Source organism: Alloalcanivorax venustensis (assembly GCF_047495515.1).
Lineage (GTDB): Bacteria > Pseudomonadota > Gammaproteobacteria > Pseudomonadales > Alcanivoracaceae > Alloalcanivorax > Alloalcanivorax venustensis.
The window spans coordinates 1,566,834-1,681,522 of sequence record NZ_CP179934.1; the positions used below are offsets into that span (position 1 = coordinate 1,566,834).

General features: G+C 65.5%; 95 protein-coding genes (1 of these 95 only partly in view). 46 read left to right on the top strand and 49 right to left on the bottom strand.

The features are described 5' to 3' along the window. Positions 1-53: 53 nt before the first annotated feature. Positions 54-371: a DUF962 domain-containing protein gene (locus ACMG4O_RS07510; RefSeq protein ID WP_142948601.1), complete on the top strand. Its 318-nt coding sequence runs from the start codon at positions 54-56 to the stop codon at positions 369-371. Further along, positions 368-793: a group III truncated hemoglobin gene (locus tag ACMG4O_RS07515; RefSeq protein WP_255442397.1), complete on the top strand. Its 426-nt coding sequence runs from the start codon at positions 368-370 to the stop codon at positions 791-793. Before ACMG4O_RS07510 ends, ACMG4O_RS07515 begins: the two co-directional genes overlap by 4 nt. 9 nt (positions 794-802) lie before the next feature. Here the strand turns inward: ACMG4O_RS07515 and ACMG4O_RS07520 are convergent, their stop codons facing one another. Beyond that, on the bottom strand, positions 803-2,005 hold the full coding sequence (locus tag ACMG4O_RS07520; RefSeq protein WP_142948602.1) for a CaiB/BaiF CoA transferase family protein: 1,203 nt from the start codon (positions 2,003-2,005) through the stop codon (positions 803-805). A gap of 132 nt (positions 2,006-2,137) precedes the next feature. Between ACMG4O_RS07520 and trmH the strand changes: the two genes are divergently transcribed. The 3 genes from trmH (at position 2,138) to ACMG4O_RS07535 (ending at position 4,931) form a co-directional block, all read left to right on the top strand. Beyond that, positions 2,138-2,839: a tRNA (guanosine(18)-2'-O)-methyltransferase TrmH gene (gene trmH, locus ACMG4O_RS07525; protein ID WP_142948603.1), complete on the top strand. Its 702-nt coding sequence runs from the start codon at positions 2,138-2,140 to the stop codon at positions 2,837-2,839. Beyond that, positions 2,823-3,494, top strand: a complete 672-nt coding sequence (locus tag ACMG4O_RS07530) for a 50S ribosomal protein L11 methyltransferase (RefSeq protein WP_414434784.1) — start codon at positions 2,823-2,825, stop codon at positions 3,492-3,494. Before trmH ends, ACMG4O_RS07530 begins: the two co-directional genes overlap by 17 nt. 105 nt (positions 3,495-3,599) lie before the next feature. Further along, complete coding sequence (locus ACMG4O_RS07535) at positions 3,600-4,931, top strand: DegQ family serine endoprotease (protein WP_414434859.1); 1,332 nt, start codon at positions 3,600-3,602, stop codon at positions 4,929-4,931. 189 nt (positions 4,932-5,120) lie between these two features. On the opposite strand, the gene ACMG4O_RS07540 is transcribed toward ACMG4O_RS07535, so the two are convergent. Beyond that, on the bottom strand, positions 5,121-6,767 hold the full coding sequence (locus ACMG4O_RS07540; RefSeq protein WP_414434785.1) for a hypothetical protein: 1,647 nt from the start codon (positions 6,765-6,767) through the stop codon (positions 5,121-5,123). Positions 6,768-6,842: 75 nt separating this feature from the next. Then, positions 6,843-8,438, bottom strand: coding sequence for a GMC family oxidoreductase (locus ACMG4O_RS07545; RefSeq protein WP_414434786.1), 1,596 nt, complete (start codon positions 8,436-8,438; stop codon positions 6,843-6,845). Positions 8,439-8,500: 62 nt separating this feature from the next. Between ACMG4O_RS07545 and ACMG4O_RS07550 the strand changes: the two genes are divergently transcribed. Both ACMG4O_RS07550 and ACMG4O_RS07555 read left to right on the top strand, forming a co-directional pair. Continuing rightward, positions 8,501-9,106: a DUF3047 domain-containing protein gene (locus ACMG4O_RS07550; RefSeq protein WP_414434787.1), complete on the top strand. Its 606-nt coding sequence runs from the start codon at positions 8,501-8,503 to the stop codon at positions 9,104-9,106. Between the two features lie 260 nt (positions 9,107-9,366). Further along, complete coding sequence (locus tag ACMG4O_RS07555) at positions 9,367-9,927, top strand: HNH endonuclease (protein WP_194856729.1); 561 nt, start codon at positions 9,367-9,369, stop codon at positions 9,925-9,927. Between the two features lie 219 nt (positions 9,928-10,146). Here ACMG4O_RS07555 and ACMG4O_RS07560 read toward each other — a convergent pair whose 3' ends face one another. Then, complete coding sequence (locus tag ACMG4O_RS07560) at positions 10,147-11,178, bottom strand: DUF3080 family protein (protein WP_414434788.1); 1,032 nt, start codon at positions 11,176-11,178, stop codon at positions 10,147-10,149. Positions 11,179-11,337: 159 nt separating this feature from the next. Here ACMG4O_RS07560 and ACMG4O_RS07565 point away from each other — a divergent pair, with 159 nt between their 5' ends. From ACMG4O_RS07565 to ACMG4O_RS07580, 4 genes are all read left to right on the top strand, one after another. Then, positions 11,338-16,944, top strand: coding sequence for an alpha-2-macroglobulin family protein (locus tag ACMG4O_RS07565; protein WP_414434789.1), 5,607 nt, complete (start codon positions 11,338-11,340; stop codon positions 16,942-16,944). Positions 16,945-17,047: 103 nt separating this feature from the next. Continuing rightward, complete coding sequence (gene pbpC, locus ACMG4O_RS07570; RefSeq protein ID WP_414434860.1) at positions 17,048-19,276, top strand: penicillin-binding protein 1C; 2,229 nt, start codon at positions 17,048-17,050, stop codon at positions 19,274-19,276. 65 nt (positions 19,277-19,341) lie between these two features. Further along, a complete protein-coding gene (locus ACMG4O_RS07575) occupies positions 19,342-19,866 on the top strand; it encodes a lipocalin family protein (protein ID WP_414434790.1) in 525 nt (174 codons plus the stop codon). 87 nt (positions 19,867-19,953) lie between these two features. Next, the gene (locus ACMG4O_RS07580; protein ID WP_414434791.1) at positions 19,954-20,598 is read left to right on the top strand and encodes an SDR family oxidoreductase; all 645 of its coding nucleotides are present in this window, start codon (positions 19,954-19,956) and stop codon (positions 20,596-20,598) included. Positions 20,599-21,111: 513 nt separating this feature from the next. On the opposite strand, the gene ACMG4O_RS07585 is transcribed toward ACMG4O_RS07580, so the two are convergent. Beyond that, positions 21,112-22,728, bottom strand: a complete 1,617-nt coding sequence (locus ACMG4O_RS07585) for a BCCT family transporter (RefSeq protein ID WP_414434792.1) — start codon at positions 22,726-22,728, stop codon at positions 21,112-21,114. 171 nt (positions 22,729-22,899) lie between these two features. On the opposite strand from ACMG4O_RS07585, the gene ACMG4O_RS07590 reads away from it, so the two are divergent. Together ACMG4O_RS07590 and ACMG4O_RS07595 are read left to right on the top strand one after the other, a co-directional pair. Continuing rightward, positions 22,900-24,819 carry an alpha/beta hydrolase family esterase gene (locus tag ACMG4O_RS07590; RefSeq protein WP_370203867.1) on the top strand — a complete coding sequence of 640 codons (1,920 nt, stop codon included), beginning with the start codon at positions 22,900-22,902 and terminating at the stop codon, positions 24,817-24,819. Positions 24,820-24,904: 85 nt separating this feature from the next. After that, complete coding sequence (locus ACMG4O_RS07595) at positions 24,905-25,585, top strand: TetR/AcrR family transcriptional regulator (protein ID WP_370184232.1); 681 nt, start codon at positions 24,905-24,907, stop codon at positions 25,583-25,585. Positions 25,586-25,808: 223 nt separating this feature from the next. On the opposite strand, the gene ACMG4O_RS07600 is transcribed toward ACMG4O_RS07595, so the two are convergent. The 12 genes from ACMG4O_RS07600 to ACMG4O_RS07655 form a co-directional block, all read right to left on the bottom strand. Continuing rightward, on the bottom strand, positions 25,809-27,086 hold the full coding sequence (locus tag ACMG4O_RS07600) for a succinylglutamate desuccinylase/aspartoacylase family protein (RefSeq protein WP_414434793.1): 1,278 nt from the start codon (positions 27,084-27,086) through the stop codon (positions 25,809-25,811). Positions 27,087-27,109: 23 nt separating this feature from the next. Continuing rightward, positions 27,110-29,023, bottom strand: a complete 1,914-nt coding sequence (locus ACMG4O_RS07605) for an ATP-binding cassette domain-containing protein (RefSeq protein WP_414434794.1) — start codon at positions 29,021-29,023, stop codon at positions 27,110-27,112. A 91-nt stretch (positions 29,024-29,114) separates the two neighbouring features. After that, complete coding sequence (mscK, locus tag ACMG4O_RS07610) at positions 29,115-32,510, bottom strand: mechanosensitive channel MscK (protein WP_414434795.1); 3,396 nt, start codon at positions 32,508-32,510, stop codon at positions 29,115-29,117. Positions 32,511-32,584: 74 nt separating this feature from the next. Further along, positions 32,585-33,499: a PA2778 family cysteine peptidase gene (locus ACMG4O_RS07615; RefSeq protein WP_142949526.1), complete on the bottom strand. Its 915-nt coding sequence runs from the start codon at positions 33,497-33,499 to the stop codon at positions 32,585-32,587. After that, on the bottom strand, positions 33,500-33,850 hold the full coding sequence (locus tag ACMG4O_RS07620; protein ID WP_255442578.1) for a PA2779 family protein: 351 nt from the start codon (positions 33,848-33,850) through the stop codon (positions 33,500-33,502). 73 nt (positions 33,851-33,923) lie between these two features. Continuing rightward, positions 33,924-36,125 (bottom strand): selenide, water dikinase SelD, encoded by a 2,202-nt coding sequence (selD, locus tag ACMG4O_RS07625; RefSeq protein ID WP_414434796.1) that lies wholly within the window; start codon positions 36,123-36,125, stop codon positions 33,924-33,926. Positions 36,126-36,167: 42 nt separating this feature from the next. Continuing rightward, a complete protein-coding gene (locus tag ACMG4O_RS07630; protein WP_414434797.1) occupies positions 36,168-37,667 on the bottom strand; it encodes a PhnE/PtxC family ABC transporter permease in 1,500 nt (499 codons plus the stop codon). Beyond that, complete coding sequence (locus ACMG4O_RS07635) at positions 37,664-38,341, bottom strand: ATP-binding cassette domain-containing protein (RefSeq protein WP_370201901.1); 678 nt, start codon at positions 38,339-38,341, stop codon at positions 37,664-37,666. Before ACMG4O_RS07635 ends, ACMG4O_RS07630 begins: the two co-directional genes overlap by 4 nt. A gap of 6 nt (positions 38,342-38,347) precedes the next feature. Further along, positions 38,348-39,217 (bottom strand): putative selenate ABC transporter substrate-binding protein, encoded by an 870-nt coding sequence (locus tag ACMG4O_RS07640; protein WP_414434798.1) that lies wholly within the window; start codon positions 39,215-39,217, stop codon positions 38,348-38,350. Positions 39,218-39,296: 79 nt separating this feature from the next. Beyond that, a complete protein-coding gene (mnmH, locus tag ACMG4O_RS07645) occupies positions 39,297-40,385 on the bottom strand; it encodes a tRNA 2-selenouridine(34) synthase MnmH (RefSeq protein WP_414434799.1) in 1,089 nt (362 codons plus the stop codon). Between the two features lie 53 nt (positions 40,386-40,438). Further along, on the bottom strand, positions 40,439-41,308 hold the full coding sequence (locus tag ACMG4O_RS07650) for a MaoC/PaaZ C-terminal domain-containing protein (protein WP_414434800.1): 870 nt from the start codon (positions 41,306-41,308) through the stop codon (positions 40,439-40,441). A 150-nt stretch (positions 41,309-41,458) separates the two neighbouring features. After that, the gene (locus ACMG4O_RS07655) at positions 41,459-42,049 is read right to left on the bottom strand and encodes a TetR family transcriptional regulator (protein ID WP_255442576.1); all 591 of its coding nucleotides are present in this window, start codon (positions 42,047-42,049) and stop codon (positions 41,459-41,461) included. Positions 42,050-42,292: 243 nt separating this feature from the next. Here ACMG4O_RS07655 and ACMG4O_RS07660 point away from each other — a divergent pair, with 243 nt between their 5' ends. The 3 genes from ACMG4O_RS07660 to ACMG4O_RS07670 all read left to right on the top strand — a co-directional run bounded on the left by ACMG4O_RS07660 (position 42,293) and on the right by ACMG4O_RS07670 (position 45,622). Then, positions 42,293-43,387 (top strand): ferredoxin reductase, encoded by a 1,095-nt coding sequence (locus ACMG4O_RS07660; protein ID WP_142949519.1) that lies wholly within the window; start codon positions 42,293-42,295, stop codon positions 43,385-43,387. A gap of 11 nt (positions 43,388-43,398) precedes the next feature. After that, positions 43,399-44,520: a fatty acid desaturase family protein gene (locus ACMG4O_RS07665; protein WP_414434801.1), complete on the top strand. Its 1,122-nt coding sequence runs from the start codon at positions 43,399-43,401 to the stop codon at positions 44,518-44,520. Between the two features lie 73 nt (positions 44,521-44,593). After that, entirely contained in the window at positions 44,594-45,622 is a 1,029-nt protein-coding gene (locus tag ACMG4O_RS07670; RefSeq protein ID WP_142949517.1) for an AraC family transcriptional regulator, read from the top strand. 374 nt (positions 45,623-45,996) lie between these two features. Here ACMG4O_RS07670 and ACMG4O_RS07675 read toward each other — a convergent pair whose 3' ends face one another. Together ACMG4O_RS07675 and ACMG4O_RS07680 are read right to left on the bottom strand one after the other, a co-directional pair. Beyond that, positions 45,997-46,551, bottom strand: coding sequence for an FxsA family protein (locus ACMG4O_RS07675; protein ID WP_414434802.1), 555 nt, complete (start codon positions 46,549-46,551; stop codon positions 45,997-45,999). Positions 46,552-46,684: 133 nt separating this feature from the next. Next, complete coding sequence (locus ACMG4O_RS07680; RefSeq protein WP_142949515.1) at positions 46,685-48,103, bottom strand: 3-oxoacyl-ACP reductase; 1,419 nt, start codon at positions 48,101-48,103, stop codon at positions 46,685-46,687. A 200-nt stretch (positions 48,104-48,303) separates the two neighbouring features. Between ACMG4O_RS07680 and ACMG4O_RS07685 the strand changes: the two genes are divergently transcribed. Beyond that, positions 48,304-49,590, top strand: a complete 1,287-nt coding sequence (locus ACMG4O_RS07685) for an acetyl-CoA C-acetyltransferase (RefSeq protein WP_142949514.1) — start codon at positions 48,304-48,306, stop codon at positions 49,588-49,590. A gap of 185 nt (positions 49,591-49,775) precedes the next feature. Here the strand turns inward: ACMG4O_RS07685 and ACMG4O_RS07690 are convergent, their stop codons facing one another. Beyond that, positions 49,776-50,636, bottom strand: coding sequence for an acyl-CoA thioesterase (locus ACMG4O_RS07690; RefSeq protein WP_414434803.1), 861 nt, complete (start codon positions 50,634-50,636; stop codon positions 49,776-49,778). A gap of 244 nt (positions 50,637-50,880) precedes the next feature. On the opposite strand from ACMG4O_RS07690, the gene ACMG4O_RS07695 reads away from it, so the two are divergent. The 5 genes from ACMG4O_RS07695 to ACMG4O_RS07715 all read left to right on the top strand — a co-directional run bounded on the left by ACMG4O_RS07695 (position 50,881) and on the right by ACMG4O_RS07715 (position 54,560). Beyond that, complete coding sequence (locus tag ACMG4O_RS07695) at positions 50,881-51,195, top strand: PepSY domain-containing protein (RefSeq protein WP_067606399.1); 315 nt, start codon at positions 50,881-50,883, stop codon at positions 51,193-51,195. Positions 51,196-51,221: 26 nt separating this feature from the next. After that, complete coding sequence (locus tag ACMG4O_RS07700) at positions 51,222-51,506, top strand: PepSY domain-containing protein (protein ID WP_335629857.1); 285 nt, start codon at positions 51,222-51,224, stop codon at positions 51,504-51,506. Next, positions 51,506-52,171: a response regulator transcription factor gene (locus ACMG4O_RS07705; protein WP_414434804.1), complete on the top strand. Its 666-nt coding sequence runs from the start codon at positions 51,506-51,508 to the stop codon at positions 52,169-52,171. Before ACMG4O_RS07700 ends, ACMG4O_RS07705 begins: the two co-directional genes overlap by 1 nt. Beyond that, positions 52,172-53,488 carry a sensor histidine kinase gene (locus ACMG4O_RS07710; protein ID WP_414434805.1) on the top strand — a complete coding sequence of 439 codons (1,317 nt, stop codon included), beginning with the start codon at positions 52,172-52,174 and terminating at the stop codon, positions 53,486-53,488. A 67-nt stretch (positions 53,489-53,555) separates the two neighbouring features. Next, on the top strand, positions 53,556-54,560 hold the full coding sequence (locus ACMG4O_RS07715; RefSeq protein WP_414434806.1) for an alpha/beta fold hydrolase: 1,005 nt from the start codon (positions 53,556-53,558) through the stop codon (positions 54,558-54,560). Between the two features lie 182 nt (positions 54,561-54,742). Here the strand turns inward: ACMG4O_RS07715 and ACMG4O_RS07720 are convergent, their stop codons facing one another. After that, complete coding sequence (locus ACMG4O_RS07720; RefSeq protein ID WP_142949508.1) at positions 54,743-55,351, bottom strand: TetR/AcrR family transcriptional regulator; 609 nt, start codon at positions 55,349-55,351, stop codon at positions 54,743-54,745. A gap of 142 nt (positions 55,352-55,493) precedes the next feature. Between ACMG4O_RS07720 and ACMG4O_RS07725 the strand changes: the two genes are divergently transcribed. Then, a complete protein-coding gene (locus ACMG4O_RS07725) occupies positions 55,494-57,512 on the top strand; it encodes an FAD-dependent oxidoreductase (RefSeq protein WP_414434807.1) in 2,019 nt (672 codons plus the stop codon). A gap of 160 nt (positions 57,513-57,672) precedes the next feature. Here ACMG4O_RS07725 and ACMG4O_RS07730 read toward each other — a convergent pair whose 3' ends face one another. From ACMG4O_RS07730 to ACMG4O_RS07755, 6 genes are all read right to left on the bottom strand, one after another. Further along, positions 57,673-58,875: an acyl-CoA dehydrogenase family protein gene (locus ACMG4O_RS07730; RefSeq protein ID WP_142949506.1), complete on the bottom strand. Its 1,203-nt coding sequence runs from the start codon at positions 58,873-58,875 to the stop codon at positions 57,673-57,675. 31 nt (positions 58,876-58,906) lie between these two features. Next, positions 58,907-60,214: an acyl-CoA dehydrogenase family protein gene (locus tag ACMG4O_RS07735; protein WP_414434808.1), complete on the bottom strand. Its 1,308-nt coding sequence runs from the start codon at positions 60,212-60,214 to the stop codon at positions 58,907-58,909. Positions 60,215-60,406: 192 nt separating this feature from the next. After that, positions 60,407-61,591, bottom strand: coding sequence for an OmpA family protein (locus ACMG4O_RS07740; RefSeq protein WP_414434809.1), 1,185 nt, complete (start codon positions 61,589-61,591; stop codon positions 60,407-60,409). Positions 61,592-61,778: 187 nt separating this feature from the next. Then, positions 61,779-62,546 carry a GGDEF domain-containing protein gene (locus ACMG4O_RS07745; protein ID WP_414434810.1) on the bottom strand — a complete coding sequence of 256 codons (768 nt, stop codon included), beginning with the start codon at positions 62,544-62,546 and terminating at the stop codon, positions 61,779-61,781. A 73-nt stretch (positions 62,547-62,619) separates the two neighbouring features. Further along, positions 62,620-63,150 carry a chalcone isomerase family protein gene (locus ACMG4O_RS07750; protein ID WP_414434811.1) on the bottom strand — a complete coding sequence of 177 codons (531 nt, stop codon included), beginning with the start codon at positions 63,148-63,150 and terminating at the stop codon, positions 62,620-62,622. Further along, positions 63,129-63,692 (bottom strand): nuclear transport factor 2 family protein, encoded by a 564-nt coding sequence (locus tag ACMG4O_RS07755; RefSeq protein WP_414434812.1) that lies wholly within the window; start codon positions 63,690-63,692, stop codon positions 63,129-63,131. Before ACMG4O_RS07755 ends, ACMG4O_RS07750 begins: the two co-directional genes overlap by 22 nt. 83 nt (positions 63,693-63,775) lie before the next feature. On the opposite strand from ACMG4O_RS07755, the gene ACMG4O_RS07760 reads away from it, so the two are divergent. The 4 genes from ACMG4O_RS07760 to ACMG4O_RS07775 are packed head-to-tail and all read left to right on the top strand — an operon-like array spanning position 63,776 to position 67,361. Beyond that, a complete protein-coding gene (locus ACMG4O_RS07760) occupies positions 63,776-64,315 on the top strand; it encodes a DUF2878 domain-containing protein (RefSeq protein WP_194855829.1) in 540 nt (179 codons plus the stop codon). Then, complete coding sequence (locus tag ACMG4O_RS07765) at positions 64,308-65,081, top strand: DUF1295 domain-containing protein (RefSeq protein WP_414434813.1); 774 nt, start codon at positions 64,308-64,310, stop codon at positions 65,079-65,081. The genes ACMG4O_RS07760 and ACMG4O_RS07765 overlap by 8 nt, the downstream gene beginning before the upstream one ends. Further along, on the top strand, positions 65,078-66,091 hold the full coding sequence (locus tag ACMG4O_RS07770) for an SAM-dependent methyltransferase (protein WP_414434814.1): 1,014 nt from the start codon (positions 65,078-65,080) through the stop codon (positions 66,089-66,091). Before ACMG4O_RS07765 ends, ACMG4O_RS07770 begins: the two co-directional genes overlap by 4 nt. A 7-nt stretch (positions 66,092-66,098) precedes the next feature. Then, positions 66,099-67,361, top strand: a complete 1,263-nt coding sequence (locus ACMG4O_RS07775; protein WP_194855832.1) for a sensor histidine kinase — start codon at positions 66,099-66,101, stop codon at positions 67,359-67,361. A gap of 3 nt (positions 67,362-67,364) precedes the next feature. On the opposite strand, the gene ACMG4O_RS07780 is transcribed toward ACMG4O_RS07775, so the two are convergent. The 7 genes from ACMG4O_RS07780 to ACMG4O_RS07810 form a co-directional block, all read right to left on the bottom strand. Further along, a complete protein-coding gene (locus ACMG4O_RS07780) occupies positions 67,365-68,246 on the bottom strand; it encodes a GAF domain-containing protein (RefSeq protein ID WP_185956945.1) in 882 nt (293 codons plus the stop codon). A 79-nt stretch (positions 68,247-68,325) separates the two neighbouring features. Further along, positions 68,326-69,018, bottom strand: coding sequence for a response regulator transcription factor (locus tag ACMG4O_RS07785; RefSeq protein ID WP_142949496.1), 693 nt, complete (start codon positions 69,016-69,018; stop codon positions 68,326-68,328). A gap of 54 nt (positions 69,019-69,072) precedes the next feature. Then, a complete protein-coding gene (locus ACMG4O_RS07790) occupies positions 69,073-70,452 on the bottom strand; it encodes an alanine/glycine:cation symporter family protein (protein WP_370233191.1) in 1,380 nt (459 codons plus the stop codon). A 47-nt stretch (positions 70,453-70,499) separates the two neighbouring features. After that, on the bottom strand, positions 70,500-71,492 hold the full coding sequence (locus ACMG4O_RS07795; RefSeq protein WP_142949494.1) for a GlxA family transcriptional regulator: 993 nt from the start codon (positions 71,490-71,492) through the stop codon (positions 70,500-70,502). A gap of 221 nt (positions 71,493-71,713) precedes the next feature. Then, complete coding sequence (locus ACMG4O_RS07800) at positions 71,714-74,062, bottom strand: fatty acid cis/trans isomerase (protein ID WP_414434815.1); 2,349 nt, start codon at positions 74,060-74,062, stop codon at positions 71,714-71,716. A 43-nt stretch (positions 74,063-74,105) separates the two neighbouring features. After that, complete coding sequence (locus ACMG4O_RS07805) at positions 74,106-74,528, bottom strand: DUF3429 domain-containing protein (protein ID WP_414434816.1); 423 nt, start codon at positions 74,526-74,528, stop codon at positions 74,106-74,108. 128 nt (positions 74,529-74,656) lie between these two features. After that, a complete protein-coding gene (locus ACMG4O_RS07810; protein ID WP_370209841.1) occupies positions 74,657-75,160 on the bottom strand; it encodes a DUF1643 domain-containing protein in 504 nt (167 codons plus the stop codon). A 71-nt stretch (positions 75,161-75,231) separates the two neighbouring features. Between ACMG4O_RS07810 and ACMG4O_RS07815 the strand changes: the two genes are divergently transcribed. Continuing rightward, positions 75,232-75,957: a nitroreductase gene (locus tag ACMG4O_RS07815; RefSeq protein ID WP_142949491.1), complete on the top strand. Its 726-nt coding sequence runs from the start codon at positions 75,232-75,234 to the stop codon at positions 75,955-75,957. 111 nt (positions 75,958-76,068) lie between these two features. Further along, positions 76,069-76,278 carry a dodecin gene (locus ACMG4O_RS07820; RefSeq protein ID WP_067610381.1) on the top strand — a complete coding sequence of 70 codons (210 nt, stop codon included), beginning with the start codon at positions 76,069-76,071 and terminating at the stop codon, positions 76,276-76,278. On the opposite strand, the gene ACMG4O_RS07825 is transcribed toward ACMG4O_RS07820, so the two are convergent. The 4 genes from ACMG4O_RS07825 to ACMG4O_RS07840 form a co-directional block, all read right to left on the bottom strand. Then, positions 76,275-77,915, bottom strand: coding sequence for a DEAD/DEAH box helicase (locus ACMG4O_RS07825; protein WP_414434817.1), 1,641 nt, complete (start codon positions 77,913-77,915; stop codon positions 76,275-76,277). The genes ACMG4O_RS07820 and ACMG4O_RS07825 overlap by 4 nt on opposite strands. Positions 77,916-78,109: 194 nt before the next feature. After that, complete coding sequence (locus tag ACMG4O_RS07830) at positions 78,110-78,913, bottom strand: DUF4198 domain-containing protein (protein WP_414434818.1); 804 nt, start codon at positions 78,911-78,913, stop codon at positions 78,110-78,112. A 38-nt stretch (positions 78,914-78,951) separates the two neighbouring features. After that, on the bottom strand, positions 78,952-79,452 hold the full coding sequence (locus ACMG4O_RS07835; RefSeq protein WP_414434819.1) for a DUF2271 domain-containing protein: 501 nt from the start codon (positions 79,450-79,452) through the stop codon (positions 78,952-78,954). A 12-nt stretch (positions 79,453-79,464) separates the two neighbouring features. After that, on the bottom strand, positions 79,465-80,070 hold the full coding sequence (locus ACMG4O_RS07840; RefSeq protein ID WP_414434820.1) for a PepSY-associated TM helix domain-containing protein: 606 nt from the start codon (positions 80,068-80,070) through the stop codon (positions 79,465-79,467). Positions 80,071-80,195: 125 nt separating this feature from the next. Between ACMG4O_RS07840 and ACMG4O_RS07845 the strand changes: the two genes are divergently transcribed. The 3 genes from ACMG4O_RS07845 to ACMG4O_RS07855 all read left to right on the top strand — a co-directional run bounded on the left by ACMG4O_RS07845 (position 80,196) and on the right by ACMG4O_RS07855 (position 84,339). Further along, entirely contained in the window at positions 80,196-80,945 is a 750-nt protein-coding gene (locus tag ACMG4O_RS07845) for a response regulator transcription factor (RefSeq protein WP_335628781.1), read from the top strand. Continuing rightward, positions 80,942-82,306 carry a histidine kinase sensor domain-containing protein gene (locus ACMG4O_RS07850; protein WP_414434821.1) on the top strand — a complete coding sequence of 455 codons (1,365 nt, stop codon included), beginning with the start codon at positions 80,942-80,944 and terminating at the stop codon, positions 82,304-82,306. Before ACMG4O_RS07845 ends, ACMG4O_RS07850 begins: the two co-directional genes overlap by 4 nt. 83 nt (positions 82,307-82,389) lie before the next feature. Continuing rightward, the gene (locus ACMG4O_RS07855; RefSeq protein WP_414434822.1) at positions 82,390-84,339 is read left to right on the top strand and encodes a ligand-gated channel protein; all 1,950 of its coding nucleotides are present in this window, start codon (positions 82,390-82,392) and stop codon (positions 84,337-84,339) included. Between the two features lie 4 nt (positions 84,340-84,343). Here ACMG4O_RS07855 and ACMG4O_RS07860 read toward each other — a convergent pair whose 3' ends face one another. Together ACMG4O_RS07860 and ACMG4O_RS07865 are read right to left on the bottom strand one after the other, a co-directional pair. Next, on the bottom strand, positions 84,344-86,113 hold the full coding sequence (locus ACMG4O_RS07860) for an alpha/beta fold hydrolase (RefSeq protein ID WP_414434823.1): 1,770 nt from the start codon (positions 86,111-86,113) through the stop codon (positions 84,344-84,346). Between the two features lie 120 nt (positions 86,114-86,233). Then, entirely contained in the window at positions 86,234-86,668 is a 435-nt protein-coding gene (locus ACMG4O_RS07865) for a DUF4168 domain-containing protein (protein ID WP_414434824.1), read from the bottom strand. 248 nt (positions 86,669-86,916) lie between these two features. On the opposite strand from ACMG4O_RS07865, the gene ACMG4O_RS07870 reads away from it, so the two are divergent. Next, positions 86,917-87,627, top strand: coding sequence for a phosphoadenylyl-sulfate reductase (locus ACMG4O_RS07870; RefSeq protein ID WP_142949482.1), 711 nt, complete (start codon positions 86,917-86,919; stop codon positions 87,625-87,627). 91 nt (positions 87,628-87,718) lie between these two features. Here the strand turns inward: ACMG4O_RS07870 and ACMG4O_RS07875 are convergent, their stop codons facing one another. Further along, entirely contained in the window at positions 87,719-88,378 is a 660-nt protein-coding gene (locus tag ACMG4O_RS07875) for a YoaK family protein (RefSeq protein WP_370212200.1), read from the bottom strand. Between the two features lie 128 nt (positions 88,379-88,506). On the opposite strand from ACMG4O_RS07875, the gene ACMG4O_RS07880 reads away from it, so the two are divergent. Further along, complete coding sequence (locus ACMG4O_RS07880; protein WP_194855851.1) at positions 88,507-90,099, top strand: ABC-F family ATPase; 1,593 nt, start codon at positions 88,507-88,509, stop codon at positions 90,097-90,099. Positions 90,100-90,186: 87 nt separating this feature from the next. Further along, positions 90,187-92,349 (top strand): TonB-dependent receptor, encoded by a 2,163-nt coding sequence (locus tag ACMG4O_RS07885; RefSeq protein WP_414434825.1) that lies wholly within the window; start codon positions 90,187-90,189, stop codon positions 92,347-92,349. A 27-nt stretch (positions 92,350-92,376) separates the two neighbouring features. On the opposite strand, the gene ACMG4O_RS07890 is transcribed toward ACMG4O_RS07885, so the two are convergent. The 5 genes from ACMG4O_RS07890 to ACMG4O_RS07910 are packed head-to-tail and all read right to left on the bottom strand — an operon-like array spanning position 92,377 to position 96,473. Further along, on the bottom strand, positions 92,377-93,303 hold the full coding sequence (locus ACMG4O_RS07890; protein ID WP_142949478.1) for a hypothetical protein: 927 nt from the start codon (positions 93,301-93,303) through the stop codon (positions 92,377-92,379). 30 nt (positions 93,304-93,333) lie between these two features. Next, positions 93,334-94,179: a hypothetical protein gene (locus tag ACMG4O_RS07895; protein WP_414434826.1), complete on the bottom strand. Its 846-nt coding sequence runs from the start codon at positions 94,177-94,179 to the stop codon at positions 93,334-93,336. Further along, complete coding sequence (locus ACMG4O_RS07900; protein WP_194855853.1) at positions 94,176-94,622, bottom strand: hypothetical protein; 447 nt, start codon at positions 94,620-94,622, stop codon at positions 94,176-94,178. Before ACMG4O_RS07900 ends, ACMG4O_RS07895 begins: the two co-directional genes overlap by 4 nt. Next, complete coding sequence (locus ACMG4O_RS07905; protein ID WP_370185504.1) at positions 94,619-95,854, bottom strand: hypothetical protein; 1,236 nt, start codon at positions 95,852-95,854, stop codon at positions 94,619-94,621. The genes ACMG4O_RS07900 and ACMG4O_RS07905 overlap by 4 nt, the downstream gene beginning before the upstream one ends. Continuing rightward, positions 95,838-96,473: a penicillin-binding protein activator LpoB gene (locus ACMG4O_RS07910; protein ID WP_335628764.1), complete on the bottom strand. Its 636-nt coding sequence runs from the start codon at positions 96,471-96,473 to the stop codon at positions 95,838-95,840. The genes ACMG4O_RS07905 and ACMG4O_RS07910 overlap by 17 nt, the downstream gene beginning before the upstream one ends. 218 nt (positions 96,474-96,691) lie before the next feature. Between ACMG4O_RS07910 and ACMG4O_RS07915 the strand changes: the two genes are divergently transcribed. The 3 genes from ACMG4O_RS07915 (at position 96,692) to ACMG4O_RS07925 (ending at position 101,485) form a co-directional block, all read left to right on the top strand. Next, positions 96,692-97,960 carry a hypothetical protein gene (locus ACMG4O_RS07915; RefSeq protein ID WP_414434827.1) on the top strand — a complete coding sequence of 423 codons (1,269 nt, stop codon included), beginning with the start codon at positions 96,692-96,694 and terminating at the stop codon, positions 97,958-97,960. Between the two features lie 97 nt (positions 97,961-98,057). Continuing rightward, the gene (locus ACMG4O_RS07920; RefSeq protein WP_414434828.1) at positions 98,058-98,510 is read left to right on the top strand and encodes an SRPBCC family protein; all 453 of its coding nucleotides are present in this window, start codon (positions 98,058-98,060) and stop codon (positions 98,508-98,510) included. A gap of 389 nt (positions 98,511-98,899) precedes the next feature. Further along, a complete protein-coding gene (locus tag ACMG4O_RS07925) occupies positions 98,900-101,485 on the top strand; it encodes a DEAD/DEAH box helicase (protein ID WP_414434829.1) in 2,586 nt (861 codons plus the stop codon). Between the two features lie 96 nt (positions 101,486-101,581). On the opposite strand, the gene ACMG4O_RS07930 is transcribed toward ACMG4O_RS07925, so the two are convergent. Then, positions 101,582-102,409, bottom strand: a complete 828-nt coding sequence (locus tag ACMG4O_RS07930; RefSeq protein WP_414434830.1) for a hypothetical protein — start codon at positions 102,407-102,409, stop codon at positions 101,582-101,584. A gap of 1,137 nt (positions 102,410-103,546) precedes the next feature. On the opposite strand from ACMG4O_RS07930, the gene ACMG4O_RS07935 reads away from it, so the two are divergent. After that, a complete protein-coding gene (locus ACMG4O_RS07935) occupies positions 103,547-104,194 on the top strand; it encodes a hypothetical protein (RefSeq protein ID WP_414434831.1) in 648 nt (215 codons plus the stop codon). Positions 104,195-104,285: 91 nt separating this feature from the next. On the opposite strand, the gene fadA is transcribed toward ACMG4O_RS07935, so the two are convergent. Beyond that, positions 104,286-105,461 carry an acetyl-CoA C-acyltransferase FadA gene (gene fadA / locus ACMG4O_RS07940; RefSeq protein WP_194855863.1) on the bottom strand — a complete coding sequence of 392 codons (1,176 nt, stop codon included), beginning with the start codon at positions 105,459-105,461 and terminating at the stop codon, positions 104,286-104,288. Positions 105,462-105,485: 24 nt separating this feature from the next. Then, positions 105,486-107,636: a fatty acid oxidation complex subunit alpha FadB gene (gene fadB / locus ACMG4O_RS07945; RefSeq protein WP_335628757.1), complete on the bottom strand. Its 2,151-nt coding sequence runs from the start codon at positions 107,634-107,636 to the stop codon at positions 105,486-105,488. A 292-nt stretch (positions 107,637-107,928) separates the two neighbouring features. Between fadB and recJ the strand changes: the two genes are divergently transcribed. From recJ to ACMG4O_RS07980, 7 genes are all read left to right on the top strand, one after another. Next, entirely contained in the window at positions 107,929-109,632 is a 1,704-nt protein-coding gene (gene recJ, locus ACMG4O_RS07950; protein ID WP_414434832.1) for a single-stranded-DNA-specific exonuclease RecJ, read from the top strand. Between the two features lie 126 nt (positions 109,633-109,758). Continuing rightward, positions 109,759-110,043, top strand: coding sequence for a DUF7352 domain-containing protein (locus tag ACMG4O_RS07955; RefSeq protein WP_142949466.1), 285 nt, complete (start codon positions 109,759-109,761; stop codon positions 110,041-110,043). 97 nt (positions 110,044-110,140) lie between these two features. After that, positions 110,141-111,260, top strand: a protein-coding gene (gene prfB, locus ACMG4O_RS07960; RefSeq protein ID WP_142949465.1) for a peptide chain release factor 2 whose coding sequence is annotated in 2 segments (ribosomal slippage) — positions 110,141-110,212 and positions 110,214-111,260 — 1,119 coding nt in all. Because the reading frame shifts where the segments join, the coding sequence is not laid out codon by codon here. A gap of 12 nt (positions 111,261-111,272) precedes the next feature. Then, a complete protein-coding gene (gene lysS, locus ACMG4O_RS07965; RefSeq protein ID WP_370212281.1) occupies positions 111,273-112,766 on the top strand; it encodes a lysine--tRNA ligase in 1,494 nt (497 codons plus the stop codon). A 44-nt stretch (positions 112,767-112,810) separates the two neighbouring features. Then, positions 112,811-113,479, top strand: a complete 669-nt coding sequence (locus tag ACMG4O_RS07970; protein ID WP_142949463.1) for a TetR/AcrR family transcriptional regulator — start codon at positions 112,811-112,813, stop codon at positions 113,477-113,479. After that, a complete protein-coding gene (gene ung, locus ACMG4O_RS07975; RefSeq protein WP_370185532.1) occupies positions 113,472-114,155 on the top strand; it encodes a uracil-DNA glycosylase in 684 nt (227 codons plus the stop codon). Before ACMG4O_RS07970 ends, ung begins: the two co-directional genes overlap by 8 nt. 37 nt (positions 114,156-114,192) lie before the next feature. Next, a protein-coding gene (locus ACMG4O_RS07980; RefSeq protein WP_414434833.1) for an enoyl-CoA hydratase/isomerase family protein crosses the window boundary here: on the top strand, positions 114,193-114,689 show its 5' portion. 610 nt of this gene lie beyond the right edge of the window; the window shows 497 of its 1,107 coding nt (coding positions 1-497); the start codon lies at positions 114,193-114,195; the stop codon falls past the right edge of the window.

Below are 114,689 nucleotides of genomic sequence, written 5' to 3' on the forward strand. Positions count from 1 at the left end.
GCCAGTTGTCGGAACAGCGTATAATAAAGACGTAGCGGCAAGAGGTGAGCACCATGAACGAGATCAAGCAATCCGGATTCGAGAGCTTTCAGGAGTTCTACCCCTACTACCTGCAGGAGCACACCGACCCCACCTGCCGGCGGCTGCACTTCTTCGGCACCCTGGGGCTGTTCGCGGTCCTCGCCGGCGTCATCATCACCGGCAATCCGTGGGGTCTGCTGCTGCTGCCCGTGGTGGGCTACGGCTTCGCCTGGGTGGGCCACTTCTTCTTCGAGCACAACCGCCCGGCCACCTTCAAACACCCCTGGTACAGCCTGGCCGGTGACTTCGTGATGTTTAAGGACATCCTCACCGGGCGTATCCGCTGGTGACCGTGGCGCAGCGGTTCGTCCCCGGTGAAGCGCCGGCCCGGCGCGACGACAAGCCGGACCTGGACAGCCCGGCGCGCATCGAGGAAATGGTGGACGCGTTCTACCAGCGGGTGCTGGACGACCCGCTGCTGGCGCCGGTGTTTCTGGAGGTGGCGCGCATTGACCTCGACCAGCATCTGCCGCTGATCGCCGCCTACTGGAAGAAGATGCTGCTCGGCGACACCGCCTACGACCGGCACATGATCGCCAAGCACCGCGCGGTGCACGACAAGCAGCCGCTCACCGGCGCCCACCACGAGCGCTGGCTGGCCCTGTTCACCGCCAACCTGCAGGAACACTTCAGCGGCCCCAATACCGACCGCGCCCGCCTGCTCGCCGCCCGCGTCATGGACAACCTCTACCGACAGCTCTCCCAGCGATAGCGGGAGAGTTCAGGCGCCGAAAACGCCCTGCGCTTTCAGGCGCTGGAATTCTTCCTCGGACAGACCCAGTTCGCCGCGCGCCACGGATTCAGTGTCGCCGCCGGCGTCGCCGCCGGGCCAGCGGGTGCCGCCGGGGGTGCCGCCCAGGCGCGGCATAATGGCGGGAATTTTCAGCGGCGCGCCGTTGATCTCCACCTGCTGGAACAGGCCGCGCGCCTGGAAGTGCGGGTCCGCCATCATGTCGGCGGCGCTGTAGATCGGGCCGCAGGGCACCCGGTTCGCTTCCAGCTTTGCCAGCACCTCGGGGCTGGGCAGGGTGGCGCACCAGGCTTCTATGGCGCCGTCGATTTCCGCTTCGTTCTCCACCCGCCCGGGGTTCTTCGCCAGCCGCGGGTCCTCGGCCAGGTCCGGGCGCTCGGCGGTGGTCATCAGGCGCTTGAAGATCGAGTCGCCGTTGCCGCCGATGATCACGTATTTGCCGTCGGCGCAGCGGTAGGTGTTGGTGGGCACGATGCCGGTGACGGTGGAGCCGGCGGGTTGGCGTATCTCGCCGGCGCCGTCGAATTCCGGGATCACCGCTTCCAGCAGATTGAACACCGATTCGAACAGTGCCACATCCACCACCTGGCCCTGTTGGCTGCTGTGCCGCTCCAGCAGCGCCAGGGCGATGCCCAGGGCCGCGTGCAGACCGGCCACGGTGTCGCCCAGGGACAGGTTGGGGCGCACCGGGCGCTCGCCGGGGAAGCCGTTCACGTAGCGCAGGCCGCCAATGCCCTCGCACACCGACGCATAGCCCGGTTTGTCCGCGTAGGGGCCGTCCTGGCCGTAGCCGGAAATGCGCGTGTAGATCAGGCCCGGATTACTCTCCTTGAAGCGTTCCGGGCCCAGACCCCAGTTTTCCAGGGTGCCGGGGCGGAAGTTTTCGATCAGCACGTCGCTGTCGTCGATCAGGCGCGCCGCCAGCTCGCGGCCGGCGTCGCTCTTCAGGTCCAGCGTCACCGAGCGCTTGTTGCGGCCCAGGCTGCGCCACCAGAACGAGGTGCCGGTGTCGTCCAGGGTGCGCCAGCCGCGAATCGGGTCGCCGCCGGGCGGCTCCACCTTGATCACCTCGGCGCCGAAATAGGCCAGCAGGGTGCCGGCGAAGGGGCCCGCCAATAATTGCCCCAGTTCCACCACTTTAACGCCGGCCAGCGGCAATGCCCGTTGGTTCATGGACGGTCCTCGTTGCGTGTTTGCTGTCTTTCAAAGGAGGTTAGTGTGCCTCAAGGCCGGCGGCGTTGTCCGCTCGAGGCGCGTGGCGATGCTACAATCGCCGCCGTTGTGCCCGCTACCCATGGAGACCCGATGACCCCGGAACGACACCGGCGCCTGTGCGCCGCCCTGGACCGACGCCAGCCGGACTTGTCCGTGATTCTGGAAGGGGTGCACAAGCCGCACAACATCAACGCCATCGTGCGCACCTGCGACGCGGTGGGCGTGCTCGACGTGCACGCGGTGTTGCCGGAAAACCGCGCCCGCGCCTCGGCCAGCAGCGCCATGGGCTCGCAGCGCTGGGTCTATGTGCATGAGCACGACAGCGGCCCGGACGCGGTGGCCGCCGCCCGGGCCCAGGGGCAGCAGGTGCTGGCGGCGCATTTTTCCGATACCGCGGTGCCGTACCGGGAGGTGGATTTCACCCGCCCCACGGCGGTGCTGTTCGGCACCGAGAAGTTCGGCATCACCGAACGCACCGTGGCCGCCGTGGACCAGCACGTGATCATTCCGATGATGGGCATGGTGTCCTCGTTCAACGTCAGCGTGGCGGCGGCGATCATTCTCTCCGAGGCCTGCGAGCAGCGCCGCGCGGCCGGGCTCTACCAACAGCGGCGGCTCAGCGAGGCCCGTTACCAGCACGCCTTCTTCCGCTGGGCGCACCCGCGCCTGGCGGCCTATTGTGAACGTTACGGCGTGCCGTACCCGGCCCTGGATGACGAAGGCCGCATCGCCGAGCCGCGACGTTTCGACTTTCTACTCAGCGAGGCTGTCCGCCGTGGCGAAGACGCTTGACCCCAAACCGCCCCTCGACCTTCAAGCGCGCCTGAACCGCCTGCTTCCCAACATCCGCCTGCTGGCCACGCCGTTGCCCCTGGTGCCGGAACTGCGGCTGTGGCTGCTCGACGAGCTGGTCGACGAACGGCTTGACCAGGAGGTGGCCAACGCTCTGATGGAGGCGCCGCCATACTGGTCGCTGTGCTGGGCCTCCGGCCAGGTGCTGGCGCGGCATCTGCTGGCGCACCCGGAGTGGGTGCGCGGCAAAACCCTGGTCGATGTGGGGCCGGGCTCCGGGGTGGTGGCCATCGCCGCCGCGCTGGCCGGCGCGCGCCGGGTGATCGCCTGCGACCTGGACCCGGACGCGCTTGCCGCCACCGCCGCCAACGCCGCGCTCAACGGCGTCCGGGTGGCGCTCAGTGACGACCTGGAGGCCTGTCTGTCCGAGGCCGACTGCGTCAGCGCCGCGGACATTCTCTACGACCGGGACAACCTGCCGCTGCTGGAACGCTTCCACCGCAGCGGCCTGCCGATCCTGCTGGCGGACTCGCGGATTCCCGATCTTGATCCGCCGGGGCTGACGTTGCTCGGCACCTGGCAGGCGTCCACCTGGCCGGATCTCGGCGAAGCCGGTGAGTACAACCGGGTGAGAATCTTCGCTTCGGAACCCTGATCCCGGGCACCGGTCGAAACACCCGTTACGTATCGTTCACAGGAGGGTTTGACCTTGCGCACCGTTCTGAAAAGACCTCTCGATCTGATTAGCGCCGTGGTTCTAATGAGTCTGCTGTCGGCGTCCGCCGGCGCCGCGCTGCCCACGCGTATCGCCAGCGGCGAGGAGTTGCCGTCGCTGGCGCCGATGGTGGAAAAGACCGCCCCGGCGGTGGTCAATATCGCTATCGAAACCCGGGTGCGGGCAGCCCAGAACCCGCTGATGCAGGACCCGTTCTTCCGCCGCTTTTTCGACATGCCGGATCAGGCGCCCAGCCGCCGCGCGGTGTCCGCCGGCTCCGGCGTGATCGTCGACGCCGACCAGGGCTATGTGCTCACCAACGCCCATGTGGCGCGCAACGCCGACAACATCGAAGTGACCCTGATCGACGGCCGTGAGCTGTCCGCGGAACTGGTGGGCCTGGATGAGGAAGTGGACCTGGCGGTGCTGAAACTGGAAAGCGCCGAAGACCTGACGCAAATCCGCATCGCCGATTCCGCCGGCCTCAAGGTGGGTGATTTCGTGGTCGCCATCGGCAACCCCTTCGGCCTCGGCCAGACGGTGACCTCCGGCATCGTGTCGGCGCTGGGCCGCACCGGCCTGGGTATCGAGGGCTACGAGAACTTCATTCAGACCGACGCCTCCATTAACCCGGGCAACTCCGGCGGCGCGCTGGTCAATCTCAACGGCGAGCTGGTCGGCATCAACACCGCCATTCTCGCCCCCGCCGGCGGCAATGTGGGCATCGGCTTCGCCATCCCCACCAACATGGCGGTGAACGTAATGGACCAGTTGATCGAGCACGGCGAAGTGCGTCGCGGCGTGCTCGGCGTCACTATCCAGGATCTCACCGAGGAACTGGCCAACGCCTTCAAGGTGGAGCGCCGCAAGGGCGTGGTGATCACCAATGTGCTGCCGGAAAGCGCCGCCGATGAAGCCGGCCTCAAGGCCGGCGACGTGGTGCTGGAAGTGGACGGCCAGCCGGTGGACCGGGTCTCGGACCTGCGCAATAAAGTCGGCTTGTCGCCGGTGGGCGAGAAGATCGAGATGACCATTCAGCGTGACGGTCGCCGCAAGACGGTCACCGCGGAGATCAGCGAATCCGGCCTCGGCGCCGACGCCGGCGACGGCGTCTCGTCGCACCTGCAAGGCGCCAGCCTGCGTGACCTGCGCGAAGGCGAGCTCGACCACGTCCAGCGCGGTGTACTGGTGGAAAACGTGGCGCGCAGTTCCGCCGCCTGGCGCGCCGGTCTGCGACGCGGCGACGTGATCGTCAACGTCAACCGGCAAGACGTGAACAACCTGGAGCAGTTACGCGCCGCCGTCCCCGACAAGGACGCCGCCCTGCTGCTGCGCATCAACCGTGAAGGCGGAGTGTTCTTTGCGGTGGTCCGCTAAGGCTCGTTGAAACGGGCCTTGTGGGAGCGGGCCCAGCCCGCGAAAGGGAGCGAAGCTCCCGGCAAAGGTTGCCCCGCAGGATGCCAGAGACGTCTGAAAGCGGGCACTAACCAGGTCTCTGGGATCCCGCCGGGTGGCTCGCGCCACCCTTTCGCGGGCAGGGCCCGCTCCCACAAAGAGCGGCCGGCGCTAGTTCAGCGGAAAGTCGGTCCAGCCATCCGTCCAGTCGCGGGCGGCGCCGGGCCGAATGGCGCCGATATAGAGCGCGGACTCGTCCCAGAACTCCCCCTGGGGCGGCGCCACGGCGCCGTCCCGCAGGCCCGAGGTGCCGCCGGGGGCGAAGTCCGGGTTCACGGTGCTGCTCACGTCGCGGCTGAACTGAGGGTCCACGCCAAAACGCGCGCCCACGGTGTCGCGGAAGTAGGCGGCCTCATCGAGGCCGCCGTCATCGTCCGCGTCGCCGCTTTCGTCCTCGAAAAAGCGGATGCCGCGCCCGCCGATGTCGTTGATCGCCAGGGCCTCGAACGACAGACGGCCGTTGTCCAGGTTGCCCACCGTCACCGCGTCCTTGATGTCCACCGCTTCCCCGGAAAAGCCGTGCATGAACAGATTGTGGAAGTGCCCGCCGGTGCCTTCGCGCAACGTCATGGCGCGGTGGTGGCGGGTGTGGCTGCGCGGGCTCACCAGGGTGACGTTGTACATCACCGGTTCCGACATCGGCTCGGCGTCGTGCTGATTGCCGTTGTTGTCCGCTTCGAAGGCGTTGTCGCCGCTGTTGGGGTGTTGCTGGGCAATCAGGAACTGGACCCGACCGCGCCAGCCCCAGTCCCAATCCAGGGAATCGTCGCCGGCGCCGGTGATCAGAACATGGCGCAGGTCCGCGGTGCCGCCGAACATCTCCACGCCGTCGTCCAGGGAGCGGTGCACCTGCACGTGGCGGACGATGGTGCCGCTGCCGCAGCCGCCCAGGGTCAGGCCGTTGAGTTCGTTGTTGGCGTAGACCTCGAAGCCGGCGAACTCAATGCGCGCGTACTCAAGAACGCCGCAACTGCCGTCGGCGTCGTCGCCGCCGAACGAGCCACGGGTATCATTGGCCGGCACCCCTTCGATGTGCGCGTCGGCCTGATTCACCGGCGCCGAGCCGAGCAGCACCACGCCGCCCCAGTCGCCGGGGGCGCGGGTGCCTTGCGGCTGGCCGCTGGTGAACACGATCGGCATGTCGGCGTTGCCGGCGGCGTGCAGGCTGGCGTCCCGCGTCACCACCAGGGCCGACCCCGGCCGCCCTTCAATGCGGGTACCCGGCTCGATGGTCAGGCGTGCGCCGTCCTCCACATAGACGATGCCGTCCAGCACCCAGGTGCGGTCGGCGGACCAGCGGTGTTCGCCGGTGAGCGGGCCGGCCACCACCTGGCGGCCGGAGAGCAGGCCGCCGATGGAAGGCTGCAACAGCACCCCGGCGGCGATCACCCCCACCAGCACCAGCGTGCCCAGGCCCAGCCACCATAAGTTCGATGAGCGTTGTGGGGTGGCGTCGTTCCGGGGCGCGGGCCGGGGCGGGGTGGGGGCGGTGTCGCTACTGGCCGTGGCAGGGGCGCTGGTTTTATGCAGCAGGCCGCCCTGTCGGTTGGCGGCTTTCAGCTTGCGGCCCAGTTCGCGGATGCGCGGGTGCTCGCTGGACAGCGCCTTCTCGATCACCTCGGCGCGGTACTGCGAGTCGTTGAGGAGAGTGTTGAAGTGAATAAAGCGCAGCGAGCCGTCGCCGCTTTGATCGTAGTTCTGTTTCAGTTGCCACAGCAGTTCCACGAGCTGTGCCCGTGGTGACGATTCGCCACTCATGATGCCCCCTCCCCGGACGGATTTCCCCATTGCAGGGAACGCAGTCTGGGAGGAGGGCGTTACAGTGCGATGAAATCAGACGCCGAGAATCTTGTCGGCGGCTTTTTCCGCGATCATCACCGTGGGCGCATTGGTGTTGCCGCCGATCAGCGTCGGCATGATCGAGGCGTCCACCACGCGCAGGCCTTCCAGGCCGTGCACTTTCAGGTCCGGGTCCACCACCGCCTGGTCGTCGACGCCCATCTTGCAGGTGCCCACCGGGTGGTAAATGTTGTCGCACTTGCGGCGCAGGAAGGCGCGGATCTGTTCGTCGCTCTGCACGTCGGCGCCGGGGGCCAGTTCCTCGCCACGCCAGGGCGCCAGCGCGTCCTGGGCCATGATCTCGCGCATTGCCTTGACGCCGCGCACCATGCCTTCCATATCGTCCGGGTGCTCCAGGAAGCGCGGGTCGATCAGCGCCGGGCTGCGCGGGTCCGCATCACGCAGACGGATGGTGCCGCGGCTCTTCGGGCGCAGAATGCAGACGTGGCCGGAGTAACCGTGGCCCATGCTGAACATCCAGTTGAGGCCGTGGTTGTCCAGTTTGGCGGCGGTCAGATGCAACTGCAGGTCCGGGCGCTCTTCCTCCGGCCGCGATTTAATGAAGCCGCCGGCCTCCGCCACGTTGGAGGTCAACTGGCCGCTGCGTTTGGTGAAGAAATCCCACACCGCCTTGGCGCCGGTGAACGGCAGCTCCCAGGAGCCCATGGTGAAGGTGTCGCGGCGCCGGTTGCGGTGGATCACCAACACGTCCGGGTGGTCCTGCAGGTTGCCGCCGACGCCGGGCAGCTCGTGCACCGGGTCGATACCGTGGCGTTTCAGTTCCTGCGGATCGCCGACCCCGGACAGCTGCAGCAACTGCGGCGAGTTGATGGCGCCGCCGGACAGGATCACCTCGCCGGCCTCGATGGTGTGCATGCCGCCCTTGTGCTCCACCTCCACACCGGTGGCGCGTTTGCCGTCGAAGCGGACCCGGTGCACCAGGGCCCCGGTCATCACCGTCAGGTTGTCCCGTTCCATGGCCGGGTGCAGATAGCCGCGGGCCACGCCCCAGCGTTCGCCGTCCTTCTGGTTGACCTTGTACATCGACATCCCTTCCTGGGTGTCGTTGTTGAAGTCATCGGTGGCCGGGTGGCCGGCCTGGACCCCGGCGGTCACGAACGCCTCGCTGACCGGGTGGCGGAATTTCAGCTCGGCGATGTTGAGGTTGCCGTTGACCCCGTGGAACGGGCCTTCACCGCCGGGCTCGTAGTTTTCACAACGCTTGAACAGCGGCAGCACGTCCTTGTAGCCCCAGCCGGGGTTGCCGAGCGATTCCCAGTGGTCGTAATCCCAGGGGTGGCCGCGCGTGTAGCACATGGCGTTCACCGCCGAGGAGCCGCCCAGGGTCTTGCCGCGGGGAATATAAATTTCACGGTTATTGAGCGCTTTCTGCGGTACCGTGTAATAGCGCCAGTTGCGGGCGTTGGAGCGCATCAGCCAGATGATCCCGGCGGGGATGCGAATAAACAGGCTGTTGTCCGCGGGGCCCGCTTCCAGCAGACAAACACGGGTGTTGGGGTTCTCGGACAGCCGGTTGGCCAGGACGCAACCGGCGGAGCCGGCGCCCACGATCACATAATCAAACTGCATGCCGCTCGCCTATGTTCAATGCCTATTTCAACCACTATACAGCCTGTAGCGCGCTCCTGTTATTGACCCTGTGTATCCGCGCCACGGCCAATGCGGAGCCGCCGCCGGACTGGCGGCACGTGGCCTTCGAGGGCGAGACCCGCTATCGGCTCACCGATGCCGGTTGCTGGCGGGCCAGGGCGGAAGCCAGCGCCTCGGGTCTGGTGCGCGAACAGGCGGTGAATCTGGCCCGCACGCCCTGGTTGAACTGGCGCTGGCGGGCCGCTGAAACGCCGGCCTGGCCGGCGGCGGACGAGCGCAGCAAGCAGGGCGATGATTTTCTGGCGCGGGTCTATGTGATCAAGGAGGGCTGGGTGCCCTGGCGCACCCGGGCGATCAATTACGTCTGGTCGCGCTCGCACCCGCCGGGCAGCCACTGGCCCAACCCCTATGCCGGGCAAGCGGAAATGGTGGTGGTCCAGGGGCCGGACGGCGCAGCCGGGCCGTGGCGCGGGTTCAGCCGCGACGTGGCCGCTGATTTCAAGCGCTTCCACGATATGGAAGTGGACAGCGTGGACGCGGTGGCGATCATGACCGACACCGACAACACCGGCGTGGTCGCAGAAGCCTGCTATGAACTGCCTTCTTTTTCCGCTCAGCCGCAACACGCCCGGCCCCCTGAACGGTAATCACGGTTGCGGATCCGGATTAAGGCTGTTTATTATTCAGGCAGTCGTTTTTCCTTACCTGTTTTCTGATTAGCCGGCCGGGGTCGATTAATCAGAGATCAGGACAGTACCCGCGCCACCCGCCGGCGCGTGCTTTCGAGGCCTGGCGCCGGTGCCTTTTCTCACCGCCGCCCGCCCCCTGTCGCAGAATCGTCACGCTTAAAGACTTTCATGACTCCGCGGAACGCGGAAGAAAAACGTCGGAACAGGCGAAGGTGCCTATGAGTGAGCGTATTTTGCGGTTGGACAAGGCGGGCACGCCGGTGGAGTGGCTGGACTGGCAGGCCGCCGCGGTGCTCTACGCCCGGGGTCTGGTGACCTGGACCCTGGGCGACGTGATTTACAACCTGCGCGGGGGCATGTGCCGCCTGACCGGCGACCGGTCACGGCTGTCCCTGCACTCCATCATCGCCTGCGACGGCATCGCCAGCCCGCGCCGCCGCACCCGCCCGCCGCTCACCAACCGCGCGCTGTTCCGTCGTGACCAGCATCTTTGTCTGTATTGCGGCAAACCCTACCCGGAAGCCCTGCTCACCCGCGACCATATCCGGCCCACCTCGCGGGGTGGCAAGGACAACTGGCTCAACGTGGTCGCCGCCTGCCGGCGCTGCAATCAGCACAAAGGCGACCGCCTGCCGGAAGAGATCAACATGGAACTGCTGGCGCTGCCCTATGTGCCGAACATGGCGGAATACCTGGCGCTGATTAACAGCCACCGCATCCGCGGCGATCAGATGGCGTTCCTGCGCAGCCAGTTCGGCAAGAACAGCCGGATGTTGTGACAGGCGATGCTCTTGTCTCCATCAGCCACCCAAAAAAAACGGCGTCCAGAGGACGCCGATGAATCGTTTGGCTCGGGAGAGCTATCACGGAGCAGTACTCCGCTAGTCGACGGATGGGACCTCGCCGACGAATGAGAGTATGTCTGTGACCGATTTCAAAAACATTAGCTGTGCAGCCGTTCACAAACGCTTCGTTGGCCAATAATTCACCGTCGCTGATCAGCCGCCGCCGGGCATCAGGCCGCAGGCCCCGAGCACGGTCTGCCAGCGCTCGGTGTGGGCCCGCAGGGCCCGGTCCAGGCGCGCCGACTGGCCCCGGGGCCCGAAATAGTGGTCCAGCCACCGGTCCAGCGCCGGGTTGGTGCCGCTGCTGGCGGCCCGCAGCGCCCGCAGGCGCTCGCCCAGACGGCGCTGGCGGCGGTCCAGTTCCGCCAGATACGGTTGTACCTCCTGTCCGTAGACGCTATCCAAAAGGTTGCGCAGGTAGCGCGCCCTTTGGCTGGCCCGGCCCCGCGGGCAGAGGCTGTCCTCGTCCAGCGACTCGAGCATGCCCAGGGCCTGCCCCAGGGCCACCCGGGCGGCGGCGATCTCGCGCAGCACCGCGCCGCCGGCGGCGCCACCGGCCAGGGTGGCCAGGTGCCGTTCCAGGTCGGGCAGGGCATCCGGCGGCGGCGACTCACGCAGCGCCCGCCCGGCGCTCGCCAGGCCGCCCAGGGCTTCCAGGCCCAGGGCGGAATCGCCGGCCGGGCCCGGCGACTGGTTCAGAAAGCCCCGCAACTCATCGCTGGCCCAGGTGGCGTTCCAGAACAGGTCGCCGAGGCTCTCTCTTTTTACCTCCAGGGTGCGTTCCAACAGGCCGATCAGTTCCGGGTCTTCCAGGGCTGCGCCGTTCAGACAGCGTTGCCCCCGTTCAATAAAGGTGAGCTCGTAATCCAGCCGCAGGGAGGCGCTGCGCAACTTGCCCAGGGCGCTGTTGCGCTCACTGACCAGCGACATCAGGTCGCAATGGCGCAAACCCAGATAGTTGAGCAGCCCGGTACGCAGGTCCGGCAGCGGGCGGCGCAGCGCCGCGTTGCCCGGGTAGGGCCGCAGCTCCAGGGCGGCCGCCGGCGGCACCGGCTGCCGGGTGAGGCGTTCCAGGCGGGCCAGGTAGTCCTGCCAGCGGGCGGCCACCGGGTCTTCGGGCCACAGCGCCAGGCCGGCGGTGGCCGCCAGGGCGATCAGCGCAACCGCCAATACGGTTTTCTTCATGGCGCGGTCTGTGTCATGGGGCGCGGGTCCCGCTGCATTTCAGTACGATTTTACCTTGTGCGAGGAGGGCGGCCTTTGGCAACTGTGCTACCTTTTCCGGAAACACTCTCCCCGTGACAAAACGTGCCCCGTAACAATAAGCCCAAGGCGGTCAAAGGAATGCGATTACAACACTTAGGCGTGCTGTTTCTGGCCCTCTCCCTGCTGGCCTGCGACACCGCCGAGGAACCCGGCCCGGCGTCCTCCAGCGGGGAGGCTTCCCCGGCAACCTCTTCCCCGGCCAGCGACGGCGAAGACGCCGCGCCCATGGACAGCCGCTGGCGCAGCCACCTGGACAGCTGGCCCACCGGCGCAGTGAGCGCCCGCGCGCCGCTGGTGGTGCGTTTCACCCACCCGGTGGTCGCCGAGGAGGCACTGGAACAGCCCGCCGAAGGCGTCGCCCGTCTGGCGCCGGAGGTCGGTTTCAAGGCGGTGTTCACCGCCCGCGACCGCCTGGAAATCCGCCCCGACGCGCCGCTGGAACGGGGCCGGGAATTGACGCTGACGCTGTTTCCCCAGGAGCTGTCCGGGGTTGACGACGGCCTGCCACCGCTGAAGCTGCCGCTGACCGTACTGCGCCAGCAACTGAGCCTGCGGGTGGATGCCCTGGCGCCGGTGGACGAGGCGCCGGCCCGCATGCGGCTGGACGGCGAGCTCACCACCGCCGATCAGGCCGACCCGCTGGCGGTCCAGTCGGCGGTCACCGCCACCCAGGCGGACCGGCGCCTGGAGATTGAATGGCACCACGGCGCCGCCGGGCTCAGCCACGGGTTCCGGATCGGCGGTATTCGCCGCGACGGCGAACCGGCGCCGGTGGTGCTGCGCTGGGACGGCGAGCCGCTGGCGGTGGAGGAGAGCGGTGAACGGGAGTACCCGGTACCGGCCGAGGGCGCCTTCCTGGTGACCGCCGCGCGCACCCTCAGTTACCCGCAGCCGCACATCCGCGTGCAGTTTTCGCAGCCGCTGATGGGCAGCCAGGACACCGCCGGTCTGGTGCAAGTCAACGGCGAGGAGGCCCGCGTGCGCATCGACGGCAGCCGGCTGCTGGTTTACCCCGGCGGCGAGGCCGGAGACGACGGCGCCGTAACCCTGACCGTCGGCGCCGGCCTGCGCAACGCGTCACGGGCCCGCCTGGACCGCGAGTTCAGCCAGGATCTGGTGCTGCGCGTGGCCAAACCCGGCGTTCGCTTCGTCGGCGACGGCGTGATCCTGCCCGCCGGCGAAACTCTCAGCGTGCCGTTCGAGGCGGTGGGCACCCGCGCGGTGAAGGTGCAGGCGTTCGAAGTGTTCGCCGACAACATCGCCGGCTATCTGCAGAACAACGACCTCAACGCCGATTACGCGGACACCCGCCACGGCCGCTACCTGTGGCAGAAGACCCTGAGCCTGCCGCCGGACGGCGACGGCGACTGGCAGCGTTACCGGTTGGATCTCAGCGAATTGATGGCGCGCCACTCCAACGGTCTGGTGCGCCTGACCCTGAAGATCGACGCCGACACCATCGACTACCAATGTCAGGGCGAGGGGCCGAGCCGCACCGCCGAGCTGCCGGACAACTTCGAAGGACCGGGCCAGGACGAGGGTGGTGACCGCCTGCGCCGCTACTACGACAACGCCGGCTACCTGAGCTGGCAGGAGCGCGACAACCCCTGCGCCGACGCCTACTACCAGTACAACGAGCGCGCCGAATCCTCGCGTTCCTTCCTGGCCTCCAACCTGGGCCTGATCGCCAAGCAGGGCGAGGACGACCGGCTGATCGTGGTGGCCACCCATCTGGACAGCAACGCGCCGGCCAGCGGCGTGCGCGTCACCGTGCACAACTACCAGCACCAGCAGCTCGCCGAGGGCACCACCAACAGCGACGGCGAAGCCACCCTGGGCGTGGACGGCACACCGTTTTATCTGGTCGCCCACCATGGCGACGACCGCGGCTACCTGAAACTGGCGCGCAACCAGGCGCTGCCCACCAACCAGTTCAACACCGGCGGCGAGCGGGTGCGCGACGGCCTCAAGGGCTTCTTCTACGGCGAACGGGACGTATGGCGCCCGGGCGACGACATCCATCTCACCTTTATGCTCGACGACGCCGACGATCGTATTCCCGACGACCACCCGCTGACCCTGGACTGGTTCGACCCGCGCGGCGACAAGGTGGCCGAATACACCAACAGCGAGCCGGTGGGGCAGTTCTACACCTTCACCCTGAGCACCGCCGAGGACGCGCCCACCGGCAACTGGCGCGCGGTGGCGCGGGTCGGCGAGCGTTACTTCGACACCGCACTGCGGGTCGAGGCGATCAAGCCCAACCGGCTGAGCATCGAGCTGGACCTGCCCGACGCCCTGGACGCCGGCACCGTCAACCCGGTGACCCTGCACAGCCAGTGGCTCAACGGCGCCCGCGCCGGCGGCCTGAAAGCCGACGTCAAAGCGAGCCTGAGCAACGCCGCCACCACCTTTGAAGGCTACGACGGCTTCGCCTTCGACGACCCCACCCGCAGCCTAGGCGCCGAGCCGTTCACGGCCTTTGAAGGCAAGCTCGACAACCAGGGCGACGCGCGCTTCCCGCTCGATCTGCCGGAGCTGACCCCGCCGGGCATGGCCGCCGCCACGCTCACCACCCGGGTGTTCGAAAACAGCGGCGACTACAGCACCCAGGTGCGCCGGGTGCCGGTGCGCCCCTACCGGCACTGGGTCGGCATGCGCGTGCCGGAAGGCGACGGCTGGGGCGGCGCCCTGGGCCGCGACCGGGACCACGAGATCGGCTTCCTGACGCTGGACCAGGACGGCAAGCCCGAGGCCGGCCGCGACCTGACCCTGAGCCTCTACCGCATCGACTGGCGCTGGTGGTGGGACCGCGGCGACGACAACCTGACCAACTTCATCAGCGACCCGCACACCGAAAAACTGCGCCAGGACACCCTCACCACCGACGCCGACGGGCGCGCCCAGTGGACCCTGGCCGGCGCCGATTACGAATGGGGCCGGCACCTGCTGCGGGTCTGCCAGAGCGACGGCCGCCACTGCGTCAGCCGCACCCTCTATCTGGGCTGGAGCGGCGAACGCGGCGCCCAGGGCGACGCCGCCACCCGGCTGTCGCTGAGCACCGACCGGGAGCAGTATCAGGTGGGCGACACCGCCCGCGTGCAGGTGCCGGTGAGCGGCCAGGGCCGCCTGCTGGTGAGCCTGGAAAACGGCGCCCGGGTGCTCGACCACTACTGGCTGGAAGCCGGCGAGCAGGGCGACACCCTGACTCTGGAAGTGCCGGTCACCGCCGCCATGGCGCCCAATGTGTATGTCCACGTGGCGTTGCTGCAGCCCCACGCCGGACGCGACAACGACCGGCCGATCCGCCTCTACGGCATCGCGCCGCTGCTGGTGGACGACCCGGCCACCCGCCTGATGCCGGACATCCGCGCGGAAAGTGAGGTACGCCCGGAAAGCACCCTGGCGGTGGCGGTCTCCGAGCGCCGCGGACGGCCCATGACCTACACCCTGGCGGTGGTCGACGAGGGGCTGCTGGGCATCACCGGTTTCGCCACGCCGCGCCCGCACCAGGCGTTTTACCAGCGCGAGGCCCTGGGCGTGCTGACCTGGGACCTGTTCGATCAGGTGGTGGGCGCCTACGGCGGCGAACTGGATCAGATGCTGGCGCTGGGCGGTTCCGACGCGTTGCGCGATGGCAGCGAGCAACAGCGCCGCCGCTTCCCGCCGGTGGTCCGTTTCAGCGGGCCGTTCCAACTGGCCAAGGGCGAGACCGCCGACCACGACATCGAACTGCCCGCCTATATGGGCCAGGTGCGGGTGATGGTGGTGGCCGGCGACGGCCACGCCTACGGCGAGGCGGACAAGAACGTCACCGTCACTCAGCCGCTGACCCTGCTGTCGTCGCTGCCGCGGGTGCTGGGGCCGGGCGAAACCCTGGCCCTGCCGGTCACCCTGTTCGCCGCCGAAGACGGCCTGGGCCCGGTGACAGTGTCCGCCGACGTGGAGGGCCCGATCTCGTTAAGCGACCGGCCGGACGAGCAGAGCGCCGAATTGGATTTCCAGGAGAGCGGCGAACGGATCGCCGAGCTGGGCCTGAAAACCGACGAGCGTACCGGCACCGCCACGGTGACCGTGTCCGCCCGTGCCAAGGAGCATGAGGGCGAGGGCTACCGCGCCAGCGAAACCGTGCACCTGCCGGTGCGCGCCGCCAACCCGCCCACCGTCCGTGACGCCGGGCGCCTGCTGGCCGCCGGCGAGACCTGGTCGCAGCGGCACCGCGCCCACGGTCTGCCCGGTACCAACCAAAGCCGGCTGACCGTGAGCAGCCTGCCGGCCATGGGCCTGGAACGGCGCCTGGAATACCTGCTGGGTTACCCCCACGGCTGCGTGGAGCAGACCGTGTCGGCGGCCCTGCCGCAGCTCTATCTGTCGCGGCTGATCGCCCTCGACGACGAGCAGCGCGCCCGCATTCAGAGCAACGTGGAAGCGGCCATCCAACGGCTGCGCCGCTTCCAGCTCGGTGACGGCGCTTTCGCCTACTGGCCCGGGGCCGCCGTGGCCGACGACTGGGGCACCTCCTACGCCGGTCACTTCCTGCTGGAAGCGCGCCGTCAGGGCTTCGCGGTGCCCGCCGGCATGCTGGAAGACTGGGCCGACTACCAACGCCGTGTGGGACGCAACCCGGGCGGCGAGCCCTGGCAGTGGGCCGGCCAGGCCTACCGCCTCTACACCCTGGCGCTGGCCGGCGAGCCGGAGGTGGGCGCCCAGAACCGCCTGCGCGAAGCGCTGTCCGCCCGGGCGGACGGCGACAGCCGGCAGCCCGGCTACCAGGCCGCGCGCTGGCTGCTGGCCGCCGCCTACCAACAGATGGGTCTGAACGACGTGGCCGGCGAACTGATCGCCGACGCCGACGCGCCCTCGAACTACGACCGCCCGGGCCCCACCTATGGCTCGGCGCTGCGTGACCAGGCCATCGAGCTGCTGGTGCGCGACGCCCGCGGCGACAGCGACGGCGCCTGGCGCCAGGCCGAGGCGATCGCCGGCCGGCTGGCCTCCCAGCAGTGGTATTCCACCCAGAGCACCGCCTGGGCGCTGATGGCCATGGCCCGCTTCGCCGGCTCCGGCGACGCCGGTGACGGCTACCGGTTCGCGTGGCGCCGGGGCGACGGTGACTGGCAGGAAATCCAATCCCAGGCGCCGGTGTTCCGCCAGACGCTGTCGCTGGACGGCGAGGGCGTCGAGCTGGCGGTGCGCAACGACAGCGAACGCCGCCTGTTCGCCTCGGTGACCACCCGGGGCACGCCGGCGCCGGGCCAGGAGCAGGCCGCCGCCCAGGGGCTCGGGCTTGAGGCCCGCTTCCTGACCCTGGACGGCCGGCCCCTGGATCCGGGCAGCCTGTCCCAGGGCACTGATTTCCGCGCCCGGGTGCGCGTCGTCAATAACAGCGGCCGCGACCTGGACAACCTGGCCCTGACCCAGGTGATCCCGTCCGGCTGGCAGATCACCGACAGCCGTCTCGCCGGCGATGAACAGGCGGCGCCGCTGGATTACCGGGACATCCGCGACGACCGGGTGCTCAGTTACTTCTCGCTGGCCGCCGGCGAGGCGCGGGAATACACCCTGGGGCTGAATGCCACCTTCGCCGGGCGTTTCTATCTGCCGGGCTGGCAGGTGGAGGCCATGTACCAGGGCGATACCCGCGCCCGCAATAAAGGCCAGTGGGTGGAGGTGATCCGCGATTAAGGGGCGTTTTACAGGCCGCCTCCGGCGGTGGGCCCTGGCCGGCGCCGCCCTGGCGCTGCTGGCCGGGCTGGCGTTTCTGCAGTTCGCGCCGCTGCCCGCCGCGCTGAGGGCCGGCGACTACGCCACCCTGATGCTGGACCGGCAGGGACGGCCGCTGGCGGCGCGCATCGCCGCCGACCAGCAGTGGCGCTTCGCCCCGGTGGCGCGGGTGCCGGACAAGTATCGCCGGGCGCTTCTCACCTTCGAGGACCGCCGCTTCGAAGCCCACCCCGGCGTGGACCCGCTGGCGGTGCTGCGCGCCGCCCGCGACAATCTGGCCGCCGGCCGGGTGGTCAGCGGCGGTTCCACCCTGACCATGCAGCTGGCCCGCCTGCTGCGCGCCGACCCGCCGCGCACCTTCCCGGAAAAAGCCCGCGAAGCGGTGCTAGCGCTGCAGCTGGAGTGGCACCTGGATAAGGACGAGATCCTGCGCCAGTACGCCAGCCGCGCGCCGTTCGGCGGCAACACCGTGGGCCTGCGCGCCGCCGCCTGGCGCTATTTTCAGCGGCCGCCGGAGCAGCTCAGCTGGGCGGAAGCGGCGTTGCTGGCGGTGCTGCCCAACAGCCCGGCGCTGATTCATCCCGGGCGCGACCGGGAACGGCTGCGCGCCAAGCGCGACCGTCTGCTGGAAACGCTGCGAGAGCAGGGCGCGCTGGACCGGGACGACCTGGCCCTGGCCCGTCTCGAGCCGCTGCCCCGGGTCCAGGCGTTGCCGTCGCTGGCGCCCCGGTTGCTGGATACGCTCACCGCCGGCGGCGGCGCGCCGCTGCTGCGCACCACCCTGGACGCGGACCTGCAACGCCGGGTGCGCGACCTCGCCGACCACCACGGCCAGCGGCTGGGGCGCCAGGGCGTGCACAACCTGGCGGTGGTGGTGATCGACCACCGGGCGATGGCGGTGCGCGCCTACCTGGGCAACGTCAACCACGGCGACCCGCTCACCTACGGCGCCGCCGTCGACATCGCCGCCCGGCCGCGCTCCACCGGCAGCGTGCTCAAGCCGCTGCTGTACGGCTCGATGCTGGACGCCGGGCAGCTGCTGCCGGGCACCCTGGTGTCCGACCTGCCCACCAATTACGGCGGCTACAGCCCGGAAAACTTCGACCGCGAGTACCGCGGCGCGGTGCCCGCCCACGAGGCGCTGGCCCGCTCCCTGAACGTGCCGGCGGTGCGCATGCTGCGCCGCTACGGGGTGGGCCGGTTCCACGATCAGCTGCGGGCGCTGGGCATGACCACGCTGTTCCGGCCCGCCGACGGCTACGGGCTGACCCTGGTGTTGGGCGGCGCGGAAGGCACCCTGATGGAACTCACCGGCATCTACGCGCGGCTGATCGCCACCGCCCGGGACGGCGCCGCGCCGCCGGCGGCGCTGTTGTCCGGCGTGCATCCGGTGGCGGCGCCGTTCCCGATCAGCCCCGGCGCCGCCTGGCTCACCCTGGACGCCCTGCGCGAGGTGGCGCGCCCGGGCACCGCCCGGCAATGGCGGCTGTACCGCTCCAGCCAGCCGATCGCCTGGAAGACCGGCACCAGCTACGGCCTGCGCGATGCCTGGGCAATCGGCAGCAACGGCCGCTACACGGTGGGCGTGTGGGCCGGCAACGGCAACGGCGAACCGGCGCCGCACCTGGGCGGCGCGGACACCGCCGCGCCGCTGATGCTGGACGTGTTCAGCCTGCTCGGCACCGAGCCCTGGCCGGCGGCGCCGCTCAACGATCTGAAAACCGTGCGCGCCTGCGTCGACGACGGCTATCTGGCCGGCGGCCGCTGCCGGGCGGAAGACGTGCTGGCGCCCCTGCACAGTCACTTCCAGACCGTCACCCCGCACCACCGCCGCGTGCACCTGGACGCCAACGGCCAGCGCGTGCACAGCGGCTGCGAGTCGGTGGCCAATATGCGCGCGCGGGACTGGTTCGTGCTGCCGCCGGCCCAGGCCTGGTTCTATCGCCAGCGCCACCCGGACTACCGGCCCCTGCCGGCCTGGCGGGCGGACTGCGCCGCCGGCGCCCGGGCCCTGGACACCACGCCGCCCATGGCGGTGATCTACCCGCACGCCGGCGCCGGCCTGTTCATCCCCCGCGAACTGGGCGGCGAGCGCGGCCGGGCGGTATTCCGGGTGGTCCACGAGCGGCCCGGCGCCAGCCTGTTCTGGCACCTGGACGACCAGTACCTGGGCCGCACCGACCACTTCCATGAGTGGGCCCTGCGGGCGTCGCCGGGCTGGCACACCCTCACCCTGGTGGACGACCAGGGCTTCCGCTTGCAACGCCGTTTCAAAGTGCTGGGCGATCACTGACCCGCCGTCTTCACCCGCCATTCGCCACGGCTCTCCGACACTGAGCGCGCAGCCAAGGAGACGCCATGCGCACCGTAATCGTGATTCTCGCCGCCGCCGCGCTGGTGGCCGCCTGTCAATTGAGCCCCGACCGTCCGCCGGTGGAGACCGTGGATGATCTGGACCTGGACCGCTTCATGGGCGACTGGTACGTGATCGCCAACATCCCCACGCCGCCGGAGAAAGGCGCCCACAACGCCGTGGAAAGCTACGAGCGGCTTGGCGACGACAAGATCGGCGTCACCTTCGCTTTCAACGAAGACAGCTTTGACGGCGAGCGTAAGACCATGACGCCCACCGGCTTTGTCAGCGAGCAAAGCAACGCCATCTGGGGCATGCGCTTTATCTGGCCGTTCCGCGCCGATTTCCGGGTGCTGTATGTGGACGACGCCTATCGCACCACCATTATCGGTCGCCAGAAGCGCGACTATCTGTGGATCATGGCGCGCCGCCCGCAAGTGTCCGAGGATACCCTGCAGCGGCTGATTCAGGTCGCCGCCGACCGCGGCTATGACACCAGTCGTATCCAGCGCGTCCCGCAACGCTGGTGAGCCATCCTCCGCCGGTGAGCGCTTGAAGCTTGCCGGGGCGGCCCCATCCTCCTAGGGTGAAAGCCCACCGGAGTGAAGGAGACCCTGATGAAAATCCTGATTGCCGGGGCCAACGGCAAGATTGGCCGCCATCTGGTACGCGGCCTGGCGAACAGTGAGCATATCTGCCGGGCGATGGTCCGCGACCCCGCCCAGGAGTGGGAGCTGCGCCAGCTGGGCGCCGACGAAGTGGTGGTGGCGGACCTGGAGGGTGACTGCCGGGCGGCGCTGATCACCTGCGACGCGGTGGTGTTCACCGCCGGTTCCGGCCCCCACACCGGCCCGGAAAAAACCGTGGACGTGGACCAGAACGGCGCCATCAATCTGATCGACCAGGCCCAGGACATGGGCGTGGAGCGGTTCGTGATCGTCAGCTCCATGCGCGCCGACGAGCCGGACAGCGGCCCGGAAAAAATGCGCCACTACTTCATCGCCAAGCAGAACGCCGACAACCACCTGCGCGCCAGCAAGCTGGCCTACACCATCGTGCGGCCCGGCAAGCTCACCGAGGACGACGGCACCGGCCAGGTGCGCCTCGCCGAACGCTTCGAGGACTTCGGCGAGATCCCCCGCCAGGACGTGGCGACGGTGTTGCAGGCGGTGCTCGAAAACCCGGCCACCGCCGGCCGCGAGTTCGACCTGCTGTCCGGCGACCAGCCCGTCGCCGACGCCGTCACCGCCTTCGCCCGCTGAGGGATTTGTGGGAGCGGGCCCAGCCCGCGAAAGGGTGGCTTACAGCCACCCGGCAGGATTCCAGAGGCTTTTCTCTCCAGAGAGTCCGCACCGGGATCGGGTGTGCCCGTCCAGGACACGCCACGAGTACATCCCTGTAGGCTCGGCGTTTGGCCATCCCTGGCCAAACACGGTCCTGGACGGGCACACCCGATCCCGGCGCTCCTTGGGAGATTCGCCGCCACAAACCCCACTTCGTAGAAAGGTGCAGGCGGTGTTCTGACCCGTGGCGGTTCCGCTGCCTAGTGAGCGGGGCAATGGTGGTGCCTGGAGGGAGCTGTTTGGCCAGGGAGGGCCAAACTAACAGCGGCCATGGATGGCTTGAGCGGTCCCGGAAGGCACCACCATTGCACCGCGTCCCGGATTCGGAGCACCCAACATCTGAAAAACCAGGTCTCTGGGACCCTGCCGGGGCTTCGCCCCTTTCGCGGGCAGGGCCCGCTCCCACAGCCCGCTGCTACAGCCGCCACCGCGTCAGCGGCGGCGCTGGATCGGCATGCGGCGGCGGATGCGTTGCTCGGTGGTCAGGTCCGAGAAGTCGTCGGCCTCGAACAGATCGGCGCCCACCGGCGTGTCGTCGTTGCGGTGGAACAGCTCGATCAGCATGGCGCGGCGGTCGGCGCGCAGCTCCCACATCAGCACCCCCATCATCAGAAACAGCACCACCGCGAACGGCAGCGCCGCCACCAGGCTGGCGGACTGCAGCCCGCGCAGGCCGCTGGCCACGATCAGGGTGATGCAGATCGCGGAGATCAGCACGCCCCACGTCAGGCGTTTGTAGAGCGGTGGGTTGAGCGAGCCGTGGTCGGTCATCTGCGACACGATGTAGGAGGCGGAGTCCGCCGAGGTGACCAGGAACACGAACAGGATCACCATGGTGATCGCCGACAGGAAGGTGCTGTGCGGCAACACCTCGTACATCATGAACAGACCGTTGGCCACGTTATCGGACACCGCGCCGGCCAGATCCACGCCGCCGTTGAGCTGCAGGTCCAGGGCGGTGGTGCCGAACACGGCGATCCAGGCACAGGCCAGCAGCGGCGGCACCAGGAGCACGCCGAGCACGTATTCGGTGATGGTGCGGCCGCGGGAGATGCGCGCCACGAAGGTGCCCACGAACGGTGACCAGGCGATCACCCAGGCCCAGTAGAACAGGGTGAAGCGGTTCATCCAGTCGGATTTTTCGAACGGCGGGATGTTCAGCGCCATGTTGATGAAGTTGCCCAGGTAGCTGCCCAGACCGTTCACGAAGTTATCCAGGATCAACACCGTCGGGCCGGTGAACAGCATGTAGCCCATGAAGCCCAGGCACAGGCCCATGTTCAGGTTACTGAGCAGGCGGATGCCCTTGTCCAGACCACTGTAGGACGAGGCCATGTAGCACAGGAACATGGCGCCGAGGATGGCCACCTTGCTCCACAGGTTGTCCGGCCAGCCGAATACGGTTTCCAGCCCGCCGTTCATCTGCAGCACGCCCAGCCCCAGCGAGGTGGCCACGCCCATCACCGTGGCGAGCACCGCCAGCACGTCCAGGGAATCGGAAATCAGTTGCCGCTTGGGCAGGTTCTTGGTGACCGGCTCCACCATGGTGGACACCAGCCCGGGGCGGTCCTTGCGGAACTGGAAGAAGGCAATGATCAGGCCGACCAGGGAAAACGCCGCCCACTGACTGACCCCCCAATGGAAAAAGCTGTACTGCATGGCCAGGCTGGCGGCGGCGGTGGAGCCGGGTTCGGCCTGGCCGTGGGGTGGCTCCATGAGGTGCTGGATCGGCTCCGCCATGCCGTAGAACACCAGGCCGACACCGAAGCCGGCGGACAACAGCATGCTCAACCAGGAAAACACCCCGTAGTCCGGCTTGCAGTCCTGGGGGCCGAGCCGGATTTTCCCGTAGCGGCTCATCGCCAGCGCCAGCAGGAAGATCACGAACACGAAGGTGCTGATCAGATAGAACCAGCCGAAGTAGTGCCCGAGAGTATTGAGGGTGGCCTCGGCCACGTCCCGGAAGCGGTTGGGGGCGGTGGCGCCGATGGCCACCAGGACGGCCACCAGGCCGGCGGAGATGAGATAAACGCGGTGTCGTATAAGCATCCGCGTAGCCTAGCAGGCGCCCAAGCCACCGCCACCCCGGGCGGCCCGGCGGTTCAAAAATTATACATTTCGCCACCGGTACAAGGGTGGACGGGAAATATTCAACGGTTGTATAGTTTTTATTCATCAGGTGATGAATAACAGAATAAAAGCAAAAACGGGAGAACAATAATGCGTATAACAACACTGGCCGCCCTGGCGGGCGCGCTGCTCACCGCCGCCCTGTGCGCGGGCCCGGCCCAGGCCGGATCCTGGCAGGACAACCAATCACTGGGCGGTTTCAACAACGTCCATCTCTATACGCCGGACACCGATTCTCCGGTGGGTACCGGCAAGGCGCTGCTGATCGTATTGCACGGCTGTACCCAATCCATCAACGCCTACAAAACCGCCAACCTGGAAACCGCCGCCGAGGAATTCGGCATGGTGGTGGCGGTGCCGGACGCCATGAACAAGGCCGGCTTCAGCTGCTGGTCCTACTGGCAGGGCACCAAGTCGCGCAGCGCCGGCGACTATAAGAATCTGATCGATCTGGCCAACGAACTCTCTTCGGACAGCGGCCGGGGCATTGATCCCAACCAGGTGTACATCGCCGGGCTGTCGTCCGGGGCCAGCTTCGCCAACACCACCGCCTGTCTGGCGCCGGACGTGTTCGCCGGGGTCGGCGTGAGCGCCGGGCCCAGCGTCGGTACCAGCTCCAGCGGCGCCATCGGCCCCTGCGAACAGGCCGACGTGGAGAGCCGTTGCCGCAATCTGGGCGGCGCCTACCAGAGCGCCTTCGATACCCAGGTCGCGTCCATTGCCCACGGCGACGCGGACACCACCGTGAACACCTGCTATAACCGGCAAAACGCCGAAGGCATGGCGGGCCTGTACGGGGTCAGCGAGCTGGCCGGCAGCACCACCCTGAACCAGGACGGCGGCAGCGCGGAAGAGTACCTGTGGCAGGACGGCCGGGTGTCGATGCTGTGGTTCAACGGTCTCGATCATTCCTGGTCCGGCGGACAGGGTGCCTCCGGCAGTTATATCGGTAGCGCCAGCATCAACTACGCGCGCTACCTGGGTGAGTTCTTCAGCAATAACAACGCCCGGGTCGACCGCAACCTGGCGCCCTCGCTGTCCCAGGTCAGTGCCGCGCCGGACGGCGACCGCATTCAGGTCAGCGGTTACGCCGACGACGAGGACGGCACCGTGAGCCGTGTTGATGTCGTGATCGACGGCCTCGACGGTGGCGGCGACAACCTCACCGCCGGGGTCGACGGCAGCGGGTTCTTTCAGGCCGCCAGCGCTCCTCTGGTCGACGGCCTCTATGCCGTGGCGGTGGTCGCGGTGGACAACGATGACGGCGAGAGCGAACCGACCGTGGACACCGTGCGAGTAGGTCCGGAGCCGCCGCCGAGCGCGCCGGTGCTCAGTGATATCGGCGTCAGCCTGGACGGGCAGTGCGCCACCGTCAGCGGTGAAGTGGTGGACGAAAACCAGGATCTGGCCAGTGTCACGGTGACCTTTTCCACCGGCGCCACCGCCGCCGATCTCGACGGCGTGCGCTACACCGCCCGCGCCTGCGGCCTGTCCGGCGGCGCCAACAGCGCCACCGTGGTGGCCGAGGACCAGGGCGGCCTGAGCGCCAGCGACCAGATCGATTTTGTGATCGACGCGGGCCAGGTGGCCACCCTGGACCAGCACATCAGCGCCGGCCGTCTGGACTACACCAACTACGCCAACTGCTACCTGGAATACAGCACCGAGGCCTTCAAGCTGAATGAAATCGAAACCGGCGGCCAGTGCCAGTGGCAGGACGGTGACGCCAGCTGCGTGGGGCCGCTGCAGGCCTGTTCCGGCAGTGGTGGTGATGACGGCGGCGACGACGGCGGTGATCCGCCCACCGATCCGGACGACGGCTGCCAGGCGGAAACCACCTACAACTACTACCACAAGACCGCCGGGCGGGCGTACAGCACCGGGAACTATTACACCCCGGATTACTTCGCCCAGGGCAGTGACCAGCCGATGGCCGGCTCCACCTGGGGCACCACCGAGCTGCACAGCACCGACGGCGGCACCGTGTGGCAGGTGGGCGCCTGCCCCTGATTGTCCATCTTGTTGAATTTCCTCCCCTTGCGTACCATCCGATGCGCGCCCGGCCCCGGGCGCGTATCGCCCAGGGGAGGAACGGATGGCGAAGAAACCGGTGGGACGGCCCCGTGGCCGTAACGGTGAAAGCGGCGATCGTGGCGCCGCCATTCTTGATGTCTCGGAGCGGTTGTTCGCCCGTCACGGCTATGACGGCGTTACCCTGCGCACCGTCGCCCGCGAGGCCGGCGTCGATCTGGCGCTGATCAATTACTACTTCGGCCCCAAGCAGCAACTGTTCGACACCGTGTTCCAGCGCCGCGCGCGCATCCTCAACGACGACCGGCTGAAAGCGCTCAACGCCGCCCGCGCGGAAAGCGACCCGGTGCCCCTCGAGAAAATCATCGAAGCCTATCTGCGTCCGCTGGAAATGGCCCAGGAAAGCGAGGACCAGGGCTGGCGTAACTACTGCGCCCTGCTGGCCTACGTGAACACCTCCCCGGTGTGGGGCCCGGTGCTGATGAGCCGTCACTTCGACGCGCCCATGGAAACCTTCGTGGAAGCGCTGTCGGCCGCCCTGCCCAACACCGAGCGGGCCGACCTCTACTGGTGCTACCACTTTATGTCCGGGGCGATGACACTGACCTTCGCCAACACCGGCCGCATCAACGCCATGTCCGGCGGCCTGTGCCGGTCCGACGACTTCCAGACCGCCTACGACCGCATGATCCCCTTCGTGGTGGCCGGCTTCGAGCGAGTGTGCGGTCGTCTCAACAATCGCTGATCTCTAGGAGCAGGCCTGGTGGGAGCGGGCCTCGCCCGCGAAAGGGGCGAAGCCCCGGCAGGATCCCAGAGACCTTTCTAACGGCAGTACAAACAGCGTCTCTGGAATCCTGCCGGGTGGCTAAAGCCACCCTTTCGCTTGCAAGGCAAGCTCCCACAAACCGAGCTTCGTAGAAAGGTTCGGCACAGCCGCTTGCCCCTGCTGGAGAAACGACGGTCCGCTGTTACTCGGTATCGTCCGCCGGCGGCGCGGGGTCCTCTTCCCGGGGGGCGTCAGCGGCTTCCTCTTCTTCCTTGGGCGCCGCCGGCTCTTCCGGCTTGACGCCGTTGTCCTCGAGCGTCTGGTCCGACAGCTCCGCCTTGGCTTCCACTTCCTCGGCGCTCTTCTCCTCGCCGATCCGGTAGGCGGCGAAGCCGGCGTGCACCACCTGGTTCACCGCCATGCCCAGCACGCGGCCGTCGTAGGGCGCGATGATGGCGCTGCCGGTGTTGCTGATCGGGTCGGTGACGGTACCCAGGATCTCGCCCTTGCGCACCTGATCGTTGAGCTCCACCTCGGACAGCAGAATGCCGCCCTGGCCGGCGCGGATCCATTCCGATTCGAAGAACACCGGTTGCGGCGCGCCCCAGAAGCGGCTGGCTTTGCGCATGTCCAGGTTTTCCAGCAGCGTCTCCAGGGCCTGGACCCCGTAGTCCACCGCTTCGCCTTCGAGACGGTTGGGGCCGCCGGCTTCCATGGTCACCGCGACAATGCCTTCTTCCACGGCGGCGGCGCGCAGCATGCCGTCGCCCGGCGGGCTGTGCAGCACGGTCATGCCGCCGAAGTGCTTGGCGAACGCCACCACCTCGGACTTGTCCAGGTCGGCGCGCAGCTGCGGCTGGTTGATGCGCTTCTGGGAACCGGTGTGCAGGTCCACCAGGTAATCGCACTGGCGCACGATGTTGTTGAACAGGGAGAACGCCAGCCGGCTGGCGGCGCTGCCTTTTTCGTGGCCGGGGAAGTAGCGGTTCAGGTCGCGGCGGTCGCTGAGATAGCGCGAGCCGTTGCGGAAGCCGTCCAGGTTGACGATCGGCACGCCCACCACGGTGCCGGCCAGCTCTGCGGGTTCCAGTTCGTACATCAGGCGCCGCACCATCTCGATGCCGTTGAGTTCGTCGCCGTGCACGGCGGCGGTGAGGCACAGGCGCGGGCCCGGCTCGTTGCCGTGGGCCACCAGCACCGGCACCGGCGTGGCGATGGAGCGGAACGACTGGTCCGGGGCCCAGTGCAGGGTTTCGAAGGTGCCCGGTTGCACCGTCTTGCCGAGCAGTTCCAGGGGTTTGACGGTGTCGGCGTCGTCCTCTTCCTCGGCCTCGGAGGACGACGCCTCGTCCTGTTCCGGGGCGTCGTCACTGTCGGCGGCGGGCGCCTCGGCGGCCACGTCGTCTTCGCGTTCGTTGGCGGTCACGGTGCCGGCCAGGGCCAGCAGGATCAGAGTAATCAGCGGAATAATACGCGACACGGAAGCTTCCTTTTAGGACCGTTTCATGACTCTCGCTGGGCCAGTTCCTCCCAGCGCGCATAGTGCTCGTTCAGGCGTTGCTCCAGTTCCTGCAGCCGACGCTGGGCGTCGGCGATCTCGTCCTGGGGGCGCTTGTAAAAGTCCGGGTCGGAGAGTTCGGTCTGAACCTCGCCCAGCGTCGCCTCCAGGGTTTCAATCTGCTCGGGCAGCGCCTGCAGTTCCAGCTCTTCCTTGTAGGAGAGCTTGCGGCCGCCGCTGTCCTTCGCTTTCGGTTTCGGTTTGTTGGACGGCGCGGCGAGCTTGCCGGTTTTGACGTCGTCGCCCCGGTTCGGTTCCGGGCGCTGGCGCAGCCAGTCCTGGTAGCCGCCCACATAGGCGTTGGGGTCGCCGCCCTCGAACACCAGGGTGGAGGTCACCACATTGTCGATGAATTCCCGGTCATGGCTGACCAGCAGCAGGGTGCCCTGATAGTTGACCAGCTGCTCTTCCAGCAGCTCCAGGGTCTCCACGTCCAGGTCGTTGGTGGGCTCGTCGAGCACCAGCAGGTTGAATGGTTTGGTGAACAGCTTGGCCAGCAGCAGCCGGTTGCGTTCGCCGCCGGACAGCGAGCGCACCGGCTGGCGGGCGCGCGCCGGCTCGAACAGAAAGTCCTGCAGATAGCCCATCACGTGCTTCTTGCGGCCGTTGATCTCGACCACGTCGGAGCCTTCCGCCAGGTTGTCGAGCACGCTTTTATTGCTGTCCAGGGTGTCGCGCATCTGATCGAAGTAGGCCACCTGGAGCTGGGTGCCGTGCTTGACGGTGCCCGCGTCCGGGGTCAGCCGGTCCAGCAGCAGACGGATCAGCGTCGACTTGCCGCAGCCGTTGGGGCCGAGGATGCCGACCCGGTCGCCGCGCAGCAGGGTGATGGAGAAATCCCGCAGCAGCGGCAGGCCGTCGATGGCGTAGCGCAGATGCTCCGCTTCGATCACCACCTTGCCGGAGTTGTCGCCTTGCTGGATTTCCAGGCCGGCGGTGCCCTGGCGGTTACGGCGCCGGGCGTAGTCCTCGCGCATGCTCTTCAGGGCGCGCACCCGGCCTTCGTTACGGGTGCGGCGCGCCTTGATGCCCTGGCGGATCCAGCGCTCTTCCTGGCTGAGCTTCTTGTCGAACTCGGCGTTGGCGCGCTCTTCGTTTTCCAGCGCCGCCTGCTTGCCGGCCAGGTACTTGTCGTAATCGCCGGGCCAGCTGGTCAGTTTGCCGCGGTCCAGCTCGATAATGCGGGTCGCCAGCGAGCGGATGAAGGCGCGGTCGTGGGAGATGAACACCAGGGTGGCGGAGTAGCCCTTGAGGAAGGTTTCCAGCCAGCGGATCGCGTCCAGGTCCAGGTGGTTGGTGGGCTCGTCCAGCAGCAGGATGTCCGGTTCCTGGACCAGCGCCCGGGCGAGCAGCACACGGCGCTTCATGCCGCCGGACAGGCCGGCGAAGTTCTGTTCGCCGTTCAGGTTGAGCTTGGAGAGCACCGTGTCCACGCGCTGGAACAGCTGCCAGGCGCCGCGCGCCTCGATCTCATTGTTGAGGGTCTCGAAGCGGGCCAGGTTCTCATCCATGCGCTCCGCCTGGTCCGGATCGCCCAGGGCGCGACTCAGGTGGTCGTGCTCGTTGAGCAGCGTGCCCAGCTCGCCCAGGCCCTCGGCGACCATGTCGTGCACGCTGTGGTCCTGGTCCTCGGGCACTTCCTGTTCCAGGCGCGAAATCATCAGGTTCTGGGTGCTCTCGATCTGGCCGTCGTCGGCCTGCACCTCGCCGGCCAGGACCTTGAGCAGGGTGGACTTGCCGGAGCCGTTGCGGCCCACCAGACAGAGCCGCTCGCCGGCTTCGATGGTGAGGTCGACATTGTCGAGCAGGGGCTGCTCGCCGAAGTGCAGTTGAATCTGTCGCAGCGTGATCAGGGACATGAAAGCGCGTCGCGTTGAAATGAGGCGGCGAGTGTAACATTTACACTATGGCAATTATCGGATTTCGATCCGCTGGATCGGCCCGGTGATCTCAGCGCTCCCCGCCGTCGTCGTCGCGATCGCGGCCGCCGTCGTGATAGTGGGTTTTGGTCTCTCCATAATGCCCCCGGGTGTCTCCGTGGCGGCCATTGTTGCCGCTGTCGAACAGGAGACCGTCGGCGGCGGATCTCAGGTGAACGTCAAGCTGGTTGAAGGCGATTTCCACGCCGTGCTCGCGGGCCAGGGTATCGATGGCGCGGTTCAACTCGTTGGTGGCGAACAGAATGTCGCCGATTTCCCCGAGATAGACGCGCAACTCGTGATCCAGCGTGCTGGCGCCGAACGCCATGAACAGAATCAGCGGTTCCGGATCCTGCAGCACCCGGGGGTTGTCGGCCGCCGCTTTGGCCAGGACATCGTGACAAGCCTGCAGATCGGACCCGTAGGCGAACCCCACTTTAAGGGTGACGCGGGTGACGGTATCGGTGAGAGACCAGTTGATAAGCCGTTCGGTGACGAACGCCTTATTGGGAATGATGATTTCCTTGCGGTCGAAATCGATGATGGTGGTGGCGCGGATGCGGATACGGCTGACGGTGCCCGACAGCTCGCCGATGGTGATCACGTCACCGATGCGCACCGGCCGCTCGAACAAAATGATGATGCCGGAGATAAAGTTGGCGAAGATCTCCTGCAACCCGAAGCCCAGCCCGACACCCAGCGCCGCGACGAGCCACTGCATCTTGCTCCAGGACAAGCCGAGCGAGCCCAGGGTGATCATCACGCCGATCATGACGATGACATAGGACAACAGGGTGGTGATCGCGTAGCTGGAGCCTTGTTTGAGACTCAGCCGTGAGAGCAGCAGCACTTCCAGCAGGCCGGGCAGGTTGCCGACCAGCACGAAGGTGCCGATGCCGATGGCCAGCGCGGTGATCACATCGCCCAGGCTGATCGGCGAGTTGGTGGCGTTGGCGCCGCTGCCTTCGGTGCTCTCCCAGAGCACAATGGTGTTGGTGTAGGAGAACGCATTGATCACGTCCGCCCATACCCAGTAGAGCAGCACGCCGAACAGCACCACCAGGCCCAGGCGCACCAGCCGCAGCGATTGCTGGTTGACCTGCTGCAGGTCCATCTGCGGCTCCTCGACTTCCACCCCTTCCACGTTTTCCTTGGGTTCCGCCTCGCGCTCCGCCACCGCCCGTTTATAGGCCAGGCGCTGGGCGGCCACCGCCAGGCCGCGCACCGCGGTGGCGTCGATAAGGATCACCAGCAGGGCAAGATAGAAGGTGTCGATCAGGCGGCCGGAGAGGCGCACCGAGGTGAAGTAGTAGCCGGCCACGATCAACGCCACCAGCACCAGCGGCGCGCCGGCGCTGATAAAGGTGATCACCGAGCGCAGGGTGCGGGAATAGTGCTGGATCGGGTAGGCCAGCGCGGTGCGCCCCAGCATCACGCTGATCACCGCCAGCCCGGCCACCATGGTGACCAGGCCGATACGATCGTTGCTCAACTGCGCCGGCCACTCCTCGCCGAAGGCGATCACCAGCGTCATCGGCACCATGGTCAGGCCGATGATCAGCAGGCGCCGCCGCAGTTGCCGGTTATTGTCCTCGGTCCAGCGGAAATGGCGCTGGGCGATGCCGTTGCGCGACAGCAGCCGGTAGCACAGCTCGAACACCAGCCAGATCAGGGCGATCTTGGCCAGCGCCGCGCCCAGCACCGTACTCAGGGTGCCGGGCTGCACCCACAGCCCCCAGCCCAGCAGGCTCAGCACCAGCGGCCCGGGCACGCAGAGCAGCGTCGTGTAGATGATCGCCAGGGGCGTGTGGCGCTGGCTGTCCCGCTTCAGAAAGCCGATATCGCCGTTCAGCGACTTGATACGTTTACGCAGGCGCGGGCGCACCAGCCACAGGGCGCCGGCCAGCACCAGCGGCAGAAACAGCCATTGCCACTTGCTTTGCAGAATGTCGGTGGCGTTGGTGACCATGCGCCGCCACGGCATGGTGTTGATCTGGTCCGCCACCTGGCCGGGGAATTCGGCGAACCAGGCCAGGGACAGCGGCTGGGTGCTGGGCATCCAGAAGGTCTGTTCGGAGATGATGTCGTGCAGATTGCGGGTCAGCTTGTCCAGTTGCTCCTGGGACAGATTCAGGCGCACCAGGATATTGAGCTTGCGGCCCAGCTCCTGATCGAGCTGATTGAGCAGGTCCACCCGGTTGTCAATCAGGCGTTGCAGGCCGTCGCGCAGCTGCGCTTTTTGCTGATCGTCCAGGCCGCTGTCCTCGGGCAGCTTGAGATCCCGGTTTTCCAGTTCCTGCAGGGTCTGGCGGATGTCGAACTGGGCCAGGCGCGCCTCGGTGATCTGTTTGTCCAGGCCTTCCCGGGGTGTGAACTGCGGCAGGCTTTTCTGCTGCTCGTAAAGAATGCGCGATAACAGCAGACTGCCGTCGAGCATCTCGATCTGATCGTTGACGGTGCTGGAGAGCGAACGGGCGCGGTCCAACTGGGTCTCCGCGTTGATCACCTCGCGGATCAGGTTGTTCACGTCGCTGGCGGTGTCCTTGAGCTGGTCACGCACCGCCTCGTTGCGCTGCCGCGCGGTGTCCAGCAGTGGATGACTCACCAGGCTTTCCGGCAGGTCGAGCTGGTCGTCGCCGATTTCCGCGCTGAGTGACTCGCCGCGGCGTTCGTTGATCATTGGCTGGAGGACGTCCAGCCGCGTCTGAATCACCTCGGTCCGTGCTTCCAGCACCCGTTTGCGCAGGCGGGCCAGCTCTTCCAGGGTGCTGGCCACGGACAGCTCCTGATTGCGCAGTTCAATACGCGTTTCCAGCGCCGCCAGTTCCGTGCGCAGCCGGGTGGTTTCGGCCTCGGAGAGGGTATCGTTTTCCTGGTTCAGACGCCGGCGGATTTCGTCGGTGCGGGCCAGGCTGTCGCTGATCGTGTTCTGGGCACGCTCGGGCAGGGTTTGCGCGCGGGTCAGCTCGCCGCTCACCTTGGCCAGGGTTTGCTGGTTTTCTTCCAGCGCTTCCAGTTGCTGGCCGAGTTCTTCCACAAGCGCGGCAAGGGACAGGTCCTGGTAGCGGGCGCGCCAATCCAGCTCGGCGTCCTGGCGCGCCTTGGCCAGCTGCTCCTGAAGACGGTTGCGGTCCACCGGGGCCTGCCGTCTGCGGTCGGAAAGCGTGTCGATCTGTTCCCGGTTGCTGTCGATCTCGCGGCGCAACGTCAGCGTCTGCTGCAGCTCTTCGCGTTCCGGGTCCTCGTCGGCGGTATCGGCGGCGCCGTCGCCGGATTCGCCACCGTCACCGGAGAGCTGTTTCTCCAGGTCGCCGATGCCGGGGAGTGAGAACGCACCGGTCTGCGCCTGGGCCGCCGCCATCGGCAGCAACGCGAGCAACAGGGCCAGTGGTAACGAACGGAACAGTCTGATCAATACAGCCAACACGGAAAGCGCCTTTGGTTTTTTGCAAGCTTAGCAACGGCCGGGGTCCCGGCATAGCCGCCGCCGTCATTCCGTGATCAGCAGCCCCGCCCGTCGGTGATCTCGGCGACGCTGTCCGCCACGTTGTCGTCCTCCGGCGCCAGTTGCCGGGCGCGGCACACCGCCTCCCGGGCCTGGTCCGGCTGGCCGCTGTCGCGCAGTGCGTAGGCCAGGTTGTTCCAGGCCGGCGCCAGATCCGGGGCGCGCGCCACGGTGGCCCGGTAGGCGCGCAGGGCGGCGTCGGTCCGGCCATCCTGCCAGAGCGCGTTGGCGTAGCCGAAACGCAGCCGGCCATTGTCCGGAAAACGCGCCACGGCGGCTTCCCAATAGGGCAGCGCGCCGGTCTGCATCGGCGCCAGCGCCTGCAACAGCGGTTCCGGTTGCACGCTGTCCGGCAGGTCGCCGGGCGGCAGCAGCACGAAACCCCAGTAGCGGCCCCGAGCCCAGGTGCGCAGGAAGCGGTTCCAGCGGCTTTCCGTGGCCTGGTCGGTGCCGCTGTGCAGGATAATGCGCTCACCGCCGTCGCGGTAGCCGATCACCACCGCATAGTGCCACAACGGCCATTGCGGCAGCGCCAGGTTCTGCAAGACCAGCACCGGGTGGCCGGCCTGCACCTCCTGGATCAACGCCGTCGGCGTGTTGATCGGATAGGCGAGCAGGCCGCGGGCCCGGCCCGCCGCCACCAGCTCGATGCCCAGCGCGCCCTGACGCTCCGGCAGCCAGACTTCGTCGACCAGTTCGGTCTTGTCGCCGGGTAGCCCGTTCCATTGCAGCATCATGCCCAGGGCGGCGGGGCCGCACTGGTAGGCTTCCTGGGGAATAAAGGGCACGTCCAGCCGCTGCTGCGGGCGCGCGTCGGCCCGTTCCGGCGGCGGAACCGTCTGGCAGGCGGTGAGCAGTAGCAGAAACAGCAAGGCGGCGGCCGGGCGGCCGCCGCGCGGGCAGGCGATCATTTACCCGATCGGATCGATGACGGGGAATACGTCGGTGGCGCCGAGCAGATCCAGCAGCACCAGAATCAGGATAACGGCGAGAATCACACCCACCACGCTACCGCCGGCGGGCATCTGTTCCGCTTTCTGCGCGAGCTGGTTCAGCTCCCGGTCGCTGAGACGACCCAGACGCTTTTCCACGTCGCCGGGGGTGACGCCGTTCTTGGCCAGCACCTTGGCGGCGGCTTCATGATTCATCAGCCGCATGACTTTGCGTTCGGTGGCGGCCCGCTGCTCGCTGGAAACCATGCCATCGGTCGTGACCATGGCGGCGTGGGCCGCGGGTACGAACAAGCCTTGCGTAAACAACATAACCAGCGCCGTCAGGACGCCTGTAATTTGCTTTTTCATCGACATCGCTCCACTTAAAAAACGTGGCTCAAGGCTAGCACGGCGCGTTCCTGTTCAGGGTTATGCAAGTTAAAGCTTTGTGATCTTTTACACTCATTTCACCAATCACCGCCGCCTTCACGCCGGCCTGTGCCAAAGCCGCCAGGGCGGCGTCGCGCAGGCCCGGATCCACCGAGAACAGCAGGCCGCCACTGGTCTGTGGATCGGTGGCCGCCGCCAGACGCGGATCGTCGTCGGCGATGTCGCCGTGCTCGCAGCGTGTCAGCACCTGGTCGTTGGCCGGCTTCAGGGTGCTCACCACGCCCCGCGCCACCAGCTCTTCGGTGCCCGGCAACAGCGACAGGCCGTCCAGGTCCAGGCGCGCGTCCAGGTTGCTTTGCTCGCACAGCTCTAGCAGGTGGCCGAGCAGGCCGAAGCCGGTGATGTCGGTGCAGGCATTGGGCGCCAGCGGCGCCATGGCGTCCCGGGCCAGGCCGTTGCTGCGCAGCATGCTGTCGAGCGTGGCGTCCAGCCAGGGGCCGCGACTGAGGTCGTGCATCAGGCCGGCCAGTTGAATGCCGGTGCCCAGGGACTTGGTGAGAATCAGCACGTCGCCGGGCCGGGCGCCGCTTTTATGCCACAGGTCCGCCGGTGGCGCGGCGCCGTTGACCGTGAACCCGGCCGCCATCTGCGGCCCTTCGATGGTATGCCCGCCCACCAGGGTGCAGCGGGCCGCGTTCAATTCCTTCAGCGCCCCGGCCATCAGGCGGTGCAGATCGCGGCTTTGCAGGCGGGGATGGTGGCGCGGCATGCAAACCGTGGCCAGGGCGGAGTGGGGCGCCGCGTTCATGGCGAACAGATCGCTGAGGCTGTGCAGCGCGGCGATGCGCCCGAACAGATAGGGCTCGTCCACGAAGGCGGGAAAATAGTCCAGGCTTTGCACCAGCCGCTGGTCCGCCGGCCAGCGAATCACGGCGGCGTCGTCGGCGTGGTCCACGCCCGCCTCGATGTCCTCGCGGATCACCGGGTCGAGCGCCGCCAGGGCCTCGCTTAACGATTGCGCCCCCACCTTGGCGCCGCAGCCGGCGCAGTGCAGGGTGTCGTCCGGGGCGCCGGCCCGGGCGGCGGCGTCCATGCGCGGCAGCCGGCGGTCGAATTTGTCCATGAAGTCCCGGTCCAGCCGGTCCTTCCAGCGCCACACCCAGCCGCCGGCCAGCGCCGGGCCGCCGCCCCGGCTGCCCACGGCGTCACGGCCGCCGGCGGACAGCAGCGACAGAAAACGCCGTTGCGGGCGGTACGGCTCCAGCGGCTGGCCCTGGGCGGCGGCGGCCAGATTGCGCGCCAGGATTTTCGCCTGGCGTACCGCGTAAACGCCGGCCTTGGGCAGATCGCCGGGAAAGGCGGCGCAGTCGCCGGCGGCGAATACCCGCGCGTCGGCCGGGCTTTGCAGGGTGTCGTTGACGCGCACGAAGCCCTGGTCGTCGCAGGGCAGCCCGCTGTCCGACAGCCAGGAAGCGGCCCGCACGCCGGTGCACCAGAGCAGAAAGTCGTGCGGCAGCTCGCGGTCATCGCTGAGCAGGCGTTGCGCCTGCACCTGCCGCACCGGTGTGTGGCTGTGCAGGGTCACGCCGCGCGCCGCCAGGCGCCGGGTCATGCGGCGGCGCACGCCGGCGGGAAAGCCCGGCAGCAGCGCCCCGGCGGTGACCAGGCTGACGCCGGCGCGGTCGCCCAGGGCGTGGGCCACCGCCAGCGCCATCTCGGTGCCGCCGGCGCCGCCGCCCACCACGGTGATCGCCGCCGGCCTGTCCCGCTCCGCCAGTTCGTCCCGCAACGCCTGCCAGCGGCGGTGAAAATCCGCCACCGGTTTCACCGCCACCGCGTGTTGCTCGGCGCCGGGCACGGCGGTGAGATTGGGGGTGGCGCCCACGTCCAGGCTCACCAGGTCGTATTCCAGGTGGGTGCCGTCGTCCAGGTAGAGCCGCCGCTGCTCGGGCTTGAGCCGTACCGCGCGGGCGCGGATAAAGCGCGTGCCGGTGGCCTGGCAGAGACGCTGCAGATCAATGTGCGTCTCTTCCAGACGGTAGTGGCCGGCGACCAGCCCCGGCAGCATGCCGGAATAGGCGCTCAGGCTGTCCGGGGAGACCAGGGTCAGACGCAGCCCGGGCACCGGTTTCATGGCCAGCATGCGCAGCGCCAACGCGTGGCTGTGGCCGCCGCCGACCATGATCAGATCCTGGGTGGCGGAAGGGGTCAGCATGCGGTTCTCCTGTCGGTCATGGCGGTGCGTCTCATTGCTCATTCATTCCACGGGCTGGCCACGGGTGGACAGGCGCAGGCGCCCGCGCAACCAGCGCGAGAAGGCGTCCACGCCCAGATTCAGGCCGACGGTGGCGAGAATCAAAACCAGGGTGCGGTCAAAGCGGAACTCGGCGACGCTGGAATCAATATAAAAACCCAGGGTATGAATGCCCAGGATACCCAGCACCGCGGTCTCGCGCATGATGATCTCCCAGCGGTAGAGCAAAAAGGCGAGAAAGTTCGGGTACAACCGGGGCAGCACCTCGAAGGCGTAGCGGTTGAGCCCCCGGGGGCTGTCGTCGCGCAGGGTCAGCCCTTCGCTGAAACGGGCGGTAAGGTGCGCGATGATCGCTCCGGTGTGCAGGCCCAGGGCGAGGATGCCCGGCAGCATGGACGGGCCCAGCATGATCAGAAAGAAAAACGCCAGGAAGAATTCCGGCGTGGTGCGCAACACCACCAGAATGAAATGGCCCAGCCCCCGGCTGACGCGATTGCCGAACAGCGGTGAGCGCAGCGGAAACAGCACCAGCGCCAGCAACGCCGTCAGCAGCAGGGCGGCCAGGCCCAGCACCAGGGTGTGCCAGACCCCGGGGCCGATCTGTTCGGACCACAGCGTGCCCAGCCACACCCACAGCTCGGCGACACCGCCGTCGTTTTTCAGCGGCGCGGGCACCAGGTCCTCGGTGACGAAGCGCACCAGCGTTTGCAGGCTGCCGGTCCACACCGGCGGCGCCCAGATCAGCGCGGCCAGCAGGTAGACCGGCAGCAGCAGCGGGCGCAGCCAGAAGCGCAGAGTCAGAATCAGCATAAACAGCAGATAAAGCAGCGCCGCGCCTTCGCCGTAATGGCCTTCGCGGAACGCGGTCTCCAGGTGAAAGCCCAGGGTCGGCAGGCCGATAAAGCCGAGGATCGCCGAGGCGCGCAACGCGCACTCCAGGCGGTAACCGGTGTAGGCCTTGCAGGACGCCCAGATCAAAGGCAGGCGGGCATAGAAAAAGCGGCCCAGGCGGCGCCGCTCGTCGGGCAGGGCAACCGCCGGCGCCGGGTCCGCTTCTTCCAGGAATTCGCCGAACACCTTGGCGAAGATGCCGGCGTAGGGCAGGGCGATGGCAAGCACGCCGGTGAGCGTGGACAGGCCGGTGACCTGCATCAGCAGCAGCCCCCAGAACAGCTCGTGGACGGCGCGCACCGAGGCGGCGCCGGCGCGCACCGCCCGGCGGTGCCAGAACAACGCCAGCAAAAAGCCGGCGGCGGCGCCCAGGGCGACGCCCTGGAACGCGAACGCCAGGGTGTTGGCCAGCGCCCGGCCGAGCCCCTCGGTGGCCAGGAAGTCCGGGCGCAGCAGGCCCAGGCCCACGCGCATCATTTCCGCGCCCGGGTCGCCGCGGGTGACTTCCAGATCGGCGCAGGCGAACGCGATCAGCCCGGCCAGCCCCAGCCAGCCGCTGGCGCGGCGCCAGCCGGCGGCGGTGGTGGTGAAGGTCGGGTCGGGGCGGTTCATGGCAGGTAGAGGCGGTCCAGGTCGGCCAGCGTCAGTGACGCGGAGGGCGCGTCCAGCACCGTCTCGCCATGGCGCAGACCGATCACCCGCTCAAAGCAGGCCAGCGCCAGGGCGCGGTCGTGCATGGCGACCACGGCGCTGTCGTGGCGGCGCAGGGTGTCGCGGAGCAGCGCCAGGCCCTGGTGTTCGTCCAGATTGGAGACCGGTTCGTCGGCCAGCAGCACCGGCCGCTCCGTGAACAGGGCCCGGCCCAGGGCGGTGCGCTGGGCCTGGCCGCCGGACAGGCGGTCGACGCTGGTGAACAGCTTTTCGGCCAGCCCCAGGCTTTCCGCCACGGCGGCGACGCTGTCGCGCTGGGCCGCCGTGGGATGCACCAGCGCGCGCAGATTGCGCCAGGTGCCGAAGCGGTGCAGGCCGCCCATGTAGATGTTGTGGAACACGCTGAGCATGGGCACCAGCGCCTGCTCCTGGGGGCACCAGGCGCACAGCGTTTCCCGCTGGCGCCGCAGCGCCGCCAGCAGGGTGGACTTGCCGCTGCCGGACGGGCCCAGCAGGGCCACGGTTTCGCCGCGCCGGACGGTCAGATCCAGGGCGGGGAATACCGTCTCGCGGCCGTGGCCGAGCCGGGCGCCCCGGAAGTGGAACAGGGGCGCCGGCGCTTCACTGGCGTTCACAGCGGTTCAATCCAGCAGGCCGATGCTTTCGGCGGTGTCTTCGATGGCCTGGTAGTCATCGTTGTCGGCGGGCACGAAGGCGCTGCGCGGGAAGGCCTCGAGCAGCTCCGGGTCGTCGATCGCCAGCAGCACCTCGGTGACCCGCTGGCTGAAGCCGTCGCCGAAGCGCTGGTCCAGGTCGCCGCGCACGGTCCAGTGGTAGTCCGGGTAGGCGGGGGTTTCCCAGATCACCTGCACCTTGTCGGTGTCGATGTCGCCGTCCGCCAGGGCCTGGTCCCAGACCTGATAGTTGAGCGCGCCGGTGGCGTAGGCGCCGCTTTCCACCAGCGACAGGGTGCGGCTGTGGTCGCCGCTGAAGCCGACCTTGTCGATCAGCTCCTGGGGCGGCGCGCCGAAGCGTTCGCGGAAGTAGTACTCGGGCATCAGCCGGCCGGAGGTGCTGCCCTTGGAGCCGAAAGTGAACGACGGCTGCTCGGCGAAGGCGTCGGGCAGACTGTCGCCGGGCTCCAGGCCGGTGCTGCTGTTGGCGATGAAATAGGATTTGAAGGCGGTGTCTTCCTGGCCCTGGGCAATGGCTTGCGAGCCGGGCACCAGGCGCCGGGCCTGAACCCCGGACAGGCCGCCGAACCAGGCCATCTGCACTTCGTCGTTGCGGAAGGCGGTGACCGCCGCCGGGTAGGACTTCACCGGCACGTATTTCACCGGCACGCCGAGCGCCTCTTCCAGGTGCTCGGCCACTTTGCCGAAGCGTTGTTCCAGGCGTGACTCGTCCTGGTCGGGGATCGCGGTGAAGGTGAAGGTTTGCGCCGGTTCGCGGGAATCACAGGCGGCCAGCAGCAGCACGGCGCAGGCCGTGGCCAGAAGGGGTTTGATCATTGTCGGCTCCGTTCAATAGGGAGTATTACCGGACGTACTAGGGCCGGTGTGAACAGGCCCTTCACCGCCGCGTGTCCGGCTATCCGCGGTGGCTCAGATATTCCATCACTTGCGCCCGGCTGCCCTGAAAGAGAATCGGGCCGTCCCGGCGTTGTAGCATGTAATCGTACATGGGGTCGTAGTAGCCGCTCAGCAGTTCGCGGATCCACACCCGGTGGCGCTCCACGTCGCCGCCGTGGCGCTGCTGGTCCAGCGCCGCTTCCAATTCGCCGCGCAGATACTGATGGCGGGCGCCGCCCAGCCGTTTGCGGATGCGGTCGAGGGCGGCGAGCAGCGCCTCGGCCAGCCGCTCGAACGCCTGCGCTTCGCCGTAGTGGCGGCTGTATTCGTCCAGCGGTCCGGTGACGTAGTCCTCCAGCGTCACCCGCACGCGGGCTTCCAGCGGTTCGTCGATGACCACGCGCGGCGACTGGCGGATGCGCGCCTGCAGATCGTCCGGCACATAGCAGCGGCCGATCAGCTTGCCTTCGTCTTCCACCACCACCGGCGCCGGGCCCCGGTGCTGATGCTTGAGCAGGGCGATGGCCAGGCGGTTCTCGAAATCGATCTGGCTGGGCTGGCCCGCCGGTCGGCGGCCGAACGCCGAGCCGCGATGGTGGGCCATCCCTTCCAGATCGATGGCGTCGGTCAGCCGTTCGATAAGACGCGTCTTGCCGCAGCCGGTGCGGCCACTGAGCACCACCATGGGCAGGTGGCGCAGGTTGTGCTTGAGCCGGTCGAGCAGGAAGCGGCGCATCGCCTTGTAGCCGCCCACCACCAGCGGCACATGCACGCCGGCCTGGTCCAGCCAGGCCTGGGTGGTGCGGCTGCGCAGGCCGCCACGGAAACAGTACAGATAGCCGTCAGGATGGGCGCGGTGCCACTCCTGCCAGGCGTCCAGGCGGGCGCTCTTCTTGCGGCCGCTGACCAGTTCGTTGCCGAGATCGATGGCCGCCTGCTGGCCCTGCTGCTTGTAGCGGATACCCACCCGGTGCCGCTCGTCATCGTCGAGCAGCGGCAGGTTGCTGGCGGTGGGGAAGGCGCCCTTGGCGAATTCCACCGGCGCGCGCACGTCCAGTAAGGGAATGTCGCCGAGAAACAGCCCGGCGTAGTCTCGAGTGTCGTCCATGGCGGGAGATTCTAGCAGCCTGAGCCGTCCCTGGCTGCAAGCTCCTACAAGGCTCAGGCCGGGCGCAGCTGGCCGGTGAGGTGCGGTTTGACGCCGTCCTTGGCGACCACGCGGAAATCGAGGCCGCCGTCCTTTTCTTTGCGGGCGAACTTCACCGTGGCCGGAATGAACATCGGCACCTTGAACTGCACCGCCACGGTGAAGGCTTCCTCGGGCAGCTCGTGTTGCAGCTGCCCCAGGGCGCGGGCCTTGGACCACATGCCGTGGGCGATCTGGCGTTTGAAGCCGAACAGCTTGGCGGTCAGCGGGTAGAGGTGGATCGGGTTGCGGTCGCCGGACACGGCGCCGTAACGGCGGCCGGTGTTGCCGGGGACCTTCCATTCAATGGCGTCGGTGACCGGTTCCGGGGTGCCTCGCGAGCCCTTGTCGGCCTTCACGCCGCTGCCGCCGCCGCGGAAGAAGTTCACCGATTCGCTGGCCCAGACCCGTTCGCCGCCGGTGCTGACCACCGTGAAGATGGAAAACTCGTAGCCTTTTTCCACCTGGGTCAGGTTGCCCAGGTAGCATTTGATGTTGAGCTGCTCGCGCTCGGCGATGGGGCGGTACTGGGTGATGCTGTTGCGCACGTGCACCAGGCCCATGGCCGGGAACGGGAAGCCGTCCTCCATCATCAGCGCCATGTGCAGCGGAAAGGCGTGGATGTGCGGGTAGGTGACCGGCAGGCGGCCGTCGTCGCTGAACCCGCAGACCTTGCGGTAGGCGGCCAGGTGCCCGGCGTCCAGGCCCACATCGTTGAGGCGCAGGCCGACATTGGGCAGTTGCGGGTTTTTGCCGGGCTTCACCCGGGCACGCATCACCGCCTTGGCGAAATTGACCGGCATTGCCGGGGCGTGGCGCAGCTCGCGGAAGTTCACGTCACTCATAACAGCGTCCTTGATCTCTCCAATACGGCCGACGCCGCGTGACAACAGCGGCGTCGGCAAATTGGGGACAGTATAGGCAGTGTGAAGAGCGGCCTGGATTGGCCGTATCGCCTGGGGGAGCCCCCGAGCAGGCCTATCAATCCCGGCGGATCAGGTGCGCGGCGGGGTGTCGGAGCGCCACTGGGCCACCCCGAAGTAAATCAGGCGCACCTGTTTCTCCGCCATGATCAGCATCTCGTGCTGGCCGGCGTCGTCGTCTTCGTCCAGCTCCAGCATTTCCTGGGTCAGGGCGACCACACTGTTGACCACCAGGGACGCCATCATCTGCAGGTCCTCGGCGTTGACCCGCACCAGGAACGGAAAGCGCGCCATATCCATCGCCAGCTCACTGACGAACAAGCGGATTTCACGGCGGATGGCCTGGCGCATGGTGGCCGAGCCGCCGTACAGCTCCTTTGAAACGAACAGGAAATGGGTGCGGTTATTGCGCACGTAGGTGAAGAAGGTCTCCATCGACCCGCGGATCATGCGTTCGTTGGGCAGTTCCTGCTGGCGCACTTCACGCATCATCTGGCGCAGGGTGCGAAAGGACTCGTCCAGCAGGGTCAGGCCCAGGGCGCTCATGTCCGGGAAATGGCGATAAAAGGCGGTGGGCACCACCCCGGCGCGTTTGGTCACTTCACGCAGGCTCAAGGAAGAGAACGGGGCTTTCTTGGCCACCAGATCCAGGGCCGCATCCATGAGCGCCTGGCGAGTTCGCCCCCTCTTGGGCCGCCGTCCCCGAGTCGGAGTCTCTCTGCTCATGGTTTTTGCTCCCGAGTCATCGTTTTTATTCTCCGCATTTTCGCCATGTTATTGAAAATCCCCGGCCGGATACAGACAACTGGTTGATTTTACTGTGTAAAAAAGTATAAGTGTACATGTGTTGACATTGGCGCCCCGCTTCGGTACAAAGTGCACAACTGTACACAAACGGGAGTTGGCATGAACGTCATCACCGCTTCAAATTCACAATCCGGTACTCCGGGCCTGATCCGTCGTCTCGGCAAGGCGCTCAGCACGCCGTTCGACCCGGAGGACTATCTGGCCCTGTTCGATCCGCTGCAGTCCGCCCGCGAAATACGCGCCCGGGTGATCGGCGTGCAGCGCGAGAGTGACCAGGCGGTGACCCTGACCCTGCAACCCAACCGCCTTTGGAAAGGCCACCGCGCCGGTCAGCATGTTCTGCTGGGCGTGGAGATCGAAGGCGTGCGGCATCAACGCTGCTTCTCCCTGTCCTCGGCCCCCGGCGGCGCGCCCACCATCAGCGTGAAGCGCCAGGGCCGTGGCGGCGTCAGCGACCATCTGGTCAACCGTTGCCGGGAGGGCGACCTGCTCACCCTGGCCGAACCGGCCGGCGAATTCGTGCTGCCGGACCCGGTGCCGGAGCGCCTTCTGATGGTCACTGCGGGCTCCGGGATTACACCTGTTCACAGTATCGTGAAGTCCCTGCTCGCGTCCAACTTCGACGGCAAAGTGACCTGGGTGCACTTCGAACGCCGCTACCGGGACCTGATGCTGAGCGACTCCCTGGCGCAATTGCGCCGCGATCCGCGCCTCGACCTGCGTCTCGTCCTCAGCGGCGACAGCCCGCGCGACGGCGACCAGGCCGGCCGTCTGGATGAACACTGGCTCACGGATAACATCGCCGATGCCGCCGCGCACACCGTTTTCACCTGCGGGCCGGCCGGCTTTCTCGACACGGTGATGGATTGGCACGGCGAACACGGCCGCGCGCCGCTGTTCCATGAGCGTTTCAAAGCGGCGCCGGTGGTGGCCGGTGAAGGCGGCCGGCTGCACTTCTCGCGCACCGGCGGCCAGGCCGAGGCCGCCGCCGGGGTGTCGCTGCTGGAAGCGGCGGAGCAGGCCGGCCTCAAGCCCAAGCACGGTTGCCGCATGGGCATCTGCCACACCTGCAAGTGCAAGGTGAGCAAGGGCCGGGTGCGCGACCTGCAGAGCGGCGAAAGCCGCGAGTTGAACGGCCAGGAAGTTCGTATTTGTGTCCACGCCGCCGAGGGCGACGTGGAACTGGATCTCTAAGGAGGCACGCTATGAATGCCAAAGTAGATCATTTCGACCCCATCGTATTCGAACGCCCGGGCGTGACGCTGACGCGCTCCCAGGTGGACGCCTTCGGCCGCGAAATCGACGCCCTGCGTGAAGAGATCATGGTGGATCTGGGCGAGCAGGACGCGCGCTACATCCGCCGTCTGGTGCGCACCCAGAAAGGCATGGAGCTGGCCGGCCGCGGCCTGCTGTTCCTGGGCGTGCTGCCGCCGGCCTGGCTGGCCGGCACCGCGCTGCTGTCGGTGTCGAAGATTCTGGAAAACATGGAGATCGGCCACAACGTGATGCACGCCCAGTGGGACTGGCTGGGTGACCCGGCGCTGGATTCCTCCACCTACGACTGGGACAACACCTGCCCGGCGGAGCAGTGGAAGCATTCGCACAACTACATGCACCACACCTTCACCAACGTGGTCGGCAAGGACCGGGACGTGGGCTACGGCATCATGCGCATGTCCGAAGAGCAGCGCTGGAACCCGGCCTACCTGTTCCAGCCCGCCTATAACTGGGTGCTGGCCTCTTTGTTCCAGTGGGGCGTGGCGTTCCACGACCTGGAAGTGGAGCGCGTGCTCAAGGGCGAGAAAAGCTTCGCCGAATACCGCGCGCAGCGCCGCAAGATCATGAAGAAGGTGCGCAAGCAGGTGGGCAAGGACTATCTGCTGTTCCCGCTGCTGGCCGGCCCGTTCGCCCCCTGGGTGCTGGCGGGCAACGCCACCGCCAACCTGACCCGCAACCTGTGGTCGTACCTGATCATTTTCTGCGGCCATTTCACCGAGCACGCGGAAATGTTCAGCGAGGCGGAAATCGAGAACGAGACCCGCGGCCAATGGTACCTGCGCCAGCTGCTGGGCTCCTCGAACCTGGAAGGCGGCCCGCTGTTCCACATCATGTCCGGCAACCTCAGCCACCAGATCGAGCACCACCTGTTCCCGGACATGCCGTCCAACCGCTACAAGCAGGTGGCGCCCAAGGTGCGCGAGATCGCCGAGCGCTACGGTCTGCACTACAACAGCGGCCGTCTGAGCCGCCAGTTCGGCACCGTGCTCAAGCGGATTAACCGCCTGGCGCTGCCGTCCCGGCGCAAGCCGAAAAACGCCACGGTGTGAAGCGGTTCCGGGTCCCCGGACGGTGTGCTAGTCTCACCACTTGGTATTTACCGTTTGGGGAAGTCGCAACAGGATGGCAGAACTGACCGATTCCGGCGTGCTTCTGCGCATGGCCTACCGGGCCATGCTCAACGCCGGCATTGATGCCGACGCGGTACTGGCCGAGCTGGGCCTGGACCCGTCCATATTGAACGTGCCGGATCTGCGCACGCCCCACGATGGCCAGGAATGGTTCTGGGAGGCGTTGGCGAAGGTCTCCAACGACGAGCATGTGGGCCTGCATCTGGGCAAGCACATGCCCGTCTACAAGGGCCAGGTGCTGGAGTATCTGTTTCTCTCCAGCCCCACCTTCGGCGAGGGCCTGCACCGCGCGCTCAGCTACCAGCGGCTGCTCTCCGACGCGGCCCGGGCCGAACTGTTCGAAGAGGGCGAGCGGGTCTTCCTGCGTCAGCCGTTCTGGGGCCGCCGCCTGGCGCACCTCAACGAATGCGTGATGATGGGGCTGATCAAGTTCTTCCGCTTCGTCACCGACGACGCCTTCGAGCCCCTGGAAGTCCACTTCGGCCACGAACACCACGCCGACAAGGCCGAGTACGAGCGCGCCTTCGGCTGCCCGGTGAAATTCGGCATGCCGTCCGTGGGCGTCTATTTCGACTCCCGCCTGATGGCGCTGCCCTCCGCCCACCACGAGCCGGAGCTGCTGCGTCTGCACGAGCAGCTCGCCAGCGAGCAGGTGGCGCGCCTGGAGAAGCAGGACCTGGTGGCCCAGGTGAACCGGCTGATCGCCGAGCTGCTGGAATCCGGCCACGCCAACCTGGAAGAAGTGGCCGAGCGCCTGGGCATCAAAGCCCGCCAGCTGCGCACCCGGCTCGCCGACGCCGGCACCAACTTCAACCAGCTGGTGGCCGACTACCGCTGCAAGCTGGCCAAGCGCCTGCTGGCCGGCACCGACGAATCCATCGACGAAATCGTCTACCTCACCGGCTTCTCCGAGCCCTCCACCTTTTACCGCGCCTTCAAGCGCTGGGTCGGCATGACCCCCATCGAGTACCGCAAACTCAAAGCCGAAGAAGACGCCGCCGAAGCCGCCGCCAAACTCTGATTCTTGCTGGAGCGGGCCCACCCGATCCCGGTGCTCCTTTGGAAATTGAAAGGTCCTAGCGCCTCTCTGAAAGGGTGGATCTGACCCGTGGCGGTGACGCTACCCAGTGAGCGGGGCAATGGTGGTGCCTGGAGGGAGCTGTTTGGCCAGGGACGGCCAAACTAACAGCGATCAGGGACGACTTGAGCGGTCCCGGAAGGCACCACCATTGCACCGCGTCTCGGATACGGAGCACCGAACACCCGAAGAACCAGGTCTCTGGAATCCTGCCGGGAGCTTCGCTCCCTTTCGCGGGCAGGGCCCGCTCCCACAAGGGCCGCACACAGACCCGCGTCCCCGGCTGGAGAGAGCCCGCCTAGGGAAGGCGCACCTCGTTATCGGCGGGGGTCGTCGGGCTCGTCGGCTTCGCCCTCGATGGTGACGCCGGGGCGCTCGCCGGGGCCGGGCCGGTGGGCGGGGTCATTGGCGGAGCCGGGCCCGGACTGGCCGGGCCGCGATCCGCCGGGATAGACCGTGCGGCTCTGATAGAAGAAGGCGCCGCCGCCCTGGCCGCCACGGGCGGTGAAGGTCTGCAAGGTGCCCTTGCGCACCAGGTAGTCCGCCATGGCGCGCCGTGAAAACGGCAGCAGCAGGGCGAAGCCCAGGGCGTCGGTGATAAACCCGGGGGTAATCAGGAAGGCGCCGCCGAGCAGCAGCATCATGCCTTCGGCCAGCTCCCGGCCGGGCATTTCACCCTGGTTCATGCGCTGGTTAAGCCGTTGCCAGGTCTGCAGGCCCTGACTGCGGAACAGGGCGGTGCCCAGCAGGGCGGTGACCACCACCATCAGAATGGTGATCGGCCAGCCGATAAAGTCCGCCACGGCGGCCAATACCATGACCTCCACCAGGGCGAGCACGAAAATGGTCAGGAAAACGCGACCGAAACCCATCGAAACCTCGGAAATTCATTGCGGCGAGTGAGTGCCGTTCAAGGTTAGATGGCGGTGGGGAAGGGGAGTTTCAAGTCGAAAAGGAGGTGGGAGCGGGCGGGGCCGCTCCCACAAGCTTTCTACGCCAGGCCGATCAGGCGCCCAGCATCATCTGGCCGCAGACGCGCACCACGTTGCCGGTGAGGCCCTGGGAGGCGGGGCTGGCGAAGAACGAGATGGTTTCCGCCACGTCCACCGGCTGGCCGCCCTGGCTCATGGCGTTCATGCGCCGGCCGGCTTCGCGGATGGTGAAGGGGATGGCGGCGGTCATCTGCGTTTCGATGAAGCCCGGCGCCACCGCGTTCACGGTGATGCCCTTGTCCGCGTACTCCTCGGAGTAGGTGTCGATCATGCCGATCACCGCGGCCTTGGAGGTGCCGTAGTTGGTCTGGCCCAGGTTGCCGGCGATGCCGGCGATGGAGCTGATCGACACGATGCGACCGCCTTCGCCCATGGCGCCGTCGGCCACCAGTTGCTCGTTGATGCGCAGCTGGCTGGCGATGTTGATGTTCATCACCATGTCCCAGTGACCCTCGGGCATGTTGCCGAGCATCTTGTCGCGGGTGACGCCGGCGTTGTGCACCAGGATATCCAGGCCGCCCATTTTCTTGGCGGCGTCGGCGATCACGCGCGGCGCGTCGTCGGCGGTGATGTCCAGTTCCAGACTCTGGCCGCCGATCTCCTCGGCCACCTTGTTCAGGTCTTCGGCCATCGGCGGGATGTCCAGCACCGTCACTTCGGCGCCGTCGCGGGCGAGCACCCGGGCGATGGACGCGCCGATGCCGCGCGAGCCGCCGGTGACCAGGGCTTTCTTGCCGGCCAGCGGCTTATCCCAGTCAAAGCTTTGAGCGTCGAAGCCGGCGGGGCCCACGCGCACCACCTGCGCCGACACATAGGCGGATTTCGGCGACAGGAAGAAGTGCAGCGGCGAGGCCAGCTGGCTTTCCGCGCCGGCTTCGCAGTACACCAGCTGTACCGTGGCGCCGCGTTTGATTTCCTTGCCCACCGAGCGGGTGAAGCCTTCCAGGCCGCGCTGGGCGACGCGGGCGGCGCCGCTCAGGGTTTCCGGGGTGCGCCCGATGACGATCACACGGCCGCATTTATCCAGTTTTTTGATCACCGGCTGGAAGAATTCCCACAGCGCTTTGAGGTCATCCGGGCTTTCGATACCGGTGGCGTCGAAGACCAGCGCCTTGAATTTGCTGTCGTCTTCGCGGGTGGCGGTGTAGTTGTCGGTGTTGAGGCCGGCCGCCGCCGCCTGCTTCTGCAGGTCGTTGGCGTTGCGGGTGTTGGCCAACACCGCCGGTTTGGCCTCCGGGGCGCCCTTGAGCGTGGCGAACACCGTGTCCACGGCGCTGGATCCGGGCGCGGCACCCACCAGCACGCCACCGCTGATAAAGGATTTCTGGCCGGGCTGCCAGCGTTCGAGAATCACCGGGATGGGCAGATTAATGGCGCTGAAAACGGCCTTGCCCATGGGGGAGTTGGCAATTGCCTGATAGGTATCGCTCATGGTCGTGTCCTTTGCCGAGCATTCGTAGGGGGCGTATTGAAGCACCCGTGTGTGAAGGGTGTATTGACCGGCACGGGAAGGCCGGGAGGCGCCGAAGCCAATGAGGCCCGCCCGTTGGGCGATAGACTGCGCTCATCTGTTAACCTGGGCACTCGGGCCGGCCACTCCGGCCTCCCCGACGCCACTGTGGAGGAATTACTATGCTGGCAGGCGACAACGTACGCAAGGTGGCCATTGTGGGCGGCAACCGCATTCCCTTTGCCCGCTCCAATACCGCTTATTTCGAGGTCGACAACCAGGAAATGCTGACCGCCGCGCTCAACGGCCTGGTGGATCGTTTCAAACTCCACGGCGAGCGCATGGGTGAAGTGGCCGCCGGCGCCGTGATGAAGCACGCCAAGGACTTCAACCTGGTGCGCGAGTGCGTGCTGGGCTCCAAGCTGGCGCCGGAAACCCCCGCCTACGACCTGCAGCAAGCCTGCGGCACCGGCCTGGAAGCGGCCATCCTGGTGGCCAACAAGATCGCCCTCGGCCAGGTGGACTGCGCCGTGGCCGGTGGTGTGGACACCACCTCCGACGCGCCCTTGGGCGTCAACGAGCAGGCCCGCAAGATCTTCATGGAGATCAACCGCGCCAAGAGCAACGGTGACAAGCTCAAGCAGGCGGTCAAGCTGCTCAACCCCAAGCTGATGATCCCGGACATCCCCAAGAACGGCGAGCCGCGCACCGGCCTGTCCATGGGCGAGCACCAGGCGATCACCGCCGCCGAGTGGGGTATTTCCCGTGAAGCCCAGGACGAGCTGGCCTGGCGCTCACACCAGAACCTGGCGAAATCCTATGAAGAGGGCTGGCAGGGCGACCTGATGACCCCGTTCCACGGTCTCGAGCGCGACAACAACATGCGCGGCGACTCCACCATCGAGAAACTGAGCACCCTGAAGCCGGTGTTCGGCGGTTCCGAAGGCACCATGACCGCCGCCAACTCCACCCCGCTCACCGACGGCGCCTCCACCGTGCTGCTGGCGTCCGAGGACTGGGCCCAGGAACGCGGGCTGCCGGTGCAGGCCTACCTGACCCACTGCGAAGTGGCGGCGGTGGACTTCATCGGCAAGAAAGAAGGCCTGCTGATGGCGCCGGCCTACGCCGTGCCGCGCATGCTCGACCGCGCCGGCCTGACCCTGCAGGACTTCGATTTCTACGAAATCCACGAAGCCTTCGCCTCCCAGGTGCTCACCACCCTGAAAGCCTGGAACGACGAAACCTTCTGCAAGGAACGTCTGGGCCGCGACAAGCCGCTGGGCGAAATCGACATGACCAAGCTCAACGTCAAGGGCTCGTCCCTGGCGGCCGGCCACCCGTTCGCCGCCACCGGCGCGCGCATCCTGGCCAACGCCGCCAAGCTGCTCAACGAGAAGGGCTCAGGCCGCTGCCTGATCTCCATCTGCGCCGCCGGCGGCCAGGGCGTCGTCGCCATCGTCGAGAAGTAACCACTGCCGATGCAGGACCGGGCCTGTGCGAGCGGGCCCTGTGGGAGCGGGCCCAGCCCGCGAAAGGCAAGCAGCGCTTGCCGGCAGGATGCCAGAGAGGTCTCTAACGGTAGCTCCGACAGCCTCTCTGGAATCCCGCCGGGCGACGTAGTCGCCCTTTCGCTTGCAGGCAAGCTCCTACAAATTCAAGCTTTCCGCATCAAGCCTTCCTGACACACCGAAGCCACCAGTTCCCCGGCCCGATTGAACACCTGCCCGCGATTGAAGCCCCGCGCGCCGGTGGCGATCGGGCTCTCCATGTCGTAGAACAGCCAGTCGTCCAGCCGCACCGGCCGATGGAACCACAGCGTGTGGTCCAGGCTCGCCACCTGCATGTCCCGGTCCAGGAAGGTGATGCCGTGGGGCAGCAGGGCGGTGCCCATCAGGCTGTGGTCGGACACATAGGCGAGCAGCGCCTGGTGGATCAGCGGGTCGTCGCCGGCCTCGCCGGCGGCGCGCAGCCACACCTGGCGGATCGGCTCCGCTTTCTCCGGGCGCAGCGGGTGGCGCCGGGTCACCGGGTGGATTTCCACCGGCTTGCGGCGCAGCAGGGCGGCGCGGAAATTCTCGGAAATGTCCTCGTCCTTCAGGAAGTCGGCGGTGACGGTCTGCTCGTCGGGCAGGCCTTCCGGGTCCGGCGCGCTGTGAGCGGCGGTCTGGTGGGCCGGGCCGTCCTCGGCATTGTGAAAGGAGGCGGCGAAATCGAAGATCGGGCGGCCGCGCTGCTCCGCCACCACCCGGCGGGTGCTGAAGGTGCCGCCGTCACGGATGCGCTCCACCCGGTACAGCACCGGTTCCCGGGCATCGCCGGGACGCAGGAAGTACGCCTGCAGGGAGTGCGCGGTGCGCGCGGGCACGGTGCGTGCCGCCGCCACCAGCGCCTGGGCGATCACCTGGCCGCCGAAAATTCGGGGTCCGACAATGTTGCGGCTCTCGCCCTGGAACAGGTCGTCATCCAGCGAGGTGAGGTCGAGCAGGGCGAGGAGGTCGGAAAGATCGGTGTCCATGGAGCGTCCTTTTGTTTCAACCGCGCGGGTTTACCCACGTGTTTTTCGAATAATGGAAGTCAATTTTAAAAAGCATAAGTTGGCCCTAGACGCGCCGTTTTGCAAGCACGCCTGCGGCCCCGGGTCTCCGTCCGGGTCCTTGCGCGCGCTTTAAGGTTGCGTTAAGGCGGGCTTCAGGGAGAATTAAGCTGGCCGGCGTAGAGTCACTCCCGTACCCAACGCAATGAGGACAAAGGAGAGACTCATGAACGCCATCAAAAAGACTTTGCTCGCTACCCTGATCGGCTTCGCCGGTACCACCACCCTGGTGCACGCGGACGACGTGGGCCCGGATCGGGCGATGAAGCTGGTGCAGGACGGTAAGATCCTGTCGTTCGAAAAGCTCAACGAAGCGGCTCTGGCCAAGCATCCCGAGGCCACCGTGGAAGACACCGAGCTGGAAGACGAATACGGCCGCCTGATCTATCAGGTCGATCTGCGCGACGCCCAAGGCCAGGAATGGGACCTGGAGCTGGACGCCACCAGTGGTGAAATCCTGCGCGAGGAGCGTGACGACTAATGCGTGTGTTACTCGGAGGGGCGGCCATGGTCGCCCTTTCCTTGGCTTGGGCGACCTCCGCCCTGGCGCTGGATGTGGATCAGGACGAGGCCCTGCGGCTGCGGCAAAGCGGGGAGGTGTTGTCGTTCCAGGCGATCCTCCGCCAGGCGGATGAGCGCTACCCCGGCGCCCGTCTGCTGGAAGCGGAGCTGGACGACGACGATGGTGAATTTATCTATGAAATCGAGCTGCTGACCGGCGACGGCGTGGTCCGCGAGCTGGAAATCGACGCCCGCACCGGGCGTGTTCTCGAAGACGAAGTGGACGACTGATGCGCCTGCTGCTGGTGGAAGACACCGTCGCCCTGGCCGACCAGCTGCTGCCGCTGCTGCGCGATCATGGCTACGCGGTGGACTGGCTGGCGGACGGCCGCGACGCCCTGGTGCGTGCCCACGACGACGATTTCGACCTGGTGATTCTGGACCTGGGGCTGCCCGGCCTGGACGGCCTGGAAGTGCTGCGGCGCTGGCGGGATCAGGGCCTGAGCATGCCGGTGCTGATTCTCACCGCCCGCGACAGCTGGGCGGAGCGCGTCGACGGCCTGCGCGCCGGCGCCGACGACTACCTCACCAAACCCTTCCACCCGGAGGAGCTGCTGCTGCGGGTGCAGGCGGTGCTGCGGCGCAGCCACGGCAGCGCCAACCAGAGCCGCCTGCGCGCCTGCGGGGTGGAGCTGGACGAAGAGCGCCAGAGCGCCTGGCTGGACCAGCAGGAGGTTGAACTGACCGGCGCGGAATTCCGCATGCTGCGTTACTTCATGCTCAACCCGGGCCGGCTGTTGTCGAAGATCGCGCTCAGCGAGCACCTCTACGACGGCGAGAGCGAGCGCGATTCCAACGTGGTGGAAGTGCACATCAACCGCCTGCGCCGCAAGCTCGGCGGCCAGGTGATCCAGACCCGGCGCGGCCAGGGCTATCTGTTCACGGGGCGCGGCTGAATGCGCTCCATCGGCGCGCGCCTGGGGGTCAGCCTGTTCGTCAGCCTGCTGCTGGCCGGCGTGCTGGTGGGGCAGGGGGCGCTCTGGTGGCTGGAGCGCGAACAGCGCCGGATCAGCGCCGGCCAGCTGCGCGACGAGGCCGCCAGCGTGCTGGCCGCCATGGTGCCCGGCCCGGACGGGCTGGTGCTGGAACAGGAAATGCTCGACCCGGCCTACCGGCGGCCGCTGTCCGGCCGCTATTTCGTGGTGCTGATCGACGGCCAGCGCTGGCGCTCCCGCTCGCTGTGGGACGCGCGCCTGCCGTTGCCGGACAACCCGGGCATGGACACCGAGCTGCTGCCCGGCCCCAACGACCAGAGCCTGCTGCGCTACCGCACCCGTTTCCGGCGCGACGGCCAAGACCTCACCGTGGTGGTGGCCCAGGACTACGCCCCGCAACAGGCCAGTTTCCGCGATACCCGAACCGCCGCCCTGCTGGCCTGGGTGCTGGTGCTGGCGGCGCTGGCCCTGGTCCAGCAATGGCTGATCCGCCACGGCCTCAAGCCGCTCAACGCGGCGCGCCGGCAGATCGAACAGCTGCGCGGCGGCCAGCGCGCCGAGCTGGACCAGGACGTGGCCCGGGAACTGCGCCCGCTGGTCACCGAGATCAACCGCCTGCAGCGGCACATGGAGCAGCAGCTGGACCGCTCCCGTCACGCCCTGGGCGACCTGGGGCACGCCCTCAAGACGCCGCTGGCGGTGCTGCGCAACCGCTGCGACACGGAACTGCGCCAGCGCGCCCCGGAACTGCACGTCCTGCTGCTGGCGCAACTGGACCAGATCGAAGCCAATGTGCGCCGCGCCCTGGGCCGCGCCCGCGTCGCCGCCGGCGCCACCGCCGCCACCCGCTTCGAACCGGGCCAGGATCTGGAAGCCCTGGCCGACACCCTGCGCCGCGCCCACCGCAAGCCGCTCAACCTGGTGGTGCACGGCACCGGGCTGCCGCCGCTGGCGGTGGAGCGCGGCGACATGCTGGAACTGCTCGGCAATCTGCTCGACAACGCCTGCAAATGGGCCGCCGGCGAGGTACGGTTGACACTGGCGCGGGACGGCGGCCTGTTGACGGTCACCGTGGACGACGACGGGCCCGGCATCCCGCCATCACGCCGCGAGCAGGTGCTGCAGCGCGGCCGCCGCCTGGATGAGCGGGTCGCCGGCGACGGCCTGGGTCTGGCCATCGTCAGTGACACGGTGGCCGCCTACGGCGGACAGCTGACCCTCACCGACAGCCCGCTGGGCGGTCTGCGGGTGCGGCTTGCGCTGCCGCTGCCGGACTGAATCGCGGAACTTTCCCGTCATGCGGGTCTCCACCCCTGAACGGCTGTATCAACAGGAGAAGGGAATCATGCGCGTATTCACATCCTTGCTGGCGCTGTGCGCGCTGGCGCTCGGCAACCCGGCCATGGCGGCGGAAAAACCCGCCTTCGACGCCCGCCTCAGCGACTACGACTACCCCCATCCGGTGCATACCCTGAAGCTGGACAGCCAGCGGCAGACGCTGGAAATGGCCTATATGGACGTGCGCCCGGAGCAGCCCAACGGCGACACCGTGCTGTTGCTGCACGGCAAGAATTTCTCCGGCGCCTATTGGCAAACCACCATCGAGCGGCTGACCGAGGAAGGCTACCGCGTGGTGGTGCCGGACCAGATCGGCTTCGGCAAATCCAGCAAGCCGGAACACTTCCAGTATTCCTTCCAGACCCTGGCCGATCACACCCGCACCTTGCTGGACACACTGAAGGTGGACAGCGCCACCGTGGTGGGCCACTCCATGGGCGGCATGCTCGCCACCCGCTTCACGCTGATGTTCCCCGAGCGCAGCGACGCCCTGGTGCTGGTCAATCCCATCGGCCTGGAAGACTGGCGCCAGGACGTGCCCTGGCAGTCCGTGGACGCCTGGTACCAGGGTGAGCTGAAAAAGAAACCCGAAGACATCAAGGCCTACATGACCAAGGCGTACTTCGATGGTCAGTGGAAGGAAGAGTACGCGCCGTTGCTGACCATCCAGCAGGGCTGGCTGCGCGGCCCGGACTACCCGCGCATCGCCTGGAACTCGGCCTTGCACTACGACATGATCTTCAACCAGCCGGTGGTCTACGAGTTCCCCGACGTCAAAGCGCCGACGCTGCTGATCATCGGCAACCGCGACCGCACCGCCCTGGGCCGCAATCGCGCGCCGGAAGAAAAGCAGAAAGAACTGGGGCGCTATGATCGTCTCGGCGACAAGGCCGCCGAAGCCATTCCCGACGCCAAGCTGGTGGAACTGGAAGGCATCGGCCACGTCCCCCAGTACGAGGCCTACGACGACTATATCGAAGCCCTCACCGACTTCCTGGCGGCGCAACGCTAAAGGCTTGCGAGGCCGGCTTTGTGCGAGCTTGCCTTGTGCGAGCGGGCCATGCCCGCGAAAGGGAGCGAAGCTCCCGGCAGGATGCCAGAGACACCTCTAACGACAGCACCAACACACTCTCTGGAATCCTGCCGGCCGGCAAAGCCGGCCTTTCGCTTGCAGGCAAGCTCCCACAAGCCGAGCTACTGAGCAGGCCGCACAGCGGCCAGCATCAGCGCCACCGCCTGGTCGCTGACTGCCTCCATGTCCTGCCGGTCCACATAAATGCCGTCCAGCAACAGCCGGCACAGGCCGTGCAGCGTGGCCCAGCTGGCCTGGGCCACGCGCAGGGCGTCGGTGCCGCCGGGCAGGTGGGCGCCGATGCCGTCCGCCTGCAGCTTATCCACGTAACGCCGGAAGCAGCCGTGCGCCACCCGCGTCAGCGACTCGGTGGGGCGCCCGGTCTTCCACAGGGTGCGCCCGAACATCAGCTCGTACTGCTCCGGGTCGTCGCAGGCGAAGCGCAGATAGCCGCGCACGAAACGGCGCAGCCCGGGCTCCGGGTCGTCCGCCCGGAAGTCGGCCTCTTCCATCAACCGGTCCAGCCGGCGGAAGCCGTCCTCGGCGAGGGCGCAGAGCAGCGCGTTCTTATCGGTGAAGTGGTGGTAGGGCGCGGTGCGCGACACCCCGGCGCGTTCCGCCAGGCGCCGCAGCGACAGCCCTTCCACGCCCTGTTCGCGCAGCAGTACGGCGGCCTCGCGAAGCAGGGCGGCGTGCAGGTCTCCGTGATGGTAGCGGCCCGGTTGCGTCATGGTGGTTGCCTGTCTTTCGAAGTCACGGATGTTATCTTGACAGCGTCAACATAGCACCCTATCTTGACGGCGTCCAGATTGCAGCCAGGCGGCCGCCGCGCACGACGTTGCGCGGCCCGCCCAGCCCACACAGGAGAACACCATGGCGGCCAACGGTTATTCCCACCTGCTTTCCCCCCTGGATCTGGGGCATACCCAGCTCAAGAACCGGGTGATCATGGGGTCCATGCACACCGGCCTGGAAGACCGTTTCTGGCACTATCCGAAGCTGGCCGCCTATTTCGCCGAGCGGGCGCGGGGCGGGGTGGCCCTGTCCGTGACCGGCGGCATCAACCCCAACCGCCACGGCTGGTTCTACCCGCTGTCCGGCACCTTCAACAGCAAGCTGGATATCCGCAACCACCGCAAGATCACCGAGGCGGTGCACCGCGAAGGCGGCAAGATCGCGCTGCAGGTGCTGCACGCCGGCCGCTACAGCTACCACCCGTTCTCCCGCTCCGCCTCGGCGATCAAAAGCCCGATCAACCCGTTCAAGCCCAAGGCGATGAGCACCCGCGAAGTGCGCTCCACGGTGCAGGACTTCGCGCGCACCGCCGAGCTGGCCAAGGAAGCCGGCTACGACGGCGTGGAAATCATGGGCTCCGAGGGCTATCTGATTAATCAGTTCACCGCGCCGCGCACCAACAAGCGCAGCGACGAGTACGGCGGCAGCGCCGAAAACCGCCGCCGCTTCCCGGTGGAGATCGTCGAGGAAACCCGCCGCCGCTGCGGCGAGGACTTCATCATCATGTACCGCCTCTCGGTGATTGATCTGGTGCCCGACGGCAGCACCCGTGAGGAGGTGCTGGACCTGGCCCGCGCCATCGAAAAAGCCGGCGCCAGCCTGATTAACAGCGGCATCGGCTGGCACGAAGCGCGGGTGCCCACCATCGTCACCTCGGTGCCCCGGGCGGCGTTCGCGGAAGTCACCCGCCAGGTGAAAAACGTGGTGTCGATCCCGGTGGTGGCCTCCAACCGGATCAACGATCCGGACACCGCCGAGCGCATCATCGCCAGCGGCCAAGCGGACGCGGTGTCCATGGCGCGGCCGCTGCTGGCGGACTCGGAGTTCGTCAACAAGGCCGCCGAAGGCCGCGCCGACGAGATCAACACCTGCATCGCCTGCAACCAGGCCTGCCTGGATCACACCTTCGAGCTCAAGCGCGCCTCCTGCCTGGTGAACCCGCGCGCCTGCCACGAAACCGAGCTGGTCTATCTGCGCACCGCCACGCCCAAGAAAGTGGCGGTGGTGGGTGCCGGCCCCGCCGGGCTGGCCTGCGCCACGGTGGCGGCGGAGCGCGGCCACGACGTGACCCTGTTCGACCAGGCCGGCGAGATCGGCGGTCAGTTCAACATGGCCAAGGTGATCCCCGGCAAGGAAGAGTTCCACGAGACCCTGCGCTACTTTCAAAAGCGCATCGAGCGCACCGGCGTCAAGGTGGTGCTCAACCGGCGCGTGGAAAGCGACGAGTTGGAGCGCGAAGGCTTCCAGGAAATCGTCATCGCCACCGGGGTGTCCCCGCGCCGGCCGGGCATCGACGGCATCGACCACGCCAAGGTGGTGTCCTACGTGGACGTGCTGCGCGGCAAGGTGCAGGTGGGCGAACGCGTGGCGATCATCGGCGCCGGCGGCATTGGCTTCGACGTGGCGGAATTCCTGGCCGAAGCGCCCCGCGACGGCGCCCAGCCGCTGCCCGAATGGCTGGCGGAGTGGGGCGTGGATTTCAACGCGGACACCCGTGGCGGCCTGGTGGACAAGCACCCGGAAACCCCGGCGCGGAAAATCTACCTGCTGCAGCGCAAGGAGAGCACGCCGGGCAAGGGGCTGGGCAAAACCAGCGGCTGGGTGCACCGCGCCACGCTCAAGCACCGCAATGTGGAGATGCTGCCCGGTTGCAGCTACGACCGTATCGACGATCATGGCCTGCACATCACGCAGAACGACAAGCAGGGTTTGCTGGAAGTGGACCAGGTGGTGATCTGCGCCGGGCAGGAGTCCCTGCGCGAGCTGTACCAGGAAGGCGCCGCCAACCACCATCTGATCGGCGGCGCCGACCTGGCCGCCGAGCTGGACGCCAAGCGCGCCATCAAGCAAGGGTCGGAGCTTGCCGCGCGGCTTTAGCCGCGCGCTCGTAGGAGCGGGCCTTGCCCGCGAAAGGCCGGCAAAGCCGGCCGGCAGGATTCCAGAGAGGGTGTTGGTGCTGTCGTTAGAAATCTCTCTGGCATCCTGCCGGTAGCTTCGCTCCCTTTCGCGGGCGAGGCCCGCTCCTACAAGGTGGTTTTTATTTTAGCTCTTTGGAAGTCAATCCGAGGACGCGGCGGGCGATGATCAGCTTCTGGATCTGCTGGGTGCCTTCGAAGATGTCGAGGATCTTGGAATCCCGCGCCCATTTCTCCAGCAGCTCGTCCTCGGTGTAGCCGATGGAGCCGGCCAGTTCCACGCATTTGAGGGTGACGTAGTTGCCCACGCGGCCGGCCTTGGCCTTGGAGATTGAGGCCTCCACCGAGTTGGACTGCTTGTTGTCGGCCATCCAGGCCGCTTTCATGGCCAGCCAGTAGGCCGCTTCCCATTCCGCTTCCATGCGGTACAGCTCCGCCTCGGCGGCGCTGGCGTTGTCCACCGGCTTGCCGTAGTCGTACTCGATCGCTTCGCTGAGCAGTTCCCGGGTCCGTTCCAGCGACGCCTTGGCCACGCCCAGGGCGAAGCAGGCCACCAGCGGCCGGGTGTTGTCGAAGGTTTCCATCACGCCGCCGAAGCCCTTGGTGTCCACCTCGGGGTTGCCGAGCAGGTTCTCCTTGGGCACCCGGCAATCGTTGAAGGTGATCGCGGCGGTGTCGGAGGCGCGAATGCCGAGCTTCTTCTCCAGACGCGCCAGCTCCATGCCCGGCGTGCCCCATTCCACCACGAACGACTTGATCGCCGCGCGGCCCAGCTTGGGGTCCAGGCTGGCCCACACCACCACGCAGTCGGCGCGCTCGCCGGAGGTGACGTAGATCTTCTCGCCGTTGAGCACATAGTGGTCGCCGTCTTCCTTGGCGGTGGTGCGGATCGCCGCCGAGTCGGAGCCGGCGCCGGGTTCGGTGATCGCCATGGCCGCCCATTTGCCCTTGAAGCGCTCCAGCTGCTCGTCGGTGGCGACCGCGGCGATGGCCGCGTTACCCAGGCCCTGGCGCGGCATGGCGAGCAGAAAGCCGGTGTCGCCGTAGCAGAATTCCAGGGCGCCCAGGCAGGTCATCATGTTGGCGCCGTTCTTCACGCCGCCGTCTTCCTGCACCTTGCCCTTGCCGGTCTGGCTGGCGCCGGCGGAGTTGGCCGGGTCGCCTTCGTTGAAGCCGTCCAGCACCGAGGCGACCATGTCCAGCTCCTTGGGGCGCTGGTGTTCGGCACGGTCGTATTTGCGGGAGATGGGCCGGAAGGTGTTCAGGGCCACCTGCCGGGCATTGTTGATCACCGGTTTGAATTTCTTCGGAATCTCGATGTTCATGCTGTCTCTTCCGTTATGGGTGCGGGCGGCGTTACAGGTGCAGGCCGCCGAAGACCACGCCGATCGCGCGCAGATCGCGATACCAGCGTTCCACCGGGTATTCGTGGGTAAAGCCGTGGCCGCCCAGCAACTGGACGCCGTCGGTGCCGATCTGCATCGCCTTGTCCTTGACCAGGGTGCGGGCCAGGTGCGTTTCGCGCTGGAAGGGTTTGCCCTGCTCGGCGCGGCACACGGCGCGGTAGGTGAGCATGCGCATGGCGTCCAGCTCGATGGCGATGTCGGCGACCATGAACGCCACCGCCTGGCGGTGGCTGATCGGCTCGCCGAACGCTTTGCGTTCGTTGCAGTAGGGCACCACGTAGTCGAGTACCGCCTGGGCGGTGCCGATGGCCAGCGCGCACCAGGCCAGGGTGCCCAGATCGATGAACTCACGGTAGTTGAAATCGTCGTCGCCGAGGCGGTTGGCGTCGGGCACGCGCACCTTGTCCAGCAGCAGCGGTCGCTGACCGCTGGCGCGGATGCCCATGGACGGATCGTCGCCGGCGCTGAGGCCGTCACTGCCGCCTTCGACGATGAACACCGCTGGGCCGTCGCCGGTTTCGGCGACGACCAGGAACAGTTCCGCTTCGGCGGCCAGCGGCACCAGGGATTTCTCGCCGCTGAGCAGCCAGTCGTCGCCGTCGCGGGTGGCGGTGGTGCGCAGCGTCATGGGATCGAACAGCGGACGGGGCTCGCACACCGCGATGGTGGCCAGGGGCGCGTCCTCACCGGCGAAGGTGGACAGGTACTTATCCTGCTGCACGGCGGAGCCCCAGCGGGTCAGGGCGTTGGCCACGCCCATCGGCGCCAGCACCGCCACCGCCTGGCCCATGTCGCCGCGCGCCAGCTCCTCGGCCACCAGCATGCTGGTCACCGTGGAGCGTTCGGCGGCGGCGCCGCCCAGGGCTTCGGGTACGGCGAAGAAATTCAGGCCCAGTTCCCGGGCCTGGCTTTGCACGTCGTCGCTGGTGCGTTGCTCGGCGTCCGACTGTTCCGCGTTTTCGCGCAGCACCTCGGCGGCGAAGGCCCGCACGCTGTCGCGGATCATCTGCTGCTCGTCGGTGATGCCCAGGTCGAACAGGCCGGTGGTGTGCCCCGGCGCGTCGAGACGCTGCGGCTTGTCGGACGGATTGTTGGATTTAAACGCGCGGGCGCTGGTGGTGATCACCTGGAAGCCGCCCTTGGTGAGGCGGTAGGCAAGCCGCTCCGCGGTGTGGCGCATACCCAGGCGGTCGAGCATCGATGAGCCGGCCAGCCGGTTCAGCGCGCTCAGGGCAAAGCCGATTGCGTCTTTCGCCATGATCCCTTCCCGTTATTCAGTGGTAACGAATGAAGGTTGATTATCAGGCAGATCGGCTGAGTCTCATTGACTCCCTTGCCTTTCGCGCACGGCGACGCGGCCACCGGCTGTTTCTACGGCCAACTTTCAACGCCAACAAAAAAGGGCCGGCGGATGCCGGCCCTTTTTGGGTTGAAGAGAACGCTGGACGACTTAGTCGTTGTCGTACTGCGCTTCTTCGGTGGTCGCTTTCATGATCGCTTCCACGCGGCGGTTCTGAGCGCGGCCGTCGCGAGTGCTGTTATCAGCAATCGGCTTGGCTTCGCCGTAACCTTCGGTGGTGATCCGGCTCTCGTCGATGCCGAACTCTTCAACCATGACACGCTTCACCGCATCCGCACGCTTCTCGGAAAGCTGCTTGTTGTAAGCAGCGGAACCGGTGCTGTCGGTGTGGCCTTCAAGCACCAGGTCAGCGGACGGGTACTGGTACATCTGATCGCTCAGGCTTTCCAGTTCCGGGTAGGAGGTTTCACGAACTTCCGCTTTGTCGAGACCAAACTCAACATACAGGGTTTCGCGCACGTCCTTGGTCAGGTATTCCTGACAACCTTTGTCGTCAACCTTGGCGCGTGCCGGCGTATCCGGGCACTCGTCCTTGCTGTTCACGACGCCGTCGCCGTCGTCATCCAGCTCACAGCCCTGAGCGTCAACACTGGCGCCCGCGGGAGTGCCCGGACAGCGGTCGTTGGAATCCGGCACACCGTCGTTGTCGCTGTCGGTGGCGGTTTCGGTAACCGGCTCGGGTTCCGGCTCGTCGTCATACTGCGCGCCGACCAGAACGTTCAGGGCGGCGTAGACCTGGCCGTCCCAGCGCTCGGAGCGGAAGCTGTAGGTCGGCCGTGCGCCGACGTCGATCAGGAAGTTGTCGGCGAGAGCGGTTTGTACACCGAACTCGATGCCGCCGGTGGTTTCCTTGAAATCATCGTCGCTTTCGGTGTTGAACTCGGTGCGGGTTTCACCGGCGCCGAGACCGACATAGCTTTCGATCGGGCCGTCGCCGTTAAAGTGACGACGCAGGCTGGCGAAATTGTTCCGCAGGTACACTTCACCGTCGCTGGTGGACATGTTGTTGCGATCGTACCAGGCCTGTACGGACCAGTTTTCGCTGAAGCGATAACCGATCTGGGCGCCGGGCATGGTGACGGTGTCGTTTTCGAAAGCGTTGTCGGCAAGGTAGCCGTCGCCTTCGTAGTGATCACCGATATCCAGCCAGCTTTGGCCGATGTGACCACCCAGGTAGAAATACCGATCCGGAATGGTGTCCTCGGCAACGGCCGTAGTGGCAACGGCTAACGATGCGCAAGCAATACTGGATGCGAGAAAGCGTTTGGCGTCCATAGCTCCTTCCTTGTTTTTTAGTAGGCAGAAATTCAGCATCTGCAGTTTTGCTCCCTGAGACTTAACTGTAAATGCCAGTAAGGAGTTTAATAAACAAATTTACAAAGGAGCGGCAAGAAAGGTGTGAAAAAGAATAATTTTTGTAAAAACTAGGTTTTTATTGTGAGTGGGGTGTGATGATTAAGTGTTAAGCGTGGCGGTCGGAGTGACGATGCTCGTTACGGCTTTGATACAAAGCGTAATCGGCCTCATTGAGAAGCGCGTTCAGCCGGCGCCCGCTGTTCTCGGTGCTGGCCGCGCCGATGCGGATTTCAAAACCCGCCAGGCCTTCGTCGGTCTGCACCTGAATGCTGGCGGTGAGCGAACGCAACCCTTCCGCCATGTGCAAGGCGTCGTTGAAATCGGTATGCGGTAATACCAGTAAAAACTGCGCGCCGTCGATACGGCCGAACAAATCGCTCTCACGGATTTTATCGCGAATGCGTTCAGAAAAAATCCGTAATAACCGGTCGCCGGTGTGACGTCCGTACCGATCGGCGATATCCACGAAGTCGACGATGTCCACCAATAAAATCGATACCGGATGATCGTGGCGCTGGCTGAGCGACAATTCCCGCTCAAGCATGCTCATAAGATGGGGGCGGTTGAACAAACCGGTGAGATGGTCTTCGCGGGCCTGCTGACGCAGCTTCCGGTTGTCGCGGGTCACCGCCGCCAGTTTCGCCAGCAGCGGATAGCACAAAGGCGGAACCAGCAGCAGGGGAATCAGCAGCGCCAGCGACAGCGCCGCCAGCCAATCCCGCTGGCCGGTGAGCAGCACGCCGACGGTGGTGATCAACAGGGAAGCCACCAGGCTGATCACGGTGAACACGGCGGTCAGGCGCAAGGCGAAAAAGCGGTCGGAATTGAGAACCGGTGTGTAGTGGCTGAAGCGACCTTCCGGTGCACTGGCCATTAACGCCCCCCACGGCTGCGGTTAAAGGGGGAAGTATCCGGTCTGGCGGGCGAGGGTGCAAGGCCTCGCGGGGTCACTGCTCCACGGAGAGCAGCTCTTCCTTGAGATTGTCGGAGTACGGATCGTCTCCGAACCAGATCGAGAAGTAGGCCTGGGCGAAATCCTCGCCCTGTTCCTCAGCCAGCTTCTCGCCGTTGAGGCGCAGCACCATGGACTGGTCTTCATCGTAGTCCAGCGTGTAGCGGTCGCCGTCGCGGGTGGTCCGGTAGTGGCTGTTAAAGGCGTCGATGCGCTCTTTCAACGCTTCGAAGGTGTCTTCGCCGACGTTGCGCTCAATCATCTTGCGCGCCGCCTTGGCGAAGGCGTCGCCGGGCACCTCCCGATTGTAGCCGAAGGCCAGACGCATGGGCGGCGCCAGCGGATCGGCGGCGCCGCAGTCGGCGCGGAACAGCGACGCCTGGCCGACGTTGAACACTTTAAGCGCCTTGACGTCGGCGCTGGAGCAGCGCGACATGTCTTCGAAGTCAGCGGCATGGGCGCCGCTTCCCAGCGCCATGGAAACCAACAAAGCAAGCGGCAGTGTCAGGGATGCTCGCGCAGCCATCGGCTGAATCCTCCTAGAATGGGAAGTTGCTGGTCCAGGCCCTGGCTGCTGTCCCAGAAGTCCTGGTGAAAAATCACTTTGCCCTGGTCATCGAAACGAAGATGGGAGACCCCGATGGTGCGAACGTCCCGTTCGCTGCCGAGGATGCTGAAACGGGTCTCCATGAACCACAGCAGAAAGAAGTCTTCACCGTCTTGCCAGCGGTTCTGGATATCCAGGCTCATGTAATCAAGCCGCTCGGCGGTTTTCAGTAAGTGGGCCTTGAGCTGGTCGCGTCGGTAGACGGTGGACAAGGTATCGTTGAAGTAGATGTCCTCGGCGTAGACGTCCTCGATGTGGTTCTCGATATGGTCCGCGTCGATCGGCGAGTACAGCGCCACGAAGCGATCCACGGCCTGATCCGACACCCGGGTGCTGCCGGGCCGTTCGCGCACTGCCTGTTCATAGAGGTGGGCATAACCGGAGGGACCGTCCGCGCGGCTGGCGCAGCCGGTGACGGCGAACAGTAACAGGGCGATGAGCGGTAGCGGATTCGATTTCATGACGCCAATGTCCGCCAGCACCGGTGAATCGACCGTGAAGCCGGTTCACGGACCATTGACGGTGGGCGGCCCAAGCTCGCCGCATGAATAAATCATTCGCCGCCCTGGCGATCAACTTCGTGGGTTTTCAACTGCTCTGGTTCGTCGCCGTTTACGGTGGCGCCCATGGGTGGGGATGGGCTGCCTGGCTGGTACTGGTGGCGATGCAGGCGGGCGTGTGGGCGCTCAACCGCGCCTGGCGCGCGGACCTCGCGCTGCTCGCCGCCGGCGCCGTGGCCTGTGTGCTGTTCGAGCCGTTATGGCTGGCGCCGTCGCTGCTTGAATACGCCGACTGGTCGCGACAGTGGGTGGCCCCGGACTGGATCTGGGCACTATGGCTGGGTTTCGCGGTGAGCTTCAACTATTGCCTGGCCTGGCTGCGCCCCAAGTTGTTGCTGGCGGCGCTGTTCGGTGCCTTCGGCGGTGTATTCTCGGTAACCGTGGGAATCAACTTCGGCGCCGCCACCACCCCGCAGGGCTGGTGGCTGCTGGCCCTGAGCTACGGCGCCGTGTGGTCGATGGTGGTGCCGGCACTGGCCTATCTGGCGCGCCGTCTCGATGAGGAACGAGGTCGTTATGCCTGAAATTCTGATTTTCAGTCTGGTTCTGCTGGTGATGGTGTTCACCCTGGCCTGGGCGGTCCAGTGGACCAACGGTAATGCCGGCTACGTGGATGTGGCCTGGAGCTTCAGTACCGGGCTCACCGGCCTGGCCTACTTGCTGGCCGGCGGCGGCGACCCCTTGCCGCGCCTGGCGGCCGGCGCCCTATTGCTGCTCTGGTCGGTGCGGCTGGGCAGCCATATTTTCCGTCGCGTCACCGGCGAGGGCAGCGAGGACGGCCGCTACGCCGCCATGCGCCAACGGTTGGGCAAAGCCACTCAGCCGGTGTTCCTGGTGGTGTTCTGGCTGCAGGCCGGCCTGGCCTGGGCGTTCTCCCTGCCGTTCTGGGTGATCGGCGGCCAGCCGGACTTCCGGCCGCCGCTGGTGGTGCTGGGCGTGATCATCGGTGTGGTGTCGATCGTCGGCGAGGCGATGGCGGACCGGCAGCTGGCCCGCTTCAAGGCGCGGCCGGACAGCAAGGGCAAGACCTGCCGGGAAGGTCTGTGGCGCTATTCCCGGCACCCCAACTATTTCTTCGAATGGCTGCACTGGTTCAGCTACCCGTTGATCGCCGTGGGTGCCGCCCTGGCCGGCTGGCTGTGGCTGTTGCCGGTGGCCATGTTCCTGTTCCTGTGGTTCGTCACCGGTATCCCGCATACCGAGAAACAGGCCCTTAAATCCCGTGGTGACGATTACCGCGAGTATCAGCGCACCACCAGCCCCTTTATTCCCTGGAGACCCGCTTCATGATCATTCGCCTGGCGGAGTCCGGCCTGGTTCCGGATTTCCTGGTACGCGGCGGCATTCGCCATCTGTTGGGTAAACGTCTTGCCCAGGAGAAGCAGCACGAGACCGACCCGGAGGCGTTGCTGCGCACGCTCTCCCAGGGCCCCATCGCGGTGGCCCAGGACGAGGCCAATGAACAGCACTACGAAGTGGATTCGCGCTTTTACGAGCAGGCGCTGGGCCCGCATCTGAAGTATTCCAGTGGCCTCTGGCAGGCCGGCTGCGAGACCCTGGCGGACGCCGAGGCGGCGATGCTGGCCCTGAGCTGCGAGCGCGCCCAGCTGGCCGACGGCCAGGATATTCTTGAGCTCGGCTGTGGCTGGGGGTCGCTGACCCTGTGGATGGGCGCCCGCTACCCGGGCAGCCGCATCACCGCGGTGAGCAACTCCGCCACCCAGAAAGAATGGATCATGGCCCGCGCCGCCGAGCGCGGGCTCGACAATGTGCGCGTGATCACCGCAGACGTCACCGTGTTCCAGCCGGAACAGACCTTCGATCGGGTGGTGTCGGTGGAGATGTTCGAGCACATGCGCAACCACCGTGAGCTGATGCGGCGCGTGCACGACTGGCTCAAGCCCGGCGGCAAGCTGTTCGTGCATATTTTCTGCCATCGCAATCTGACCTATCTGTTCGAAACCGAAGGCGAAAGCAACTGGATGGGCCGCTACTTTTTCACCGGCGGCATGATGCCGTCGTACGACTGGCTGCCGCGCTGCGCGGACCGGCTGTCGCTGGAGGATCGCTGGGCGGTGAACGGCACCCATTACGGCAAAACCCTGGAAGCCTGGCTGGCACTGGCGGACCGCAAACGGCAAACGCTGATCCCGCTACTGGAAGAGTGCTACGGCGCCGGGCAGGGTAAATTGTGGCTGCAACGCTGGCGGATGTTTTTCATGGCCTGCGCCGAACTGTTCAATTATGGTGATGGCGAAGAGTGGTTCGTGGGCCACTATCTGTTCCGCCGAGAAGAATGAGACTGGCATGACGCGTAAAGGTGTTCAGCACCGCCTTACCCGGGTTTTCCTGATCCAGATTCTGTTCATCAGTTTCGCCACCGTGTTCGGGGTCTGGGCCACGGCCCAGATCATCGAACAGGTGCTGGTCAAGGAAGCCCTGATCAAAGAGGCGGACCATTACTGGAGCCTTTACGACGAGGACGACGATTTCCCCCGCCCCAATACCCGCCATCTGCTCGGTTTGCTGGTGGACCCGGACACCCGGGACCCGGTGCCGGAGATGCTCGCCGAGCGGCCGGACGGCTACCAACGCGCGCAGATCGGCGACCAGAACCCGATCGTCTACATCGAAACGCGCGGCGACGCCCGTCTATATCTGATCTTCGATGAAAAGCGGGTGTCGGTGCTGGCGTTCCTGTTCGGCATTCTGCCGCTGACCGCCGTGTTGCTGGTGATCTACCTGACGTCCTTCCTGGGCTGGCGCAAATCCCGCGCCCTGGTCTCCCCCCTGGTGCAGCTGTCGGAAACGCTGCGCCACGCCAATGTGCACGACCCGGTGGAAGCGCGCCCGGACTTCAGCCAGGTGGAGGCGGAGCCCAACAGCGAGGCGAGCATCCTGATGGCCGCCCTGGACGCCTACGCCGACCGCCTGCTGCGGTTCGTGGAGCGCGAGCGGCAATTCACCCGCGACGCCAGCCACGAACTGCGCACGCCGCTGGCGGTGTTCCGCGCCAACCTGGAGCTGCTCGCCAAGCAGGTGGGCGACCGGCCGGTGATCAGCCGCATGTCCGACACCGTGGACGACATGGAAGCGCTGGTGGAGACCCTGCTGCTGCTGGCGCGCACCGAGCAGCAGCCGATTCAGGAAGAGGACCTGGTGGTCAACGACGTGGCGGTGAACCTGCTCGACCGCCTGCAGCCGCTGGCGGAGCGCAAGCAGATTCGCCTGCAGGTGAAACAGACCGCGCTGCTGACCCTGACCGCCTCGGAAACCGTGCTCAATATCGTGTTCACCAACCTGGTCCGCAACGCCATCAACTACAGCGGTTCCGGACAGGTCACCATCGTGGTGGCCGAGGACGCGGTGCACGTGGTGGACACCGGCGCCGGCATGGACAGCGAGGAACTGGCCCGCTTTCTACAGCCGTTCGAACGGGGCAACAGCAAGGAAGGCGGCCACGGCCTGGGCCTGGCCATCGTCCAGCGGCTCTGCGAGCGGTTTGATTGGCACCTGGACGTGGCCAGCCGGCCCGGCAAGGGCACCGAGGTGCGGGTGCGGTTCCGCTAGCGGTTAATGCACCGGCCCGCCTTCGGCGGTGAGCGGGGGCTGCATCCGGCCCTCCGAGAGCGCCAGCGGTTCCGCGTCACACCACATCAGAATCCCCTTGGCGTTGAGCGCATCGAGCAGCCTGTCGCGCACCTGGTCGGCGCAGCTGGGTGTGTTTTCCGGCAGCAGAATGGCGAACTGGTCACTGCCCAGATAGGCGGCCATATCCTGGTGGCGAATCAGCGCCGCCAGGGAATCGGCAACCAGTTGCCGTTGCTCATCGTCGAGACGGGTGCCATGCACTTTCAGGACCATGGAGCTGAGGCCGTAAGCCTGGCCGCGCCGCCGTTCGCCGTCCAGGATGCGAAGCCAGCCGGCCTCGTCCAGCAGGCCTGTTTCCGGATCGCGGCTCTCTTCTTCGAAGAACTCGGTGACCCGCTGCTGATCGAGCCCGGCCAGATTCCACACCAGGGCGGATTCCAGCAGGCGGGCTTGGCGTTTCAAGGCGGCCTGGACGTTCTCGTGGTCCAGATCGGGCCGTGGCTCGGGATCAAGCGCGCACAGAGTGCCGAACAGCGCTCCAGTATGGTCGCGCAGCGGCATCCCTACATACGCCCGTATCGAAAGTTGATCGGTGATAGGCGCATCGCGGTAGGCTTGTTGCCGGGTGACGTCCGAGCACGCCGGCGGTCCGAGCTCGTTTACTCGGCGATGGCAGATGCTGTCATGCCAGGCCAGCATGTCCCCGCGGCTCAGGTCGTACCCTTCGCCGCAGACGTTCAGTAATAACCAGTCCTCCCCACGGCGGCGGGTCAGAAACCACATCGCCATGCCGAACCGGGACTGCAGATCGAGCAGCTTGGTATCGACGAATTCCGTGAAAGAGTGTCTTTTCCCCCAAGGCATAGTTCTTATCGCATAGCACGTGAATGGCGCCGCCATTCTGTGCCTGAGATGCCAGGTCCGCAAGGGGGGCGGACTGACATCACACGGTGCGTGGCGGGCGGATGCTGAACCCCACGCCCGGCAGGGTTTCCAGAAGCGCGTGCTCGAACGGCTTGTCCACCGCCTTGCGCAGGTTGTAAAGGTGGCTGCGCAACGCGTCCGAATCGGGCACCAGGTCGCCCCAGAGCTCGTGCTCAAGCTGCTCGCGGCTGACCACCTTGGGGGATTCGCGCATCAGGATACGCAGAATGCGGAAGGCGGTGGGGGACAGCTTGAGAAGCTGCCCTTCGCGGCGCACTTCCTGACGGGCCGGATCCAGCTGCAGATCCGCCACCGTCAGCAGGTTGGGCGCCACTTCGCGGCGTTCGCGGCGCACCAGCGCCTGCACGCGGGCCACCAGCTCGGGCAGCGCGAAGGGTTTGACGATGTAGTCGTCACCGCCGCGGGCAAAGCCTTCCAGCTTGTCGTCCAGCTGGTCCCGGGCGGTCATGAAGATCACCGGGGTGTCCAGGGCCAGTTCCTTGCGCAGATACTGACAGAAACTGTAGCCGTCCTCCCCGGGCAGCATCACGTCCAGCACCAGGATGTCATAGTGATGCTCCTGGACCAGCGTGCGGGCCAGGGTGGTGTCGCTGGCGTAGTCCACCAGCGCGCCTTCCTGTTCCAGAAATTCGACCACGGTCTGCGCCAGTTGGCGGTGGTCTTCGACCAGTAAAACGGACAGATTTTTCACGGCATTCCCTCCTGTACCTGCGGACATAGTCCGCCCCGAAGCGTCAAGAAGCCGTCAATCATCATCACGTGATCGCGCGAAGTAGGCGCGCGCCGCCTGGTTGACCCGGGGCGCCAGGCGCAGGGAGGCGACCATGGTGGGCAGCGCCATCAGCGCGTACATGCTGTCGATCACCTTGATCACGACGCTCAGTGACCCCACCGCGCCAAGCACCACCAGCACCAGGTAAAACCACACATAGTGGTGCTGATGACGGGCGCCGATAAGAAAGCCCAGGCATTTGCTGCCGTAGTACCAGAACGTGAACACGGTGCTCAGGCTCAGCACCCCGACCAGCACCGCCAGGATCACGCCGCTGTAATCCAGGAACAGGATATTGAAAGCGTTCACGGTGAGGGAGACGCCGTTCGTGTCGCCGTCGCTCCATGCCCCGCTGATCAGAATCACCAGGGCCGTGCAGGTGCACACGATCAGGGTGTCGATAATCGGGCCCAGCATCGCCACCATGCCTTCGCGCACCGGTTCGCGGGTGCGGGCGGCGCCGTGGGCCATGGCCTCGGTGCCGATGCCGGCCTCGTTGGAAAACGCCGCGCGCCGGATGCCGGTGATGATCACCGCGCCCAGCACGCCGCCGGCGGCGGCCTCGCCGGTGAAGGCGTCGCGCACGATCAGGGTGAGCGCCGGCCACACCTGGTCCGCGTGCAGCACCAGCACCACCGCGGTGAGCAGCATGTAACCGGCCACCATGGCCGGCACCAGAATACCGGTGACCCGGCCGATGCGCGGCAGCTTGCCCGCCACCACCGCGAGCACCACGGCGGCCAGCAGCAGCCCGAACAGCAGGTCGAACAGGAAGTGGTCGTCGGCGCCGGTCCAGCCGGCGGGCACGGCGATCGCCTCGCGGATGATTTCGGTGAGCTGGTTGACCTGAAAAATAGGCATGGTGCCGAGCAGGCCGGCGAGCGCGAAAAAGTACGCCAGCGGCCGCCAGCGCGGGCCGAGCGCCTCGCGGATAATGTACATGGGTCCGCCCTGGAGCTGGCCCTCGCTGTCCCGGCCCCGGTACATCACCGCCAGGGTGCAGGTGTAGAACTTGGTGGCGATGCCGAGAATCGCGCTCACCCACATCCAGAAAATGGCGCCGGGGCCGCCCACCGAGATGGCCACCGCCACGCCGGCCACATTGCCCATGCCCAGGGTGCCGGACAGGGCGGTGCTGAGCGCCTGGAAATGCGACAGCGTGCCCTCGTCCTTGCTGTCCGCCGGGCGGAACAACAGCCGCACGCCGTCAGGCAGATGCCGGTACGGCAGCAGCCGGGAGTACAGCAGGAAGAACAGGCCCCCGCCGACCAGCAGGGTGACCAGTGGCGGGCCCCACAGAAACCCCACCAGGGACCCCAGGGCGGCGTCCAGTCGTTCGAAGAAGTTATCCATGGAGAATCAGACTAGCAGGGTCGCGGCGCTACGTCAGTCGCGGTGGGTTAGTCACGGAGCGCGCCGACGCGGGCGAAACGCTGGCGGTAATGGCTCGGCGACAGGCCGGTATGGCGCTTGAACAGCCGCGAAAAGCTGCTCACGTCCTGGTAGCCCACCTGCTCCGCCAGATGGCTGAGGTTGGTGGCGCCGCGCTCCAGCATCTTGCGCGACGCCTCGATCCGCACGCGCTGCAGGTACTGCAGGGGCGGCTCGGCCAGGGCGCTGGTGAAGCGGCGCTGCAACTGGCGCGGGCTCAGGTGCACGCGCTCGGCCAGCTCCGCCAGGGTGGCCGGCTGGGCGTAGTGCTCGTGCAGCCAGGCCTGGACCTTCTGCACCTGCTCATCGCGGTGGTAGGTCTTGGCCGGCAGGCCGGCGTACACGCTCTGCGGGTCGTTGCGCACGTCGATCACGAACGCCTTGGCCAGCTCCCGGGCCATGTCGGCGCCGCAGAAGCGCTCCACCAGCAGAATGGTCAGGTCGCGCCAGGCGGTGCCGCCGCCGGCGCAGAAAATATTACCGTCGCGGGTGATCAGCTCGCGCTCGTCCAGGTTTACCCGCGGGTAGCGCTCCCGGAACAGCTGGCTGTAGCCCCAATGGGTGGTGGCGCGGCGGCCGTCCAGCAGACCGGCCTCGGCGAGCAGGAACGACCCGGTGCAGTTGCTGGCCAGATCGGCGCCGCCGGCGTGCAGAAAACGCAGCCACTCCAGGGTGTCGCGTTCGGCATGCAGCACCTGGGTGATCTCGTTGCCGATGGTGGGCACCACCACCAGGTCGCACTGGTCGACCCGCTCCAGGGCGGTGTCCACGGCGATGCGCATGCCCGCGGTGCAGCGCACCGGCTCGCCGCCACGGGACACCATCTGCACCTTGAACTGGCGGTTTAGCGGCTGCCCGTGAATGCGGTTCCAGGTCACGCCGGTGAGGTTGAGCAGATCCATCACCCCGGTCAGGGCGGACGCGAAAACGCCGTCGTAGGCGAGCACGCTGACATGGTACATCGTAGGTAGGGCCCCGCTTTGTCGTAAATCACCATGAATAAGTCATGGGCGACAATACCAGTCCGGGGCGGTCGCTGCCATCATAAGCGCCATCCTGACACAGAGCCGCGCTGGTTCTTACAGAGTCGCATATCGTCATCAGGCTCGGGAGCCTGCTTCGGCAGGCACGCTATGACGGTAATTTCGAGCCCCGCTCCCCGCGGGGCTTTTTTTTGCCCGCTCTACAGGTTCAGGTAGCGGTTCAGGTCGAGAATGCCGGCCTGGGTGGGCTGATGGGCTTCCATGTAGCGCAGCGGCGCGTGGAAGTGGGTCCAGAAGTCGGTCTGCGTGCGCCGCACCCCGAACCGTTCCACCAGGGCGGTGAAATCCTTCTCGCTCTCCACCGCCTGCATGGCCCCGGCGAACGCGCTCAGATCATCGTGTGCGACCCGGAAGATGAAGTTGGGGTAGCTCAGCAGCACACCGGGGTAGACGGTCAGGGTGTCCTTCTCCGGCTGGTAGCGCAGCGACTCGCCGAACATGAACGCCACGTTGGAGTGGGCGCGGTTGCGAAGCAGCGAGTACACCGCCTGCTCGCCGTCGCCGTCCACCAGCAGCAGGCTGGCCTCCGGCATATGGTCGACCACCGGCAGGCGCGCCGCCGGCTGCGAGGCGATGGCGCTGAGCGCCTGCTCCACGTCCCGTTCCAGGGCGGTGGCGTCGGCGCGGCTGCAATTGTCGCCGCCGCACCGGTTGATCGGATCAGGGCGGACGTTGAGGGCGCCGAACTGGCTGAGCAGGCCGGCGTTGAATTCGTTCATGGGGGTGGCGCTGTGGTAGTCGATCGCCGTGGGCACCTCGGTGTCCACGTCCTCGTAGCTCACCAGCAGCTTTAGCTGGCCGGTTTTCTGGTACCAGTTCTTGAGCACCTGCTTGCGGGTGTCGGCGGGCAGGAAACGCAGGGTGTTCTGCTCCGCGCCGTTGCGGATCAGGTCGAAGTAGAGCCGCGTCTGGGCCTTGTGCGACACCGAACCGAACACATCGAAGTTGGCCACCAGGCTGTAGTAGGTGCGCTCGAACAGGGGATAGTCCATCACCCAGCTGGTCAGCGGGTAGTCGCCGATCAGCCCTTTGCGCACCGAGGAGTTGTCGTGGTGGCGGAAGATGGTGAGCAGGGCGTTGGGGTTGCTGCCCTCGCCGTCCCAGATGTCGTTCCAGCCCGGGCCCTGCGGTTGTTCGGCGCGGTAGGCCTCGGCCCGTTCCCGCAGGTAGTCGTTGCGGCGCTTGGTGTATTTGATCCACTCCGGGCCCAGCTTGAGCAGGCTGTCTTCCTGGCCGGGCAGGGCGATCAGGCCGGAGACCCGGGCGCGATAATCGGGGTCGGTGATGTAGAGGTCGTGGTCCGGGTCCTGGAACACCGCCCAGAAGCGATCACGGATCACGTCGGTGGCGATCTGTCCGCGGCACACCGGCCCACGGATAAAGGTGCGCACGAAATACTCGGCGTCGTCGAGCATGATCTGGTAGCGCGCCCGGGCGGGCAGGGCGGCGAAGGTGGTAAAGGGGTTGGCCTTTTCCTCTTCGCTGTAGCCGGGCAGGGTGTCGATCTCCCAGGGCGTGTCGAACAGCAGGCTTTCCATGCGCCGGCGTTTGGCGTCGCTGAGCGCGAAGGTGATATGGGTCTTGTGGACGAGGGTGCCGGTGACCGGGCGCAGGCGATACCAGAAGCGCTCGCCCGGGTCGTCGTTGGGGCGCCGGGTGGCCACCGGCCGCACCGGTTCGCCGGGCGGTGTCAGGGAGCGTTCCAGGGTGAAGAAATGGTCCGGTTTGCGGTCCTCGCCCTGGTCGAAATAGAGGTGCGCCAGGAACAGGTGCTCATAGAGCCAGCGGGCGGCCAGTTGCTGGCGCTTGCCGTCCCGGTTGAACCAGGTTTCCCAGCCGCGCACCTGCTCGCGCTCCCGTTCGGACAGGGTGACCCGGTCGTCGCCGGGAGGGGCGCCCTGGGCCAGCCAGGTGCGCAGGGTGTTGAATTCGTCGTCACTGAGGGCCGGCGTGCCCAGCGGCATGCCGCCCAGAGGGTGCTCCTCGGCGTAGTCGTCCATTTCGTCCGGCGCCGGGCACTGGTTGTCCCGCTTGAGGCCCAGGGCGATCTCTTCCGGCAGGCGCTCACCGGGCTCGAAACGGTGGGCCCGGCCCAGTTCCAGCATCCGGTAGAGCAGCGATTCCTCCAGCCCGCGTTTGCTGTCGATCACCGAAAAGAAGCCGCGCTCGCGCCACTCGGCGGTGGTTTGCGCGTCGACGAAAAGACGGGTGGGGTCGGCCGCCTCGGTACGCTGGGCGTACACCGACATGGACGAGGCGCCGCGGTCGAGGCCGGCGGCGGTTTCCAGTTTCAGCTGGCAGGGCGCGTCGTAGCAGCCGTGGCAGGCGATGCACTTCTGCTCGATGACCGGCCGGATTTGCTGGTTGAAACTCACCGGCGCGACGGGGGCCGGGGTATCGGACGCCGCCGGCGCTTCATCGCAGGCCGCAAGCAGGGGAAGAATCAGCAGTAAGGCCCCGAGCAAGGGCAGACGGGTGGTTTCGACCATGGGTCCCTCCGGTTCAAATCGCCCGCGCAGTTTAGCGGACTGCTCAGAACATGGACATCATGGCGGCCGCCCAGGCGATCACCAGGGCCAGCACGGCGGCGGCGGTAAGCAGGTGGCGCAGGTGCCGGTACCAGTCGGGCAGCACCTCGAAAAACACCATCTGCTCGGAGCCCCATACGAACACCAGGCCGGCGATCAGCATCGGCAGGCCGAATTCCACCGGCAGCATCACCGCCAGCCAGCCGATCATGGCGGGCATGATGCCGAACAGCAGCGTGCCGATATGGTTGCGCTGGTCCAGGTCGGCGAGCGCCCGGCCCCAGTGCACCGCGCCCAGGAAGGCCAGAATCACGGCGGCGTAGCCGGTCACCGAGTCCAGCGCCCAGGCACGCAGGCCGTCGTGCCAGGTCAGCAGCGCCAGCGCGTAAAAAGGGAGAAGGCCGCCGATGCCAAGACCGCGGGCCATCATTTTATTTCGTCTCAGGAAACGGTCGGACACCGGTATGTTCCCCCTTGGTGATCCACGGCGTCGAGGTTAAAGCCGTCGGGGTGAAGGGGCTGCCAATCTTTTCAGGGCCGGGTTCAGGCTACGCCTCAAGGCTCATCGGTGAAAGCGGGCATGGGAAACGGGGTTAACGTTTTCGGCAGATAAAGCGGATGGGCGGGCTCGCCGGAGCCGTTCAGGCGCAGGCAGTGCAGCGCGGGCAGCTGGCGGCGCACGTACTCGGCGCGGTCGCCGGTGCGGCCATGGTTGCCCCAGCCGGCCACCACCAGGGCGGCGTCGCGGCTGAGGCGGCGCAGCCAGGCATCGTTGCGCGGCCCCACCGGGTCGTCGGCGGCGAACAGATCGCGTGGGTAGGTGGCGCGGAACGCGAACAGGTTGGCCACGCACAGGCCGGAATAGCCCCAGTCACGGGCAAAGCCGATGCAGCGGCGGATGGTGGGGTCATCGCGGCGGTGGTCGGCGGTGGAGGGGTTCAGGCCCACCAGCAGGACGTAGTCGTCGCCGGGCGCCCAGCGCCGCCACAGCGCGTAGCGGTAGCGACGGCAGCGTGAGAAATTGGCACTTCTTTCCATATCCGCCTTCCAGGTGGTCATGGCGGGGCAGTTTAATGATTTGCCAGACTGGCGCCACCTCTCGACCTACCACCGCTCAGGAAGCCGTGCCCATGGAATTCATTGATGTGCTCAACGCCCGCCACAGCGCCCGGGCGTTCACCCGCGAGCCGATCCCCGAAGACCGCCTGCAGCGCGTGCTGGAGCGCGCCGCCGCCGCACCGAGCTGGTCCAACACCCAGCCCTATCAGATCGCCCTGGCCCAGGGCGCCGATCTGGCCGCCCTCGGCGACGAACTGAGCGAGCGCTTTGAGCGGCTGGCGCCGCTGCAGCGGGCGCCGGCCTGGAAGAAGGCGCTGGCCGCCGTGCGCCGGTCGCCGGCGCTGCCGGACGGCGATTTCCGGCCGGTGATCAAGTACCCGGACGACCTGCAGCCGCGCCGCGTGGCCACCGGCAAGGGGCTGTACCGGCACCTCGGCATCGGCCGTGACGACAAACAGGCGCGACACCAGCAAATGGCCGCCAACTTCCGCTTTTTCGGCGCGCCCACCGCGCTGTTCCTGTTCGTGCACAAGGGGTTGGGGGTGTACAGCGTTCTCGACGCCGGCATTTTTCTGCAAACGCTGATGCTGGCCGCCACCGACGAAGGGCTCGCCAGTTGCGCCCAGGGCGCGCTGGGCCTGTGGCGCTCACCGTTGGAGAAGCGATTCCGGATTCCTCGTCACTACCAGTTGCTGTGCGGTGTGTCTTTGGGCTTCGCCGCCGACCAGCCGGTGAACCGCTTCCGGCCGGAAAAACTGCCGGTGTCCGAGCTTATGATCCCGCGCCGCGAACGCTGAGGGACGCGAAACGGTTTTCCAAACTTTTTACTTATTTCACCCACGGCGCGCCTTGAAAACAGGCACTCTGGAGATCAGGCATGGATTACACGGATGAGAAAGGAGAGATTGATGAGCGAGCACGTTTATAAAAAACTCGAGCTGGTAGGTTCTTCCAAGGACAGCATCGAGGACGCGGTACGCAACGCCATCGCCGCGGCGGGCAAGAGCGTGAACAATGTGGAGTGGTTTGAAGTGCAGGAGACCCGCGGCCATGTGGAAAACGGCCAGGTCGCCCACTTTCAGGTGGTCGTGAAAGTGGGCTTCCGGGTGGATACTTAGACCGCCTCGAGCCCGAGTGCCCGCTGACAAACGCGGGCGGTACGCAGCTGGTGCAGTTGGCGGGTGCTGAGGCCCTCCGGCAGCTGCACCGTGCTGTGGTCACTGTGAATACGGATGGCGCCGATCTGCGCGCTGGATAACCCGCCTTCATTGGCGATCGCGCCCACCAGATTGCCCGGGCGCACGCCGTGGGTCTCGCCCACCTCGACCCGATAAATCTTCATCGGACCGGTATCGCGAGCGGCCTTGGGGCCCTTGTTGCGTTCGGCCTTGCGCGGTGCCTTGCCGCCATCCTGGAACGGCTTGCCTTCCGGTGCCGCCTTCAGGAACAGAGGCTCCTTCTGGAACAGCAGGCTGGCCAGTACCGCCGCCAGATCCGCTTCACTCATCGACAGGTCCGCGGTCAGTTCCGCCACCAGGGCACGGTTGGCATCGATTTCCGGATGCTCCAGACCCTTGGCGAGACGCTCGCGGAAGCTGTTCAGGCGCTGCTTGTTGAGGTCGTCCACGGACGGCAGGGACATGGCGTCCAGGCGCTGGCCGGTGGCGCGCTCGATGCCGCGCAGCATGCCCTGCTCGCGGCGGGCCACGAACAGAATCGCTTCGCCGGGGCGGCCGGCGCGGCCGGTGCGGCCGATACGGTGCACATAGGCTTCCGTGTCGGTGGGCATGTCGTAGTTGAACACGTGGGTAATACGCGGCACGTCCAGGCCCCGGGCGACCACGTCGGTGGCCACCAGCAGGTCGATGCGCTTGTCGCGCAGCCGGGCCACGGTGGTTTCCCGTTGTGCCTGGGGAATGTCGCCGTTCAGCGCCTCCACGCGGAAACCACGGCCCTGCAGTTGGTCCGCCAGGCTCAGGGTGGCGTGCTTGGTGCGGGTAAAGACGATCACACCGTCGTGCTCTTCCGCTTCCAGAATACGGCACAGCGCGTCCAGTTTGTTGATGCCGGCCACCGGCCAGTAACGCTGGCGGATGTTGGCGCCGGTGCTGGAGGACGAGCCCTCCACGCGAATCCATTCCGGGTTCTTGAGGTGTTTCTTGGCGATGGTTTTGATCGCCGCCGGCATGGTGGCGGAGAACAGCGCCAGCTGGCAGGCGTCCGGGGTGCGTTCCAGCACCCAGCGCACGTCGTCGATGAAACCCATGCGCAGCATTTCGTCGGCTTCGTCGAGCACCAGACAGCGCAGTTCGTCCATGCGCAGGCTGCCGCGCTCCATGTGGTCCATCACCCGGCCCGGGGTACCGACGATCACCTGGGCGCCGTTTTTCAGCGCTTTCAATTGATCGCGGTAACCGCCGCCGCCGTAAATCGGCACGACTTCCAGGCCTTTCAGGCCGGTGGCGAAGGTTTCCAGAGCGGCGGCCACCTGAATGGCGAGCTCGCGGGTGGGGGCCAGCACCAGCATTTGCGGTGCTTTCAGTGCCGGGTCCAGGCGCGCCAGCAGGGGCAGGCCGAAGGCGGCGGTTTTACCGGTGCCGGTTTGCGCCTGACCGAGCAGGTCACGGCCTTCCAGCAGCGGCGGGATGCTTTGTTCCTGAATCGGTGACGGGGTGGTGAAACCGAGTTGGGCGATGGCGCCGAGCAACGACTCGGGCAGGCCCAGGGTGGAAAACCCTGAGGGACTTTGCGACATGTACAGACCTATTAGTGAGCGGGCTTGTGGCCCTGAAGCTGCTAACTATTAGGAGCTGTGCCGGGCGCTGCCCTGTATGAAGGGGTGCGGACTATACGGGATGCGTGGCGTTTTTGCACGCTTTTTATCGGCTTGTGCGAGCGGGCCCCGCCCGCGAAAGGGCGGCAAAGCCGCCCGGCAGGATCCCAGAGACCTTAAAGCGGCAGCACCTCAAAGGTCCCCATGTACTGCAGACGGCGGCCATCGGCTTTCGGATGCGCGGCGCGGTCGTCGCTGTAGGCGGCTTCCAGGTGGTAGCGGCCGGCCTGGGGCCATTGCAGCTTGATCTCGCCGTTGTCGTCGCTGGTGGCGGTGAGGGCGCCGTGGTTGTCGCGGTAGCGGCTGCCGCCGGGCACCACTTCCACTTCCACGCCGGCGGCCGGTTCGCCGTCGACCAGGAAGCGGAACAGGGCGGTTTCGCCGGCGTAGAGGTCGTTGGGGTGGGTCACCGGCTGCAGTTCCAGGCCCTTGCCGACCGGTTTGAAGTCGGAGGGCGCGCCCACCGTGGCGAAGGTTTCCAGCCGGTTCATGACTTCGGAGAGACGCATCTCTTCCGCGCCTTCGGGAATCTCCCGCAGCAGCGCTTCGGCGCTGTCGCCGCGCCGGCGGTGGCGTTCGCCGTCGAGCTGATAAAAGGCCATGTACATGGGCCGGAAGAGGGTGATGCGGTAGCTGCCTTCCTCGCTGAGCTCGGCGTCGAAGCTGCTGCGCCGGTGGCCCTCGAATCGGTGATCCACTGGCGCCTCCTTGCCGTCCGGGCCGGTGACGCTCAGTCCTTGCAGCGGGAACGGCCGGTCGACGTCGAAAATGTCGTTGGAGACGCTGGCGTCCACGGTGATCCATTGCGCTTCCGAGACCACGGTGTGGCTGGGCAGCAGCCAGAGTTTATGGGCCTGGGCCGCCGGGCTCAGGGTCAGCAGCGCGGCCAGGGCGGTGCCGGCGAAAGGGGTGATTTTCATGGAAACTCCTTGCAAAGAACCTGGTGAGAAATAGTCGGTCAGGGCGCGAGGCGCAGTCGCACCCGGCCCAGCTCCTGCTCGCCGTCGGCGCGCACGGTTTTGTTGCCGGTGGCCGGCCACTGGAACGGCAGGCGCACCACTTCCCGGCCGCCCACTTCGCGGGCCGCTTCCACCACCAGTTGGTAGTCACCTTCGGGCAGATCGCTGAAAGCCGGCAGCTCGGAAAAATCCACGGAATGGGTGCCGGGACGGCGGGTGGCGCCGGTGAGGCCGTCGTAGGGCCGGCTTTGCCCGCGCCCGGTGCGGCGCCACCACAGGCGCAGGTCCTTGAGCCATTTTTCCTGGTCGTCGTACCACAACCCCAGCGGCATGATCTCGCCGCTGTCGGCGTGTTTAAGCCAGAACGCCAGGTAGGGGGCGTGGTATTCCGCCACCGCCATGCGCGGTATTTCCACCTCCAGGCGCAGCTCGGCGGCGGCCGCGTTGGCGGCGGCGACGCCGGCGAACAGGGCGGCGAGAAGAGAGAGCCAGGGACGCATTTCGTTCTCCAGTCAGTGCACGAACAGGGCGATCAGCAGCCAGGGCACGATCAGCCCCAGCGCGGTGACCGGCCAGGTGGCCGGCCGGCGTTTGGCGTGCAGCGCCATCAGCGCCAGGCCGGTCAGGGCGAACAGCAGCGTCGCCACCGCGAACAGGTCGATGAACCAGAACCACACGACGCCGCTGTGGCGGCCTTTGTGCAGGTCGTTGAAAAACGCCACCCAGCCCCGGTCGGTGTCTTCGTGGATCAGCTCGCCGTTACCCAGGTCGATGGCCAGCCAGGCGTCACCGCCGGGGCGCGGCTGGGCCAGATACACCTCGTCGGCGGACCACTGCGCGTCGCGCCGGTCCACCTGGATCTCCGCCTCCCGCGCCAGCCACCGGCGCACCGTTTCCGGCAGGGGGCCGCGTTCGGTTTGCGCCAGGGTCTCCAGCAACGGCGGCGGCAGCACCGCTTCGCGTTCGCTGATCACCGGTTGCGCATCGATGTCCGCGGCGTGGTTGAGGGTGATCCCGGTGACGCTGAACAGCACCATGCTGATCAGGCACAGGGCGGAGCTGATCCAGTGCCACTGGTGAAGTTGCTTGAGCCACCGGGCTTTGGTTTTTTTGTTCACGCGCTCCGCCATGCCTGCGAATCAGGCGATGGATGTTATTGGGAATGATTCCCATCCACAATGGAGCGGCGCGTAAAGAGTGTAAGGTTGTGGATTGATGGAATGATAATATTTACTATTTGCGAATGAATGCCATAACGACCTGCCCGTCGCGCCTGCTGGTGATCGAGGACGATCCCGTATTGAGCGCCGACCTGGGGGACTACTTCCGCGACCGCAATCACCGGGTCACGCTGTGCCGCGACGGCGGCGAGGGCCTGACCCTGGCCCGCGACGGCGATTTCGATCTGGTGCTGCTGGACATCCTGCTGCCCGGGCTGGACGGCCTGGCGTTGCTGGCCCGTTTGCGCGAAACCAGCCCGGTGCCGGTGATCCTGCTGTCCGCGCTGGGCGACGAACAGGACCGCATCACCGGCCTGGTGCGCGGCGCCGACGACTACCTGCCCAAGCCGTTCAGCATGGCCGAGCTGGCGGTACGGGTGGCCGCCGTGCTGCGCCGGGTGGCGTTGGAGCGCGGCGCCGGCCAGCGGCCCCGCCAGGGCCCTCTGCGGCTGGACGGCCTGGCCCTGGATCTGGACACCGAAACCGCCCGCTACCGGGACCGGGCCCTGGACCTCACCGTCACCGAGTTCCGTCTGCTGCGGGTGTTCCTGGAGCAGAGCGACCAGGTGTTGAGCAAAGCCTTCCTCTACCAGACCGTGCTGCACCGCGGCTACGGGCGCCATGACCGCAGCCTCGACCTGCATGTCAGCCATCTGCGCCGCAAGCTGCGCGCCGCCGGCGTGCCCGGCCAGCCGCTGCGTACCGTCTGGGGGCAGGGCTATACGCTGGCCACCGAGGCGGCCGGCGCCGAGCCCTCCACGCCGGGCCCATGATTCCCGGCCGTCATTCCCTGTTCTGGAAGCTGGCGCTGCTGCTCTGCCTGAGCGCGGTGTTCACCGTGGTGCTGAGCGGCTGGCTGTTGCGCACCGTGGGCGAGCAGGTGGTGCTGCTCGACGAGCCGGCCAAGGTGGTGATGCGCGAGTACGCCGCCCAGGCGGAGGACGCCTGGCACCGGGGCGGCGCCGAGGGGGTGTCGGCCTGGCTGCAGCAGCTGCGCCGCCGTGAGCCCGGCGACGCCATGGTGGTGGACGCCAGTGATCATTCGCTCAGTGGCCGGCCGCTCACCGAGAGCCAGCGCGCCGGCCTGCGCTTCCAGCGCGAGCTGGACTGGCGCATGAGCTTCCGGTCCACCTCCATGCCCTATATCGGCGTGCCGTTTCCCGACAACCCGGAGGCGGGGCGGCTGGTGATGCAGTTGCCGCCGCGCTTTATGCCCGGGCGCAACTGGCCGCTGTGGCAGACCCTGCTGGTGGTGGTGCTGCCGGCGCTGCTGGCGATGCTCGCCGGCGGCCTGCTGTATTGGCGCACCATGGTGCCCCTGCGGCTGCTGCAGGCCCGGGTGCGGCGCTTCCAGGACGACCCGGAAGCGCGGGTGGGCCCGGGGCTGGCGGCGCGCCGGGACGAGTTCGGCGACCTGGGCCGGCGCTTCGACCGCATGGCGGAGCGGGTGGCCCAGGTGCTCGGCAGCCAGCGCCAGCTGCTGCACGACATGTCCCACGAACTGCGCACGCCGCTGAGCCGCCTCAGTGTCGCCCTGGAAGGCGACCTCTCGGAGCAGGACCTGCGCCGCCGCGTGGCCCGGGAAGTGACCGCCATGCGCGAGCTGGTCTCGGACACGCTGTCGCTGGCCTGGCACGACACCGAGCAGCGCGGCACCGCCACCGAACCGCTGTCGCCGCTGGCGGTGTGGGACCTGGTGGTCGACAACGCCGCCTTTGAAAGCGGCTGGCCGGCCCGCTGCTTTCCGTGCCGGCTGCCGGCCGACGCCCGCGTCGCCGGCAACCTCAACGATCTGGCCCAGGCGCTGGAAAATCTGGTGCGCAACGCGGTGCGCCATTCGCCGCCGGAGGGCCCGGTGCGGCTGGACGGCCGCCGCGAAGGCGACTGCTGGCACCTGTGGATCAGCGACCGGGGCCCCGGCGTCCCCGACGACCGGCTGGACAGCATCTTCGAGCCCTTCGTGCGCCTGGACCAGGCGCGCTCCGCCGGCAGCGGCTTCGGCCTGGGGCTCAGCATCGCCCGCCGCGCGGTGCACCGCCAGGGCGGCCGGATCTGGGCGGAGAACGGCCACCCCGGCCTGTGCGTGCACCTGAGCCTGCCGGCCGCCGCGGAAGTTCCCGCCGCGAACGTATAGTTTGTAAATCCTCTTTATTTGCAAATAAGAATTACTATCATTCCGGACTCTGTTAACTGGATCGGACAAAAAGGAGTACCGGGATGCGATTTGCGTTATGGGGTGCGGCCGCGCTACTGGCCACCGGGCCCGTGTTGGCGGAAAGCGGTGACGGCCACGAACTGGGGCAGGTGACGGTCACCGCGTCGGGGCACGCGCAGCAGCTGGAGGACGCGCCGGCCTCGATCAGCGTGATCACGCGCGAGCAGATCGAGCAGCGCTACTATCAGGACGCCACCGACGCGCTGCGGGATATTCCCGGGGTGATCATCACCGGCGGCGGCTCCGGCGATCGCGGCAACGACATCGTGATCCGCGGCATGCCCTCCCAGTACACCCTGATCCTGGTGGACGGTAAGCCGGTGTCCACCCGCGAAACCCGCCCCAACGGCAGTGCCGGTTTCGAGCAGGACTGGCTGCCGCCGCTGCAGTCCATCGAGCGGATCGAAGTGGTGCGCGGCCCCATGTCCACCCTGTACGGCTCGGACGCCATCGGCGGCGTGATCAACGTGATCACCCGCAAGGTGGCCGAGGACTGGGGCGGCGCGGTGCAGGTGGACACCATCATCCAGGACGATTCCCGTTCCGGCGACATCCAGCAGGGCAACTTCAGCCTCAGCGGGCCGTTGCTGGCGGACACACTGGGCCTGCAGGTTTACGGCCGCGCCAGCAGCCGCCAGGAAGACCGTTTCGTGGACGGCTTCGAAGAGAAAAACCTGAAGAACCTCAACGCGCGCCTGTCGTTCACTCCCACCGACAACCAGGATTTCACCCTGGAGGCGGGGCAGACCAAGCAGGACCGCCGTTCCCTGATCGGCTACAGCGCGCCGGCCACCGGCTGCCGGGGCGGCTGCACCGATTCCGACAACGAATACACCCGCGAAGTGCTGGCTTTGAGCCACACCGGCCGCTGGGATTTCGGCACCACCGACTCCTACGTACAGCGCGAGGAAGCGGAAAACCTGACCCGCGAGATGAAGGTCACCAACACCTCCGCGAAGACCGCTCTGGTAGCGCCGCTGGGCGACCACCTGCTCACCGTCGGCGCCAACTTCGAAAAAGAAGAGCTGTCCGACCGGACCTCCAACCAGATTTCCAACCGCACCGACGTGGACGCCTCCAAATGGGCGCTGTTCGCCGAGGACGAATGGATGCTGCCGGGCAACGTCTCGGTCACCGGCGGGGTCCGTCTCGACGACGACGAAAACTACGGCAGCCACGTGAGCCCGCGTCTGTACGGCGTGTGGGGCATGGCGCCGCGCTGGACTCTGAAGGGTGGGGTGTCCACCGGCTTCCGGTCGCCGTCGCTGCGTGAGATCACCCCGGACTGGGGGCAGGTGAGCCGGGGCGGCGACGTCTACGGCAACCCGGACCTGGAGCCGGAGACCTCGGTGAACAAGGAGCTGGGGCTGTACTTCAACGCCGGCCGCGATCTGCAGGCCAACGTCACCGTGTTCCACAACGACTTCAAGGACAAGATCACCCGCATCGCCTGCCCGCCCAGCGTCTGCCCCGGCGGCCCCAACCAGTTCGGTTCCGACCCCACCTACCGGGTGAACGTGGACGAAGCGGTGACCCGGGGCGTGGAGGCCGCCGTGTCCACCACGCTGGCGCGCACCCTGGACCTGACGCTCAGCTACACCTACACCGATTCCGAGCAGAAGTCCGGTGAGTACAAGGGCGAGCCGCTCAACCAGGTGCCCAAGCATCTGGCCAGCCTGCAGGCGGACTGGCGCGTCACCGGCCGGTTGTCGCCCTGGCTGGCGGTGCGCTACCGCGGCGAAGAGAGCCAGCCCACCACCGGCCCGTCGAGCAGCAGCATCGTCGCGCCGTCCAACACCCTGGTGGACGCCGGCCTGGCCTTTAAGCTGACGCCCCAGGCCACGCTCAACACCGGCATCTACAACATCGCCGACAAGGAGATCTTCCAGGACGAGTACGGCTACGTGGAAGACGGCCGCCGCTACTGGCTGGGCATGCGCGTCAGCTTCTAAGCCCCTACACCGGCTCCGTGAAGCGGGTGAGGATCGCCCGCCAGCGGTCGTAGACGAAGAAATGGCCGCCGTCCGGCTCCAGGGTCAGGCGGCTGTTGGGCAGCCACTGGTCCAGCGCCAGGGCCTGGGCCACCGGCACCTGGCCGTCCCGCTCGCCGTGCCACAGAAACACCGGCATGGTCAGCGCGGCGGCGTCCGGTTCCGGCGCCCGGGCCACCGCCCGCAGATCCTCCACGAAACCCTGGCAGCCGTTGCGGTAGGCCTCCTTGACCGCCTTAACGTAGGCGTCCCGGTGGCGCTGCTGGGCGAACACCGGCGCGTCCGCCGGGCTGGTGAAGGTGACGAAGCGGCGCAGGTGCTTGTCCGGGTTCTTGACAAGCCCCCGCGCCACCAGGTTGAGCACGTTCTCCATCAGGTCCGGCGCCCGGTCGGCCACGCCCACCACCATTCGGAACAGGCCGCGCATGGGGTCGGCGTCGCCGCTCAGGTGCGTGGGGCCCAGCGCCGACACCAGGCCCAGCCGCTGCACCCGGTCCCCCAGGCGGCTGGCGCAATGCAGGGCGAGAAAGCCGCCCAGGGAGTAGCCCAGCAAATGGAAGCGGTCAATGCCCAGGTGGTCGGTGAGCAGCTCCAGGTCGCTCACCAGGTCGTCGATGCTTCTGTCCTTGAGCGGGTCGGAAAGCCCGTAGCCGGCCCGATCCGGCACGATCAGCCGCAGGTTCAGCTCCTGCAGGATGTCGGCGCCGCCGGGTACTTCCAGCCGCGATCCGCGCACGCTGTGAAAGAAGATCACCGGGGTGCCGTCGGCGTTGCCGTACTGGTGGAAGCGCAGGGCGCGACCGTCCCGGGTGGTGAGCTGCCCGCCGCCGGTGCTGTCCAGGACCGGCAGGTCCAGTGGCGGTTCCGGGCGGGCCGCCGGCGCGCGCTCGGCGGGGCACGGCGCCAGCGGCGCCAGCCCGGACAGAATCACCGACACCAGCTCCGCCTGGCGACCGGTGTCGGTCTTGCGGAACACCGACTTCAACTGCGCGCGCACCGTGGCCGGCGCCACCTGGGCGTCGTCGGCGATGCGGTCCAGGGTGTGGCCGCTGACCAGGCCCTTGGCCACCTTGCTCTCCGCCGGGGTCAGGTCGTAAAGATCGCCCAGCAGCGTCTCGTCCACCAGGTTGTCCAGATTGGAGTGGGAGATGAACAGGGTGGCGGCGGGGCGCTCCGGGTCTTCCATGTCCACGGTGCGGCTCGGGCACACCAGCAGCGAGACGGTCACCCCGGTGGCCGGCTCGGTGAGCGGCAGGGCATGGTGGCTGCCCTGTTCCAGACAGCGGGCCAGGGCCTCGTGCAGCGCCTGATGCTGGCGGCGGTTGTTGATGCGCAGGCGCCCCTGGTGGTTGCTGAGCACCTCGCTGTCGCTGAGCGCGCCGGCGGCGATGCGGTTGAGCGTGATGATATTGAGCTGGGCGTCCACCACCGCGATACCGATGGGCAGGCGCTCCAGCGTGGCCACCGCCAGGTCCCGGGTTTCCCGGGTGCGCTCCATCTGCTCGCCGAGCCGCAGCGCCTGCTCCACATGGGGCACCAGGGCGTCGAGCATGCGCCGCCGCCGGTTCGGTTGCTGGTAGAGCCGGTCATCCTCGAACGGGATGGCGGCTTCGCGGAGCAGGGCGGTCATTTCCGCCCAGCGCTCCGGGTCCTGCGCGGCCTGGTACATCAACAGAGTCAGCGCCGACAGTTGTTCGGTATGGCGGGCGCTGTCGTCGCCCTGGTCTTCATGCATTCGTCTTCCCCTCCCCAGGTTCCGAGCATGAAGCCATTGTGCACGTGAACAGAAACGAAAGAACCCCGCCGTGGCGGGGTTCCAAGGGTCACGGCCCGGCGGTGCCGGGCGGAACCGGGCTTACATCTTTTCCTGAATACGCTCGCGCAGATCGGTGTCGTACTGCGCCAGCTGCGCGATCTGGTTGTATTTGCGCACGTCCAGGCCGGTCTCCTTCACCGCCTTGACCATTTCCTGCTGCGCTTCACGCTGCACGTCCATGGCTTTCTGCGGATCCTCGGAAGCCGCCTGAACCTGGCTCTGGTACTCGCCTTTCACCTGTTCCACTTTGGCCTGGGCGTCGGCGAACTTCTTCACTTCCTCGTCGGTGATATCGGAAGCGTCACCCAGAGCCGGATTGGGTTGGCCCTGCGGCGCCTGCTGCGCCGGCGGTTGGCCCTGCTGAGCCGCGCCTTGCTGACCCTGTTGCTGGGGTGTGCCCTGCTGGGCGAAAGCGGCACCGGTCACGCCGGCGGCGAGAAGAAGAGCGGACAATGACATCAGAGGCTTTTTCATGGAGCTTCTCCTATCCAATACAGTTTTAAGACGCGTTTCCCGATGCGTCCTGGCAGGTGTGACAGGAGGAAAGCCAAGAGTTTCTCCTTCAGGGGCATCAAATTGTGTAAAGCCGGGCAGGGCGCCCGCCATCGGCGCGTTATATTCCTTTATAGAATAAAAGTAGCACCATATATTTCTTTTAAATGGGATCAACGCCCTTATCATTGCCTACTCAGACGAAGTCAGGACAGAAGGAAAGGCACACCATGGGTAACGCGCAGTTGATCACACGGGTCGGCAACAACAGCGCCGGTCTGTCCCGCGACGCCATCGATGACCTCAACCGGGAATACCGGGAGCTGGACTTCGAGGCGCGTATCCGCCGTGTCTATCAGGATTTCGCCCCGGACAAGATCATGGTGACTTCCTCGTTCGCGGCCACCTCCGCCTACTTCCTGCACATCATTTCCTCGATCCGCCCGGAACAGAAGATTCACTTCATCGACACCGGCTACCACTTCGAGGAAACCCTGGAGTACAAGGAATACCTGATCGAGCGCTTCAACCTGGACGTCATCGACCTGCGCGCCGACGAGCGCCAGCACCAGATCACCCAGGACGAACAGATGTGGCGCACTGATCCCGATCTGTGCTGCCAGGTGAACAAGGTCCAGCCCCTGGAAGACGCCAAGGAGCACTACGACCTGTGGATCTCCAGCCTGATGGGCTGGCAGACCGAGCATCGCGCCGGCCTGGAAGTGTTCGAAGAGCGCCGTGGCATGATCAAGTTCAACCCGATGATCGACGTCACCCGCGAGCAGCGCGACGCCTACATCGCCGACCACGACCTGCCGTTCCACCCGCTGGTCGAGGAAGGCTACCACTCCATCGGCTGCAGCCACTGCACCTGGAAAGGCGAAGGCCGCGAAGGCCGCTGGCAGGGCTCCTCGAAAACCGAGTGCGGCATCCACCTCTAACCCTGACGCGGTGGGCCTGTGCGAGCGGGCCCCGCCCGCGAAAGGGCGGCAAAGCCGCCTGGCAGGATCCCAGAGCCCTATCCCAGAGCCCTCACCGATACCGCCGCGCATACTCCCAATACACCACCGCCAAAAACACCGCCAACCCTGCCGGCATCAACAACGCGGTAAAGTGCAGCTCACGAAACAGCAAGGTGCCGACTAGGCCGCCAACCACAAACCCGCCGATCAACAACAGAAACAGCAACAGCCGTCGCCCGTTAATCGGCACGCCGCGCAGCCGATTGCCGAGCATGATACCCAGGTCGGTGAAGATACCCGACAGGTGGGTGGTGCGGATAATCGAGCCGCTGTAGGTGGTCACCATGGCGTTCTGCAGGCCGCAGGCCATGGACGCCAGATACACCCCCAGATCGCTGCCCTGTTGCAGGGTCAGCATCGCCATCACCAGTAGCGCGGCTTCGATCAGCAATGAAAACCCGTAATGCCGGCCCAGTTTCAGGGCGGAGCTAGGGATCAGCACGCCGCTCAGGGCCGCGCCGGCCAGGAAGCTGATCAGGGTGAGCAGCAGGTGGCCGGCCTGGGTCAGCGCCAGATCCGCCAGCGCCAGCCCCAGCAACGAGGTGGTGCCGGTCAGGTGCGACACCGACTGGTGGCTGAAACCCAGCAGTCCAACAGCGTTGACGCTGCCGGCGAGAAAGGCCAGCAAAAAAGCGCCGACCTCCACCCAGCGGGGCAGGCGGGTGAGCAATGGCTTGTCCTTATGACGGGATGTAAAAGACACATCATAGCAAAGCCCCGGTGTGACCCGAACCAGGCTCTGTGGCATAATCCGCCCCCTTTTCGCCCCTCCACGCCACACCAATTCGGAACCCGACCTTGCTCACCACCGCCAACATCACCATGCAGTTCGGCGCCAAGCCGCTGTTCGAGAACGTCTCCGTGAAATTCGGCGACGGCCACCGCTACGGCCTGATCGGCGCCAACGGCTCCGGCAAGTCCACCTTTATGAAGATTCTCGGCGGTGACCTGGACCCGTCCTCCGGCAACGTGTCCAAGGACGTCAACGAGCGCATCGGCAAACTGCGCCAGGACCAGTTCGCCTACGAACAGTATTCCGTGGTGGACACGGTGATCATGGGCCACGACGAACTGTGGAAGGTCAAGGAGGAGCGAGACGCCATCTACGCCAAGGCGGAGATGACCGAGGAAGACGGCCTGCGCGCCGGCGAGCTGGAAGCCGAGTTCGCCGAGCTGGACGGCTACACCGCCGAATCCCGCGCCGGCGATCTGCTGCTCGGCGTGGGCATTCCCGTGGACCAGCACTTCGGCCCGATGAGCGAGATCGCGCCGGGCTGGAAGCTGCGCGTGCTGCTCGCCCAGGTGCTGTTCTCCGAGCCGGACATCATGCTGCTCGACGAGCCCACCAACAACCTGGACATCAACACCATCCGCTGGTTGGAAGGCGTGCTCAACCAGCGCGACTGCACCATGATCATCATCTCCCACGACCGCCACTTCCTGAACAGCGTGTGCACGCACATGGCGGACCTGGACTACGGCGAGCTGCGGGTTTACCCGGGCAACTACGACGAGTACATGACCGCCGCCACCCAGGCGCTGGAACGCAAGCGCGCCGACAACGCCAAGAAGAAAGCGCAGATCGCCGATCTGCAGCAGTTCGTCAGCCGCTTCTCGGCCAACGCGTCGAAATCCAAGCAGGCCACCTCCCGCGCCAAGCAGATCGACAAGATCAAGCTGGAGGACATCAAGCCGTCCAGCCGCCAGAACCCCTACATCGTGTTCGAGCAGGACAAGAAGCTGTTCCGCAACGCGGTGGAAGTGAAGAGCCTGGCGAAAAGCTTCGATGACGAAGAGCTGTTCTCCGGCCTGGATCTGCGCGTGGAAGTGGGCGAGCGCATCGCCATCATCGGCCCCAACGGTGTCGGCAAGACCACCCTGCTGCGCTGCCTGATGGGCGACCTGGAGCCCAGCGCCGGCGAAGTGAAGTGGTCGGAAAACGCCACCCTCGGCTACTACGCCCAGGACCATGCGGCCGACTTCGAGGACAAGCTCAACCTGTTCGACTGGATGCAGCAGTGGGGCAAGGAGAGCGACGACGAGCAGATCATCCGCGGCACCCTGGGCCGGCTGCTGTTCTCCTCCAGCGAGATCAACAAAACCGTGAACGTGATCTCCGGCGGCGAGCAGGGCCGCATGCTGTTCGGCAAGATCATGCTGCAGCGCCCCAACATCATGCTGCTGGACGAACCCACCAACCACCTGGACATGGAATCCATCGAGTCGCTCAACCTGGCGTTGGAAAACTACCCGGGCACGCTGCTGTTCGTCAGCCACGACCGTGAGTTCGTGTCGTCCTTGGCCACCCGCATCATCGAGCTGACGCCCACCGGCATCGTCGATTTCCACGGCAGCTACGAGGACTACCTGCGCAGCCAGGGCGTCGCCTGAGCGCACCGCGACAATTTGCCGCATTCCCTTTGCCCACCGGGCCGCTAGGCTTGCGCACACTCTCGATGTGCCAGCCTGGAGGCCCCAGTGTTGTTTGTTGCCCGGTCCCGCTTTTCCCGCCACGCCCCCCTGGCGATCGCCCTGACGATACTGGCGCCCGCCGCCTGGTCGGCGCCCTCCGGCCACCAGCTGGAGACGGTGCGCGTCGATGACGCCGCCGCCGCCCCGGTGACGCCCACCACCACCGACGGCCGTCTCGGCCTGAGCGAGCGCGAGACGCCGGCCACGGTGAGCAGCGTGGACCGCGAGGACATCGAACAGCTCGGCCTGCGTAATCTGATCGAACTGTACCGCAGCGCCCCCGGCGTGGCCGCCGGCAACATCCCCGGCTCGCCGGCCTCGGTGTCGATGCGCGGGCTCACCGATGTGGGCTACCTGTTCGACGGCGTGCGTGTGGCCGACCCGTCGCTGGTGTCGCGCAACCTGGACACCTGGAACCTGGAGCGGGTGGAAGTGCTCAAGGGCCCGGCCTCGGTGCTGCACGGCACCGGCGCCCTGGGCGGCACCCTCAACCTGGTGACCCGCAAGCCGGACCTGGCCGGCGACCGCTATGACGGCATGCTGGAGTACGGCAGCCACGACAGCTTGCGGCTGGGCGTGGGCACCAACCGGGTGGTCAATCCGAACGTGGCGGTGCGCGCCGACCTCAGCCACAGCCGGAGCAGCGGCTATGTGGACGACACCGATGCCGAGACCACCGCGCTGACCGCCGGCATCCTGGTCCACGCCAGCGACCGGCTCACCCTGAGCGCCGCCCTGGATCTGTACAGCGACCGCTACGCCACCCCCTATCAGGGCGCGCCGCTGCTGCCCGAGGACGTGGCCCGCGACCCCAGCGACGTGGTCTCCGGCGGCGGCCTGGTGCTGGACGAAGCGATCCGCGACAACAACTACAACGTGCGCGACGGCGAAATGGCCGCCGACAGCCAGTGGCTGCGCACCAAGGCGGACTATCAGCTCAGCGGCACCTGGCGGCTGGTCAACGAGCTGAGCTTTTACAACGCCAACCGGGACTGGGCCAACTCGGAAGACTTCACCTACAACGACGCCACCGGGCAACTGGACCGGCTCACCACCCGCATCAACCACCACCACCGTTTCGCCACCGATCGCTTCTACGGCGTCCACGACGGTTACCTGGGCGAGCGCCGTCACCGCCTGGTGGTGGGCGCCGAATACCAGTACACCGATTTCGACAGCCGCCGCCGCTTCGGCGGCACCACCCCGGTGGACCCGTTCAACCCGGACCGTGGTGATCTGCCGCCCAACAGCCCGGCCAACTACGGCTCGCGGGCCGACTTCGACAGCACCGTGTCCGGCGGCGCGGTGTTCCTGGAAGACGCCCTCAACCTGACCCCCAACTGGGTGCTGGTCAGTGGCCTGCGCTACGAATATCTGGAACTGGACCGGGGCATCGACGACCTGAGCGCCGGCACCCGGGACACCTTCGGGCAAACCTTCGAGGACCTCTCCTGGCGGCTCGGCACGGTCTACGACCTGACCAACAACATGCAGGTGTTCGCGCAGTACAATCAGGCGTCATCGCCGATCGGCAGCCTGTTGCTCAGCAACCCCACCAACGCGCGTTTTGATCTGAGCGACGGCCGCGCCACCGAACTGGGCGCACGCGCCAATTTGTGGCGTGACCGGGTCACGCTCACCACCGCCGTGTACCGCTTGAATCAGGACGACATCGTCACCCGCGACCCGGCCAACCCGGCGCTGTCCGTGCAGGGCGGCGGCATCGAGGCCGAAGGCGTGGAAGTGGACCTGACGGTGCGCCCCCATGAGCGCTGGTGGATTAACCTGAACGGCGCCTGGAACGACGCCGAATACGATCAATTGCTGGGCGCCGGCGGCGAGGACCTGTCCGGCAACCGCCTCACCAACGTGCCGAAAACCACCGCCAACCTGAGCAGCGCCTACACCCTGGCGGCGCTGCCGCTGACCCTGGGCGGCGCGGTACGCCACACCGGCGACTTCTACACCGGCACTGCCAATGAGTACCTGGTGGACGAGCGCAGCCTGCTGGACGCCTGGGTCAGCTACCCGGTGGCCAGCGGCACCCTGACCCTGCGCGGACGCAACCTCACCGACGAGTTCTACGCCGACTGGTCCGGCTACAGCGCCACCCAGGTCTACGTGGGCGCGCCGCGCACCGTGGAACTGGGCTGGACCGGCCGCTTCTGATCACGACCGGCCGTTGCCCCAGGGGGTTTAGCGGGCGCTGGCCAGCGCCGGCTGAAGCTCCGGGTAGACCTGCAGGGTGGCGTTGAGCACTTCCTGGAAGTTGCTCTTCTGGCCGTGCACCGTGGTCATCCAACGGGCCATGTCGTTGAGTGAGCGGAACGACAGATCCGACGTCTCGCGGATGTACTCCCAGCCGCCGGAGGCCTGGATGGCGGCGTCGCGGCCCACGTTCTGGCCCGCCTTGGAACCGGCCATGCCGCCGAAGAAGCTGCCGATCAGGCTGCCGCCGGGCACGCTCTCCAGGGCTTTGCGTCCGGCGTAGGCACCGGCCGCCGCGCCCACCGCGGAGCCCGCCGCCGAGCCCATCTTCGCGTTGATCGCCTTGTTCACCCACTCGGCGGTGACGCCGTCGCTGGTGTAGGGGCTGAGGTATTCACCGGAGTTGTCCTCAATCGCCAGCCCTTCGACCCGAGCCTGCGCTTCGGCCTGCAGTACCTCTTCCAGGGCTTGCTGCTGCTGCGGGGTAATCTCCGCGCGGGTCAGGGTCACCGTGCGATCGTCGCCGCCGTCCTGGCCGGCCAGCACCAGGCTGACCGGCGTATTCGGCTCGCCCTGGACCATCAGGCGCACTTCCAGCATCGATTTGCCGCCCACGCTTTGTGGTTCGCCGTCGCCTTCGGCCACCGCCAGAAGCTGGTCGCCGGTGTGCACCTCGCCGCTTTGGTCCGAAGGTGCGCCGGGCACCAGGGTACCGATCACGACGCGGCCCTGCGCGTCGCTCGCCAACACCGCGCCGATCTTGCCGGACTCCTGCGCCAGCGCCTGTTGTTGCGCCTGTATCTGTTGCCAGGCCTGCATCTGGGCCTGCTGTTGCGGCGTGGCGCAGCCCCCCAGGGTTGCCAGCGCCGCCGCCAGCAGGACATACCGCGTTGCGTGAGTTATGGAAAAAGTCATCGTCGTTCCCCTACTGCTTGATTGATGTTGTTACGGCGCCATGCGCGCCATGGTCTGCAGCGCCAGTTCCCGGCCGGTTTCGGCCAGGGACACCGGCTGTACCCGTTTCTGATAGCCCCGATCCGTGGCCACCCACTGGTAGGGCGGGTCTTCGTCGTTGTCGCGCCGGCCGGTGCTGGTGAACACCGCCAGTACCGAGGCGTCGCGGGTGGACAGCACCCGCACCTGGTAGACCGGCTGGTCCTCGAAAGAGGGACCGGCGGTGAGCTCCATGACGAAGTCGGCGTGCTCCGCCAGCGCGCGCATGCGCAGGCGGGCGTTGTCCGGCGACAGCCTTGAGAAGCTGCCGTCTTCCAGAGCGTTGTCGGTGAGCCGCGCGGCCAGGGCGCGGTCCACCACGCTGGCGCCGGCGCTGCGGAAGGTGGTGATCAGCCCGGACTGCAGCTCGTGGGCGGCGCGGTTATCCGTGGGGCGTTCGCCGTCGCGGTATTCGTTCTGGGCGGTGGCCTGGCCCTGGGCGTTGCCCTGGCTGTCGCCGTCCGGGCCGCTCGCTTCGAATTCGCCGCGCACGCCCACGGTGGCCCGTTGCCGGCTTTGCCAGTCGCTCACCCGGCTGGACAGCGCCTCGTTCCACAGCACCGCGATGCGCGCTTCGCCGTCGCCGCTGAAGCGCTCGCGGAAGCGGGCGGTGATGGTGTCGGCGTCGTCCCGGCGGCCGCCCGGGGCCTGCTGTTCCCGGTAAGCCTCTTCGCTGAGCGGGGCCTTGGCCGGGGCCATCATCGGCGCCGGGGAGTGATCGGTCTGGGCGCCGGCGGTGCCGGCCAGCGCTAACGCCGCCCCCAGGGCCGCGAAGCGGATCAGCCGTTGTCGGTTCATCGTGCTTGCCTCACTTCCACGCGGTATTGAAGCCGGTCGGTGCTGACCGATTTTTCTTCGTACACGGCGCGGGCGTTGGCCGGCACCGAGATGCGCCGCCACACCGGGCGGGCGTCCAGGGGGCGGCCGCTTTGCGAGTAGAACGAGGTGCGCGCTTCCACCATGTAGTTGAAGTCGGTGTGGTTGCGCAGCTCCACCCACACCTGGGAGGTGCCGGTGTCGGTGCGCTCGATGCCGTGGCCGGTGGTGGACAGGCGCATCACGTTGTCCGGCCCGGTGAGGCCGTCCTTGAAGCGCCGGTTGAGGTCGTAGTCGGTGAAGATCACGGTGTTGTAGCCGGTGTCTTCGGTACGCTGCTGAAACTCTTCCTTGCTCATGCTGCTCTGGCAGCCGGTGACGACCAGGCCGGCGGCCAGCAGCGCGCTGACGATCAGGGTTTTCATAGTGGCTTTCCTTCTTCTGTGGGGCGGCTGCTGGCGAAGGCGAGGCCGTTGCCCCGGTCATCGAAATGCACGGGCACGGTCTCGGTGCCGTCCGGCAGCGGTTGCGAGGTCGCGTCCAGGAAACGGACTTCCAGCGGCCCGGCGCCGGGCGCCAGACGCAGGGTGGTGACATGCAGGCCGTCCGGCAGGCGCTGCCAGTAGCGGGTGTCCGCCTCGGTGCGCGAACGCGCGGACAAACCCTGGGCGGCCACGCCGATGGCGGTCACGGTATGAAAGCCCGCCGCCAGACCGCCGCCGGCGGCCATGCTCAGGCCGGCCACGGCGCTGTTGCCGCTGGCCGCGGTGAGCACGTCGCCGGTGGCCTGGGTGTTCTTCTTGAACTGCACCTTGCCTTCGATAATGCGGTCCACGGTGCGCCCGCCCCGTGTGGAGGCCTGGAAGAACACGTCCTCTACCGGGAACAGGGCGACGCTGTCACCACCGTGCATAAGCTCCGCCCCCTGGGCGCGGATCCGCTTGCCGCGCCGGTAAACCAGCTCGTAATGGCCGACGCCGTCGGCCAGCTTGCGCGGCGCGGTGCCGGTTTCGGCGATCACCAGGGTGTTGTGGTCGGCGGCGGGCACCGGGCCGTCCGGACGGAACTGCCGGTACTCCTCGAAGTGCTGCTCGGCCAGGGTGTTACTGCCGGCCAGCTTGGCGGACCAGCCCGCCAGATAGATCAGCGAGGCGAAATCCGTGGTGTTCTGCTCCTCCTCGGCGAAGGCGTCCTGCAGCAGCCCGCTGATAAAGCTGGCGCGGGCGTTGCCGTAATCGCCGTCGCGCAGGAACAGCAGGCCCCGGTAATAGAACACCATGGAGCGTTCATAGGGCTCGCCCTTGAAGTCCTTCTCGCCTTCCTCGTACCACAGGCTGCGTGCCCGGTGGGCCGCCTCGTTGTCGGCGTAGACGCTTTCGATATTGGCGATGGCCCGGTCCAGCGCCGCCTTGGACAGGTCGTAGTGCCCCCGGTGGAAGGCGGCGGCGCCGATCTCCATCAGGTTGAGCACCTCGTTGCGGCGGCCTTCCTCGAACAGGTCCTGGTAGAGCGGCTGCAGGGCGGCGGGCTTGCTCGCCACCACCGCCTGCTGGTCCGGGTCCAGGGCGCGGGTTTCGTATTGGGTGGGCCCGGTGGCGCAACCGGCGAGCAGCAAGGCGGCGGCCAGCGGCGCCCCGGCCTTAGCGATAAAGCACATTGTCCTGGCTCGCCTTCTTCATCTCATAAGAGCCGCTCCAGACAATGGTGCCCAGCTCCAGGTCGATCATCTCGAACGTCACCTGGTGGTAGCGCGAGCGCGTCTGGCTGTTGCGGTCCATGGCGTCCAGCGAGGCGATGCGCCCGCCCAGCCGGTAATCACCGCCGGCGGTGGCCTGCGTCTGGCGGATGGTGCCGCCGTCCACGGCGCCGTCGCGCTTGAGCTCGCGCTCTTTCTCCACCATGTCCGCGAAGTGGCGGCCCACAAAGACCATCCGGCCGTTGGCGGCGCGGTTGAGCTCCACGCGCAGACGGTCGGTGAGCAGGTTGGTGTTGATGATCGAAGAGCTTTCGTTCTTGAAGTATTCGTTGTCGATGATGATCCGCGGCGGCACGTCCCGCGCCGCCAGAATGCGGTTGGAGAGCATGTCCCGCATCATCTCGTCGGTCATCGCCACCACGTCCTGGGACTCGATGCCGACCCCTTGAACGCGGCCCGAGGACGACGGGTCCTCGTACACCGAGGCCTGGCCGGCCACGTTATCCACCTGCGAGGACGGCGTGCATCCCCCCATCACCATCAGGGCCCCCAGGCCCGCCATCAGATGACGTCTCTTCATGTCCTGCTCCGTCTTGTTGTATGCGCCGGTGACAGACACCGGCGTCCCCATGCGGGCAAGAGTAGCCAGGGCGGAGCAGGGCGCGCATACCCCATATGGGGTAAGCGGAGTGTGTTTTGGGTCACAGCATTCCCGTGGGCCTTCCCTAGACTTATGCAACGACGTGCCCAGGACCGCATAACAGCAAGGGCGCGCTGACATGGAATTTGGGGGATAACATGGATAAGACCTTTCTCGCCGGGGCGGCTGCCGTCGCGATCCTGGCCATCACCGGTTGTGGCGGATCAAGCAGCTCCAGCAGCGGCGGCGGCGGTACCGCCACACGCACCGCGCACTTCGTGGACAACGCCGTCACCGGCCTGCACTACACCTGCGGCTCTTCAAGCACCAAAACCACCGGCGAACAGGGCGTGCTGCGCTGCCCGGACGGCGCCACCGCACGCTTTCTGATCGGCGATATTGAACTGGGCGAGGCCGTGGTGAACGGCAATACGGTGTTCATCACCCCGGCGGACCTGGCCGGCGACGGCGCCGACGAAAACGACAACACCGTGATCAATATCAGCCGCTTCCTGATCAGCCTGGACGCCGACCAGGACCTGGCCAACGGCATTCAGATCGATCCCGCGTCGCACCTGGACCTGGGCCTGGCCATCGATTTCAGCCTGGATCCGGTGGCCTTTGAAACCGCCATCGCCTCCGCGCTGGACATGCTCACCGCCGATTTGCCCGGTGGGCCCTATCCGCTGGTCCCGGTGATAGACGCCCAAGATCACGTGGTCATGGCCCTGCACCTGAGCAACGCCGGGCTGTATCGCGGTACCGTCCGCCACACGCCCGACACGATGAACGGTATGACCTTCCTGGTCACCCGGGCAGGCGCCGTCTACGGCAGCAATCGGGCCGTCGATGGGCGCTACACGGCCACCGGCTTCGAAGAAGGAATGGACTGGCTGAGCACCGTCGGCACCGGCGAGGATTTCAAGATCGATGGCAGCAGCGGGGCCACCTACTTTATCGATGCCACCATCGCGAAAGGGCAGGCATCCGGTCAGCCGGCGGGCGAGGACTACCCGCGTTTCGAAGCCTCCCGCCGCCTGACCTTTGATCCGCTCTATGACCTGGACCTGGTCCAGGAATTCGCGGATCTGCTGCCGCTGGCCATCGGCATCGGCGAGGGCAGCGACGCTCCTTTCGTGATCCACACCGCAGCGGGCGGCGGGCTGGACGGCGCGCCGTTCGGTTCTTTTGAAGGAGGGCCGCCTTCTCAGCAGCTTGAGAACGACGTCGAGTACGCAGACATTGTTATCGCCGAAGTGGTCAGCACGGGCGATAACACGATCCGCCTGATGGGCATGTCGATGGCCGGCTATCTGGTCGACGCCACCATCGACCTGAGCGACGCGGAACCCAAAGTGGATGCGACTTGGGAGCATATTCACGAAGGCCGCAGCGGCACCACGCAAACCTTAATACCCGTGCTTTAAAGCATTCAGGGCGCGCCGGAGCGCGCCCTGAATGTCCGGTGTCGAAATCCCTATCCAGGGTTCGACCATGGGATATCCAAACCAAAAGGAGACTCCCATGACCGGCCAAACCATCCGCCTGCACCGCGTCCTGCGCGGGACCCCGGACCGCCTCTACCGCGCCTTCACCGACCCCGACGCCATGGTCAAATGGCTGCCGCCCTTCGGCTTCACCGCCACCATGCACGAAAGCGACGTCCGCGAAGGCGGCGGCTACCGCATGTCCTTCACCAACTTCACCACCGGCAGCCGCCACACCTTCGGCGGCACCTACGTGGAGCTCAAGCCCAACGAACGCATCCGCTACACCGACCAGTTCGACGACCCCAACCTCCCCGGAGAGATGCAGGTCACCGTCACCCTGAAAGCCGTGCTCGGCGGCACCGAGCTGCACATCGTCCAGGAGGGCGTGCCCGACGTGATCCCGGCGGAGATGTGTTACCAGGGCTGGCAGGAGTCGCTGATCCAGCTTGCGCAGTTGGTGGATCCGGAGATTCCGGACGAGGGATAACGCGCGATTGTCGGATTACCTGCAAAGCCCGGCGGCAATGTCCCCGGGCTTTTTTGCTTTTATTTGCGCCACAAGATGGTGTAATTTCGGACCTGCATCACAAAATAATAACCGCCGGCCCGGAGAGGCAAGGCGAAGAAAACAATGATTCAGGGGGAAAGGGATGTCTGTCCGCGAGCGCACCCGCCGGCCCGCTATGGGCTCTGAAACAACCACCCGCGAAGCCGTTGCCCGCCGGGGCTGACCCTAATGGCCACGGTGATTCCAAGCCTGAGCACCATTCGCGGCATGACGCCCGGCGAACGGCGCTGATCGGGAGCAGCATTGATTGCGTGTTCCGATGCTTCTTTGACCAGAAATAGGGTTTTTCAGTACGGAATAGAATATTTATGGCATTTAAATCAAAAACATTTGAAAGTAAAGTATCAGCTAATCCGGCAGTGCACTTTAAAAGCCTAACTAAGCGACAACATCCTGATGTAATGCCACATCAAAAGGAGATGCTAGAAGCGTACGCCGACAACTACCAAGATAGCTCGGATGTGGCTTTGCAATTGCCGACTGGCAGCGGAAAGACTCTTGTTGGGCTTTTAATAGCCGACTGGAGGCGAGTAAAAAATGGTGATCGATCTGTATATTTGTGTCCGACCAAACAGTTGGTTAGGCAGACAGTTATTCAGGCAAGAGAACAGTATGGTATTGATGTAGTTGATCTATCAGGACAGAAAAGTGAATTCTCTCCAGCAGACCGTGCGGATTATAAAACGGGTAGTAAGGTTGCAGTTAGCACGTATTCAGGGCTATTTAACATACGACCTTTTTTTGATGACGCTGATCTTGTGATTGTTGATGACGCGCATGCGGCGGAAAACTATATCGCCAAAATGTGGTCATTAGAAATCTTTTCAGGCACAGCTCTCCATGCAGAGTTCACTGAGTTTTTGAGGTCTCATATTACGCCACAAGAACATTCAAGGTTAACTGGACATTGGATGGAGGTGGCTGATGCAACATGGGTCGAAAAGCTTCCGTCACCTTTGGTTTTAAAATTTCAGGATGACATTGTTTCGCTTATAGATGCTCATGCGAGTTCGAGTTCGCCCAATCTTCATTTCGCGTGGTCTCTGCTCAGAGATCATATTGACTCTTGTCACATATATCTTGGGTCAACAAGTATTCTAATTCGACCGGTTATACCACCAACTTGGACACATGCTCCATTTGCAAGACCCAGCCAGCGTATTTTTATGTCGGCGACTCTTGGTATTGGCGGCGACCTCGAGCGGTTAACAGGCCGGAAGAGTGTCGCAAGACTACCCGCCCCCGACGGCTTTCAGAGTTCGGGGGTTGGACGTCGATTTTTTATTTTTCCAACTCTTTCTTTAACAGGCGAGGAGACGGACAACCTTCGACTGCATGCACAGAAAAAAGCAGGACGCTCGGTAGTTTTGACGCCCTCCACACCTCAGGCAGATCACCACTGTCGTTTAATAAGTGATAATCTTGATGATTTTGAAGTTTTCACTAAAGATGACATAGAGGAAAATAAAGCACCGTTTGTTAATCAGCAAAAAGCGGTGGCGGTTTTGGCAAATCGTTATGACGGAATAGATTTTCCCGGCGATGAATGTCGTCTTTTGTGTGTAGACGGTCTCCCAAAAGCGATGAACTTGCAAGAACGATTTTTAATGTCAAAGATGGGCGCCTCCTCTTTATATAACGATAGAGTTCAGACTCGAGTTCTTCAAGCTATGGGAAGATGTACCAGGTCTTTGCAGGATCGCTCGGCCGTATTCGTTACCGGTACTGAGCTAGTGGATTTTCTTGCTGATGATAGGAACTGGAGATATTTTCCTCCGGAGCTGCATGCCGAATTATATTTTGGTGTTGATCAATCCAAAGATATTTCCGCCGAGGGAATATTAGAAAATTTCGAGATGTTTATTGAGAATGGAAAAGATTGGTCTGATGCTGATGGTGAAATAAGGAGCGCAATAGGAAGTTTTAATCAGGAAGAGTATCCAGCAATGGCTGAACTGGAGGCCGTCGTTGATCGAGAGATAATTTATCAAGAGGCGATGTGGAATAAAGATTATAATTCCGCACTCGCATCCGCAAGAGAGATTTTGGGGCGGCTGCATCATGAAAGTCTTAGAGGGTATCGAGCGATGTGGCACTATCTAGCAGGTGCTGTTGCTCTTCGACTGTCTGTATCACCTGGTGATCCGTATGACTCTGCAGCGAAGGAGCATTTTAGTAATGCCAAAAAAGCTGCTCCAGCAATCTCTTGGCTTAGCTCACTATCTAGGCAAATCAATGGTATCGAGAACTCCGCTGAAGCTGGATGCGACACTGAAACTTTGCTTCAGGTTGAAGGCCTAGAAGAAAGGTTTACGTCACTGGGGACGGTGAACAACAATAAATTTGATAAACGCACTGCTCAGATCCATCAAGGCATGCAGGATCTCACCAAGTTTGAATCGGCGTTGATGCAGCTCGGCGATATCTTAGGACTTAGTTCGGGTAACCGGGAAACAGATGCGGCACCCGATCCATGGTGGTTAGGAAATCAAGTAGGTGTGGTTTTCGAAGCCCACGCTGAAGCTGATGTTGGCTCCATATTTGGGGCCGTCAAGGCGAGACAGGCTTCTGGTCACCCTAAATGGATGAAGAAAAATCTATCGGGGGTGGCTGATATGGATGTGTATCCTATTCTTATTACTCCTTGTACGAAGGCAAAATCTGGTGCCGATCCTCACCTCGACGAGGTTCTTTATTGGGAATTGGCAGACTTCTTGCTGTGGGCCCAAAATGCAATAGGTGTTATACGTGAGTTGAAGGGCGAATTTCCTGGGAGCGGCGATTTGGTTTGGCGGGCCAAGGCAGCCAGAAAGCTTGAATCTGAAGGTTTAACCATTAAAGCGATACTAAATAAACTGCCGTTTGCTGCTGACACAATGACAATTGTTGATTGAGATACAGCTAGTCTGAGGAATGAATCCTCATTTCATGATGCTTGTTTTTTTATCAATTCATCATCAATGATCTATGTTTGTACATTGTCGCTACTTTTACAATTCTTTGATCAGAGAAAATTCTAAAAGTATTCGAGCTTTTTTTATTAAGCTTCTCTCTAGTGGGGTTGAGTTTTTTAATGATCCGTGGACCAGTTTTGATCTGAGGTGATAAATTTTTTTGAAATCCGCTTCTATTTTTTTTCTTTCTTGGGCGTTTCGCCCCAGCAAGTATGAATATTTTATTGCTAACTTATCGGTGAGGTTCGACCTATCGCTGTCTTCGCCCAGTAATGCCTCTAACGCAATGCATGTTTTTATGAATGACGAGGTGGGGGAGCTATCTATACGTGCCTCAAAACTCCAAAGGGCTGCTGATAATATTCGCTCTTCCCCGCTTTCTATTCTACTTAGTCCTGATAAGTAGTTTTCTCGTAGGCTGGAAAAAAAACTTCTATCTAGTATTAATCCCTCATTTTGGGTGGTGTTGGACAAGTAAAAATTCATGTCGTCTGGAATGTCATATTGTACAGGTTTTTCGTTTTGGGCGCTCTCGTTTACAATGAAACCCTGTTTTATTGTTTCGGTTTTTGTTTTTGTTATTCCATATTGTATGTTTCTGCTTCTGGAGAATTTTATTACTTTCTGAATATGAAGGAGTTCGATTATGAGCCTGGCTCTATCGTTCAGGTCTCGATAAAGTCTCACCTCTGAAGATGGATAAAGGTATCCTTCCCCTTTTATTCGCAGAAATGCAATATGTTCTGGATTTTGAAGTCCCCTAAAAAGTGATTCAAGCTTGTTTTTTTGGTAAAGATTTTTTATTTCTCTAGGGCAGAATACTATTGATGCCGTCGGTGAAAGACTATACTCATCATGCCCCATGTTTTTTCCTAAGGTAGATATCGGTACATAGATCGAATATTTTTTCGTGGAACAAATAATCGAATTTACGATTTTTTCTTTTAGAGAGCCAAATATGATATGATGTGTTAGATCTTTCAGGTTTCCCGAAACTGGCGTCCGTAAAAAGTTGTTTGCTGCAAACTGAAATATGTGTTCGAAAATTAATGTTTCGGCTTCCTCTTGGTTGAGTTTTCCCGCCGTTTTTTTTTTGCCCTCAGCGCTGCCGCCTCGACATGGGGGTATATTTTTGGTATGTCTACCTTGCTATCTCGTATTTGGCACTGAACGAGCGTTCCATGAATAGACCTTTTAAGCGCTTCTTCTTGATCTTGCGGTAAAGCCATTGATTTCTCCATCTTTTTCAGAAGGAAGATCCCCTTCTGGAAATTAGCTGTTTGAAAATATTGTTATTATTAAAGGCATCTATTGCATAATTCATCGGGAATTTTTGTTATCGGTTGTGAGTGAAGCTGAGACTTTAATTTCGTCAATCACATTAGCGTTATCCTAGTTCAAACCAATTTACATGGTGCAATGCCTATACTGGCCCTTATCGCTTTCCTGGGCGTTAAGCAGAGTACCTCTGATACTTGGATGGGAGCAAACCATGGGATTGTCCAAAGCGATGGCTGAACCGAATCACATTTTAGAATGTTCGTGGTTTTGGTGAAATCAATGCTTTGCGTCAAGGTGCCTGCCCCACTGAAGAAGCCACCTTCAATAAGGTGACCAAGAACATGTCGTCAAATTCTCAGAGGCACCCGTCCAGAGCTTGTGTCGTCATCACAATGCGCACCGCCAACGCGGTGCGCTTTCGCCACCAAATTGACGGGACCGTGCATCTATCGGGTAGAGACAGTGGCGGTCTATGGGCTATTCATGATAGCTCTGTGATTAAGTTAGACCGCGCCAAATTCGTTATTTTTTATGAATGCCCTTGCAGGCTCTTGGTTGCCTCAAGCATTAATCGGCCCAAGAAATGAAGTCTTAGACCGGTGTGCTGTGTCGTTTGGGGTTTCATTGTTGAATAAACACAGATTTGACGATCAAGTTTGGTGTTTGTTCCGGATAATTATGTCAGTAATAGAAAATTTATAATAGATGTTCGGGTGATTAATGAATGATGTTATTGGCGATGAAGATGCACTGAAGTCTATTGATCGTTTGCATCTTCCTGATCCTAGAAACAAGCACTTTAGTATCGAGTATTGGCACGGCTGTATCGCTGAGATCAAAATTTCGGATCGCGTTCCGGTTTCAGTTCGGCAGATATTTGAAAATGCGAAAAATATAGCTTTGTACTCTTATTACTCATATCGGCTGCACCAAGCAGCGGAGATTATTGGCTACATGGCACTAGAAAGTTCCTTGAAAGAGAAATACGAGCTTGTAGGGACTCGTTTCCGGCATAGGCGCCCAAAAAGCTTTAAAGACTATATAAAAATAGCCTTGGTCGAAGGGTGGGTCTCGGATGAACGAATGGTGTCTTTCCGGGCAGTAGCAGAAAGTGCAGTGAGGGAAAGGTTAACTCGAGACATGATTCACAGCGGGCTGGTGGGGAAAGAACCAGTGCCATCTCCTACCCCCAGTGAGGAGGAGATTCTCGCTGAACTTCGAGCGATGCGTGTAGCTGAAAAAGCCCTTCATGGAAAAAGGCGGATTAGGAATATGTACCTTCACGAAGGCACAGGGCTTTCCGATACCTCCGTAGAAGTCTTGACCGATCTGGCCGAACTGATTAACCAAATATTTGAAGAGAATTAAATCTGAGGAATCAGTTTTACCAAACAAAAAGCCCCGACGGGAAAACCCGCCGGGGCTTCTTCATATCACCAACAGTGAATAAAGCGAATCCTTAAACCCGCTCAATCACCGTAGCAATACCCTGACCCAGACCAATGCACATGGTGGCGAGGCCGATCTGGCCGTCGTTGCCTTCCAGTACGTTGAGCAGGGTGCCGGTGATGCGCGCGCCGGAGCAGCCCAGGGGGTGGCCCAGGGCGATGGCGCCGCCATTCAGGTTGACCTTCTCGTCCATCTTGTCGAGCAGCTTGAGGTCCTTCAGAACCGGCAGGGACTGCGCGGCGAAGGCTTCGTTGAGCTCGACGTAGTCGATGTCGTCGATGGTCAGGCCGGCCCGTTTCAGGGCTTTCTGGGTGGCGGGCACCGGGCCGTAGCCCATGATGGCCGCGTCACAGCCGGCGACGGCCATGCTGCGGATCTTGGCGCGGGGCTTGAGGCCCAGGGCCTGGGCGCGCTCGGCGCTCATTACCAGCATGGCGCTGGCACCGTCGGACAGGGCCGAGGAGGTGCCGGCGGTCACGGAGCCGCTGGCCGGGTCGAACACCGGGCGCAGTTTGGCCATGTCTTCCAGGCTGGCGTTGGCGCGGATGGTCTCGTCGATTTCGCAGAGTACCTTGCGGCCTTCGGCGTCGTGGCCTTCGATCGGCACGATCTCGTTTTTCCAGCGGCCTTGTTCGGTGGCTTCCCAGGCTTTCTTGTGGGAGCGCACGCCGAACTGGTCCTGCTGTTCACGGGTGATGCCGTGCATGCGGCCGAGCATTTCCGCGGTAAGGCCCATCATGTTGGAGGCCCGGGCGGTGTACTTGGACAGCTCGGGGTTGAGGTCCACGCCGTGGTCCATGGCCACATGGCCCATGTGCTCCACGCCGCCGATCACGAACACGTCGCCGTTGCCGGTTTCGATGGCTTGGGCGGCGCTGTGCAGGGCCTGCATGGAGGAGCCGCACAGGCGGTTCACGGTCTGCGCGGCGCTGGTGCGCGGCAGGCCGGCCAGCATGGAAATGTTGCGGGCGATGTTCATGCCCTGTTCCTTGGTCTGGTTCACGCAGCCCCAGATCACATCTTCGGTTTCTTCGATGCTCCAGTTGGGGTTGCGCGCCATCAGCGCCTGGATCAGCAGCGCGGACAGTTTTTCCGCGCGCACGTTGCGGAACTGGCCGTTACGGCTTTTGCCCATCGGGGTGCGCACGGCATCGACGATGACAACGTCTTTCGGATTCAAACTCATTTCAAAATCTCCTTTGCCCGTGCCTTACGCGAAGAAGGCTTCGCCTTTGGCGGCCTTGTCTTTAAGCATCTGGGGGGCTTCGTAAAGCTTACCCAGGTGGGCGTATTTGTCGCACAGTTCCGCGAACGCCTTGGTGCCGATGCTGTCGATGTAGCGCAGCGGGCCACCGCGGAACGGCGGGAAGCCGATGCCGTAGATCATGGCCATGTCGGCTTCGGCGGCGGAGCCGACGATGTTGTCTTCCAGGCAGCGGATGGTTTCGGTGCACATCGGAATCATCATGCGGGCGATGATGTCGTCGGCGTCGAACTCCTTGGACTCGCCGGTGACCATCGGCTTGATCAGCTCGTAGGTCTTCTCGTCGACCACCTTCTTGGGCTTGCCCTTCTTGTCTTCTTCGTACTTGTAGAAGCCGATGCCGTTCTTCTGACCATAGCGTTCGTTTTCGAACATGATCTCGGACGGGTCCTTGAAGTCGTGCTGCATGCGGTCGGGGAAGCCTTCGGCCATCACTTCGGCGGCGTGCACGCCGGTGTCGATGCCGACCACGTCGAGCAGGTAGGCGGGGCCCATGGGCCAGCCGAACTTCTGCATCACCTTATCGACTTGCTGGAAGTCGGCGCCGTCGCGCACCAGCATGCCGAAGCCGGCGAAGTAGGGGAACAGAACGCGGTTCACCAGGAAGCCGGGGCAGTCGTTCACCACCACCGGGTTCTTGCCCATCTTCTGGGCGTACTTGACCAGGGTGGCGACGGTTTCGTCGGAGGTCTTCTCGCCGCGGATCACTTCCACCAGGGGCATCATGTGCACCGGGTTGAAGAAGTGCATGCCGCCGAAGTTCTCCGGCTTCTTCAGGGCTTCCGCCAGGCGGGTGATGGAAATGGTGGAGGTGTTGGACGCGAGCACCGCGTCGTCACCCAGCACTTCCTCGGTTTCCGCCAGCACGGACTGCTTGATCTTCGGGTTCTCGACCACCGCCTCGACGACCACGTCGATGTTGGTGAAGTCACCGTAGCTCAGGGTGGGACGGATCATGGACAGGGTCTTGCCCATTTTGGCGGCGTCCATCTTGCCTTTGCTGACGCGCTTGGCGAGCAGCTTGGAGGCTTCGTTCATGCCCAGGTCCAGGGCTTCCGCCTTGATGTCCTTCATGACGATGGGGGTGCCTTTCAGGGCGGACTGGAAGGCGATGCCGCCGCCCATGATGCCCGCGCCCAGTACCGCCGCGTTGTTGATCTCGCGGCTGGCCTTGGCGGTCTTGCCGTTCACTTTCTTAACCTGCTGGTCGGCCAGGAACAGACCCACCATGGCGGTGGCCTGCGGGGTCTTGGCGACCTTGGCGAAGCCCTTGGACTCCACGTCCAGCGCTTCGTTGCGCTTCATGCCGGCGGCTTTCTGCATGGACTTCACCGCTTCCATGGGCGCCGGGTAGTTCTTGCCGGCCTGCTGCTGGACCATGGCGGAACCGGTCTGGAACGCCATCATCTGCTCCATCGGAGGCATCGGCAGCGGCTCCAGCTTTTCCTGGCGCTTGGCGCGGAAGTCGATCTTGCCGGCCAGGCACTGCTTCACCAGGTCGATGGCGGCGTCACGCACGTCGTCGTGCTTGACCACCGCGTCCACCATGCCGTCCTTGAAGGCTTTTTCCGGCTTGTGCTGGCCGCCGGCGGAGATCCACTCAATGGCGTTGTCCACGCCCATCAGGCGCGGCGCGCGCACGGTGCCGCCGAAACCGGGGTAGATGCCCAGCTTCACTTCCGGGAAGCCCACCTGGGCCTGTTCGCTCATCACGCGGAATTCGCAGGCCAGGCACATTTCCAGGCCGCCGCCCAGGGCGAAGCCGTTGATGGCGGCCACTTTCGGCACGTCCAGGTCTTCGAAGGCGTTGAAGATGTCGTTCGCCTGGCGGGACCATTTGGCGATCTCCGCTTCGTCCTGGGCGAACATTTCGGTGAATTCGGTGATGTCCGCGCCAACGATGAACACGTTTTTCGCGGAGGTGACGACGATGCCCTTCACCTGGTCGTTGCCTTTGAGGGCCTCGGTGGCCTTGCTCAGGTCTTCCAGGGTGGCACGGTCGAACTTGTTCACGGACTCGCCCTGAAGGTCGAACTTCAGTTCGGCGATCCCGTCGTCAAGCAGTTGTACGCTTACGGCGTTGCCTTGGTAAATCATATCGTTTGCTCTCCAGTCCCAAAGTATGCGGCCGGCCAGCCGCCTTGGTGAGCCTGTGGTTCCTCACTCGGGGGCGCCAAGTATATGAAAGCAAAGGGCATACATTCAGTCCCTTTTTGTGACTTGCCGGTCGTTGCAAGCCCGCTTCCCGCCTGTATTGGGTGCGGGGCGGGGTCTTTCAACCACCGGCGCTTTCAGCCATGAGGAGGATACAGCAAGCCGGGCCCGGAGTATCTTGACTCGGGAGGCGTCTATGCGGACCCTTGCCGCGTCTTTCCGCCAGGCTGAATTGATGAGCGCACGTCCTTTTCCCGAGATCCGCCGCCGTACCCTGGACACCGTGCCCGACTGGCCCGGCGTGCCGCCGCTGCTGGCCCGGGTGCTGGCCGCCCGCGGCGTCACCCGGGAAGAGCAGCTGCAGCTGAGCCTGGGCCGCCTGCCGCACCCGGACGGTTTCAACGGCCTGGGCGCCGCGGTGGACCTGCTGCAGCAGGCCCGCGAAGAGCACTGGCGCATCTGCGTGGTGGGCGACTACGACGCCGACGGCGCCACCGCCACCGCGCTGATGGTGCGCGGGCTGGCCGGCCTGGGCTTCCGGCGCCCGGACTACCTGGTGCCCAACCGCTTCGAGTACGGCTATGGCCTGTCGCCGGCGATCGTCGAGCTGGCCCGGGAGACCCTGGCCCCGGACCTGATCATCACCGTGGATAATGGCATCGCCAGCGTCGACGGCGTGGCCGCCGCCCGGGCCGCCGGCATGCGCGTGCTGATCACCGACCACCACCTGCCCGGCGACCAACTCCCGGACGCGGACGCCCTGGTCAATCCGCGCCTCTGCGAGGACGGCTTCCCGGCGCGCAACCTGGCCGGCGTTGGCGTCGCCTTCTATTTACTACTGGCGGTGCAGCGCCGCCTGGGCGTCAAAAGCCCGGTGCTCGACCTGCTGGATCTGGTGGCCCTGGGTACCGTGGCCGACGTGGTGATCCTGGACGACGCCAACCGCATCCTGGTGGAGCAGGGCCTGCGCCGCATCCGCGCCGGCAAGGGCAGCCCCGGCCTGCGCGCCCTGTTGCGGGTGGCCGGCCGCGATCCCGCCAAGGTGGTGGCGGCGGACCTGGGCTTCGCCGCCGGGCCGCGCCTCAACGCCGCCGGCCGCCTCACCGATATGAGTCACGGCATCGAATGCCTGCTGGCGGACAGCGAGGAACAGGCGCGCCGCTTCGCCGAGGAGCTGGACACCATCAACCGCGAGCGGCGCGGCATCGAGCAGGGCATGCGCGACGCCGCCATGCTGGAAGTGGCGCGGCTGCGCGAGCGCGAGCTGCCCGCCGCGCTCTGCCTGCACGGCCCGGACTGGCACGAAGGGGTGGTGGGCATCCTCGCCTCGCGGGTCAAGGAGTCGGTGCACCGGCCGGTGATCGCCTTCGCCCCGGCCCGCGAGAAGGGCATGCTCAAGGGCTCCGGCCGCTCGATACCCGGCCTGCACCTGCGCGACGTGCTGGACGCGGTGGCCACCGCCCACCCGGAAATGCTGCACAAGTTCGGCGGCCACGCCATGGCCGCCGGCATGACCCTGCGCGCCGACCACCTGCCGGCCTTCACCGAGGCGTTCCAGGACGCGGTGGCGGCGGTGGCCGGCGCCGACCTGTTCGACGAGGTGGTGGAAACCGACGGCGCCCTGGAGGAAGCGGATCTCTGCCTGGACACCGCGGAACTCCTCAGCCACCGCTTCCCGTGGGGGCAGGGCTTCCCGCCGCCGCGCTTCGACGGCGAATTCGAGGTGCTGGACAGCCGCGTGGTCGGCGAGCGCCACCTCAAGCTCACCCTGGGCCTGCCCGGCTGCGGCGGGGTGGTGGACGGCATCCACTTCAACGCCGACCTGGACCAGCTCGGCGACCGCCTGCGCCGGGTGTACGGCGTCTACCGCCTGGAAGTGAACGAATTCCGCGGCAACCGCAACCCGCAGCTGCTCTTCGAGCACCTCAGACCCGCGTAACAGGTGCCTCCCCGCGGGCACTTTGCTAGCATTGCCGTTCGCGCCGCCCCGGCGTGTTGTACCCGATTCGATTCTCGCGCGGCCCAAAAGGCCGGCGATGTCTGGCAGCCCCTAACGGAGGGAAGCATGAAAACAATTCACAAACACCGTCTGGAAGCCGGCACCGATGTGCAGGAACTGCGCCTGCCGGAAGAAGGTGATGTGCTGCGCGTTGACTTTATCCAGCAGGAACGCGCCATCTACATGTGGGTGGAAGTGGACGCCGACACCGTCATCGACACCCCCAAGGAAGTGCGCCGCTTCAAAGTATTCGCCACCGGCAGCGGCATCCCCAACAACGCCGTCTACATCGGCACCACCCTGGATAACCTCAAACCCGAGGCCTTCCACGTCTACGAACTGGTGGACTGACCCCCGGTGCCCGCCGGCCCCGGCCTCGTCAGGGGCCGGCTGAAACGGTAGAATACGCGGCTTTTCCCATTCTATTGAAAGCGCACTGAGAACCTTTATGGAAGTGAATCCGCTGAGAACCCACCTCACCGACCTGGCCGAGCGCGTCGATGCGCTGAGGGGGTATCTTTGACTACGACCAGAAGAGCGAACGACTGGTCGAAGTAGAGCGCGAACTGGCCCTGCCGGACGTCTGGAACGAGCCCCAGCGGGCCCAGGCCCTGGGCAAGGAGCGCTCGCAACTGGAACACATCGTCGCCACCCTGGACCAGGCCGGCCAGGGCATCGGTGACACCCGCGATCTGCTGGAACTGGCGGTGGAAGAGGGCGACGAAGCCACCGTCGCGGAAGTGGAAGCGGACCTGCAGCGCCTGGAGCGCATGGTCGCCGACCTGGAATTCCGCCGCATGTTCTCCGGCGAGATGGACGCCTCCAACGCCTATCTGGACATCCAGGCCGGTTCCGGCGGCACCGAAGCCCAGGACTGGGCCGAGATGCTGCTGCGCATGTACCTGCGCTGGGGCGAGGCGCACGGCTTCAAGACCGAGCTGGTGGAAGCCTCCGACGGCGACGTGGCCGGCATCAAGTCCGCCACCGTGCGCTTCGAGGGCGAGTACGCCTACGGCTGGCTGCGCACCGAGATCGGCGTGCACCGCCTGGTGCGCAAGAGCCCGTTCGACTCCGGCGGCCGCCGCCACACGTCTTTCGCCTCGGTGTTCCTGTCCCCGGAAGTGGACGAGGACATCGACGTGGACATCGATCCGTCCAAGATCCGCGTCGACACCTACCGGGCCTCCGGCGCCGGCGGTCAGCACGTCAACCGGACCGATTCCGCGGTGCGTCTGACCTATGTGCACACCGACCCGGAAACCGGCGAGGAAACCACCCTGGTGACGCAGTGCCAGAACGGCCGCTCCCAGCACCAGAACAAGGACCAGGCCATGCGCATGCTGCAGGCCAAGGTCTACGACCTGGAGCTGCAAAAGCGCAACGCCGAAAAGCAGAAGCAGGAAGAGGGCAAGTCGGACATCGGCTGGGGCAGCCAGATCCGCTCCTACGTGCTCGACGACGGCCGCATCAAGGACCTGCGCACCAACGTGGAAAGCCACAACACCCAGCAGGTCCTCGACGGCGACCTGGACCGCTTTATCCAGGCCTCGCTGAAGGCAGGGCTTTAAAAGGTTAAACACATGGCTGACGAACAGAACACCCCCAACGACGCCGCCCACGAAGGCGCCGACGAAAACCGTCTGATCGCCGAGCGGCGCGCCAAGCTCAACGAGTGGCGCGAAAGCGGTGGCGCCTTCCCCAACCACTTCCGCCGCGACAGCCTGGCCGCCGACCTGCAAAAACAGTACGGCGAGCTGAGCAAGGAAGAGCTGGAAGAAAAGAACATCCAGGTGGCCGTGGCCGGGCGCCTGATGCTCGACCGCAAAGCCTTCAAGGTGCTGCAGGACATGTCCGGGCGCATCCAGATCTTCGCCCCCAAGCCGGTGCAGAAAGACACCAAGCACTGGGACCTGGGCGACGTGGTGGGCGTGCGCGGCACCCTGTGCAAATCCGGCATGGGCGACCTGTACGTGATGATGGACGAGTACCTGCTGCTCACCAAATCCCTGCGCCCGCTGCCGGAAAAACACAAAGGCCTCACCGACACCGAGTCCCGCTACCGTCAGCGCTACGTGGACCTGATCGTCAACGAGGACAGCCGCCGCACCTTCCAGATCCGCTCACAAATGGTGGCCGGCATCCGCAACTACCTGGTGCGCCACGGTTTCGTGGAAGCGGAAACGCCGATGCTGCAGGTGATCCCCGGTGGCGCCACGGCGCGCCCGTTCATCACCCACCACAACAGCCTGGACCTGGACATGTACCTGCGCATCGCGCCGGAACTGTACCTCAAGCGTCTGGTGGTGGGCGGCTTCGAGCGGGTGTTCGAGATTAACCGCAACTTCCGCAACGAAGGCCTCAGCACCCGGCACAATCCGGAATTCACCATGCTGGAGTTCTACCAGGCCTACGCGGATCACAACGACCTGATGAACCTCACCGAGGACATGCTGCGCACCCTGGCGCAGGACGTGCTGGGCACCACCGAGATTCCCTACCAGGATGACGTCTACGACTTCGGCAAGCCGTTCGCGCGGCTGTCGGTGTTCGATTCCATCCTGCAGTACAACGACGACATCGACGCCGCCACCCTGGCCGACGAGCAGGGCGCCCGCGGCATCGCCGAACGGCTGGGCATCGCCGTGAAGGACGGCTGGGGCCTGGGCAAGGTGCAGATCGAGATCTTCGAGAAGACCGTCGAGCACCGCCTCAAGGACCCCACTTTCATTACCGATTACCCCACCGAGGTGTCGCCGCTGGCCCGCCGCAAGGACGACGACCCCTTCGTCACCGAGCGCTTCGAGTTCTTCGTCGGCGGCCGCGAGATCGCCAACGGCTTCTCCGAGCTCAACGACGCCGAGGATCAAGCGGAACGATTTCGCGCCCAGGTGGCCGAAAAAGAAGCGGGGGACGACGAAGCCATGTTCTACGACGAAGACTACATCACCGCTCTGGAACACGGCCTGCCGCCCACCGCCGGTGAGGGAATCGGCATCGACCGTCTGGTGATGTTATTCACGAATTCTCCCTCTATTCGTGATGTAATCCTGTTTCCTCACATGCGACCGCGCTAGCCCGACATCAGTGCGCATTAACGAATAACAAAGTGAAGGCCGTTATGAGTTCAGCCATTCAGTATCAGGGCCGCAAGGCCCGTCGCGCCGGCAGTGAACAACGCCGCCAGGCCATTCTGGACGCGGCGCTTAACATCATCGTCACCGACGGCATCCGCGCGGTGCGCCACCGCGCCGTGGCCCGCGAGGCGGATGTGCCGCTGTCCGCCACCACCTATTACTTCAAGGACATCTCCGACCTGATCGCGGACGCCTTCACGCTGTTCGCGGAGCGTGCCCTGGAAGAGGTGATCCGCCCGTTCCGCGACCAGGCGTTCGGCTTGATCCAGCAGTTCCAGGCCCAGGCCAGCCACCAGGAGCCCGACCGCGCCCGTCTGATCGAGTCGCTGGCGTCGATGACCACCGCGTTCATCCTCGACGAGGTGACCAACCGCCGCGAGCATCTGATCGCCGAGCAGGCGTTCTTCCAGGAGGCGATTCTCGACCCGCGCCTGCGGGGGCTGGCGGATCTGTACCTCAAGGAAATGTCGTCGCTACTGATCGACGCCTGCCGGGCGGTGGGGTCGGAAAGCCCGGAACTGGACGCGGAGCTGATCCACAGCTTCCTGCTCGCCACCGAGGTGCGCCTGCTCGCCCACCCGGAATGGGCCGACGAAAAGGCGCTCAACAAACGCATGCACCACCTTTTGGAGAAGCTGGTCCCCCATGGCTGAACAGTCCTCGGTGGAGTTGGAGCCGGGCTGGAAGCAGGTGCTCGGTGACGAATTCACCAAGCCCTACATGCAGAATCTGAAAGCCTTCCTGCGCCAGGAAAAGCAGGCCGGCGAGACCGTCTACCCGCCCGGCCCGGACATCTTCCGCGCCTTTAACGAGACCCCCTTCGACCAGGTCAAGGTGGTGATTCTCGGCCAGGACCCGTACCACGGCCCCAACCAGGCCCACGGGCTGTGCTTCTCGGTGCAGCCGGGCGTGCGCACGCCGCCGTCGCTGATCAATATCTTCAAGGAAATCGAACGGGACCTGGGCATCCCGGCCCCGGACCACGGCAACCTGGACGCCTGGGCGCGCCAGGGCGTGCTGCTGCTCAACGCGGTGCTCACCGTGCGCGCCGGCCAGGCCGCTTCCCACCAGCGCCAGGGCTGGGAAGAATTCACCGACCAGGCCATCGAGCACATCAACCGCGAGCGCGAAGGCGTGGTGTTTTTTTTGTGGGGCAGCTACGCCCAGAAAAAAGGCAAGCTGATCGACCGCCAGCGCCACTGCGTGCTCACCGCGCCGCACCCGTCGCCGCTCTCCGCGCATCGCGGTTTCCTGGGCTGCGGGCACTTTTCCCGCGCCAACCAGTACCTTCTGCAACAAGGCAAGGACCCCATCGACTGGTCCCTGTGAACCTTCGCATCACCGACCCATTAAGGACCCTTTCGGCATGACCGACAGTGTACAGTTCGAAGAACGCCCCACCGGCAGCGGCCACCTGATCGGCCGCGCCACGCTCAACGCGCCGCGCTCGCTCAACGCCCTCAGCCTGGAAATGATCGAAGCCCTCGACCGGCAAATCACCGACTGGCAGGCCCGCGAAGAGGTGGTGGCGATCTGGCTGGAAGGCAACGGCGGCAAGGCGCTCAGCGCCGGCGGCGACGTGGTCGCCCTGCACGGCGCCATGGTCAAGCACGCCGGGCAAAGCCGGAACCCGTTCACCGAGCACTACTTCGCCAGTGAATACCGCCTCGATTATCGCCTGCACACCTCCGAGACCCCGGTGATCTGCTGGGCGGACGGCGTGGTCATGGGCGGCGGCATGGGCCTGATGCAGGCCAGCCAGTTCCGCCTGGTGACCCCGAAAAGCCGGCTCGCCATGCCGGAAATCACCATCGGCCTGTTCCCGGACGTGGGCGCCAGCTGGTTCCTCAACCGCCTGCCCGG

What these genes read in the sequence shown, in the direction of transcription:
- ACMG4O_RS07820 (WP_067610381.1), top strand. Translation starts at nt 76,069, where the DNA reads ATGAGCGAGCACGTTTATAAAAAACTCGAGCTGGTAGGTTCTTCCAAG.
- ACMG4O_RS07725 (WP_414434807.1), top strand. Translation starts at nt 55,494, where the DNA reads ATGGCGGCCAACGGTTATTCCCACCTGCTTTCCCCCCTGGATCTGGGG.
- ACMG4O_RS07865 (WP_414434824.1), bottom strand. Translation starts at nt 86,668, where the DNA reads ATGAAAAAGCCTCTGATGTCATTGTCCGCTCTTCTTCTCGCCGCCGGC.
- ACMG4O_RS07860 (WP_414434823.1), bottom strand. Translation starts at nt 86,113, where the DNA reads ATGCATGAAGACCAGGGCGACGACAGCGCCCGCCATACCGAACAACTG.
- ACMG4O_RS07740 (WP_414434809.1), bottom strand. Translation starts at nt 61,591, where the DNA reads ATGGACGCCAAACGCTTTCTCGCATCCAGTATTGCTTGCGCATCGTTA.
- ACMG4O_RS07920 (WP_414434828.1), top strand. Translation starts at nt 98,058, where the DNA reads ATGACCGGCCAAACCATCCGCCTGCACCGCGTCCTGCGCGGGACCCCG.
- ACMG4O_RS07590 (WP_370203867.1), top strand. Translation starts at nt 22,900, where the DNA reads ATGCGTATAACAACACTGGCCGCCCTGGCGGGCGCGCTGCTCACCGCC.
- ACMG4O_RS07585 (WP_414434792.1), bottom strand. Translation starts at nt 22,728, where the DNA reads ATGCTTATACGACACCGCGTTTATCTCATCTCCGCCGGCCTGGTGGCC.
- ACMG4O_RS07855 (WP_414434822.1), top strand. Translation starts at nt 82,390, where the DNA reads ATGCGATTTGCGTTATGGGGTGCGGCCGCGCTACTGGCCACCGGGCCC.
- fadB (WP_335628757.1), bottom strand. Translation starts at nt 107,636, where the DNA reads ATGATTTACCAAGGCAACGCCGTAAGCGTACAACTGCTTGACGACGGG.
- fadA (WP_194855863.1), bottom strand. Translation starts at nt 105,461, where the DNA reads ATGAGTTTGAATCCGAAAGACGTTGTCATCGTCGATGCCGTGCGCACC.
- ACMG4O_RS07760 (WP_194855829.1), top strand. Translation starts at nt 63,776, where the DNA reads ATGAATAAATCATTCGCCGCCCTGGCGATCAACTTCGTGGGTTTTCAA.
- ACMG4O_RS07655 (WP_255442576.1), bottom strand. Translation starts at nt 42,049, where the DNA reads ATGGATGCGGCCCTGGATCTGGTGGCCAAGAAAGCCCCGTTCTCTTCC.
- ACMG4O_RS07545 (WP_414434786.1), bottom strand. Translation starts at nt 8,438, where the DNA reads ATGCAGTTTGATTATGTGATCGTGGGCGCCGGCTCCGCCGGTTGCGTC.
- ACMG4O_RS07700 (WP_335629857.1), top strand. Translation starts at nt 51,222, where the DNA reads ATGGTCGCCCTTTCCTTGGCTTGGGCGACCTCCGCCCTGGCGCTGGAT.
- ACMG4O_RS07955 (WP_142949466.1), top strand. Translation starts at nt 109,759, where the DNA reads ATGAAAACAATTCACAAACACCGTCTGGAAGCCGGCACCGATGTGCAG.
- ACMG4O_RS07565 (WP_414434789.1), top strand. Translation starts at nt 11,338, where the DNA reads ATGCGATTACAACACTTAGGCGTGCTGTTTCTGGCCCTCTCCCTGCTG.
- ACMG4O_RS07660 (WP_142949519.1), top strand. Translation starts at nt 42,293, where the DNA reads ATGAACGTCATCACCGCTTCAAATTCACAATCCGGTACTCCGGGCCTG.
- ACMG4O_RS07685 (WP_142949514.1), top strand. Translation starts at nt 48,304, where the DNA reads ATGCTGGCAGGCGACAACGTACGCAAGGTGGCCATTGTGGGCGGCAAC.
- ACMG4O_RS07745 (WP_414434810.1), bottom strand. Translation starts at nt 62,546, where the DNA reads ATGGCCAGTGCACCGGAAGGTCGCTTCAGCCACTACACACCGGTTCTC.
- ACMG4O_RS07675 (WP_414434802.1), bottom strand. Translation starts at nt 46,551, where the DNA reads ATGGGTTTCGGTCGCGTTTTCCTGACCATTTTCGTGCTCGCCCTGGTG.
- ung (WP_370185532.1), top strand. Translation starts at nt 113,472, where the DNA reads ATGGCTGAACAGTCCTCGGTGGAGTTGGAGCCGGGCTGGAAGCAGGTG.
- ACMG4O_RS07905 (WP_370185504.1), bottom strand. Translation starts at nt 95,854, where the DNA reads ATGTGCTTTATCGCTAAGGCCGGGGCGCCGCTGGCCGCCGCCTTGCTG.
- ACMG4O_RS07930 (WP_414434830.1), bottom strand. Translation starts at nt 102,409, where the DNA reads ATGGGGCATGATGAGTATAGTCTTTCACCGACGGCATCAATAGTATTC.
- ACMG4O_RS07730 (WP_142949506.1), bottom strand. Translation starts at nt 58,875, where the DNA reads ATGAACATCGAGATTCCGAAGAAATTCAAACCGGTGATCAACAATGCC.
- ACMG4O_RS07720 (WP_142949508.1), bottom strand. Translation starts at nt 55,351, where the DNA reads ATGACGCAACCGGGCCGCTACCATCACGGAGACCTGCACGCCGCCCTG.
- ACMG4O_RS07910 (WP_335628764.1), bottom strand. Translation starts at nt 96,473, where the DNA reads ATGAAGAGACGTCATCTGATGGCGGGCCTGGGGGCCCTGATGGTGATG.
- ACMG4O_RS07735 (WP_414434808.1), bottom strand. Translation starts at nt 60,214, where the DNA reads ATGGCGAAAGACGCAATCGGCTTTGCCCTGAGCGCGCTGAACCGGCTG.
- ACMG4O_RS07560 (WP_414434788.1), bottom strand. Translation starts at nt 11,178, where the DNA reads ATGAAGAAAACCGTATTGGCGGTTGCGCTGATCGCCCTGGCGGCCACC.
- ACMG4O_RS07520 (WP_142948602.1), bottom strand. Translation starts at nt 2,005, where the DNA reads ATGAACCAACGGGCATTGCCGCTGGCCGGCGTTAAAGTGGTGGAACTG.
- ACMG4O_RS07705 (WP_414434804.1), top strand. Translation starts at nt 51,506, where the DNA reads ATGCGCCTGCTGCTGGTGGAAGACACCGTCGCCCTGGCCGACCAGCTG.
- ACMG4O_RS07775 (WP_194855832.1), top strand. Translation starts at nt 66,099, where the DNA reads ATGACGCGTAAAGGTGTTCAGCACCGCCTTACCCGGGTTTTCCTGATC.
- ACMG4O_RS07650 (WP_414434800.1), bottom strand. Translation starts at nt 41,308, where the DNA reads ATGAGTGACGTGAACTTCCGCGAGCTGCGCCACGCCCCGGCAATGCCG.
- selD (WP_414434796.1), bottom strand. Translation starts at nt 36,125, where the DNA reads ATGCTGACCCCTTCCGCCACCCAGGATCTGATCATGGTCGGCGGCGGC.
- ACMG4O_RS07935 (WP_414434831.1), top strand. Translation starts at nt 103,547, where the DNA reads ATGAATGATGTTATTGGCGATGAAGATGCACTGAAGTCTATTGATCGT.
- ACMG4O_RS07850 (WP_414434821.1), top strand. Translation starts at nt 80,942, where the DNA reads ATGATTCCCGGCCGTCATTCCCTGTTCTGGAAGCTGGCGCTGCTGCTC.
- ACMG4O_RS07595 (WP_370184232.1), top strand. Translation starts at nt 24,905, where the DNA reads ATGGCGAAGAAACCGGTGGGACGGCCCCGTGGCCGTAACGGTGAAAGC.
- ACMG4O_RS07870 (WP_142949482.1), top strand. Translation starts at nt 86,917, where the DNA reads ATGGGTAACGCGCAGTTGATCACACGGGTCGGCAACAACAGCGCCGGT.
- ACMG4O_RS07640 (WP_414434798.1), bottom strand. Translation starts at nt 39,217, where the DNA reads ATGATCAAACCCCTTCTGGCCACGGCCTGCGCCGTGCTGCTGCTGGCC.
- ACMG4O_RS07580 (WP_414434791.1), top strand. Translation starts at nt 19,954, where the DNA reads ATGAAAATCCTGATTGCCGGGGCCAACGGCAAGATTGGCCGCCATCTG.
- ACMG4O_RS07925 (WP_414434829.1), top strand. Translation starts at nt 98,900, where the DNA reads ATGGCATTTAAATCAAAAACATTTGAAAGTAAAGTATCAGCTAATCCG.
- ACMG4O_RS07535 (WP_414434859.1), top strand. Translation starts at nt 3,600, where the DNA reads ATGAGTCTGCTGTCGGCGTCCGCCGGCGCCGCGCTGCCCACGCGTATC.
- lysS (WP_370212281.1), top strand. Translation starts at nt 111,273, where the DNA reads ATGGCTGACGAACAGAACACCCCCAACGACGCCGCCCACGAAGGCGCC.
- ACMG4O_RS07605 (WP_414434794.1), bottom strand. Translation starts at nt 29,023, where the DNA reads ATGTCCCTGATCACGCTGCGACAGATTCAACTGCACTTCGGCGAGCAG.
- ACMG4O_RS07845 (WP_335628781.1), top strand. Translation starts at nt 80,196, where the DNA reads ATGAATGCCATAACGACCTGCCCGTCGCGCCTGCTGGTGATCGAGGAC.
- ACMG4O_RS07690 (WP_414434803.1), bottom strand. Translation starts at nt 50,636, where the DNA reads ATGGACACCGATCTTTCCGACCTCCTCGCCCTGCTCGACCTCACCTCG.
- ACMG4O_RS07615 (WP_142949526.1), bottom strand. Translation starts at nt 33,499, where the DNA reads ATGATCGCCTGCCCGCGCGGCGGCCGCCCGGCCGCCGCCTTGCTGTTT.
- ACMG4O_RS07815 (WP_142949491.1), top strand. Translation starts at nt 75,232, where the DNA reads ATGGAATTCATTGATGTGCTCAACGCCCGCCACAGCGCCCGGGCGTTC.
- ACMG4O_RS07765 (WP_414434813.1), top strand. Translation starts at nt 64,308, where the DNA reads ATGCCTGAAATTCTGATTTTCAGTCTGGTTCTGCTGGTGATGGTGTTC.
- ACMG4O_RS07665 (WP_414434801.1), top strand. Translation starts at nt 43,399, where the DNA reads ATGAATGCCAAAGTAGATCATTTCGACCCCATCGTATTCGAACGCCCG.
- ACMG4O_RS07575 (WP_414434790.1), top strand. Translation starts at nt 19,342, where the DNA reads ATGCGCACCGTAATCGTGATTCTCGCCGCCGCCGCGCTGGTGGCCGCC.
- ACMG4O_RS07750 (WP_414434811.1), bottom strand. Translation starts at nt 63,150, where the DNA reads ATGGCTGCGCGAGCATCCCTGACACTGCCGCTTGCTTTGTTGGTTTCC.
- trmH (WP_142948603.1), top strand. Translation starts at nt 2,138, where the DNA reads ATGACCCCGGAACGACACCGGCGCCTGTGCGCCGCCCTGGACCGACGC.
- ACMG4O_RS07715 (WP_414434806.1), top strand. Translation starts at nt 53,556, where the DNA reads ATGCGCGTATTCACATCCTTGCTGGCGCTGTGCGCGCTGGCGCTCGGC.
- ACMG4O_RS07620 (WP_255442578.1), bottom strand. Translation starts at nt 33,850, where the DNA reads ATGTTGTTTACGCAAGGCTTGTTCGTACCCGCGGCCCACGCCGCCATG.
- ACMG4O_RS07670 (WP_142949517.1), top strand. Translation starts at nt 44,594, where the DNA reads ATGGCAGAACTGACCGATTCCGGCGTGCTTCTGCGCATGGCCTACCGG.
- mnmH (WP_414434799.1), bottom strand. Translation starts at nt 40,385, where the DNA reads ATGGACGACACTCGAGACTACGCCGGGCTGTTTCTCGGCGACATTCCC.
- ACMG4O_RS07770 (WP_414434814.1), top strand. Translation starts at nt 65,078, where the DNA reads ATGATCATTCGCCTGGCGGAGTCCGGCCTGGTTCCGGATTTCCTGGTA.
- ACMG4O_RS07805 (WP_414434816.1), bottom strand. Translation starts at nt 74,528, where the DNA reads ATGGCCCGCGGTCTTGGCATCGGCGGCCTTCTCCCTTTTTACGCGCTG.
- ACMG4O_RS07970 (WP_142949463.1), top strand. Translation starts at nt 112,811, where the DNA reads ATGAGTTCAGCCATTCAGTATCAGGGCCGCAAGGCCCGTCGCGCCGGC.
- ACMG4O_RS07800 (WP_414434815.1), bottom strand. Translation starts at nt 74,062, where the DNA reads ATGGTCGAAACCACCCGTCTGCCCTTGCTCGGGGCCTTACTGCTGATT.
- ACMG4O_RS07540 (WP_414434785.1), bottom strand. Translation starts at nt 6,767, where the DNA reads ATGAGTGGCGAATCGTCACCACGGGCACAGCTCGTGGAACTGCTGTGG.
- ACMG4O_RS07835 (WP_414434819.1), bottom strand. Translation starts at nt 79,452, where the DNA reads ATGCGTCCCTGGCTCTCTCTTCTCGCCGCCCTGTTCGCCGGCGTCGCC.
- ACMG4O_RS07510 (WP_142948601.1), top strand. Translation starts at nt 54, where the DNA reads ATGAACGAGATCAAGCAATCCGGATTCGAGAGCTTTCAGGAGTTCTAC.
- ACMG4O_RS07825 (WP_414434817.1), bottom strand. Translation starts at nt 77,915, where the DNA reads ATGTCGCAAAGTCCCTCAGGGTTTTCCACCCTGGGCCTGCCCGAGTCG.
- ACMG4O_RS07810 (WP_370209841.1), bottom strand. Translation starts at nt 75,160, where the DNA reads ATGACCACCTGGAAGGCGGATATGGAAAGAAGTGCCAATTTCTCACGC.
- ACMG4O_RS07755 (WP_414434812.1), bottom strand. Translation starts at nt 63,692, where the DNA reads ATGAAATCGAATCCGCTACCGCTCATCGCCCTGTTACTGTTCGCCGTC.
- ACMG4O_RS07900 (WP_194855853.1), bottom strand. Translation starts at nt 94,622, where the DNA reads ATGAAAACCCTGATCGTCAGCGCGCTGCTGGCCGCCGGCCTGGTCGTC.
- ACMG4O_RS07790 (WP_370233191.1), bottom strand. Translation starts at nt 70,452, where the DNA reads ATGGATAACTTCTTCGAACGACTGGACGCCGCCCTGGGGTCCCTGGTG.
- ACMG4O_RS07680 (WP_142949515.1), bottom strand. Translation starts at nt 48,103, where the DNA reads ATGAGCGATACCTATCAGGCAATTGCCAACTCCCCCATGGGCAAGGCC.
- ACMG4O_RS07890 (WP_142949478.1), bottom strand. Translation starts at nt 93,303, where the DNA reads ATGACTTTTTCCATAACTCACGCAACGCGGTATGTCCTGCTGGCGGCG.
- ACMG4O_RS07630 (WP_414434797.1), bottom strand. Translation starts at nt 37,667, where the DNA reads ATGAACCGCCCCGACCCGACCTTCACCACCACCGCCGCCGGCTGGCGC.
- ACMG4O_RS07915 (WP_414434827.1), top strand. Translation starts at nt 96,692, where the DNA reads ATGGATAAGACCTTTCTCGCCGGGGCGGCTGCCGTCGCGATCCTGGCC.
- ACMG4O_RS07710 (WP_414434805.1), top strand. Translation starts at nt 52,172, where the DNA reads ATGCGCTCCATCGGCGCGCGCCTGGGGGTCAGCCTGTTCGTCAGCCTG.
- ACMG4O_RS07555 (WP_194856729.1), top strand. Translation starts at nt 9,367, where the DNA reads ATGAGTGAGCGTATTTTGCGGTTGGACAAGGCGGGCACGCCGGTGGAG.
- ACMG4O_RS07780 (WP_185956945.1), bottom strand. Translation starts at nt 68,246, where the DNA reads ATGCCTTGGGGGAAAAGACACTCTTTCACGGAATTCGTCGATACCAAG.
- ACMG4O_RS07895 (WP_414434826.1), bottom strand. Translation starts at nt 94,179, where the DNA reads ATGAACCGACAACGGCTGATCCGCTTCGCGGCCCTGGGGGCGGCGTTA.
- ACMG4O_RS07830 (WP_414434818.1), bottom strand. Translation starts at nt 78,913, where the DNA reads ATGAAAATCACCCCTTTCGCCGGCACCGCCCTGGCCGCGCTGCTGACC.
- ACMG4O_RS07695 (WP_067606399.1), top strand. Translation starts at nt 50,881, where the DNA reads ATGAACGCCATCAAAAAGACTTTGCTCGCTACCCTGATCGGCTTCGCC.
- ACMG4O_RS07795 (WP_142949494.1), bottom strand. Translation starts at nt 71,492, where the DNA reads ATGTACCATGTCAGCGTGCTCGCCTACGACGGCGTTTTCGCGTCCGCC.
- recJ (WP_414434832.1), top strand. Translation starts at nt 107,929, where the DNA reads ATGAGCGCACGTCCTTTTCCCGAGATCCGCCGCCGTACCCTGGACACC.